Origin of the sequence: Flavobacterium cheniae (genome assembly GCF_004363695.1) — a bacterium.
Taxonomy (GTDB): Bacteria; Bacteroidota; Bacteroidia; order Flavobacteriales; family Flavobacteriaceae; genus Flavobacterium; species Flavobacterium cheniae.
The window spans coordinates 230,687-342,900 of sequence record NZ_SNZC01000003.1 but is presented as its reverse complement, the minus strand read 5'-3'; the positions used below and the strand labels follow the sequence as shown (position 1 = coordinate 342,900).

Below are 112,214 nucleotides of genomic sequence, written 5' to 3'. Positions count from 1 at the left end.
ATCCTAATGATAAATTCTCTTTGCTACCCGCATATGCCGGATTCATTACACTCATATTGTACATGTATTGCGTGTAGTGTGGGTCTTGCTGGGCATGTATTTCAACCGTAAAGGCAATTACACTTAAAGTTACTAAAAATAGTTTCTTCATTATTTTTAATTTATTTTAAAATAAGCTAAGCTTACAATATTAACTTTTAAATTATTTATGTTCTCTATTAATGTATATCCAACCAGTTTTGGTTTCTAAATCTGTAAAATCAATTACATAATAGTAGGTACCATCTGGTAGTTCATTTCCGTTATCCGATTGACCATGCCATTCGTCTTCATAATTTGATTTAGAATATACTTTACTTCCATATCTATTAAAAATTTCTAACTTTTCAATGTTGTAGAAACTTAAATCTAATTCATCATTAAGATTATCACCATTTGGAGAAATACCTTTTGGAATAGAACAAGGTTGAACAGTAACACTTGCTACATCAGAGAGAGCTAACGAACAACCATTACTAATATTTAGCAATTCAATTGAAACAAGAACAGTAGAGCTTACAACTTCAACAGTTGCAACACCTGCAGCACTCAATGTTACTGTTTGGTTACTTCCTCCATTAATAGAATAAGTAATAACATTGTTTGCTGCACCGTTAATTTGGAAAATGGCTCTTTCACCTGAACAAATAGTTGTATTTACAACAGATAATGTAGGCGCAATAGGACTACTTAATTGTGCTGCGTTTACAAATGAAGCAGAGGAAGCAGAAGAACAAGTTCCATCATTAGATATAACAGTGTAACTCATACCTGTTGTCATTCCAGAAATAACTCCACCTGCTCCAACAGATGGACCAGCTGGTGTAAATGTATAGGTATTAGCCGCGTTGTAATTTGAAATCGAATTAGAACCATCTGCTATACAAGTAGGAGCAACAGTATTCAAAGTAGGCGTAGCAGGTGCAACTAACATAGCATTTATACTAAATGAAGCTGAATTTGGTGAAGCACAACTTCCGTTACTAGCGGCAACCACATAACTAGTACCAACAGTCATTCCAGATATAACACCCGAAGTATTAACTGATGGTCCAGAAGGCGTAAATAAGTAAGTTAATCCCACAACATAATTTGTTATAGTAGCAACACCATTTGACGAACAAGTCGGAGCTGAAACTGAAATTATTGGAGTAATGGGAATTGATAATTGAGCTGCATTATTAAAAGGTAATGAAGAAGCAGATGTACAAGTTGCATTACTAGCAACAACAGTATAATTTGTTCCTGTATTCATTCCTGTAATTGCCCCACCTACTCCAACAGCTGGACCAGCTGGAGAAAAAGTATAGGTTAGACTTCCATTATAATTTGAAATAGAACTAGAACCATCTACCAAACAAGTAGGCCCAACAGTAGCAATTGTAGGAACGACTGGCGTAACTAAAATTGCATTAATACTAAATGATGCTGAACTTGCAGAGGTACAACTAGCATTTGAAGCTGTAACTGTATAATTTGTGCCAACCGTCATTCCTGAGATCAAACCACCTGCTCCAACCGTTGGTCCAGTTGGTGAAAATGTATATGACATGCTTGCATCATAGTTAGATATTGTCGCAACACCACTAGATGAACATGTTTCAGGTGTAATTGAAACAACTGGTACATCTGGAGTAACTAACATAAGATTATTAACAAAAGCTGATGAAGATGTAGAAGAACAAGTACCATTATTAGCTAAAAGTGTATAACTTGTTCCTGTAAGCATTCCTGAAATTACACCGCCAGCACCCACAGATGGACCCGCTGGAGTAAAAATATAAGTAACACCAATGTCATAATTTGAAACTGTACTTGTACCATCAGTAGAACAAGTTGGTACATTTGAAACAATAGTTGGAGTTACTGGAACTGCAACAATAGTTATTGTTCCATTTCGACTTGCATTAACCGAACATCCAACAGTAGTTACCGTATAATTAAAAGTACCCGTTTGAGTTGGCGTTCCACTTATTGTAAAGGTATTAGCATTGTACACTGAAGTTAGACCAGTTGGCAATCCAGTTACAGTTGCACCTGTTGCCGAACCAGTAGTTGTGTACACAATATTTTCTATTGGTAATCCTTGACACAAAACTTGATTAGCTGTTCCTACCCCTGAAGTAAGATCGATAGAACAAGTTGGAGGAACACAATTTACAATTACATTAATCTCTTCAGTAACATTACATGGACCCGCATTAATTTCAACAAATATAGATGTTGATGAACCTACGGTATATGCAGATGGATTAGTAATGACATTAGCATTTTCATCATAATAAACAAATACAAAACTTGCAGGATCAAATGGTGCAACCCAACCTGCTTGATAAGAAGTCAAATCAATAACTGGATTACAGGCTCCAGGTGGAGCAACAATAGGTCCTGTATTATTAAAAGGTACTGCTCCAATAATATTTACTATAATATCATCTGTAGCTATATCAGAACAACCAGGTCTTGTTACACTCACAGTCCAAGTTCCGTTTTGATTTACAGTAGTTGTGTTTGTTGGTGTTGTATATTGCAAAACTCCATTTAAAAACCAAGAATATATTGGTGAACCAGGTAATGATGGCGCTTGCAAGAAAGTTGCTGTTAAAGTAACATTTGTAGCCGCTCCACATAAAATTCTGTCTGGACCTAAACGTACACCACAAACAACATCACAACTTAAAGCACCTGTTCCGCCAGTTTGATTTAAAGTATAAGTTCCCGCTTGACCAGAAAAATTGGTAACTAATAACATGTAGTATTGACCAGCAACTGCATTAGGAATGTTAACATTTTCAACAGGATCTGGTAAATAACTACAATCCACAACATTATTGGCACCAGTATAACCTGGTGAATACAATGCTAAATTATTACAAATACCTGATAATGAATTAAATGGACCCCATAAAATAAAATCCACATCAATTCCAGCACCATTACTAGTTCTAATTTGTGATAACTGAAAATCAATATTTCCAGATGTCCCTACTTGCATATAAAACCATGCTGGATTTGGTGTACTACCAAGACAGCCTAAGCTACCAAAACTAGCTACACCTGTAGTATTATTGAATGGACCTTGGTTACCCGAACACATTGCTGCAGCATTAGCACAGGTAGAAGATTGACCAAACGAAAAACTAAAGCTTAATAAAAATATTATTTTGTAAAGTAATTTCATAATCTGATTATTTTAGAAATGAGAAATAAGACCAATCAGAAACTTTAGTTTGATTATTTTCAACCAAAACTAATCTCCATTTGAAACACTTTGCTCCTACTTCAACATGAATTAAATCACGATTTCCTTTTTTAACAAAGTTATCTTTATTTAAAACTTGAATCGTTTCTTTAAAGTCTGAAGCATTTTCGCCATTAAAGCAATCATAAATAGTAATAACTTCAATAGAAATATTCTTGTTACTTAAATCAAGAGTTGAAAAATCCCAAGAAATTTTTGCATTATTGATGAAATCAAATTTAGGGTCTTGAAGATTTTCGATTTTAACCCCTTTAAAAATAGCATCGTTTTTATCTAATGTGGTTTGAGAGAAACCATATTGAAAAAACAAAAAGATACTAAAAAGTAATACTTTTTTCATTTTTTTATAGTTTGATAGTTAGTTTATAGAACCACAAATTTAACAAAAATTTAAAGCTAGGTACTTTTTTTTTAATAATTAACATTTAAAAATAAAATCTAAAGTTTATTATTTATCTTTGCGTCACTTTAAAATTGCTATAAAAATAATTAGTAAAATGACACAAAACGAGGACTTTCAGGACGAGATAGGAAACGATCATATTGCAACGAGTGCTCAAACTCCTATGCGAGATGATGCTTTTGTTATTTCTGACGAAGAAAAAATTGAATTAATCAAAAAAGATGTTGAGCATATTTTAAACACATTAGGTTTAGATTTAACTGACGACAGTTTAAAAGGAACGCCAAATCGTGTTGCAAAAATGTTTGTAAAAGAAATTTTCGGTGGATTAAATCCTAATAAAAAACCGGGGTCTTCTACCTTTGACAATAAATATAAATATGGTGAAATGTTAGTTGAAAAAAACATTGTAGTTTATTCAACTTGTGAACATCACTTACTACCTATTGTTGGTCGCGCTCATGTGGCTTACATCTCTAATGGAACAGTTGTAGGTTTATCAAAAATGAATCGAATTGTAGATTATTATGCGAAACGACCTCAAGTTCAAGAACGTTTAACTATTCAAGTGGTTCAAGAATTACAAAAAGTTCTAGGAACTGATGATGTAGCTTGTGTAATTGATGCTAAACATTTGTGCGTAAACTCTAGAGGAATTCGCGATATTGAAAGTAGTACCGTTACGGCTGAATTTGGCGGAAAATTCAAAGAAGATAAAGTTCGTAGAGAATTTTTAGACTACATCAAATTAGACACACAGTTTTAATTTAGAATTCTGACAACAGAATTTAAAGATATACTATCACAAATATTGAGCAATCATAAAAATGGAATTACATAAAAATCAAACGTTACAAATATACAACACGCTTTCAGGCGAAAAAGAAACCTTTACTCCTATTCATGAAGGAAATATTGGAATGTATGTTTGCGGTCCTACAGTTTACAGCAATGTGCACTTAGGAAACGTTCGTACGTTTATGAGTTTTGATGTGATTTTTAGATATTTATTACACCTAGATTATAAAGTTAGATACGTTAGAAATATTACCGATGCGGGACATTTAACCGATGATGGCGATGTGGATAACGATCGTTTTGTAAAACAATCGCGCCTAGAAAAATTAGAACCTATGGAAATCGTACAGAAATATACGGTAGATTTTCACAAGGTTTTGGATGCGTTTAATTTTCTTCCGCCAACGATTGAACCTACTGCAACGGGACATATTTTAGAGCAAATTGAATTAACTCAAAAATTGATTGATACTGGATTTGCATACGAAAGCAATGGTTCGGTTTATTTTGATGTGTTTGCTTACAACCAAAAAGGAATGAATTATGGTGAATTGAGTAACCGTAACATCGAAGAACTTTTTGCTAATACACGTGACTTAGACGGACAAAGCGAAAAGAAAAACCCACAAGATTTTGCACTTTGGAAAAATGCTTCTCCGGCTCACATTATGCGTTGGAATTCGCCTTGGGGTGAAGGCTTTCCGGGTTGGCATTTGGAGTGTACAGCAATGAGCACTAAATACTTAGGCGAAACTTTTGATATTCACGGTGGCGGAATGGATTTAAAATTCCCACATCATGAATGTGAAGTAGCGCAAGGAAAAGCTTGTAACGGCCATTCGCCAGTGAATTTTTGGATGCATACCAATATGCTAACCATGAACGGTTTACGCATGAGTAAATCGACTGGAAATTATATTCTTCCGATGGAATTAGTCACAGGTGAAAATACGTTTTTCGAGAAACCATTCCAACCTAATATTGTACGTTTTTGTTTCTTGCAAGCACATTATAGAAGTGTTTTAGATATTTCAAATGATGCCATGTTAGCAAGTGAAAAAGGATATTCACGTTTAATGGAATCATACAAATTAATTCCGATGTTGAAAGCAAGTTCTACTTCTACATTAGATATTACGGCTTGGAAACAAAGTTGTTATGATGCAATGAACGACGATTTTAATACACCAATTTTAATCGCACAATTATTTGAAGGAGCGCGTTACATCAATTTGGTAAACGACGGAAAAGAATCTTTAACAGCGGAAGACATTAAACTTTTAGAAACTACGATTTCATGTTTCTTGTTTGATGTATTAGGAATTAGTAATGAAGCTTCAGGAAATTCAAATACTACCGAAAAATTAAGCGGTGTAGTTGAAATGCTAATTGGGATGCGAAATGAAGCGAGAGCGAATAAAAACTTTTCTTTATCGGACCAAATTCGTGACCAGTTATTAGCATTAGGCATTCAATTAAAAGACGGAAAAGAAGGAACTAGTTTTACCTTTTAACAATACAAAGAATCTCAATTGAGGTTCTTTTTTTTAATTTATAATCATGTGTAGCCAACACCAATCGAAATATCCAAAAACACTAAAACAATGGTTCGTTTATCCATTTGTTTTATTGGTACGATTTTATCAGATTGGGATTTCTCCATTTACACCCGCAACTTGCCGATTTGAACCTACTTGTTCCACCTATACCATTCAAGCATTGCAAAAACACGGAGTTTTTAAAGGAGGTTGGCTGGCTTTGAAACGCATTTTTAGTTGTCATCCTTGGGGAAGAAGTGGTTATGATCCGGTTCCTTGATAGGCAATGATATTTTCATCAATTCATTTCTTATCGGAATTTTAACATGTTTCCCAATAATAATAATTATTTTTACGCTTTAATCAGATACAAAAATTATGATTCACGCACTCAATATGGTTTGGAATCCTGCAGAAGGGATTGATTTAGGATTTTTCATGTTACGTTTTTATAGTCTTTCTTGGGTATTAGCCTTTGGATTAGGTTGGTACGTTATGAAACCTATTTTCATGAGAGAAAACGAAACGGTGGAATCTTTAGACAAATTATTTGTATATACTTTAGTTGCTACAATGCTTGGTGCAAGATTAGGACACGTTTTGTTTTATCAATCTGAATTGTTTCACGAAGATCCATTGAGTATTTTATTACCAATTAGTACAAAACCTACGCTACATTTCACTGGTTTTGCTGGTTTAGCGAGTCACGGAGCTGCAATAGGAATCATTATTACTATGTTTTACATTCAAAGAAGAGTCATCAAACGTTCGTTTTTATGGATTTTAGACCGAATTGTAATACCTGTTTCTTTAGGGGCGATTTTTATTCGTTTAGGGAATTTCTTTAACTCTGAAATCGTAGGAACTGAAACCACTTCTTCATTTGGAATTAAATTTTTAAGAGACAAATACAATGGTAGAGAAGCAATGGAACAAACCCAAATTGGAGACGTTAACGAAGCTTACAAAGCCATTGAAACTAATCCACAATTTGCGGAATTATTAGCTGCTGTAACACCAAAACATCCAGCACAATTATATGAAGCTATTTGTTATGTTTTTGTGTTTGCAATTTTGATGTTTTTATATTGGAAAACAGAAGCTAGAAACAAAGCTGGTTACTTATTTGGATTGTTCTTAATATTATTGTGGTCGATTCGTTTTGTGGTAGAATTTGTAAAAGAAAGTCAAGGTGGTTTTGAACAATATCCAATTTTCAATGCACTATCAACAGGACAATGGTTAAGTATTCCGTTTATCCTAATTGGTTTTTACTTTGTTATAAAAGCTAAAGTGGTTAAAGAAGCATAATTACATAACACTCATACAAAAAAGTCGGTTAGAAATTCTAACCGACTTTTTTTATTTTTTTCTTTCAATAAGTATTCCAACTCCTAAAGCATTTGGCAGATAAGGCCCATCAAATTTACTTTTAATACTAATTTTGTATTTTCCTTTTTCAAGTGTATCAAAGGTTTTAATGGTTTGAAATACATCGCAAATATCTCCTGAACAATCTCCGATATCATTTCCTGACTCATCAATAAGTTTCATAACAACTGAGAGTGTTTCAACTTTACCATCAGGAGACGTAATTTCCACTTCTAAAGGCACTTCCTTAAACTGAAATCCACTAATGTGCCCAAAGTGTAGCTTTAACTCACAAACTCCCTCAGATTGCATATTTTCAAACTCAAATGACTTCACATCTTTACTTTCCCATCGATTATCTGTAAAATCACGATTAAATTCGTCATAAACTTCATTCTTATTGCAAGACGTTAATACGAACACAAGAGCAAATAAAATAAATTTAGCTTTCATAATTTACCATTTTTAGAATTATAAATATAAAAAAAGTCCTGATATAAATCAGGACTTTTCAATATAATATAAACTAATTATTTAGTCTTCTTTTTTGAATTCAGCCATTTTACGACCTTCTTTATCACCAATTGTATCTTGCATCACTGGAGTTGCAATGAACAACGAAGAGTAAGTTCCAACTAAGATACCCACTAAGATGGCAAATACGAAACCTCTAATTGTTTCACCTCCAAAGATGAAGATAGCCACTAATACCACTAACGTAGTAGCAGAAGTATTGATAGTTCTACTTAATGTAGTATTTAACGCTTTATTTACTAATCCTTTGAAATCTGGTGACGAATTGTAATCTAAGTATTCACGTACTCTATCAAATACAATTACGGTATCATTCAAGGAATATCCAATTACCGTTAAGATTGCTGCGATAAACGCTTGATCAATCTCCATGTTAAATGGTAAAATAGTATAGAAGAATGAGAAAATACCTAATACAATAATTACGTCATGCGCAACTGCTACAACCGCAGCCAAACCAAATTGCCATTTACGGAAGCTAATCATTAAGTAAACAAACACCACAAATAACGAACCTAAAACTGCCCATAAAGAGTTTGTTTTAATGTCTTTAGAAATTGTTCCTGTTACTTTAGCAGATGATAAAATTCCAATTTGTTTTCCTTCGTATAAGTTAGCAAACTTATCGTAAGTTAAATCCGCAGGTAAATGTTTCTTTAAACCTTCATATAATTTTTGGTTTACTTCTTTATCAACTCCTTCTCCTTCTTCTTCAATTTTATATTTAGTAGTAATTTTTAACTGATTATTACCACCATAAATTTTAGCTTCAGCACTTCCAAAAACAGCTACTAAATCAGCTGCAACATCTGGTGCAGAAACTGCTTTATCAAAACGTACTTGGTATGTTCTACCTCCTACGAAATCTACACCTTGGTTTAATCCTTTAGTAGCTAAAGAGAAAATACTTAATGCAATTAGAATACCTGAAACTACATAAGCAATTTTCTTTTTCCCTAAGAAATCGATATTTAAATTTTTAAACCATGTTTTAGTTAACGAAGTTGAATATGCTAATTTTTCGTTTCTGCTTAAACTCCAATCTAAGAACATTCTTGTTACAAAAACTGCAGTAATTACAGAAGTGAAAATACCAATTAATAATGTAGTAGCAAAACCTTGAATTGGTCCTGTTCCAAAAACTAATAAGATAATAGCTGTAATCGCTGTAGTAACATTGGCATCAATAATAGATGACATTGCCCCTTTCCAAGTAAATGCATAATCAGTAGCTTCTTGAACTGATTTACCATTATCTAATTCCTCTTTTGCTCTTTCAAATATGATTACGTTAGCATCTACTGCCATACCGATTGTTAATACGATACCTGCGATACCTGGCAATGTTAATACAGCACCAAAACTTGCTAAAGTTCCAAAAATGAACAAGATGTTTACCAACAAAGCTAAGTTAGCATAGAATCCAGTTTTACCGTAGTAAACTACCATCCATAATAATACTAAACCAAAACCAATAACGAATGATAACATACCATTATCAATAGCTTCTTGACCTAATGATGGACCAACAACTTCTGATTGAACAATTTCTGCTGCAGCTGGTAATTTACCTGCTCTTAAGATGTTTGCTAAATCTTTAGTTTCATCAATTGTGAAGTTACCTGAAATTTCTGATTGACCTCCAGTAATAGCTCCTTTACTTACACCTGGTGCAGAGTAAACAATATTATCTAAAACAATTGCAATAGCATTTCCTTGTTGCGAAACTGCTCCAGTAATTTGTTCCCATTTTCTTGATCCATTACCATTCATTTGCATTGAAACGGCTGGTTTACCCATCTGATCAAAAGTATCTTTTGCATCAACAATTACACCACCACTTAAAGGAGCAACATTATCTCTTGTTCCTTTTAATGCATATAAATCTGTAATATCTGGATTTTTCTCGTTTGTTTTACCCCAAGCAAATCTAATATTTGTCAAATTAGCTGGTAATAAAGCTTTGATATCGGCTCTTTTTAAATAACCGTTGATTGCTGCAGTATCTTTAGTTGCAAATGTTCCAACGTGTGGAGCACCTTGTTGACCTGGAGCTAACATTTTACCTAAGAATGGACTTGTACCAGCTGCAGCAGTTGTATCTGCTTTGTCAGTTAATAACGAATCGATACCTGTAGTTTTAGTTGGAGCCGCTTTAACAGCTACTTCTGTTTTCTTTAATGCCTCTTCAACAGCCATTAAATATTGTCCAACTTCTTCAATTTTATATGTTTCCCAAAACTCTAATTGAGCAGTACTTTGTAATAATTTTTTAATACGGTCTACATCTTTAGCTCCTGGTAATTCTACCAAGATTCTACCAGAATTTCCTAATAATTGAATGTTAGGCTGAGTTACACCAAATTTATCGATACGCTCTCTCAATACTTTGAAAGCACTTTCTACTGATTCTTGAACTTTTTGTTTGATGATAGGCTCAACTTGTTTGTTGGTCATATCAAATTTGATAACTTCATCTAAGTTTCTGTTTCCAAAAACATCAGCAGCTGATAATCTTACATTACCAGCGTTTGCAGCTTCAAAGAAAGCATCAATAAAATCCTGATTTCCTTTTTGATTTGTTTTTGCATCAGCAAGTGCTTTGTTGAAAGCTGGATTTTTAGAATCGTTAGCCAATCCTTTTAAAACGTCTTTAACCGAAATCTGAAGGATTACGTTCAATCCTCCTTCTAAGTCAAGACCTTTGTTGATTTGGTTATTAGTAACTTCTTTGTAAGTATGTCCTAAGTATACTTCTTCTTTCCCTATAGAATCTAAATAGCGTAATTCTTTAGCCGTATCTCCTTTTGCAAAAGCTTTTGCATCAGAAACAATACTATTCGCTACGAAAGTAAAAGAAAGTTGGTATACACATACCAAAGCAAAGATAATTGCGAAAAATTTAATAAGTCCTCTATTCTGCATTATTCTAAATTTTATTTATTCTATTTTATAAAAACGGACAAATATATAATTTACAATAGGATTAAGCAATTTTATTTTGGATTAAAATACCCTTTTTATCCAAGTTTAATCACAAAACGCTATTACAACCTAATAATGAAAGACTTGCAACTTAAAAAAGTATTTCACATTCCTTTATTTATTGTTGAAAACTTATTAATTTAAAGCAAAAATCCTTTTTCAAACCTTTTTTTAAAAATAGCAATAACAAAAAAAAACTGCCAATTTCTTGACAGTTTTTCAATTCTATTTTGATGTAAAATTACAATACTGATTTTAAATCGGCATTCATATTACGAACTGCGTCTGCACTTTTAGCAAATAATGCTTTTTCTGCATCATTTAATTGCACATCAACGATTTTTTCGATACCATTTTTACCAATAATACATGGAACTCCCATACAAATATCTTCTTGTCCGTACTCACCTTCTAAGAATACTGAACATGGAATCATACGTTTTTGATCGTTTAAAATACTATCTACTAAATACGCTACAGAAGCTCCTGGCGCATACCAAGCAGAAGTTCCTAATAAACCTGTTAAAGTAGCACCACCAACCATAGTATCAGCAGCTACTTTATCTAACTCAGCTTGAGATAAGAAATTAGAAACTGGAACACCATTGTAAGAAGCTAAACGAGTTAACGGAATCATAGTAGTATCACCGTGACCTCCAATAACCATACCTTGAATATCATTAGCTGGTTTATCTAATGCTTTTGACAAGAAATATTTGAAACGTGAGCTATCTAAAGCGCCACCCATTCCAATTACTCTGTGTTTAGGTAATCCTGTTGCTTTTAATGTTAAATACGTCATTGTATCCATTGGATTTGACACTACTACAATAATTGCATTTGGCGAATGAGTTAATACATTATCAGCAACTGATTTAACGATTCCAGCGTTGATTCCGATTAATTCTTCACGAGTCATTCCTGGTTTTCTAGGAATTCCAGATGTAATAACTACTACATCACTTCCTGCTGTTTTAGAATAATCTCCTGTTGTTCCGCTCAATTGTGTGTTGAATACAGTTGTTGTAGCACATTGCATAATATCCATAGCTTTACCTTCTGCAAAACCTTCTTTAATGTCAACTAATACTACTTCGCTTGCGATTCCTCTGTACGAAATAACATCTGCACATGTTGCACCCACGTTACCCGCACCTACTATTGTTACTTTCATTTTGTTGTGTATATTAAATATTTATAAAAATTAAAATTGATATTGAACTCCAATATTTCCGTTGACAAATTTACCAAAAGCAAATATTTGTTCTTGATAAAATATTTGTTCTTGATAAAAAGACATATGATTTATCTGTTTATACTAATGAAATATTACGCATCAATTTTTGCGTAAGAAGCATTTTTCTCGATAAATTCTCTACGAGGTGGCACCTCATCACCCATTAACATAGAGAAAACTCTATCAGCTTCTGCTAAACTATCAATAGTTACTTGTCTGAATGTTCTGTTTTCTGGATTTAAAGTGGTTTCCCATAATTGCTCAGCATTCATTTCCCCAAGACCTTTATAACGTTGAATAGCAGCACTTCCACCCATTCTTTCGTTAGCTACATCACGTTGAACGTCATTCCAAGCATACTCTTTTTTGTTTCCTTTTTTAACTAAATATAAAGGTGGAGCCGCAATATATACGTGTCCTTTTTCAATAAGTTCTTTCATATAACGGAAAAAGAACGTTAAAATTAAGGTAGAAATGTGAGAACCATCGACATCGGCATCACACATAATCACTACTTTGTGGTAACGTAATTTTTCTAAATTTAATGCTTTTGAATCTTCAGCTGTTCCGATTGTAACTCCCAATGCGGTAAAAATATTTCGAATTTCTTCGTTTTCAAATACTTTATGTTGCATTGCTTTTTCTACATTCAAAATCTTACCACGTAAAGGTAAAATCGCTTGGAAAAATCGGTCACGACCTTGTTTAGCTGTTCCACCCGCCGAATCTCCCTCGACAAGGAAAATCTCGCATTTTGCTGGATCTTGTTCTGAACAATCAGATAATTTACCAGGTAATCCACCGCCACCCATAACGGTTTTACGTTGTACCATTTCACGTGCTTTTTTAGCAGCGTGACGGGCTTGAGCAGCCAAAATTACTTTTTGAACAATGATTTTTGCATCATTTGGATTTTCTTCCAAATAATTTTCTAACATTTCTGAAACCGCTTGAGAAACTGGAGAAACTACTTCTCTATTCCCTAATTTGGTTTTGGTTTGACCTTCAAATTGTGGTTCTTGTACTTTTACCGAAATAATAGCTGTTAAACCTTCACGAAAGTCATCTCCAGAAATTTCAAATTTTAATTTATCTAACAATCCAGAAGCATCCGCATATTTTTTCAACGTACGCGTTAATCCCATACGGAAACCTTGCAAATGTGTTCCTCCTTCGTGTGTATTGATATTATTTACATAAGAGAAAATATTCTCAGTGTAACTTGTATTGTAAATTAAAGCAACCTCAACTGGAATTTCGCTTTTTTCATGTTCCATGCTAATTACATGAGAAATAATTGGTTCACGATTTCCATCTAAAAACTTAACGAATTCTTTTAAACCTTCTTTTGAATGGAATGTTTCTACTGGTTGAGAACCATCATCCGCTAAATGTCTTTTATCTGTTAACGTGATGGTAATTCCTTTGTTCAAGAAAGAAAGTTCACGCAAACGAGCTGCTAAAGTATCGTAAGAATATTCTAAAGTTTGGGTAAAAATAGTAGCATCTGGTTTAAAAGTAACCATTGTACCTCTTTTATCAGTAGTTCCAATTTGTTTAACTGGATACATTGCTTTACCTCTTTCGTATTCTTGCTCATAGATTTTACCTTCACGGTAAACTGTTGCACGTAAATGATCAGAAAGTGCGTTAACACACGAAACTCCAACACCATGCAAACCTCCAGAAACTTTATATGAATCTTTATCGAATTTACCTCCAGCACCAATTTTAGTCATTACAACCTCAAGTGCAGAAACACCTTCTTTTTTATGTAAATCAACTGGAATACCACGACCGTTATCTTCAACTGTAATCGAATTATCTTCATTAATTGCAACATAAATAGTATCACAATGTCCTGCTAATGCCTCATCAATTGAGTTATCTACAACTTCATAAACTAAATGGTGTAATCCACGAACTCCAGTATCTCCAATATACATGGAAGGACGCATTCTTACGTGCTCCATTCCTTCTAATGCCTGAATACTGTCAGCCGAATAACTACCTTTTTTATTTTCTTCACTCATAATATTTGTGCTAAATAAAGTATTTTTATATCAACAAATATAAGTAAATAGACAAAAAGAAGAAATAAAAACCATAGCAACTCAACACTAAGTTATCAACAATTGTTAATTTTTGACAAAAGTGCCTTAAATCGAATAAAAATAGCCTTATTTTAAATTTTTGATAATTTTTTAATTTCCTCAAAACAGAAGAAATAAAAAAAACCTCTTTAAAGCGAAATTAAAGAGGCCTTTCAAAACAACAAACCTAATAAAAAATACTAAACCACTTCTTTTTCTACTGCAATAGACACATCCGCTTTCACGTGAGCTGCATTTGCTCTACCACTTGGATCTTGGTTTTCTTGCCATTTTGGAATCCATTTGCGAACTGTTTGTGCCGCACTATCTTGCGGAAAATGCTTATGAAAAATTCTTCTATAATAAAACGCTTCTTTCGTAACTGGCGTATTATAAGGAAAGAACAGTTTTGCTTTTTCAAATTCTTCATCCGTTACTTGACTTGAACAATACTCGATTAAAGTATCAATCCAGTTGTAACCTACTCCATCAGAAAATTGTTCTTTCTGACGCCATAAAATCTCTTCGGGCAAAAAGGGCTTTTCAGGTGTATCAAATGCTTTTCTTAAAATATATTTTTCAATTCCGTCATAGGTTTTTGGCATTTTTTCTTCGGGTTGAATTTTAATCGCCAAATCCAAAAATGCTTTATCTAAAAACGGTACTCTCGCTTCTAATCCGTGCGCCATGGTTGATTTATCGGCACGAAGCAAATCGGCTGTAAATAACTTTTGAACACGTTCGATAGTTTCTTTTTGGAAATCTAATACCGATGGTGCATTTCGGAAATACAAATAACCACCGAAAATTTCGTCTGCTCCTTCTCCTGATAACACCATTTTGATTCCTTTTTCGGTAATCGCTTTCGACAAGAAATACATTGGCGTACTCGCACGAATTGACGTTACATCATACGTTTCCAAATGCCAAATCAATTTATCTAAAATTTCGATTCCTTGTTCGACTGTGAAATGAATTTCATGGTGTGTAGTTCCAATGAAATCCGCTACTTTTTTTGCTGCAACTAAATCTGGAGCAGAAGCATCTAATCCGATAGAAAACGAATGTAATTCTTGTCCAGTTCCTTCTAACAATCTTGAAGTAATTGAAGCAATTAAAGAAGAATCTAATCCTCCAGAAAGCAATACTCCAAATGGCACATCGCACATTAATCGTTTTTCAACTGCTTGAGTTAAACTCGATTGTAATGCTTGTAAATCTAATTTTTCAACTGCCGGTTCATGCCATTCCCATTCTGGTTTGTAATATTTCACAAAACCTGTTTTTTCGGTGTAATAGTGTCCTGGAGGAAATGTTGAGAATGACTTACATTGGTCGGTAATCGCTTTCATTTCGGAAGCAAAATACAAGCGGCCTCTTTCATCCATACCGTAATACAAAGGTTTTACTCCAAGCGGGTCGCGAGCTACGATATAATCATCACCATCGATAACGATTAGAGCGAAAATTCCGTCTAACATATCACAGAAATCGTAACCAAACTCTTCATACAAATGCACGATAACCTCTGAATCAGATGTAGTTCTAAATGTGTGGTGTTTTAAAGTTGTTTCTCTTAACTTTTTGTGATTGTATATTTCGCCATTATGTACCATCCAAGCGGAACCGGTTCCTTGAATGGGTTGTTTTCCAGTATGCAAATCGACAATTGACAAGCGCTCGTGCGCCAAAATGTGACCTTTCTCGGTTACATAAATATCACTTTCATCTGGACCACGATGGCTCATTCTTTTAGACAATTGCTGTACTAATGTTGCTTCTTTTCCTTTTCCTATAATGGCTAATATTCCACACATAATCTTTAAGTTTAATCGTTGAAATGTTTAATTATTTAAGTGATATAAATGATTCACTTAATTTGATGAAGCAAAATTGAATATATAAGTTTAAATAATAAACCTTAAAATCAATTTTAGTTACAATACATAACTAAAAAACGATTTTTTAATTAAATCAGAAACTTTAAAAGTGGTTTTGAGTTTGTTTTGGTTACAAATCATAAAAAAACCACTCGAGTGAGTGGTTTACATTTTATTCAATTGCTTTAATTTGGAATCGATTGTTATTGATTTCAACCTCATCTCCGAGACTTTTCCCCATTAATTGACTTCCTAATGGCGATTGTGGTGAAACAGCAATTATCGTCTTATTTTCGAGTTGGATTTTTGGCAAAGCGGCGCTGATATAAAACAGCATTTCATTGGTTTGAACTAAACTTCCCAGAGCAACTTTGGTATGAATTGCATCCGCATCAATTTTATCAACGCTATTTTTTTGACCGATGATTTCTGCTAATTTTTGATTGAGTTTTTCTTGCTCCAAATGCATCATCGATAAAGCGGTTTCGTGCTTATCGCCAGCCGAACCTTTCGCATCGTTTTGCGCATCTTGAGCTAAATCGGAAATCATAAAACGCAATTCGCTTATTTTTTCAGATAATAGGTTTTGATAATGGGATTTTATTTTTTGTTTGAATGTCATGGTTTATAGCAAAGTTCGTAATGTAAGGTGCTAAGTTTATTATTTTTCTGCTATTCTTACCAATTTCACAAACCTGTTTTCATTATTAATAAAAGTAATTGTATCTTGAATATATTCATTTTTAAAAATAACAACGGTTAATTCTTTATCACCAATTGGAAAACCTTTAATTTGATGGATTTCGAAATATCCTTGTTCATCTGTAAATCCTAGAGTATCACCCTTTTTAAAATCTGTTATCAGAACATCAGAAATTGGCTTATGTGTTTCATTATCAACAATCATTCCATCAATAGACTGAAAGCCATCACAAGAAACCAAAAGAAAAAATAAAGCCGATAGAATAAAAAATTTAAAATACATTTTGATTTTTTACTGATTAAAAACCTAATAAAACCGATTACTCAACTTCAAAATTCGTTGTTCAAAATTAAATATTCAAAATTTTTTAACATTGAACAACGAACTTGGAATTTTGAATGTTGAAGTTTTAGAAATCGAACTTATAGTTTGCCCCTAACAACACCTGAATCCCTTGTACTGGGAAATTTGCCCAACGGTTGTATTGTTGATTGGCCAAGTTGTTTCCTTTTAAGAAAGCGGTTAATCTTGCGTTGTATTTGTAGCCTACGTGAGCATTCAAATCGAAATAGCTATCTAAAGTTATTGCTGTTGTAGTGAAAGTTCCTGGATTAATCGTTAAATCATCTTGAATTGAAACTAAATCTTTTCTTTCGCCAACAAAAAACACATTCGCTCCTGCGTACCATTTTTCGTTGATATCAAAATCTACGGTTGAACCAATTTTCAATTGTGGTAAATTCCAAGCTTCCGCTTGTGTATCGGTTGAGTAATTATTGTATGTTCCGTTGATTCCGAAAGTTACATTTTTAGAGAAATCGGCTTTCAATTCCCCGAAAATACTTAGCGTGTTCAAATCGTCATACACAACTCCGAATGAATTTCCATAAGCATAACCATTTGTATTTGTTCCAGTTCCATCAAAACCATTGCTTACAAATAACGCTCTATCTGCTTGATTTTTATTAGAAGCTCTAACATTGAACGCTACTGAATTGGCTAATTTACCTTTCATCCCAACATACAAATCAAATTTATTATCCGTTGGCGCAATAAATAACGTTGGCGAGACAAACGGATTTTGATCTACGAAATCAGCATACGAATTTTGCTCTAAATCACCTTCTGCTCCAGCGTAAGCGACTAAAATATCACCTACTAATTTATAAGATGCTTTGATGTTTGGATAAATAAAAATCTTCCCATCACTTTCTTCATTGATTTTTGCAGTTGCATAATATACTCCAGCTCCAATTTGAACCGATAAATCATCTTGTTGGTATAAAATACTTGGTTTTGTTCCTGCAATAATAGTGCTGTATTTTAATTCCGAATCTACATCGTACATTCTTTCAAAACTTCCACCTACATAATCTACTACGAAATCTGCTTTAACTTTTTGATTCATCACATCGAAATCGAAATTTGGCTTGATGAAAAAACGATTTTCTCCTGAATCCAATCCGTCCGAAAAACGTTTGAATTGCATGCTAGCATCATTAAAAATTCCGTCTTTAAAACTCATTTTTCCGCCTAAAGCGATTGTATTGTAAGTTTGTTTTGAATCGATTCCTGCAATCGTTGGATCATCAAAGAAAATGGTTTCTGTTGGTAAACCGTACCAATTGTAAATTTGGTTTTTCACGCCTAAATCTACATTCCAACTCATATCGCGTTCACGAACTCCGTACGTTACATCTAAACTTGTGTTGTAGAATTTATCATCTAAAACCAAATCTTTAATTCCGCCTTGAGACGACAAATGACGTAACATTCCGCCTACGTAATTGCTTCTACTTAAATTTTGTGTAATGAACAATTCTGCGTTGATAGTTGGGTAATTTCCGAAACCTAACGTGGCGTAATTGTTGTATAATTTTTCTTTTTCAATTTTGTCCACACCAGCTGCTTTTCCTTTTGCTGGCGTAAACGTTGAAGCAACCGGAAACGAGAAAATATTGTACTGAATTACTTCTTTTTGCTGATTGTCTTCGTCATCTAACAATGGCGTTTCTTTTACCTTAAAGGCATCTGAAATAGTTGGTGTGTATGGTTTCACAATGTTTACCACTTCCGAACCAATGTTTTCATCTTTTACTTGGGCAAAAGAAAATTGGATTCCGAATACGACTAAAACTAAGGCGATTATATTTAATTTCTTCATTTTCTATATTTTTAAATGAGATACTAGATACTGAAACAAGTACAGTATGACAATTATCTGATTTTTATTAATTTGTGATTGATGAATTACGTTTAGCTTCTTCTCCTTTGATGAAATCTAATTCTTTTTGAGCTTCTTCGATTACATCTGTATATTCTTTGAAGTTTTCAATAACACTTTCTAAAATGTAAGTCGCTTGAAAACTATCTTTTAATCCGTAGAAGTTTTTCGCCATAATTACTAAACTCTTCGCTCCGTAATATTTGTATCCTGAATAATCTTGAGCAATTTTTTGCACTACAACATTTGATGGTTCAAACTTGCCTTCTTTATTCTTGAAATAGGCATCGTAATACAAAGCTTCGGCTGCTAATTCACCTTTTGCAATTTTTTGAAGTTTTGCATACGCTTCTTTCGCTTTAGCTTCATCATTTGTTTTAATAGCAGAACGCGCTACGATAATTTGAGCATCACTTTTAATTCTGTCATCGATTTTGTCGTTTTTCAATACTTTATCAGCATATACAACGGCATTAGTGAAATCTTGTTTTTCGTAATATGATTTCATTAAATTAGATTGTGCATACGTAGTATTTTGCGGGAAATCTGCTTCGGTTTCCAAACGTTTTAAAACTGGAATCGCGCTGTCGTAATTTTTAGCTTTCAAATGAACTTGACACAAACGCGCTAAAGCTTGTTCGGTGAATTCGTTTCTTGGTTTTGAAACTACAAACTCGTAATGTTTTACTGAATTTGATTCTAAGTTATCTGCAAAATATAATTGCGCTAAGTAGAAATTCGCTTTCAAAGCATGTAATCCGTTTGGAAATTTACTCACATAACTTGAGAATCCTGAAATAGCTTGCTTGCTGTTGTTTTGTAAATATTGTTTTTCAGCCGATTCGTAGGTATCGTTATCTAAATCCGCATCAGAAACTTCTACAAATGATAAGGTTTTAACCCAAGCCGCATATTCATCCACTTGACCTTTATCTACATAAATCAAACGAGCTGTTGAAACGGCTTCGATAGATTCTGGTGAATTTGGATATTCTGCAACCACTTTTTTAAATTTCCCTAGAGCTAAATCTTCTTTGCTTGAGTTATAGTAAATCAAACCTTGTTTTAAAATGGCTTTTGCCACATACGAACTAGATTTGTATCCGCTGATTAATTTATCATAAGTTGCAATTCCTTTGTCGTTTTGATTTTGATTTACGTAAGTATTACCTAATTCATACAAAGCATCATCTGCATATTGAGAAGAAGGATATGTTTTTACAAATTTCTCTAAATCTTCAATTTTACGATCTGGTTTGCTCACAAATCCGTAGCTAATTCCTTTTTGAAATGCTGCGTAATCAGCATCAACACTTTTCATGTCGATAGCTTTGTTGTAAGCATCCATAGCTGGCCAATATTTTGCTGCCATGAAATTACAATCACCCAAACGTAAATAGGCATCTGTCAATCGAATTTTATCCTCATTTACAGATTTGGTATACGAATCGAAGTATTGAATTGCATTTTCATATTCTTTCAACTTGAAATACGAATACGCTAAGTTGTAATTTGCATTTGCGTATTCAGGAGTATTTGAAGCTTCAGATGAATTCAAAAACTGTTTAAAACTCAATTTTGCTTCTTCAAATTGGTCTAAATTATACTCAGTTTCCGCTTTCCAAAAAGTAGCTCTTGCGGTGAATTTTGCATCTTTATTTTCGGCTAACGATTTTTTAAATAACGCATAAGCACCTTTGTAATCGCCATCGGTATACAATTCTAAACCTCTGTAAAACGTTACTTTTTGATACGCTAATTTATTTTCTGGAGATTTATTTTTTTCTAATAAAACCAACGCTTCTTTATAATTTTTTGAAGTGATATACGAACTAATCAACAACGTATTGATTTCCGATTTATAAGGCGTGTTTGGATATTTAGCCACGTAAGCATTTAATACTTCAGGAACCGATTGATAAGGATTTCCGATTTCGTAACTCAATTTTGCATAATTCAAATACGCATCTTCTTGAATTTTTAAATCAAATTCCATTTCAGAAGCCGTTTTGAAAGCATTTAACGCTTGTTGTTTTTTATCGGTTTTCAAATAACTTTCAGCTAAATGATAGTATGCATTTTGAGCCACAGCATCATTTCCGTCAATGATTTTATTGAATTGTGAAATGGCGTTTTCGTAATCTTTTTGTTGGTAATAGGTGTAACCTAATTGGTAAAAATCGGTATTTGTCCATTTTCCTTTTTTACCATTATAAGCTAATAAATAAGGAAGTGCTTTGTCATATTTTTTCAAATTGAAATAACTTTCACCAATGATTTTAGACAATTCGCTTTTTTCTTCCCCTTTAGATTTTGGCAGTTGTTCTACACCTAAATCAATGGCCTTTTGGAAATTCCCAAGCTTGAAATTCATGTCGGCTTGAAAATATCCCATTTTCTCTTTGTACTTATCTTGGTCTGAAACTTGCTCGAAATATTGATTAGCGCTTTTATAATCATCCGTTTCGTAAGACATATAACCTAAATAATATTTCGCTTGACTTCCAAAAGTCTTCGAATTCACTACCTGGTTGAAGTATTTTGTAGCTTCTTTCGTGTTTTTAGCTGTGAAATACGCATAACCTTTTTGGAAATTATATTTTTCTCTATCGGCTTGCGACATGCTATTCGAATCCGCTTTATCAAACCATTCTAATGATTTTGGATAATTTCCTTGATCAAAATAATAATGCGCTACTTCGATATATGCTTGATTAGTCTTTGTACTCGTTGGATAATCTTCTACAAAACTTTCAACTAAAACGTCTGCTCCCATTTGATCCAAACGAATCGCGCAATTAGCAATATAGTAAGCACAATCCGATTCTACTTCCATATTATCAGTTTTCGATTTTACTTTGTCGAATAAAATTTGGGCTGCTTGGTATTGCTTGTCTTTATACAATTCAACTGCTCTGTTGAACTCCGTTAATTCGTGTGTATAGACAGAAGATTGTTGGGCAAAAAGTGTTCCCGAGAAGAACAACACTAAAAAAGAAAGTTTTAAATACTTTATCATTTGATTCGTTATTTATAAGTTCCAAATATAAGGCTTATTGAAAGTATTAACGAAGGTTCTTAACATATTATTGTACAATTTTTGAACATAGTTTTTAACCAAATACACAATTTTTAATTGAAATCAACTTAAAATTTTGATACAGAACCATAAGTTATTACTTTTACATTTTAAAATCCATCAAAAATATGTCACAAACAGTTCTATCCTTAAAAAACGTAACGATTTATCAAGATAAAAATCCAGTTTTAACCGATGTAAACATCGATGTAAAACATGGTGAGTTTCTTTATTTAATTGGTAGAACAGGTTCGGGAAAAAGTAGTTTTTTAAAAACATTGTATGCTGATTTAGCCTTAACGGATGGCGAAGGCAGCATAGTGGATTACGATTTAAACACTTTAAAAGAAGACGACATTCCGTATTTGAGAAGAAAATTAGGCGTAGTTTTCCAAGACTTTAAATTACTTTCTGACAGAAGTGTAAAAGAAAATCTATTATTCGTTCTTAAAGCAACAGGCTGGACAGAAAAAGAAGAAATGGAAGTTAAAATCGAAGAAGTTTTAGATAAAGTTGGAATGAAAGGTTTTGCTAATAAAATGCCACACCAACTTTCTGGTGGAGAACAACAACGTGTTGGGATTGCAAGAGCTTTATTAAACGATCCAGAAATCATTTTAGCCGATGAACCAACAGGAAATCTTGACCCACAAACTAGTGTAGAAATCATGGAAGTACTTCGCAAAATTAATGCGAATGGAAAAACTATTTTAATGGCAACTCACGATTATGCTTTAGTTTTAAAATACCCTTCAAAAACTTTAAAATTTGAAGGTGGAAAAATGTTCGAAGTAGTTCAAAGATCGGTGTAAATGCTATCGATTTTAATAACGATATACCATTACAATCTTTTGCCTTTAGTAAAAGAAATTCATCAACAATGTCTTGATTTAGGAATCGATTTTGAGATTTTAACACAAGATGACGCCTCAAATTCGATTCATAATGTAGAGAACGAGAAAATCAATTTACTTTCTCATTGTAGTTATGTTTCTTTGGAGAAAAATGTAGGTTATCGTGAAAATAAAAATATTTTAGTTAGTCAATCTCAATATGAAAATTTACTAATTTTAGATGGCGATTGTGTTTTACCTTTTCCAAATTTCATAAAAAATTTCGTTGATCAAATTCCTGATTACGAAGTAGTATATGGTGGAAGAATTCACGCTGAAAAAGCACCATCAAATCAACAATTGCTTCGTTGGAAATATGGCAAATTCATGGAAGATCAAACGGTTGACCAAAGAAATAAAAATACCTATCGAGCTACTTTGTTCAATAACACTTTGATAAAAAAATCGGTTTTTAATCGCATTAAATTTGATAGTTCTTTTAAAAAATATGGTCACGATGACACGCTTTTTTCTTTTGAACTTCAAAAAATGAACGCTAAAATCAAACATATTCATAATCCAGTTCAACATGACGATATTGATACCAATGCCGTTTATTTTGAAAAAACTAAAAACTCGTTAGATAATTTATACTTACTTTATAAAAAACAACTTATTACTAAAGAATACAGCAAAATGGTAAGCTTAGTTTCTAATTTAGATACATTTAAAATCACGTATTTGTTAGCTGTTTTTTATTCTGTTTTTGGAAAATTTTTAGAGCATCAACTTAAAGGAAATAATCCGTCTTTGTTTGTTTTCAATGTGTTTCGATTGACCTATTTTAGTAAAATTTATATTGGATGAAAATACTGATTATCAATAATTTTAATAGTGAAAATCGACTTGGAGGAGTTGAACACTATTTGCATGAATTGATTCAGTATGCCGAAAAAAACAATTCTGATTACATCTTTAAATGGTTTGGGAAGGATAAAATAAAAACCAATTGGGTTGAAAAAATCTACCACAAAACCATCACGCAAGAAATTATTCGAGAAATTGAAAGTTTTCAACCTGACGTAATTCACTGTTTCAGCATTGGCGCACCAGTAACACCACATTTCATGGAATTTGCGAAATCTAAAGGAATTCCGATTGTGTTTTCTTTTCGCGATTATTATTACATCTGCCCGAAAAACTATATGCTGAATGATAAAAATGAAGTACTTCATAAACACGAAAGCGCTTTAGAATGTATTTTACATCATCAACCAAAACGAAATATTTTGTTTGATACTTTGTTGTATTTAAAACAATCGCATCATAAAAGTATTATCAAAAAACATATTGATTATTTTTTAACGCCATCCGAAAATTTAACACAATTTGTTTCAAAACATTTTAAAAAAGAAGGCAAAACATTAGCAAATCCAATACTTATAGAGCAAAACCAAAATTCCAATTCAGAAGGAAACTATATTATGTTTGTTGGGAGATTGGTTCCCGAAAAAGGGATTTTGACTTTATTAAAAGCATTTCAAAACATTTCCAAACAATTTCCAAATGAGAAATTATGGATAGTTGGAGATGGTAATCAAATAGAAGAACTTCAAATTTTTATAGAAAATAACGAACTGAAAAACGTTTCATTTTTAGGAAATAAATCACGTGAAGAATTACATAAAATTTATGCTAATTCGAAATTTTCAGTGGTTCCGAGTGAATATTTAGAAGCGTATGGCAATGTAATTTTAGAAAGTCTTGCTTTTGGTAAAACAGTAATCACAAGTGATTTAGTTGGAATTAAAAATGAAATTGAGCAATATAATGTAGGACTAACTTATTCCTTCAAAAATCAGGAAGCATTGGAAGAAAAAATGGTCGAACTTCTTTCAAATTCAGGTTTAAAAAGCGAATTAGAAAATAATATTCCAAATTATTTAGTTACTAAAACATTTGCAAAACATTTTTCAGATTTAGTAAACGTTTATGAAAATTTACTTAGCCGAAATCGCTAAAAAATCTTCAAATCCTCTGATGTAATCTGCTTCTTCAAACACATCAGAAGCCACTACTAAACAAACTGCTCCCGAAGAAAAGTTTTTCAATTCACGCCAAATACCATTGGTAATTAATAAACCTTCAAAAGGTTTGTTTAAAGTAACTATTTTTTCCTCTTTTCCGTCGTTTAGAATTACATCAAAACTTCCTGAAAGCGCTACTAAAAACTGCTGTAATTTTTTATGTGCATGTCCGCCACGTTCTGCTCCAGCAGGAACATCGTACAAATAGTAAACGCGTTTGATTTCAAACGGCACCACTTCCTTTTCGATAACGGATAAATTACCTCTTGGATCTTCAATCTTAGGGATATTTACAATTTTAATTTCCATAATTTAACATCTGTAACCATTGGTTTACTACAACTTCCGACTGAAATTTTGCAACACTCGAAACCGAGTTATTTTTGCAATTTTGATATAAAATTTCGTCTTCAACAAAGATATTCATTTTGTGAGTTAATTCAGTGAAATTCTGATTTTCTACTAAAATCCCATTGTGATTATTGATTATCATTTCGTTTGGACCGCTTTCGCAATCGAATGAAATTACAGGAATTCCAATACTTAATGATTCTAAAATAGTCATTGGAAAACCTTCGTACTGACTTGATAGAACCAAGAACTTCGCATTTGAAATATAATTCAAAACATTTTCTTTAAAACCTAACAAATGAACTTTAGTTTCTAATTTCAAATCAAAAATTTTCTTTTCTAATTTATCTTGCTCTTCTCCTGTTCCTAAGATTACCAAATGAGTGTTTTTCTGAGGCAAATTAGAATTCGCATAACTTTCAATTAGCTTATCAAATTGTTTTAATTGAACTAATCTTCCAACAGCAATTACATATTCAAAAGGTAATTTTTCAGTAGTTGAATACGAACGAATTGAAACCGAATTCGGAATAACTTCAACCAATTTACAATCAAATTTAGTTTCAATTTTTTGTTTGATAAAATTGGAAACCGCTACAATTTTATGAGCTTCTTGAAGCATTTGTTTCGCAATAAAATCATTATCCGTTAAATATGTTTCCAATCTACTACTATGAATGGTATAAATGGAATTTAAATTCCGATAAATAAAATTCAAAAACACCCACTCCATTTTTGGATTGATACGATGACGAAAATCGATTACGTAATCAAATTGCTGGTTTTTTAGGTAATTTCGTAATTTAAAATACTTAACAAACTTCGAATATTGTCCAAAAGCTACTAATTTCCCACCAAACTCATAATCAATTTTGTCTTCTAAAACCAAAGTATGTACTTCTATTCCAGCATCATGAAGCATTTTTGTTGTAGTTCCAAAAACCCTTTCCAAACCACCTTCAGCCAATTTATAGCCAACAATGGCTACTTTTAATGGTTTTTTTGAGTGGTTTTTCATTTCGGTTGAATTAGTTTAGTAATTTAGCATAAAAATAGATTTAAAAACCCAATATGCAAAATTTTCCGCTTGTTAGTGTCATTTGTTTGTCTTACAATCACGAAGCTTACGTAGTGGAAGCCTTGAATTCTGTCATTAATCAAACCTACCCAAATATTGAATTGCTAATTGCAGATGATTGTAGTAGTGATAATTCTATCGGAGTAATTAAAGATTGGGTAAAAAATCATCCTGAAGTACATTTTTCTTCTAATGAAAAGAATTTGGGCAACACCAAAACCTTCAATCAATTGGCTAAAATAGCAAAAGGCGAATTTATCATTGATTTAGCAGCAGATGATTTATTAGTACCGAATTGCATTGAAAAACAAGTTACAACTTTTCAAAATTCAAAGTATAAAAACCTGGGTATTGTTTACGGAAATTTAATCGAAATCGATAAAAACGGAAACTTCCTAAATAATTATTACAAAGAAGAAGATCGTCCAGAAAGTGGTGATATTTACAAAATGGTGATTGGTAGAACAACCAAAATTTGTTCGGTTTCTTCAATGATTAAAAAATCGGTTTTGGAAAAATTGGGATATTATGACGAAGATTTGGCCTACGAAGATTTAGATTTATGGATTAGAACTTCTAGAGATTTTGAATTTGAATACATTCCTGAAATTTTGGCAAAAAAAAGAATTGTTTCTGATTCTTTAAGTTCTCATTTTTTGATTGAAAACAATTTGAGAGCAAAAAAGTTAAACGAATCTACTTTAAAAATTTTAGTCAAAGCATATCATTTAAACAAAACAAAAGACGAACACAAAGCATTGTTGGGAAGAATTCGATTTGAAATGTATAAATTCATAAAAGCAAAACACTTCAAGTTACTTTTTAAACTTTTTTTATTGGAAATTAAGGTACGTTTGAAAAGCATTTAAGCCTTAAAAATAACTTTTCTAAAATAGACTACCAAAGCTAAAAAGTAAACTACATAAGTAGCTGCATAACTGATTACAGCTCCAATCGCACCATAGATTGGAATCCAAAACCAAGAAGCAACAAAAAAGACTAAAAAAGATATACTTTCAGTAAGAAGATAGCCTTTTAAGTCTTTAATTACATAAAATCGAATTCCTAAAATTAGTGACATTGCTTTGAAAAAATCTCCTACAAGTTGCCAAGCAAATAATTCTCTCACTTGATAAAAATCAGATGTTAGCAATAATTTAATTATAAAATCTTTGCAGAAATAAACACCTATTAAAGTTATTAAAAAAACAGGAATAACTTGTTTAAAAAACTTAGTTGTAATAGCTATTTTTTCATGTTCAGAAGAGGTTTTGATTAATTCTGGTAAGAAATAAAAACTTACTAAAGTTGAAATAAACATAAAATAAAATCCCGAAATTCTCTGCATCGCCTCAAACCAACCTGAAGCTTCAATAGAAACTTCTTTAGCTATAAGATTTCGAATAAAAATGTATAAAATAGGAGTTAAAACAGCCGTAAAAAGTGACATAATTCCAAATGGAATCAATCCTTTTAAAACACTGAAATCGATTTGAATTCTTTTGAAAATAATTCCAAAAGAAAACTCTTTAAAAAAATAAAAACTTGAAAATAAAAACAATAAAAAAGAAGTTATGGAAATGGAAACCAAAGCACCAAATACTCCATAAAACCAAATAAAAATAAATGAAGTAAGCAAACTAGCTATATAACCATAAATTGAAATAAAAGTCACTTTTTTGTAATAACTAAAACCATTTAAAACCGTAATAAAAAAGAGATGAAAAACTTGAAATGGAAGAAAAAAAGCAACAAAATTTAAAATAAAATTATACTCCGATTGGCGATTGAAAATCATTTTTCCAAAATACGAATTTCCAAAAATTAAAACGGTAGAAATTAAAAGCGAGAAAAACAAAAGTGTCCAAAAAATAAGGCGTACAAAATGATTTAGTTTTACTCTATCTCGATGATTTTTAGCAACATTTTGTAAAACGCCATTCTGAATTCCAAGTGTTCCAACAGATTCTAATAATGATGTAAAACTTCTCAAATTTCCCATCAAAGCCATTCCTGAAGGACCAACAAAATAGGCAATTACTTTAGATGACAAAAAACCAGTAATTAATCGTATCAGGATGCTAAAACTACTTAGCGAAGTAACTTTAAACAATTGGTTTTGACTTATTTTTTTAAAAATATCCAAAATCAATATTGATTTAAAATTGTAATAATATGTTGGATTTCGGAAGCTTTTAAACCCGAATTCAAAGGAATACTCAAAACCTCATCATGGATTTTCTCAGTGATAGGAAACGATAAATTGTTCCAATTTGATAAAGCTTTTTGTTTGTGAGGTGGAATTGGATAATGAATCATGGTCTCAATTCCGTTCTCTTTTAAAAAATTCTGTAACTCTAATCGGTTTGAAGTTCGAATAACAAATAAATGAAACACGTGATTTTGAGATAAATCCCAACTTGGCATTATAATCTTTTCGTTTTTAATTTCCGAAAGATAGCGTTTTGCCATGCTTCTACGGAATTCATTTTCCGAATCTAATTGCTTCAATTTAATATTCAAAAAAGCCGCTTGCAATTCGTCTAAACGAGAATTTACGCCGATAATTTCGTTTTCATACTTTACTTTCGAACCGTAATTTCGCATAGAAAAAAGCACTTCAGCTAATTCATCATCGTTAGTTGTAATGGCACCTGCATCGCCTAAAGCACCTAAATTTTTTCCAGGATAAAAACTAAAAGCCGCAGCGTTTGATAAATTTCCTGCTTTTTCTTTTTCTGAAAACTGACTTCCGTGCGCTTGAGCTGCATCTTCAATAACCAATAAATTATGCTTTTGAGCTATTTCATTAATAACTTTCATTTCACACAATTGACCGTAAAGATGAACAGGTAAAATGGCTTTTGTTTTTGAAGTTATTTTAGCTTCAATTTCATCTGGATTGATGTTGAAAGTTTTTAATCTAGGTTCGACTAAAACAGGAACTAAATCAGCTTGTAAAACCGCTAGAATACTAGCAACATAAGTATTTGCTGGAACAATAACTTCATCTCCTTTTTCAAGTTTTCCTAAATGAATATAAGCCTTAAAAATCAAAACTAAAGCATCTAAACCATTTCCAACACCAATACAATGTTTCGTACCACAATAGGTGGCAAAATCGGTTTCAAATTGCTTGACTTCATTACCTAAAATATACCAACCACCATCTAGAAATTGCTTCATCTTTTTCTGAAAAGCAACTTCAAAAGGTTGATTTAGTTTTCTTAAATTTAGGAAATGTATCATAGTAAAACGTTATCTAAAAGTGTGTGGTTTTTTATTTCAACTTCGTAAAAATCTTGTGTAATAGCTCTTGCGCCAAAACTTTCTTTCCAATACAACAAACCTTCATTTATATTTTTACCCTGATTTTCATTGGAAATTCCGAAATCGAAATATTTTTTGTCTTTAAAAACGCTAGAAATTAAATAATCGTGTAAAAAATCTAAACTTCCTAATTCGTTTTTATCTGAATTACCAGAAATATATTGAGAATGCGCTACTAAATCCGTTTCAAAAATGGTTGTTCCAGCCACAATTTTATCGTTTTGATATACATTAAATTGTCGGATATTTTTTGGAAATTTACTAAACAACAACTGAATTTCTTCTAATGAATGAACTGGTTTTGCTTGATGTTTAACTTCTAAATTTGGAATTAAAATTTCATTCCAAAATAATTCAAAATTAGGTTCTTCTTTTACAACTAAATCATTTTTGATTCCTCGTTTAATCCCATTTTTTCTATCACGTGAAAAAGAAAATTTAGTTTTCAAATCTACAACCGACAAAACATCTCTTCTAACCAAATTTCCTTGCATTAAAAACATCAAATATTGCAATTCATCTGAAGGAATTTGATTGTAAATAGTTGGGATTTCTTTGAAAATTATTTTCTGAAATTGTTGTGTGTTCAAATATTCAAAAACAGATTTTGCAATCGAGATAAAATCGGAAAGTTTTGTTTTTTCATGAATTACAATTCCACCATAAGTTAGTCCTTGATGTGAAAAAAGGATTTCTCCTACTCTATTTGCAGGTAAAACAGCAATTAATTCATGACTATCATCAAAAGCAAGCAATGAATAATCTTCAAATCGGTCTTGATGATATTCCATAAAATCACGATGAAATAAAAAAGTAGCATTTTTGGCATTGGCTACAAATTCGTTCCACAAATCATAACGTATTGAACTATATTTTTCTACGTGATACTTTCCCAAACTATTATTTTAAAGCGGAAAATTACTAAATTTTTACGGCATCTGATTTCTTTATTCTGTTTTTTAAAAAAAATATAGTAAATTGGAACCAAATTTTCACTAAATCAGTATGTTGAAAAAATTACTTTGCCTCATTTTTCTATTAGGAATTCTATTACCTACTTTTACAAAAGGTCAAGATATTTCGTTGTTTACCCAAGTAAATGGAAGATACGATTTCACATTTGTAGGAAATACAATGAATATAGCTGAAAATAATCCCACCAATTTCTATGTAACCAATACATCGTCATCTGCAACACTAAATCTAGGTCCGAGTGACACAATTATTAGAGCTTATTTATATTGGGCAGGCAGTGGAGATGGTGATTTTGAAGTTGATTTGAACGGAACAACAATTACTCCTGATAGAACTTTTTCACATTCAAGATTTTTCAACCCTAATACGTTTACTTACTTTAGTGCTTTTAAAGATATTACAACTTTGGTTCAAACAACTGGAAATGGAACTTATACCCTTTCTAATTTAGATATTTCTCCTTTTGAAGCTCTTCATTATAGTAGAAAGACAAATTTTGCAGGTTGGGCAATTTTAATAGTATATGAAAATCCAAGTTTAACATTAAATCAATTAAACATTTATGATGGTTTACAAGGTGTTCCAGATGCCTTACAAATAAATTTAACTAATTTATATGTTCTAAACAATGCTAATGCTAAAGCGGGATTTATCGCTTGGGAAGGAGACTCACAACTAGCTACAGAGAATTTCACTGTTAATAGTACAGTTATTAGTAATCCTTTTAATCCTCCAAATAACGTTTTTAATAGTACTAATTCGGTTACAGGTTCCAACCAATTATACAATATGGATTTGGATATTTACGAAATTGATAGTTATATTTCTATCGGAGACACGAGTGCTTCAATAGCATTAACTTCTTTTCAAGATTTCATCATGATTAACACTGTAGTTACCAAACTAAACAGTCAATTACCTGATGCAACCATTGTACTAGAAAATCCCATTTCCACTTGTAATTCAAGAGAAGTGACAATTGATTTTACAGTTTCAAATTTAAATAGTACTGAAGTTTTACAAGCCAATACTCCAATAACCTTTTATGCTGGAACACAAGCAATAGCAACTGCATACACTCAAAACATAATTCCAATTGGAGGTAGCGAAAATGGAAACATAACTTTAACCATTCCAAGCTCTGTTCCTCTAAATTTTACATTGCTAGCTGTAGTTGACGATACAGGAAATGGCTCTGGAATTGTTACAGAACTAGTAGAAAACAACAACACCTTCCAAATTGATATTGAACTTACAGTTTCTCCAACTTTCAACAATTTAAATTCGATAACTAATTGTAATCTTGGTTTAACTCGAGGCATCTTTGATTTTTCAAGTTACTCTGAATTAGTTAAAACAGATCCAAGTCATATTGTTTCATTTCATGAAAGTTATAATGATGCCGTTCAAAATATAAATCCAATAACAAACACCTCAAACTACGAAGCCCTTTCCACTCCAAAAGAAATTTTTGTACGTATTGATAATGGTTGCTTTTCTGTAACTTCATTCTTTTTATTAACTGAAAATTGTCCTCCTACAGTTTATAATGCAGTTTCTCCAAATGGAGATAATTCAAACGACACATTTTTTATCGATGGACTTCGTGATATTTTCATGAATTTTGAATTATTAATTTACAACCGCTGGGGTAAACATTTATGGACAGGAAACAATAACAAACCCGATTGGAATGGTTATGTAGAAGATGGTGTTGGAAGTACTTTAGCGCCTGCTGGAACTTATTATTATATCCTTTATTTAAATGATCCTAATTATTCCGAACCATTAACAGGTTATCTTTATATAAACCGATAATTTACTATTAACAAAAGTTAAAATTTCTTAAATCCGTTTCTTACATAATTAAAATCGAAGATAATTTTTATCTTTAGCCATTACTAAACCAAAAACCATGAGATACTTATCGTTATTGTTAGTATTCTTGATTTCATTTTCCGGAAATGCTCAAGAATATTTTCCAAAAAATGATGGCGTAAAACAAAGCTTCAAAAACTATGTTGCTATTACAAACGCCACTATTTATGTATCAGCAACGCAAAAAATTGAAAAAGCAACGCTGTTAATCAAAGAAAACAAAATTGTTGAAGTTGGAACAAACATTTCTATTCCAAAAGGAGCTACAATTGTAGATGCAACTGGAAAAACAATTTATCCATCATTCGTAGAATTATATAGCGAATTTGGAATCAACAAACCAACACCAAGACCAAGTGGTAACTTCACTCCACAATACGATACCAATCGTGAAGGTTATTATTGGAACGACCACATCAAACCTGAATACAATGCTTATGAAAACTTAAGCTACGATCAAAAAGCAGCAGGAGGTTTAAGAGAAGTTGGTTTTGGTACCGTTTTAAGTCACCACAACGATGGTGTAATTGCAGGAACCGGTTTACTTTGGACATTAAACGATTTTGGCACCAATGCTGATAGAATGTTGAAAGATAAAGTATCACAACATTTCACATTTAGTAGAAGTAAATTTACTAAGCAAAGTTATCCTTCTTCTATGATGGGTAGTATGGCTTTAATTCGCCAAGTATTTCACGATGCAAAATGGTATGCACAAGGAAATGCAACGAACAAAGATTTATCTTTAGAAGCTTTCAATGCGAACAAATCTTTACTTCAAATTTTCAATGCTGGCGATAAATTAAATGCATTAAGAGCAGATAAATTAGGCGATGAATTCGGAGTAAAATATCTAATTAAAGGAAGCGGAAACGAATTTGAACGCATTGACGAAATCAAAAAATCGGGAGCTACTTTTATTATACCTTTGAATTTTCCAGATGCTTATGATGTAACAGATCCATACTTAGCGCAACAAGTAAGCTTGAGCGATATGAAATTTTGGAATCAAGCACCTTTCAACTTGAAAATTTTAGCTGAGAACAATGTTTCATTTGTACTTTCAACAGCTGATTTAAAAGAAACAAAATCGTTCTTATCAAATTTAAGAAAGGCCGTTTTATATGGTTTACCAAAAGACAAAGCCTTATTAGCTTTAACAGAAACTCCTGCAAAATTGGTAAATCAATTTGACAAAGTAGGTTCTATTTCTAAAGGAAAATTAGCGAACTTTATTATCGTTTCTGGAGATATCTTTGAAGACAAAAGCAATATCTTAGAAAACTGGGTACAAGGAAATCGAAACATCATCGATAAAATCAATCCAACTGATATCAGAGGTACTTACGATTTAGTTTTTGACAACCATAAATTCGAATTAAAAATCGAAGGTGAAACTTCAAAATTCGAAGCAAAAGCAGTTAAAGATAGTATCAACTTTGGAACAAAAATTCAGTTCAATGATCCGTGGGTGAATTTGGTAATCAAAAATCAAGATACTACAAAAGCGAATTTCGTTAGACTTTCAGGAACTTTCGTAAAAGACATGATGCAAGGTAAAGCCGTTTTAGAAAATGGAAACGAAACTTCTTGGACGGCAACTAAAAGAACAACTGAAGTTAAAGAAGATAAAAAGAAAGACGATAAAAAAGACGAACCAAAAGTGCCGTCTATGTATGCTGTAACGTATCCAAATATTTCTTTTGGAAACGACGAAAAACCAAAACAAGAAACGATTCTATTCAAAAATGTAACCGTTTGGACGGGTGAAAAAGAAGGGAATCTTAAAGAAACTGATGTTTTAATTCAAAACGGAAAAATTGCAAAAATTGGTAAAAACTTACCTTCTTCTGGAGCAAAAGTAGTTGACGGAACAGGTAAACACTTAACAGCTGGAATCATTGATGAACATTCGCACATTGCTATTTCAAATGGAGTTAACGAAGGTGGTCAAAATTCATCAGCAGAAGTTACAATTGAAGATGTTGTAAATTCAGAAGACATCAATATTTACAGAAATTTAGCTGGTGGAGTTACTTCAGCTAACTTATTACATGGTTCGGCAAATCCTATTGGTGGTCGTGCAGCTTTCATCAAATTAAAATGGGGTTATTCTCCAGATGAAATGTTAGTAAAAGATGCTCCAAAATACATCAAATTTGCTTTGGGTGAAAACGTAAAACAATCCAATTGGGGTGATTTCGAAAGAAACCGTTTCCCTCAATCGCGTATGGGTGTGGAACAAGTTTATGAAGATTATTTCACAAGAGCAATTGAATACAAAAATGAGTGGGATACTTACAAATCAGGTAAAAATAAAAAAATGCCAAGATTTGATGTAGAAATGGAAGTTTTAGGCGAAATTTTAGCAAAAAAACGTTTCATCACTTGTCACTCTTATGTACAATCGGAAATAAACATGTTGATGAAATTAGCAGAGCGTTACGGATTCAAAATTCAAACGTTTACTCACATTTTAGAAGGCTACAAATTAGCTGATAAAATGTCGGCTCACGGAGTTGCTGGTTCAACATTTGCGGATTGGTGGGCTTATAAATATGAAGTTAATGATGCAATTCCATACAACGCAGCTATTATGATGAACGAAGGCGTAAAAGTTTCTATCAATTCAGATGATGCTGAAATGTCGAGACGTTTGAACCAAGAAGCAGCAAAAACGGTTAAATATGGAAATGTAACAGAAGAAGAAGCTTGGAATTTCGTAACCTTAAATCCAGCGAAAATTCTTCAAGTAGATAATAAAGTAGGAAGTATCAAAGTAGGAAAAGATGCTGATGTTGTGCTTTGGTCTGATAGTCCATTATCAATCTACACAAGAGCTGAAAAAACGTTAGTAGACGGAATTATTTTCTATGATTTAGAAAAAGAGAAAGAAGTGATGAGCGAAATTCAAAAAGAAAGAGCTGAATTAATCAACTTCATGTTAGACGCTAAAAACAAAGGAATGAAAACGCAATTACCTAAGAAAAAAGAAAACGGTCATTACCACTGTGATACCTTAGGAGAAAATTGCAAAGAGTCTCACTATAAATACAACTAGTCATGAAAAAATATATAGTTCTTTTATTTATTTCTTTGTTTGGGTTTGCCCAACAAACGCCAGCACCAAAACAAAGTAAATCGATTTTAATCTTAGGTGCCAAAGCGCATTTAGGAAACGGAAAAGTAATTGAAAACAGTTTAATTTCGATTATCGATGGAAAAATTGCAAACATTGGAGATGCAACAGTAATGAAACCAGCCAAACACGATATTGTGATTGAAGCATCTGGAAAACATGTATATCCAGGATTTATCGCGCCGAATTCAACATTAGGTTTAGTTGAAATTGATGCCGTAAGAGCTTCGGATGACGAAAGTGAAATTGGACAATTCAATCCACACGTAAGAAGTATTATCGCTTACAATGCCGAGTCAAAATTAGTTGAAACTACGCGTCCAAATGGCGTTTTATTAGCACAAATTACACCAAGAGGTGGCAGAATTCCTGGAACTTCATCAATCGTTCAATTAGACGCATGGAATTGGGAAGATGCTTCAATTAAAACTGATGACGGAATTCACTTAAACTGGCCAAGAAGCTACTCAAGAGCGGGTTGGTGGGCTGAACCAGGAGGAATTGAAATGAACAAAAACTACGATCCGCAAGTAAAAGCTATTCAAGAGTATTTTGACAATGCGTTTGCTTATTTGGGAAGTAAAAATACTAAAAAAGACATTCCATACGAGGCTATGAAAGGTTTACAATCGGGTGAAAAAACCTTGTTTGTAAACGCAAATGGTGAAAAAGAAATTATTGATGCCGTTTTATTCAAAAAGAAAAACAACATCAAAAACATGACAATTGTTGGTGGTTATTATGCTTTTAAAGTAGGTGCATTATTAAAAGAAAATAATGTTTCTGTTTTATTAAATCGCGTTCACAGTTTGCCACTTTTAGAAGATGAAGATGTTAATTTACCATATAAAAATGCTAAATTATTAGTAGATGCAGGCGTTTTAGTTGGCTTACAAAATGCAGGTGACATGGAACGTATGCAAACTAGAAATCTTCCTTTCTATGCTGGAACTTGTGCCGCTTGGGGACTTTCAAAAGAACAAGCATTACAATTAATCACCGGAAATTCAGCTAAAATTTTAGGAATTGACAAGCAATATGGAACGTTAGAATCAGGAAAAAGTGCCACATTATTTATTTCCGAAGGCGATGCTTTGGACATGAAAACTAATATCATTTCTTTTGCTTTTATCGATGGAAGACAAATCAGTTTGGAAAGTCACCACACCGAATTGTATCAACGTTACAAAGGAAAATTCGAACAACAAAAAAAATAAGACCAAAAGCCTTTCAGTAAATGAGAGGCTTTTTTTTGTACTTTTGCTCTATAATTTCTTATTCATGAAACAAATCACCTCGGTTCAAAATCCGTTTATTAAATCGTTAGTTCAATTACAAGAAAAAGCAAAAGTTCGCAAACAAACGGGCACTTTTTTAATTGAAGGAAAACGCGAAATTGAATTAGCACTAAAAGGAGGTTATGAATTAGAAACCATTTTATTTTTACCTGAAATTATTTCGGAAAAACAACTAAACGATTTAACAATTAAACCGTTAAACGTAATAGAAATTTCAAAAGAAGTCTACCAAAAATTAGCCTATCGCGATACTACCGAAGGAATTTTAGCTATTGCCAAAACCAAATCGTTAGCTTTGTCCGATTTAAAACTTTCTAAAAATCCATTAATTTTAGTTGGGGAATCTTTAGAAAAACCAGGAAATGTCGGTGCAATTCTAAGAACAGCTGATGCCGCAAATATTGATGCAGTTATTATTGCCAATCCAAAAAGCGATTTATATAATCCAAATATCGTTCGTTCAAGCGTAGGTTGTTTGTTTACCCGACAAATTGCTGTTGGAACTACGGAAGAAGTAATTGCCTATCTAAAAGCGAATAACATTAATATTTATTCCGCTACTTTACAAGATTCTACTGAATATCACACCCAAAACTACACTACTCCTACTGCTTTAATCGTTGGTACAGAGGCAACAGGTTTATCTGAAAAATGGAGAACCGAAAGCACTAAAAATATCATTATTCCAATGCAAGGGGAAATTGATTCAATGAATGTTTCGGTGGCAGCCGCTATTTTGTTATTCGAAGCCAAAAGACAAAGACAATTTCAATAGCAATTTCAAAATTCAACTTCAAATCTTTGTTCTTTATTCTTTTCTCTATTTTCTCTCTTGCACAATTAGAAAAAATACTTTACTTTTAGTTGGTTAAAGAAAATGTATGACAGAGTTAGAATTAGAAGCCGAAAACAAAGCCATTGCGCAAGAATATAAAGAATTACTTCGCATCAGTTATCAAACTCTTACTGATGAAGACAAAAAAATCATCCGTAAAGCATTTGATGTAGCTGTTGATGCCCATAAAGACCAACGCAGAAAATCGGGTGAAGCCTATATTTTCCATCCTATTGCTGTAGCTAAAATTGTAGCTCGCGATATTGGTTTGGGAGCTACTTCCATTGCTGCTGCTTTAATGCACGATGTAGTTGAAGATACTGATATTACGGTTGAGGACATTGAAAAAATGTTCAACCCAAAAATTGCTCAATTGGTTGAAGGTCTAACCAAAATTGCCAAAGTTAAAACCGATCAGGAAATTTCAATTCAAGCAGAAAATTTCCGTAAAATGCTATTGACGTTAAACGATGACGTTCGGGTAATTTTAATCAAAATCGCTGATAGATTGCACAATATGCAAACTATGGGAAGTATGGTGGATTACAAACAAGCCAAAATCGCTTCCGAAACACTTTATATTTATGCACCGCTTGCCCATCGTTTAGGGTTATATAACATCAAAACCAAATTAGAAGATTTAGGTTTAAAATATACCGAACCCGAAGTTTACAACGATATTGTAAGTAAAATTAAAGAGACCAAAGAAGAGCAAGATGAATACATCAAAACTATTTCAGATGTATTGAGTAAATCAATGATTGACGAAGGAATAGAATTCACAATCAAAGGCCGCCCAAAATCGATTTATTCGATCCGTAGAAAAATGAAAGTTCAAGGCGTTACTTTTGATGAAGTTTACGACAAATTTGCGCTTCGAATTATTTACAAAGCTAACCAACACGACGAAAAATTCATTGCTTGGAAAATATATTCTGTAGTTACTGATCATTATCGCCCTTCGCCAAGCCGTTTACGTGATTGGATTTCTTCCCCAAAATCGTCTGGATATGAAGCACTTCATATTACCGTAATGGGACCAAAAGGGCGTTGGGTTGAAATTCAAGTGCGAAGCGAACGCATGGACGAAATTGCGGAAAAAGGCTACGCTGCTCATTACAAATATAAAAATGGCGCTACGGAAGAACACGGTTTGGAAATTTGGTTGAACCAATTGAAAGAAGCTTTAGAAAATTCAACATCCAATGCCGTTGACTTTGTAGAAGATTTTAAACTGAATTTGTATGCCAAAGAAATCTATGTGTTCACTCCAAAAGGTGAAATTAAATCGTTACCAAAAGGAGCAACTTCCTTAGATTTTGCTTTCAGTATTCACTCAGAAATTGGTGTAAAAACTAGAGGAACTAGAGTAAACGGAAAATTAGTTCCACTAAATCATGTTTTAAATAGTGGTGATCAAGTTGAAATTATTACATCGGTGAATCAAAAACCAACTTCGCAATGGTTGGATTATGTAACTACTTCGAGAGCAAAAAATAAAATTAAAAACGTTTTAAACGAAAATACTAAAAAGATTGCCGAAGACGGAAAAGAGATTCTTACTCGAAAATTACGCCATTTAAAAATTGTTCTAAACGAAAATACCACTAATGAATTGGTCAACTTCTTTAAGTTGCAAACCAGTTTAGATTTATATTACCGAGCTGGAATTGGCGCTATCGAAAACCAACAACTAAAAGATTATGCTGCTCAAAAAAGCAACACATTGGTTAATTTCTTCAAAAAAACCATTAAGCGTTCTCCTTCTAGTCAACCAGAACAAATTCACAAAAATGAAATTAGTAAAAAATACGATTTATTAGTATTTGGAACTGAACAAGACAAATTAGACTATAAACTTTCCTCTTGTTGTAATCCGATTCCAGGTGATGAAGTTTTTGGATTTGTTAGTATTAATGAAGGAATAAAAGTACATAGAAAAGACTGCCCAAATGCCATTAGCATGCAATCTAATTATGCCTACCGCATCATTCCAGCCAAATGGATTGACTCCTCTCAAGAAGAATTTAAAGCCATTTTAAAAATCACAGGAATGGATATTTTAGGATTAACTAACGATTTAACCAAAGTAATTTCAAGCCAAATGAACGTAAATATTCAGAGTATTTCGTTGAGTAGTGAAGCTGGTATTTTTAACGGACAAGTAGCAGTTGTTGTTCAAAACAACACTATTCTGAAAAAATTGATTGAAAACATCAAAAAAGTAGATGGAATTGATAAAGTGACAAGGGTTTATAATAATTAATTTATGATAAGATTAGCATTTATAGTTTTATTTTTTTCAACTTTTTCAACCGCACAAAAAAAAGAATATGTCTTAGATATAGATGGTAGCGAATCAAATTTTCAAGCATTATTTAAAAAACACCCTAATAACTCTATGGAATTTAGAGTTAAAAAGGATAGTGGAAAAGTTTTTCAAATATCAGCGCCTAAATATGAAATCTACAAGGTTAATCATGATGTTGTTTTAAAAAATATTTCAAAAATTCACAAAGAAATTCACAAAGATTCATTGACTTATTTGATTCAATATTTTTATAAAGATGATAGAACATTTTTTGACGAGGAAAATAAGTTTTTGGATAAAAACGGAAGCTATCTCAAATTTATTATCAACATGAAACGAAATGTTGAGAAAATAAATCCCCACATCAAAGTATTATTTGTATTTGAAAAAGGAATTAACATTTCAATTGTAGGTAACAGAAAGTCATTTGTAATAGATGAAGATTTGTTTTTCAAAAATCAATTTTTAAAAAAATCAATCTTATGTGGATCATTTTTATTAATAAAACCAAACGGAGAATTGTTAGTAAGAAATGGCGAATATAGATTAGATAAAATGGCCGAGCATTTTAATTCTGAAATTTGGGATGCAATTTTTAAACAATAATAAATTCATCTTAATAACTCTGTTCAAAAAAACTTCTAACTCCTAACTTCTAACTTCTAACTTTCACTATCTTTGCCGATATTTCATTAAACAAAGCAATGGAAAACAATAATCAGGAAATTGTAAAGAATGTTTTTACTAAATATTTAGAAGAGAAAGCGCACCGTAAAACGCCAGAACGTTATGCTATTCTTCAAGAAATTTACAATGCAACCGAGCATTTTGATATTGAGTCTTTGTACATCAAAATGAAAAATAAAAATTATCGCGTAAGTAGAGCTACGCTTTACAATACTATCGAACTTTTATTAGAGTGTGGTTTGGTGCGTCGTCATCAGTTTGGACAAAACCAGGCACATTACGAAAAATCGTATTTCGATAAACAACACGATCACATTATTTTAACAGATACTGGCGAGGTAATCGAATTTTGCGATCCAAGAATTCAGCAAATTAAACAAACCATGGAAGAAATGTTTGGTATTAATATTTCAACCCACTCACTTTACTTCTACGGAACAAAAAAACAATAATAAACAACTAACTACAAATAATAAACAACAACACAATGACTGTAGATTTACTACTTGGATTACAATGGGGAGACGAAGGAAAAGGAAAAATCGTTGACGTTCTTACCTCAAAATATGATATTATTGCTCGTTTTCAAGGTGGACCAAATGCGGGACACACATTAGAATTCGACGGAATCAAACACGTTTTAAGAACTATTCCTTCTGGAATTTTTCACAAAAACGCTATTAATATTATTGGAAATGGAGTTGTAATCGACCCTGTAGTTTTTCAAAAAGAAATTGAAGGTTTAGCTAAATTCAATATGGATGTAACCGCTAAATTATTCATTTCTAGAAAAGCACACTTAATTTTACCTACACACCGTTTATTAGATGCCGCTTCTGAAGCATCAAAAGGAAAAGCGAAAATTGGCTCTACTTTAAAAGGAATTGGACCAACTTACATGGACAAAACGGGTAGAAACGGACTTCGTATAGGTGATTTAGAATTAGTAGATTTCAAAGAAAGATATAGAACTTTAGCTGACAAACACGAAGCAATGATTGCGTTCTACGATGTAGAATTACAATACAACTTAAAAGAAATGGAAGATGAGTTTTTTGCAGCCGTAGAAGACTTAAAGAAATTAACTTTCATTGATAGTGAAGAATATTTAAACAAAGCGTTAAAAGAAGGAAAATCAATTTTAGCTGAAGGAGCGCAAGGATCTTTACTAGATGTTGATTTTGGAACATATCCATTTGTTACTTCATCAAATACAACTGCTGCTGGTGCTTGTACTGGTTTAGGAATTGCTCCTAACAAAGTAAAAGACGTTTTCGGAATTTTCAAAGCGTACACTACTCGTGTAGGTAGCGGACCTTTCCCAACAGAAGATTTCGATCAAGCTGGACAAACTATGGCTAAAGTAGGAAACGAATTTGGATCAGTTACAGGACGTGCACGTCGTTGTGGTTGGTTAGATTTAGTTGCTTTAAAATATGCGGTTCAAGTTAATGGCGTAACACAATTATACATGATGAAAGGCGATGTTCTTTCTGGATTTGATACGTTACAAGTTTGTACAGGATATAACTACAAAGGACAAGCAATTCAACATTTACCATACAACATTGAACCTGAAAATGTAACTCCAATTTTCACAGAAATGAAAGGTTGGAAAGCTGATTTAACAGGAATGACAACGTATGATGAATTACCACAAGAATTAAAAACATATATCGAATTCATTGAAAAAGAAGTGGAAGTGCCAATCAAAGTAATTTCGGTTGGACCAGACAGAAAACAAACGATAATGAAATAATCACTAAAAACGCTTTCAATTGAAAGCGTTTTTTTATGCTTAAAACTGATAAAAAAATCTTAATTAAGAACCGACTTTCTACTTTTTACTTAAATTTGGCTCAAAATAAATCCGACTTGAAAAACACATTTTTTTATATCGCCTTCTTATTGCTGTCAGTAACCTTTTCGGTAGCGCAAGAAAAGAAAAAAATTATCATTGAAAACTCCGATTTCGTAGATATGAATCAAACCGAAATTCCAGGCGCTATTGTGTTTACTGGAAATGTTCGCATCATACACAATGGAGTAAAAATGTTTTGCAATAAAGCGTATCATTTTAAAGATGAAAATTACGTAAAAGCATTTGGAAATGTTCAAATGAATCAAGGCGACACCATTACAATGAACAGCCGTTATGCTGAATACAATGGTGATAAAGAACTGGCTTTTGCAACTGGAGACGTAGTTTTGCGTTCACCTGAATCAACCTTAACTACCGATACCGTTTATTTCGATAAGAAAAACCAATTAGCATCTTATAATTCATACGGAACCATTCGCAACAAAGAAAACACGTTGAGAAGTAAATCGGGACGCTATTATGTAGATCAAAAGAAATATAAATTTACAACTGCAGTGACCGTTACGAATCCGGAAAGCACTATAAAAACTAACAATTTAGATTATTACGAAAATTCAGGTCATGCTTATGTTTTTGGACCTTCTACCATTACTAGTAAAGAAAACGTAATTTATACCGAAAACGGATTTTACGACACTACGAATGATGTTGGAAAACTATCAAAAAATTCTAAAATCATGCTAGATAACAAAATAATTGAAGGCGATGATTTGTATTATGACCGAAAGAAAAATTATTCAAGAGGTATCAACAATGTAAAAATTACCGACACCATCAATAAGGTTATCGCTACAGGTCATTACGCGGAATTATACCGAAATGCTGCCACCAAAAAAGACTCAATGATTTTAACCAAAAGAGCTTTAGTAAAAACATTGGTAGAAAAAGATACTTTGTATATGCATGGTAAAAAAATCATTGTTTCAGGACCGCAAGAAGATCGCGTGATTCGTGCTTTCAACAATGTTCGTTTTTACAAAAGTGATATGAGTGGAAAATGTGATTCGCTTCATTCTAACAATAAAACACAGTTGACGAAAATGATTGGAAAACCTATTCTTTGGAACAACGAAAACCAAATGACAGGCGACATCATGCATTTAATTGGTAACAACAAAACACAAAAATTAGATTCTCTAAAAGTACTCAACAATGCTTTTATTATACAAAAAGACAGTCTCAGCAAAAATGGTTACAATCAGATAAAAGGACAGAATTTATATGGAAAATTTGTTGATAGTAAACTAAAAGAAGTCGATGTTGTTAAGAATGCCGAAGTCATTTATTACATGTACAACGATGCTAATGAGTTTATTGGAATCAACAAAACAGTTTGTAGTAAAATTAATTTGGAATTAGAAGCTAATAAAATTAATTCGATTACTTTCTTTACTAAAACTGATAGTTTTATATATCCCGAAAAAGATTTTCCTGAAAATGCTCGGAAATTAAGAGGTTTCCTATGGCGTGGTGATGAACGAATTTTAAGTAAAGATGACATTTTCCCAGCTGAAGAAATTGCATTAGACGATAAAATTCAAATCGAAGCGAAAAAGAAAGCTGTAGCTGCTGAAAAACCTATGGAGATTCTTCCAGAAACTTTAGAATTCGACGACAATAAAAAAGTTGAAGAAAAGAAAACTGAGAAAAAAGCAACATCAAAAAAGAAAACTGTGAAGAAGCAATAAGCAATAAGCTTTAAGCTTTATGCAAAATATTGTTTAGTAATTCACAACAAAGCTTAGAGCCTATGGCTTAAAGCCTAAAGCAGATTAAAATGATTGAAGATTTTTTTAAATACCAAGCACAAACCTCACCTCACCCATTAGCCATGGAAATTTCTCATGCTAAGGGTTCTTATATTTACGATACTGATGGCAATGCCTATTTGGATATGGTTGCTGGAGTTTCGGCAAACACATTAGGACATCAACCACAACGTGTGAATGATGCCATCAAAAAACAATTAGACACCTATTCTCATGTAATGGTGTATGGCGAATATGCCCAACATCCAGCAACAGAATTATGTAAATTATTAGCACAACATCTTCCCTATCCACTTACGAAAACGTATTTGGTTAACTCAGGAACGGAAGCTATTGAAGGTGCATTAAAATTAGCTAGAAGAGTTACAGGAAGAAGTCAATTAATTTCGTGTCACAATGCGTATCATGGAAACACTATGGGAAGCATGAGTGTGATGGGATTCGAAGAACGCAAACAAATTTTTCGTCCGTTAATTCCAGATGTGGATTTTATTACGTTCAATAATGAAGCAGATTTAGAAAAAATTACCACTAGAACAGCAGGAGTTTTATTAGAAACGATTCAAGGTGGCGCCGGATTTATTGAACCTCAAAACGATTTTCTTAAAAAAATACGCCAACGTTGTGATGAAGTTGGTGCTATCATGATATTAGACGAAATCCAACCCGGATTTGGTCGCACTGGAAAACTTTTCGGATTCCAAAACTACGATGTTATTCCAGATGTTGTGGTTATGGGAAAAGGAATGGGTGGCGGAATGCCTGTTGGGGCTTTTACCGCGTCAGCAGAAATGATGGATTTACTAAGTCACGATCCAAAACTAGGTCATATTACTACTTTTGGCGGACATCCTGTCATAGCGGCAGCTTGTTTGGCTACCTTGCAAGAAGTTACTGAAACCCATTTAATGGCTGAAACTTTAGAAAAAGAACAATTGTTCCGAAGCCTTTTAGTCCATCCATTAATTAAAGAAATTCGCGGTCGAGGGCTTATGATTGCTGCAATGACCGACTCTCCAGAGATTACAAATGAAGTAATTTTACGTTGCCACAAAAGAGGAGTAATTTTATTCTGGTTGCTTTTTGAAGGATGCGCTGTTCGAATTACACCGCCATTAACCATTAGTAATGAAGAAATTACCAAAGGATGTGGCATTATTATTGAGGTATTAAATGAGATAGAAAGAGAAATGAAATGATGGATGATGGAAGATGGGAGTTTGATGTTTTTTTTAAACTCAAACTAAATTTTGAAATTGATTTTTGACATTGCTCTTGTAATTGAAAATTGTTAATTAAATTGTTTACAACAATTCAAACCCCAAACCACTACCCCAATATTATTCCTTAATTTTAATAAGGATAAAATCATAAAACGAAGCGCTATGAACTTGAGTCACGAAGAAGAAGAAAACAGCTTGTCCTTATCTAAATTTGAATCGATGTTAAAAACCAACAAAGTTTTTTTCTTTGATTCAGAAGAGTTTGAAGATATTATTCTTCATTATATGGATACCGGCCGATTGAACTTGGCCAAAAAAGCGCTAAAATTAGGTTTAGAACAACATCCAAAATCTACAGGATTAAAATTAGTTCAGGTAGAAATGTTGGTTTACGAAGACAAACTCGATATTGCTGAAAAGTTACTAAACGAGTTATACGCTATTGAGCCAACTAACGAAGAAATTTACATCCAAAAAGCCAACATACATTCTAAAAGAGACGAACACGAAAAGGCTATTTCTTTTCTAAAAATCGCTTTGAAATATACTGATGATTATGCTGATGTATATTCGATGATTGGAATGGAATATCTTTTCATGGACAATTTAGAACTGGCTAAAGAAAATTTCATCAAATGTTTAGACGAAGATACCGAAGATTATTCGGCACTATATAACGTTGTGTATTGTTTTGATTTCTTAGATCAGAATGAAGATGCTATTGTTTATCTAAACAAATTCATTGATAAAAATCCGTATAGTGAAGTCGCTTGGCATCAGTTAGGTAGACAATATTATGCATTAAAAAACTACGAAAAAGCAGTTTGGGCATTCGATTATGCTACTTTAATTGACGAAACCTTCTTAGGTGCGTACATGGAAAAAGCAAAATCATACGAAAAACTAAAAAAATATCAAGAAGCAATTGATTGCTACAACATTACATTAGAATTAGATGATCCTTCTTCTTTTGTTTTGCTTCGTGTGGCGAAATGTTACGAGCGTTTAGGAAATACCGAATTTGCACTAAACTACTACCTAAAAACTGTTCACGAAGATCCATTGTTAGACAAAGGTTGGATTGCAATTACCGATTTTTATATTCGTCAAAAAAACTTCCAAAAAGCGTTGTATTACGTTAACAAAGCTATCGGAATTGATGGCGACAATTCGTTATATTGGAAACGATTTGCAGCGGTAAATACAGCACTTCATTTCTTTGAAGAAGCAGAATACGGTTACCGAAAAGCATTTGAAAGTGGCGATATTAATTTAGACACTTTTACGCTTTGGACAGATGTTTTACAATATTTAGGAGAGTTTGATACTGCTATTGAAATCCTTTTAGAAGCCAGCAATGTGTTACCAGACGAGTACGAAATGGAATATCGTTTAGCAGGATTATACTTCTTAACAGATGATGTTACCAAAGGAAATCTTCACCTAATGAACGGAATGAAATTAAATTTGAAACAGTTAACTTTGTTTCAAGAGTTGTTCCCAGTAGTTTGGGAAAGAACTGAAGTTCAGAAAACGATTATGAAATTTAAAAAATAAAGAACAAACAACCCTTAACCCATTCCAAAGTAGCAATACTTTGGAATTTTTATTGTCATGAGAAAACTTTTTCCCGATTATCTAATTATTACACTTAAAGGTTTAGCGATGGGCGCTGCCGATGTAGTTCCTGGTGTTTCTGGTGGAACTATTGCTTTTATTTCTGGAATTTATCAAGAATTAATTGATAGCATTAATAATGTGAATATTTCCGTTTTAAAAACATTAAAAAATGAAGGCTTAAAAGCTGCTTGGAAGCAAGTAAATGGTAGTTTTTTATTGGCTTTACTTTCTGGAATTGGAATCAGTATTTTGACTTTTTCAAAAGTAATTACGCATTTATTAGAAACCCAGCCTATTTTAGTTTGGTCGTTTTTCTTTGGATTAATTATTGCGAGTATTACTTTAATTTGGAAAGAAATTACGAGTTGGAAATTAGTTGATATTTTATTTTTACTAATCGGAATTACCGTTTCCTATTACATTACTATTGCGCGTCCAGTGAGTTCTCCTGATAGTTATTGGTATTTATTTTTATCGGGTTTTATTGCCATTATTGCGATGATTTTACCCGGAATTTCAGGTGCTTTCATTTTGCTTTTAATGGGTTCTTATGAAACTGTAATTGGAACTATCAATACTTTTAGAGAAGGCTTAACTACAGCCAATTCCGAAATCTTAACACAAGCTTTATTAAAATTAGGTGTTTTTGCTCTTGGTTGTATTATCGGATTAAAATCGTTTTCTAAAGTATTACATTGGATGTTTGCCCATCATAAAAACACAACATTAACCTTATTAGTTGGATTCATGGTTGGTTCATTAAATAAAGTTTGGCCTTGGAAACAAGTTTTAGAAACCAGAATCAACAGCCACGGCGAAGTGGTGCCTTATATTGACAAAAGTATTTTACCACAAAATTTTGAGGGCGAACCGCAAATTGCAATGGCAATCGTATTGGCTATTTTAGGATTTTTTGTGATTTTTGGAATGGAAAAAATGGCAAGTAAATTAGGGAGAAACTAAATATAAAAAATAGCGTTCTACAATCAATACCTCAATTTCTAAAAATTCATTAAAACTATTTTTTTTTAAGTAATAAATTAAAACAACCTACAATCCAAATGGAAATTATCGATTTTTTATCTGCCTTTCTAAATGATCCTTTAACCATAATACAAGACTTAATTATTCAATACGATTACCTAATTTACTTAATCTTATTCTTAGTTATTTTTGCAGAAACTGGCTTCGTTTTTATGCCACTTTTACCAGGAGATTCTTTGCTTTTTGCTATTGGTGTAATTGCTGCTTCTACAGGACAATTGAGCATGTCAATCATCATTCCGTTATTAATTATTGCAGCTTTGCTTGGTGATAATTTAAACTACTTCGTAGGAAATAAATTTGGCAATCTCATAAAGCAAAAAAAGAAAATCCTTTTTCTTAAAAAAGAATACATCACTCATACCGAAACTTTCTTCGAAAAAAATGGTGGAAAAGCAATCATCATGGCTCGTTTTGTTCCCGTATTAAGAACCATTGCACCTTTTGTTGCTGGAGCAGGAAGCATGCCGTACATTAAATATATTGTTTTTTGTGTGTTAGGCGCTTTTATTTGGGTAACCAGCTTAACCTTTTTAGGTTACTTCTTAGGTCAAGTCGTTTGGGTGAAAGAAAATTTTGATTTGGTTATTTTATTAATAACACTTGTTTCTGTTTCTCCTGTTATCATTAAGATAATTAAAAAGAAACTAGCAAAAGAATAATTTTATTTCACTTAATTTAAAAAATAAACATTGTCTTAACAATTTATAATAAAATACTATTTAAATTTGATTCTTTATAAACTCTGAAAATCTTTTACCAATGAAAAAGAAAACAAAAAAACAGTTAAAATTTGGCTTAATTGGTCGAAACATAAGCTATTCTTTTTCAAAAAAATATTTCAATGAGAAGTTTGAAATTGGTCATTTTGACAATTGCGAATACAAGAATTACGACATTGAAAGCATCAAAGAGTTTCCAAAAGTAATTACCGAAATTAAAGGGTTACGTGGTTTAAACGTGACGATTCCGTACAAAGAAGAGATTATTCCGTATTTGGATAAATTATCTAAAACAGCTAAGAAAATTGGTGCCGTAAATTGCGTTACGATTTCCAAAAAGAAAAAGCTAAAAGGTTATAATACCGATTACCACGGATTCAAAAAATCAATAAAACCTTTATTGAAAGACCATCATAAAAAAGCTTTGATTTTAGGAACTGGTGGTGCTAGTAAAGCAATCGCTTACGCCTTACGAAGCTTAAAAATTGAATATGATTTCGTTTCGAGAACAGCAGATGAATTTCAGTTTAAATACGAAGAATTAGACGCTTCAATTTTTGAAGAATATACGATTGTCATCAATACGACTCCAGTAGGAACACATCCTAATGTGGAGGATTGTCCGAATTTAGACTACAGTTTGTTTACCAAAAAACACATTGCCTACGACTTAATTTACAATCCAGAAGAAACTGCATTTTTAAGAAAAGCCAAAGCAAAAGGCGCCGTGACTAAAAACGGTTATGAAATGTTAGTTTTACAGGCGGAGAAGGCTTGGAAGATTTGGAATGAGTAGATTATGATATTTGTAGTTTCAATTTTATTACTGATTCTCTATGCTTTCAAAATCAAAGACTGGAAGAAAAATGATCATAGACTAAATCCAGAACTTTCAATTTATCTCAAATATTTACACTACTTTACGATTACAATCACAATTGTTTTATTAATTCTCGAACTTCAAATTAGAGGAATTTGGACAGGAAGAATCGTAACATTCATTGTTTTACTTTCGGGGATTTTCTATAATCTTTTTGCTCAAAAATCAGTTTTAAACAAATTAGAAAAAACGTACTTTAGTTTTCTCAGTATTTTACCTCTTATTTTTCCTTTATTACTTCTAATTCCATTTCTTGGAGTTGTTATAGTATTTTCAATCATAGGTCGAACGATTTCTCCTTTTGAAAAAATATGTTATGAAGATAAAAATCTAAGAATTCAAACTAGCTTTGTGGGTGTAATGGCACCTCCAAAAATATTGGTTTACAAAAAAGGTTTGTTTTTCGAAAAAGAAGTAGAAGATCTCTATTTTCCCGAAGAAATCGACTCATTAAAAGTCGATTATAAAAAAGATTCTATTTACATCCATTACTGGGAAACAAACTATGATAATCAAGTTGTTAAATCAGAAATAAAAATTCCACAATAATTCAATGGTTAGCAAGAAATTGTCTGTAAACAATTCTTAAGAAAGCCCAAAACACTCGTTTCAAAGAAAATAAGCGATAATTGGACGATTTTTTTTGAATTTTCGGAGTGCTTTAGTATCTTCACACAATATTAGTAACCTTAAGCATTTACACAATGTCAGAAGCAACACATGATAACCTGCATAACGCAGATGGACAAGACCAAATGGAACAATTAGATGGCGTTACCATTATTAGTCAATCGGTATTAGAGGAAATAGACAATTCTAATGCAGAAGAAAGCGAAGATGATTCGATAAAAGAAAAGCATGAAATTCCGGTATTGGATTACGATGCGATGTCGATGGAAGCCTTAACCGATGAGCTAGAAAAATTAGTCAACAACGAAAAAGTAATGGCGATTAAAGACCATGTAGAAGGCATTAGAAAAGCTTTTTCGGACAAATACCACCATTTTATAGACGAGAAAAAAGAGGAATTCTTGGCTCAAAACAACGAAGAAGGTTTAGATTTTGAGTATCACTTTCCTTTAAAAAATAAGTTTGATGGCATTTACAACGCTTACAAAGCAAGCAAAGCCAAACATTTCAAACAATTACAAAACAATTTAGAGCAAAATTTTGCCGTTCGTGAAGGCTTAATCGACGAGTTGAAAAACTTAATCGATTCTGGTGATTCGAATATTGGCGATATGTTCAAAAAAGTAAACGACATTCGTGAGCGTTGGAAAAATGCAGGTGCGATTCCAAGAGACAAATACAACATCTTGTGGAACAATTACCATTTTCATATTGAGCGTTTTTACGACATTATGCATTTGGACAAAGAAGCGCGTGATTTAGATTTGAAACACAATTTAGAGCAAAAGCAACAAATTATTGCTAAAGCGAAAGAATTGCTAAACGAAGAAGATGTAATGAAAGCGTTCCGTGAATTGCAATTGTTACACCGCGTTTGGAAAGAAGAAATTGGACCAGTTGATCGTGAACACAGAGAAGCGATTTGGGACGAATTCAGCGAAATCACCAAACAAATGCACGATAAGCGCGAAGCTTTATACGCAGTAGCAAGAGGAAAAGAAACGGATAACTTAGCGGTTAAAAACGAAATTATAGTGCTGATTGAAGCTTTAGGAACCGAGAAAATCGATTCGCACAGTGGATGGCAAGCACAAATTAAGAAAATGGAAGCGTTGCGCGAAGCGTTCTTCAAAGCAGGTAAAGTTCCAGCGGAAGAAACTGAGGAAACTTGGGCTAAATTTAAAAATGCGGTTCGAGCTTTTAATGCACACAAAAACGTTTTCTATAAAGATATCAAACACGAGCAACACGAGAATTTAACTAAGAAATTGGAATTAGTTGAAAAAGCAAAATCGTTAAAAGAAAGTACCGATTTCGCTGCGACTACTCCAGTTATGAAGAAAATTCAGGACGATTGGAAAAAAATTGGACATGTGCCTCGTAAATATTCGGATAGTATTTGGAAAGACTTTAAAGATGCATGTAATGCGTATTTTGACAGAATGCACGAAGCTAAAAATGCTGAAACGGGTGAAGAAGTAGAAGCATTTGAAAAGAAAAAAGCATTTTTAGAAGAGTTGAAATCGTTTACATTAACTGGCGAACACAAAGCGGATTTAGATGCGATAAAAGAACACATTGCTACTTGGAAAACTTTTGGAAAAGTGCCTTTTAACAGAAGACACATTGAAGGAAAATTCAATAAGATTTTAGATGCCTTGTTTGAGAAACTAAGTATGTCTAAAAAAGACACCGAAATGATGCGTTTTAGCAACCGTTTAGAGCAAATGAGCGACAACGATGACAAACGTGCTTTAGAACAAGAGCAATTCTTTATTAGAAAGAAAATCGACGAAGTACAAAGCGAAATTTTCCAATTAGAGAACAACATTCAGTTTATTAGTAGTAGTTCTAAAGGTGAAAATCCTTTTATTAAAGAAGTTCAGAAAAACATTGAACGCCACAAAGACGACTTGAAATTGTGGAAAGAAAAGCTACAGCAAATTAAAAATATGTAAGATTGAATCCCGAGTTAAGGCTCGGGATTTTTTTTTTTGCTTGTTTATAACTTATATTAAATATGAAGAAGAACTTCAGCAAGCATTGTAAGAAATTTGTTATTTTTGTATAATTACTTGAAGTAATTTACTAGTTAGGCGTCATTTTACCAAAAAAAATCCGAAACAGAATGAATTTTGAATTATCAAATAAAGAAAGAGAATATTTTGGACTTGAAAAAGTAAAACCAAATTGGGAAAAAGTAATATTAAAAGGTGATACTTATCGTGAACCGAGCATTTTGTATTTTGAAAATAATACAATAAAAAAACATATAATTTCAAGCTCAACTCAATATGTAGAATACCAATATGACGAACTGACAAAAAACAGAGAAATCATATTGCCAAAAACAACTAAAGGAAAAGAACAAAAACTGACTGCATCTGTTCTATCAACAAAAACTCCAATTGGTGTGTATTTCTCATTAAATAACTTCGGATATTTATTAATTGGAAATCACACGACTAAAACAACTTTTTATTCAAGTTATTGGGAAGACAAAAAACAAAAACCAGAAAACAAATTGGATTTTTGGGTTGATGATTTTATAAAAAACTCGGATGAACTTCATATTGAACAAATTAATGCTTTCAAAAATTTCAAAAAGAAAAATGTAAAATATAAATCGGGGGATTTTTTTACATACAAAATTGACAGAAAAAATTATGGATTTGGGAGAATTTTACTTGATATAAATAAATTAAGAAAAAATAATTTATTGGTAAAAAACCACGGTTTAAATTTATTAATGGGAACACCAGTTTTGGTTCAATTATATCCATTTATCTCCACAGAAAAAAAGATTGATATCAAAATATTAGAAAATCTAACGGCGTTGCCGTCAGATTTTATGATGGATAATCATTTACATTATGGAGAATATGAAATAATTGGTTATAAAAAGCTTGAGGAAAAAGAATTTGAATATCCAATGTCTTATGGTAGAAGCATTAGTTATGGAAGTACAAATGTTTTTCTTCAATGGGGATTTATTCATAAAGAACTTCCTATCACTAAATTCAATAAATACATAAGTGGAGAAAACATATTTTTGCCTGAAAATAGTACATCTAGATTTATGCAAAATCCTTATGGTTATTATTCTTGTGGTTTTAGTACAAGTTATTGGAAAGTTGACATAGTTGAAACAATAAAAAATAATAATATTTTTGACTTTAATCGTGAACCGCATTACAAAACAGAGTATGATTTAAGAAATCCAAAAAATCAAGAATTGCGAAAAGAAATTATGTCTGAATTTGGCTTGGATGCAAGTTTAGATTATGAAGAAAATTGTAAAAGAACAGGAACAGAAGCCACAATGAAAATATTAGAAAAAGTTAAATAAATAAAAAAACGAACTCCTAACAGCAGTTTGCAAAACGTTAAAATTACTTAAAACTCATATTCCCTCTCCACTTTAGCAATTCTTACTTTGTAATTTTTGTACCAAGTAGTTCTACCTTTTTCTTGCGCTTCAAAATGTTCCATATTGGCTTTCCAGTTTTTTATGGCTTCCAAGCTTTCCCAATACGAAACGGTAATTCCAATTTCGCTTCGTGCGCTTTCCATGCCTATATATCCAGGTTGTGCTTTGGCTAGTTCCACCATTTTTATTGCCATTTCGGCATAACCTGCTTCTACTTCGGTTCTGGTAGAGGTAAAAATTACTGCGTAGTACATGTGAATTATGAATTGTTAATTATTAATTGTCAATTAAAGCTTCTTCGCTTCTTCCCAAAAAACATCCATTTCGGCTAGCGTCATATCCATTAAAGGTTTGCCTAATTCGGTGGCTTTGCTTTCTAAATATTGAAAACGTTTAATGAATTTTTTATTGGTGCGTTCTAAGGCGTCTTCTGGATTTACTTTTAAGAATCTGGCATAATTTATCATGGAGAACAAAACATCGCCAAATTCGGCTTCTATTTTATCTTGATTGCCAGCTTGTACTTCAACTTGGAGTTCGTTTAGTTCTTCTTGCACTTTGTCCCAAACTTGATGCGGTTCTTCCCAATCAAATCCAACACCTTTTACCTTATCTTGAATGCGACTTGCTTTTACTAACGCCGGTAAACTTTTTGGCACACCTTCTAATACTGATTTTTTGCCTTCTTTCAGTTTTAGTTTTTCCCAATTTTGCTTTACTTCTTCTTCGTCAGCCACTACCACATCGCCGTAAATATGCGGATGACGATCGATTAATTTATCACAAATGGAATTCGCTACATCAGCGATATCAAAATCATTGGTTTCGCTGCCAATTTTTGCATAAAAAACAATGTGTAACAATACATCGCCCAACTCTTTTTTGATTTCTTGCAAATCGTTGTCTAAGATTGCATCGCCTAATTCGTAAGTTTCTTCAATCGTCAAATGACGTAAACTTTCAAGCGTTTGCTTTTTATCCCACGGACATTTTTCGCGTAAATCGTCCATAATATCTAAAAGGCGATTGAAAGCTTGTAGTTGTTGTTGGCGTGTGTTCATTATTCGTAAAATTTTATATTGAGACAAGTCAATGACTTGTCTGTACTTATTTGCCTTTTAATCTTGGCTGTTGAGACAAGCCATTGGCTTGTCTGTACAATATTGATAGAAATAATATCGTAAAAATAAAAAATCCCACGTGGAAAACGCAGGATTTTAAAATATAGTTTTCAACTACTTATTCAGCAGCTGGAGTTTCTTCTTCTTTAACTTCTTTAGATAATGCTTCTAATGAAACGAAACCTTTAGGTTGTAACAAATTGTACCAGTTTAAGATTTTCTTGATGTCAGACGTATACACTCTGTCTTCGTCAAATTCTGGTAAAATTTCTCTGAAGTATGATTTTAATTTTGCATCATCTTCTTTATGAGACATTGCTAAACCGTCGTTTTCTTTCATAGCAATTGCTTTGAAAACTTCTGCTAAACGCACTTCTTCTGAATATGTGTACACTGCAATTTCTGATAACAAACTTACGTTAGCTCTCATTCCAACAGTTATCTTTTTTCCGTCTAATAAAGACTCGGCTACAAATCCTGTACGTGTTTGAATTTTTAATTCATATAAACCTGGTTTCCCAGAAATAGCTAATATTTTTTGAATGCTCATGTTTCTTACTTATTAAGGTTGGCAAATATCTAATCTTTATTTAAAAATGCAAAAATTTTAACGTCCTTTTTTGTTTACGTACTTCATTTTATAATCGGGTCTTGCTTTACCATCCATGATGTTTTGCAATTTCTTCCCAATTAGCTTCTTTTTCAGCATCGACAAGTGATCGGTAAATAAAATTCCTTCGATGTGATCGTACTCATGTTGAATAACACGCGCAATTAAACCATCATATACTTCTGTCTTCTTATTGAAATCTTCATCAAAATATTCAATTGTAATCGTATCATGACGAAAAACATCTTCACGCACATCTGGAATACTCAAACAACCCTCGTTGAAACCCCAAATATCACCTTCTTCTTTAATGATTTTAGCATTAATGAACGTCTTTTTAAACTCTTTCATTAAAGCCGCTTCTTCTTTAGAAACATCATCACTATCACTAAAAGGTTCGGTATCTACAATAAACAGACGAATAGGTAACCCAACTTGTGGAGCAGCCAAACCAACGCCGTGTGCATGACACATAGTGTCATACATATTAGCAATTGTTTCTTTAAGATTCGGATATTCTGGTGTAATGTCCTCACAAACTTTGCGTAAAACTGGTTCTCCGTATCCGTATATTGGTAAAATCATAATCTGTATTTTCTAATTTCTAACTTCTGAATTCTAAATTTCGAGTGCAAAAGTACTATTTTTTATAACGCAAATAATCTTGAAGTATAATTGTTGCGGCAATTTCGTCAACCAAGGCTTTATTTTGGCGTTGTTTTTTATTTAAGCCACTATCAATCATCGTTTGAAATGCCATTTTGGAAGTAAATCGTTCATCGACACGTTCAACAGACATTTCAGGAAAAGCTTCTTGAAATTTAGTCACAAACGCATTGATAATTTCAGCACTTTGTGATGGTGTTCCGTCCATTTGTTTGGGTTCGCCAACAATGACACGTTCTACTTTTTCTTTAGAAAAATAGTCTTTTAAAAAAGCAATTGCCGTTTCTGAAGCTACTGTGGTTAGCCCAAAAGCTATCATCTGCATTTCATCAGTAACGGCAATGCCTGTTCTTTTTATTCCGTAATCTATTGCTAAAATTCGCATTTATTGACTAATTTTTAGCAAATATAAGTTCAATTTACTTAATAATTTCAAATTCGGCTAAAGTTGCCATTCTAGCTTTGTTTAATTTTAGCGTTTTGCCATCAAAATTATAATTATCAGCCATTTCTAAAACTTTAGCTAATTCTTGTTCGGTAATCATATCTTCACAAGCCATCATGGTTGAGGCCACTTTTGAGAATTCAATACGACTTACATCTTCTTTTAATTTATAGCTTCCCATCATATTATTACAACCTGCAAAAGCTGAGAATCTTCCGTCTGGATTAAACGTAATTCCATATTCTTTTTCAATATTTGAATCTTTCTTCACTACATTTCCATTCATTTTTACTAAACGCCATTTTGACTTTTTAAGTTCAACTTTTGCATCTACTATTTTTCTTGCTTCATTACCCGTAGCCATAGCTTCCGAAACTTTACTATCTTTTGACAAAGTAGTGGTATCTAACTTTTGTAATCTGTATTTAGAAGCCATTTTTCCTTCAATTCTGTCTCCATCTACATCTAAATGAAACAAATCGTTTTCACCTACAAAATATTGATTTGGAGCTTGAGAACCAGAAAGTGTGATGGTATTACCAGCTTCATTCCAAGTGAAAGTTCCTTTTTCGGTTATTATTTCTTTTGATTTTCCTTGATATACCACTTCTTTAGTGTAGCTATCAGCAGTTAACGTGATTGTTGTTTCGATACCTTCGCAATCAGCACAAGGCAAAACACCATAATAAACACCATGATAATCTAGAGCATTCATGGCATTATGACCATCTGTTACCACTTCGGTAGAATCCAATAATGGAAACTCTGAGTCATCTTTTATTTCTTCTTTACAAGAGATAGAACTTAGAGCAATTAGGGCTGATAGAAATAGACTTTTTTTCATAACGTTTCTATTTTTTGTGATTAATGTAAATTTACGACTTATTTCTTACATCAAAAAGAATTCCAAAATTCATAAAATGTTATCTTTGCATCACAAATTTTTACAATCATGACCAATTTACAAGCTACAATAGAACAAGCATGGGAAAATCGTGCTTTATTACAAGAAGAAACTACGCAAAAAGCCATTAGAGAAGTTATCGAATTATTAGATAGCGGAAAACTTCGTGTTGCTGAACCAGTTGAAAATGGCTGGCAAGTAAACGAATGGGTTAAAAAAGCAGTAGTGATGTACTTCCCTATTCAAAAAATGGAAACTTGGGAATCGGGTATTTTTGAATATCACGATAAAATGTTGTTGAAACGTAATTATGCAGAAAAAGGAATTCGTGTAGTTCCAAATGCAGTAGCAAGATATGGTGCTTATATTTCTAGTGGTGTAATTTTAATGCCAAGTTATGTAAACATCGGTGCTTATGTAGATGAAGGCACGATGGTAGATACATGGGCAACCGTAGGAAGTTGTGCGCAAATTGGAAAACATGTTCACCTTTCTGGTGGTGTTGGAATTGGTGGTGTTTTAGAACCATTACAAGCCGCTCCAGTAATTATTGAAGATGGTGCTTTCATCGGCTCAAGATGTATTGTGGTAGAAGGTGTTCACGTAGGAAAAGAAGCGGTTTTAGGTGCGAATGTGTGTTTGACTGGTTCTACTAAAATTATTGACGTAACAGGAGATGAACCTATTGAATACAAAGGAGTTGTTCCGGCTCGTTCAGTAGTAATTCCAGGAAGTTATACGAAGAAATTCCCAGCTGGCGATTATCAAGTACCTTGTGCAATTATCATTGGGCAAAGAAAACCTTCAACCGATTTGAAGACTTCTTTGAATGATGCATTGAGAGAATACAACGTAGCGGTATAATCAAAATTAAAATACAAAGTGAATTCCAATTCATGACAAAATTGTTGTGAATTGGAATTTTTATTTTCCTCTAAAAGTAAATTACAAGTAAATAAATTGTAAATTTTATATGAATGGTTAAATTTGCTGAAAATTACCTTTCTATGTCAAACTATTTTAGCAGTGTAAAACTATTTTTCAAGCGCTTTTTTATTGTTCTTTTTATATATCAAATTTGTCGTTTGTTGTTTTACTTTTTCAATCGAAATGCCTTTGAAAACATTTCTGCTAAAGGTTTTTTGGGTGGAATTCATTTCGATTTATCGGCAATAGCGTACATCAACTTAGTTTTTGCACTTTTGCACTTTATTCCAGGTAATTTTAAATACAAACCCAACTATCAAAAGTATTTGAAAATTGGTTTCTTCATTGTGAATTTCATCTTCATTTTAACCAATTTTGTTGATTTCGAATATTACAAATTCACCGGCAGAAGAAGTACTTTTGGCATGATTACAGCAAGCGGAATGGAAAATGAAATTGGCGGATTAATTTTTTCTTTTTTAGTTGAGTTTTGGCATTTGCCGTTATTAGCAATTCTTTTGGGTTTTGGCTTTTGGAAAATAATTGCTAATCTAAAATCAGCAAGTGAACAAAGTGCAAACTGGTCTCAAATTGCAAAACAATCCGGAATATTTATTCTTTTAATGGGATTTGTTTTCTTATTAGGTCGTGGTGGTTTCCAGAAAAAACCGTTACGTATTGTTGATGCTGTAAATTATGGTTCGATAAATCAGTCGGCAATTGTGCTGAATACTCCGTTTTGCATCATCAAAACTATTGGTAAAAAAGAAACGTTAGAATCACCAAAATACTTTTCAGAAACAGAATTAAATCAAATTTTCAATCCAATAACTGAAATCTCTTCAACTGAAAATCCGAACAAAAAAAATGTGGTAATTATTATTTTAGAAAGTTTCGGACGAGAAAATATTCAGCGTGGACAAACGCCTTTTTTAGATGATTTGATTGAAAAATCGTTATTCTTTGAAAACGGTTTTGCTAATGGAAAACTTTCTATTGATGCTGTTCCTTCAACACTTTCGAGTATTCCGAGTTTGATGAATAATTCACTAATTACGTCAAGTTATTCGATTAATGAAGTGTATGGTTTACCAAAAATTTTAAAAGATAATGGTTATCAAACTGCGTTTTTTCATGGTGCTTTCAACGGAAGTCAGAATTTTGACCAATATTGTAAAGTAGCTGGTTTTGATAATTATTTTGGGAAGAATGAATACGTTGGTCCAGAAGCTTTTGATGGAAGATGGGGCATTTTTGATGAAGAATTTATGCAATATTTTTCAGAGAAGATGACCGAATTCAAACAACCATTTTTTAGTACGATTTTCACAATTTCGTCTCATAATCCATACATTATTCCAGAAAAACACAAAGGTAAATTTCCAAAAGGAACTACTAAAATTCATGAAAGTATTGCTTATTCTGATTATGCTTTGAAACGCTTTTTTGAAACGGCTTCTAAAGAAGATTGGTATAAAAACACGCTATTCGTAATAACTTCAGACCACACTTCATCAGAACCAACAGAGAAAAAATTTAAAACTAATGTTGGAAAATTTAGAGTGCCAATATTATTTTTTGATCCTTCAAATCCTTCTATCGTTGGGAAAAATCAGAAGAATTTACAACAAATTGACATCATGCCTTCGATAATTGATTATTTGAATATTGATAGTAAAATGATTACCTACGGAAAATCGTACAAATCTGAAAAAGATTTTGTGGTGTATTATTTAGATAATATTTACCATTATGTTTCGGGCGATTATTACTTGGCTTTCGATGGAAAAAAAACGTTAGGATTGTATAATTTCAAGAAAGATGAATTGCTAAAAACCAATGTAATCAAAACCGAAAAAGCAAAAGCAACCGAAATGGAAACGTTTATAAAAGCCTATATTCAATCGTTTAACGAGCGAATGATTGGAAATAAATTAACGCTTCAATAATTTTTCTTGGCGTTGTAATTTCAGCAGTTTGGCGTATTTCATGTGCGAGAAAAACCCTTGAATTAAGGCTATTGTGATGCCGTCAATTCCATTGAAAATTCCTTTTTTGAAGAAATAACATCTTACAAAAGCGGTTAAACCATTAATTACAGGCTTCATTGCTCCTACTCTTTTTCCCTGGTCAAAAAGTTGTTGCGCATGCCAAGTAGAATATTGGTTTTTCTTTGCGATAATTTGCTCAAAAGATTCCCAGCCGTAGTGTAAAATGTGAACGGCTACCTTTTTCTCGTTAGTTGTTTCTATTTTTTGATGCACTTTAGCTTCTGAAGGTTTCGCTGTTTTCTTATTAAAAAAACGCACTTTATGATCGGGATACCAACCTGAAAAATCAATCAATTCATCAGCTAAAAAGTTTTTAACTCGAAACGAAAAAGCATCGTAATTTCCTTCTAAATACTTTCCTTTTAAGATAAATTCTTTGGAATCTTTATCTAAAAATTCGTCTGCATCTAAATTTAAAATCCAATCGTTTTTGCAAAATGGCAATCCGTGCGTGCGTTGTGGTCCATCGCCAAGAAACTTTTGAGAAACAACTTTTGCTCCTTTTTCTTCGGCAATTTTCACTGTATTATCAACACTTAACGAATCAACAATGATTACTTCATCGCACACTTCAAACAAAGCATCGATGCATTTTCCAATATTTTTTTCTTCATTATAAGTAATGACTAAACCGCTAATTGCCATAAAAATTGAATTTTCACAAAAGTAATCAAATTATTTTGTTGGCAAAGTTTCAAAATCAGTGTATTTTAGCCAAATAATTTATCAAAAATGAAAATTTTAGTCATACAACAAAAGCGAATTGGAGACGTACTTACCTCAACTATTTTATCCAATAATTTGAAGCAAAAATATCCGAATGCGCAAGTGGACTACATGTGCTACGCCAATTGTGTTGATGTACTAAAAAACAATCCAAATATTGACAATATTATTGTTTTGGAAGAAAAAGTGCGAAAAAACTATCTTTCACTTTTTCAATTTATTTTCAAAATTAGAAGTACCAAATATGATGCGGTAATTGATGCTTACAGTAAGTTGGAAACCAATTTAATCACACTATTTTCTGGCGCAAAATATAAAATTTCATATAAGAAAGGCTACTCCAATATTTTTTACAACTATAATATTGAACGCTTAAAAAACGGAACTAAATCGGATATTGGATTGGCAATTATAAATCGTTTACGTTTACTAAAACCACTTATTGAGGAAGAAATTACCGATTATAAACCGAAAGTTTTTTTAACGGATTCGGAAATTAATCAAGCAAAGGAAATACTATCAAAATTCCCATTAAAAACAGACAAGCCCACTTTTATGATTGGGATTTTAGGTAGCGAATGGTACAAAACCTATCCGTTTGAAAAAATGGCGGAATTGTTAGATTTTACAGTTCAAACAACTGATGCGAATTTACTTTTCAACTATATTCCGAAACAAAAAGAAGACGCTCAAAAAATCTTCGATTTGTGTCAACCCGAAACACAACAACGCATTTATTTTGATTTGTATGCCAATGATTTACGTTCGTTTTTAGGTTTAATGTCGCAATGTGATGCTTTAATTGGCAACGAAGGCGGAAGTGTAAATATGGCAAAAGCACTATTTATTCCTACGTTTTCGCTGTTTTCACCAAGTGTAGATAAAGAAACATGGCAAATTTTTGAAGATGAGAAAAACATCTCAATCCATTTAAAAGATTTGAAACCAGAAATTTATACCGAAGTTGACGAGAAATACATCAAAGAAAATACATTCAAATATTTTGAAGAATATCCGATTGCCTTAATTAAAGAGAAATTGAAAGATTTTTTTGAGATTATTCGCTGATATATTTTGACAAACCATTTTCAATAAAAGTCACATTGTGTTTTTTATTGAAATTACGAATGGTATTGTTTTTCTCCCAAGTTTCTGGCGTTGCGTAACCTCTTTTGTGGTCTAAATGCAAACAAACAGCACTGTAACGAATTTGCTTGGATAAAATTCCGAAGTTGAACAAACGTTCGCCAACTTCTCTATCCAAACCACCGTATTGCATTTCTTCGTTAAAACCATTCACCGCAATTAAATCTTTCTTAAAGCAAGATGTATTGTGACCGTTAAAAGTTCGTTTTGTAGGTGTTAACCAATTCATGAAAGCCGCAAAAAGTGAAATCTTGGTCAGTTTTGATAATTTAAAAGTCTTAGAAACTCCATTTTTTATCAACCAAGAAATAGAAAAACAATCTTGCTTTTGGATATTTTCTAATGAAATTTTCAGAGACGTTTCCCTTGGTAATTTAAAATAGCCTCCTGAAAGAAAATAGCCTTCTTCTTGGTGCTTTAAATGTTGGGCAACAAAATCTTTTCGTGGAATACAATCGCCATCGGTAAAAAGTAAATAATCGGAATTGGTTTTTAAGATAGCTTTATTTAAGATTTTACATTTCTGAAAACCATTATCTTCTTGCCAAACATGAACAATTGGAAACTTAAATTGGCTTTGAAAATATTCAATTATTGTTTTTGTTTTTTCGGTAGAACCATCATCGGCAATAACAACCTCAAAGTCTGGCTCAGTTTGGACGCTGTATCCAACAAGCACTTTTTGAAGCCATTCTTCCGAATTGTAAGTGGTGATAATTACCGATAATTTCATGCAAAGAATTAAAAGTGAAAAATACTACTTTTTCCAGAACTTTAATTTCTTTTTGATTCTTTTTTTTCGGTGAAAGCGATATTGAAAATCGGCCGTTAATCCCCACATGGTTTCAAAAATAGTAGTTTCGTCACCGTTTGAAAGTTTTGCGTATTCATTACTCATCACTGCAATCATGTCTTTCTTGTGTGTGATTTTCGATAAATTCTTCATTCGGGTTTGAAAATCGATAGTTTCATGAAATTTCATTCGGTTCAAATCCACTAGAAAAAAGGAATAACTTCCGTCAGTATTTTTACGAATTAAGGTATTTCCTGGTGAATGATCTAAAAACTCAATGCCTTTTTGATGCATTTCAAAGGTAAATTGGGTAAACTTTCGAATGATAAAATCTCTATTTTCAAAAGCTTCATTTTGAACAATTTCTCTAAATTCAAATACATCCTCTAAATGTTCGCATGCGTAGTAACTTTCTTTTAATCCGATAAAATCATAATTTTCAAAAAAAGCTACTGGTTGTGGCGTACCAATTTGCATTTCCATCAATTTAGAAGCAAACTCGAAAGAACGACGCGCTTTTGATTTTCTAAAATAGCGATAAGCAATTTTATTAATGATGTTAGGTTTCTTGAACGATTTGATGCTAATCACTTCATTTCCCAATTCAAAAAGTTTAATTGCATTTCGTTTTCCAATAACAAAATCTTTTCCAGATGATGCAAAATGGGTAATGCAATTTTCGATTTGAGTTTTATATTTTGAGAAGTTAGGATGATACTGCGCTAGCATGTTTTTTTTATTCAAAAGTAGCTATTGTTGGTTATAATTCCAATTTATTGAATATTTTTACATGATTTTAGCAAACGAATATGAAAGAATTACCAAAATGTTCCTTAGTTACACCAACTTATAACTGGCCCGAAGCGCTTGAACTATTGCTTTTAAGCATTACTAAACAAACAGTTTTACCCAATGAAGTAATTGTTGCTGATGATGGTTCAAAAGAGGAAACTCGTTTGTTGATTGAACGTTTTCAAAAATCATTTCCTATTCCGTTAATTCACGTTTGGCATGAAGATAATGGCAATCAAAAGCCAAAAATCATGAATAAAGCCATTGCACAAGCTAAATACGAATACATCGTAGAAATTGATGGCGATATCATTATGCATCCTGATTTTGTAAAAGATCATTTAACTTATGCTGAAAAAGGAGTTTATTTATTTGGTTCACGAGTTAATATTCAAAAATCGATTTTAGAAAGTATTTTCAAGAACAAAACTACTTCGTTTCATTTCTTTTCCAAAGGAATTAAAAAACGTGGAAGAACATTACGAATTCCATTTTTTATGAATTCTGCTAAACTTCACGACAAACGTTCTTCTAAACTTAGAGGTTGTAACATGTCGTTTTGGAAAGAAGATTTCATTAAAGTAAATGGTTTTAATGAAGGTTTAGTAGGTTGGGGAGTTGATGATTCTGAGTTAATTCAACGCATTCACAATATCGGAATTCAAGGGAAACGATTAAAAAATGTTGGAATTGCTTATCATATCTACCATAAAGAACAAGACAAAAGTCACATTCATTTAAACAATGCTATTGAAGATGAAGTAAGAGAGAAAAAGATAACTTTTGTTGAAAAAGGTGTAAATCAGTATTTATAATTTCATCACTCTAAGGTATTCCTCTTTGGTTTGCTTAGCAATATTTTCAGCATTGAAATCATTTTGAATGATTGCTTTACTTTTTACAACAAACTCAGATTTTAAGCTTTCATTATCTAAAAGAGTTAAAACTTTAGCAGCCAATTGCTTGAAATCTTTCACTGGAGCAATAAAACCATTTTTTCCGTCTTGAATAACATCTGGAACCACTCCAACTTGAGTTGAAACTACGGGTGTTCCTAGTAGCATGGCTTCTAAAACAGATGTTGGGCCACCTTCCCTTTGTGAAGTCATCAAAAAAGCGTCAAATTGTGGTACTAATGAAGAAGCATTTTCGATTTTATCTGTGAAGATTATTGCATCTTCCAATCCTTTATCTTTGACTAGTTGTTTCAATTCAGGCGTATTTTTTGTGAATTCACCTATTTGGATAAACTTAATATCTTTTCGGTTAAGATTATTAACCACTTCGTCAACAACATTTATGAACGTTGGTAAATCTTTTGCATTGGAATGATTGGCGATATTGCCAACAACCTTAAGCTCTGAATCAATTTTATATGTTTCTTTTAAATCTAAAACTGATTTCAGATTCAATATTTCTAAAGAAACACAATCGTGAACTACTACAGTTTTGCTTTTTGCTTTTTCGTTTAAGATTTTACCTAAATCCCTTTTTACCGAATTAGAAACACAAATAATTGAAGATAGTCCTTTAAAATTATATTTTAAATTACTCAAGAAGCTACTACTTGTTCCCATCCCTTTTTTAGAAAAAACCGTTTTGGGTTTAATACCAAATAAAATTTTTGCAATTACGTAAAATGTTAAGGAATCACTTGTATGTAAATGGATTATATCAGGACGAAAATCATGAATTACATTCTTTAATAAAGAAAAGTTTCTTGGTTTATTTAATTTTCTATCTTTGACTCCAATAAACGAGATTGATTTTTTAGCACATTGACTTTCTAATACCGAATCTTCAATACCAAAAACTAAATTTTCAACTTCATTTTTTGCTAATTCGGGTAAAATATACATCATCTGTTGCTCATTGCCGCCCCATCCTTTTGCTCCAGATATATGTAATATTTTCATTGAATTTGATTTTTTATTTTGATTGATTGATTTTGTAAAATTATATAAATTAAAAATTAAAATAAAAAAATTGCATTTTATTTAACTTACGATAGTAAACAACGAATGGATTTATCAATAATAATAATTAACTACAATACGAGTAAATATACTATAAATTGTATAGAGAGTATTGTAAATACTATTTCTGATTCCATTAATTATGAAATAATTCTTGTTGATAATTGTTCTGAAATTACAGATCTCCAAAACTTAGAAGAGCAAATAAAAAAATACAATCGCTTAAAGTTAATTAAAAACCCAATAAATAGTGGTTTTGGAGGTGGAAATACAGTGGGATCATCTGAAGCTAAAGGAAAATTTTTAGCCTTTGTTAATAATGATACTATTCTTCAAAACGATTGTTTTTCTATTTTAATTGATGCAATGGAATCAAATCCTAGTTATGGGGTTTGTAGTCCACAATCATTTAAAGAAAATGGCGATTTTTTACCTACAATTGATCATTTTACATCTCCGAATAAGGAACTATTTGGAAGAGATTTTCTAGAATTCATAAACCCAAAAAGATATCCTAAAAGAAAACAAATCTATTCTAAACCAAAAAGAGGGCAATTTGTTAGCGGAAGTTTCATGGTATTTAGAAAAGAAGATTTTGATAAAATTGGAGGATTTGATACTAAAATTTTCTTATACCAAGAAGAAACAGATATTTGCAAAAGAATGTTAAAAATCAACAAATATGCTTATTTAATTCCGGAAGCTAAATTTATACATTTCCACGGCGCTAGTACAAAAAAATCGATTGCTATAAAGACCGAATTAAAACTTTCAACACTTTATGTAATCAGAAAACATTATGGTTGGTGGGCTCATAAATTAATTTTATTGTTTTTCATAGTAAAATATTTTATACGAAGTTTTTTCAAACCTGAATATTGGGAGATTTTCAAGGTTTTAGTAAAAGGTGGTCAACTGAATCATTCTCTTCTAAAAAAATAAAGAAAAGTAAAATGAAAAAAAGTATTGTTTTTGTTAGTAACAGTCTTCCTACATACGATAAAGATTCAGGAGCAAATCGATTAAAAGAGATTATTGAAGAGTTTCTTAATGCTAATTTTGAATGCTATTTTCTTACTAATGAAAACAATTCAAGTAGTAAATATTGGAAATATTTCTCCGAGATTGGTGTTACAATTTTAAATGTTTCAGAAATTGAGAAAATTCAAACTTTAAAAGATGTTGGCTTTGTTTGGTTTAATGGTCCGAATTCATTTAAAAAAAACCTGAATTTTGTTTCTCAGCATTCACCTAAATCAAAAATCATCTATGATATGGTAGATGTTCATTTTTTAAGATATAAAAGATCACTATTATTAAATCCATTTAAAATTTCGGATTATAAAAGGTATTTCAAATACAAAAAAATTGAAACTAAATTAATCAAGAAAGCCTCAATTGTTGTTGCAATTTCTGAGAAAGAAAAAGAGTTAATTAGTAAATATGTATCACCAGAAAAAGTAATTACTATTTCAAATATTCATTATCCAAAAGTTAGCAAAGCTGAAATTCCAACTTTTAACCAAAGACAAAATATTTTATTTATTGGTTCAAAACATACCCCAAATATTGATGCTATTTACTTTCTTTACAATGAAGTTATGCCTAAAGTTTGGAAAACTAATAAGGACATAAAAGTGCAAATTATTGGAGATGTTGCTGAAGAAATCAAAGGAATTTCGCATCCTATGTTTGAATTTTTAGGATATGTTCCAAATGTAGCATCTTATTTTTTAAATAGTAAATTAATGGTGGCTCCTTTGCGATATGGTGCCGGAGTTAAAGGCAAAATTGGTCAAGCATTTGAATATTATTTACCCGTTATCACAACAGACATTGGCGCAGAAGGAATGAATTTAACAAATAATCATCATGCGATCATAACAAATGATTCTAGTGAATTTGCTGCTAAAATTATTGAACTTTATCAAAATGAAGAACTTTGGCAAAAATTAAGCAATGCCAGTGAGGATAGTTTAAAACCATTTTCAAAAGAACATTTGCGAAATGTAATTCAATCTATTTAAAAACCTTATCTAACTCTAAATAAACCGATTCTACTGATAAATAATTGACAAAGAAATTTTCAGACAACGTTTGTTGTTGCTGGTAAAAGCTTTTATCCGTTAGTAGTTGTTCAATATATTTTGAAAAAGTTGTAGCGTCTTCGGTTACTAAACAACCATTGTTAGTTTTATTTATTAATCCATCAATTCCTCTTGGATTACAAACAACAGGCAAACCAAAAGAAAGTGCTTCAACAACCTTTATTTTAAGTCCAGAACCAGATAACATTGGACAAATTGCTACTCTTGATTCACTATAAACTCGATTTAAATCTTCAACAAAATGCATTTTAGTCACATTTGGAAGTTCTGGAATATGATCATTTATCTTTCCAACAACGCAAATGGACAGATTATGATTTAATTTAGGATAAACTTCTTCAAAAAACCATTTTACTGATTTCACATTATGCTCATTACTACTAGCAACATAAACCAAATCATATTTTTTAGCGCTATTCAATTGAAATTTAGCTTGCAAAGCATGAGGAATTGTGATTACTTCACTTGAAACAAATTGCGAAAACACATAATTTTCATCTGAAGAAATGACCCAAACTTTTTGAAATAAATTCAACAATTCAATTTCTTTATTAAAATACTTACCCAAATTAAATCGCTTTTGATTTTGAAACTGTGAAGTCAAAAAATCATGAGTATCAATTATTAACTTAGCATTCTTTAAATATTTATTTTCTTTAATTAATTCAGCCCAATAAGCATACGAAATAATAATGTAATCATATTGGTAGTCTTTCAAAATTTTTAAAAACTGTTCTTTATGACCAAATCTAGTTCTATCAAAATCTCTAATTCTTCCTTTTAATTTATTTGGAATTGCATAGGTAAATAAGTAAGATAAAGTTTTAGAAATAGGTTTGTCTTCTCTCAAAAGAAAGCCATTTTCTATCAAATCAGCATTTTTAATTGATTCTAAATCAACTTCAGAAAATGATTTTGAAGCAATTCCTACATAATCAATTTTATGATTCTTACTTTTGAAATATTGAAGTAAAGCAAATGCTCTGGCATTATTTCCTTGAATAGAAGCGGCTGGATTTTCGGGATAGAAATAAAGTATTTTCATTAGATTATTACTTATTTTAAACTAAAATTCATTAAATAAGTTTTGCATTATTTTAAAAATAAAAGTAATATATTAATTGTTAATTACAGTTCTTAATATAACTATTTAATATCTAAAAATAATAATATATTTGTTTAAATAAATAGAGCATTTTATGAGGCCTTCTATTTCGATTATTGTCCCTTGTTTTAATGGAGAATTATTCATAAAAAACACGATAAACTCAATAAAAAATCAAACCTTTACCGAATGGGAATGTATAATTATTGATGATGGCAGCAAAGATAACAGTAAACAAATTATTAATGATGAAATAATTGATGATGATAGGTTTCATTTTGTTTCTCAGGAAAATAAGGGATTATCAAGTACTAGAAATTACGGAATTAATCTCGCAAAGGGAGAATATCTCTTTTTTTTAGATTCTGATGATAGTTTACCCGATAATGCTTTATCTGATTTATTTCATGTTATTGAATCAAATAAAAATATCGATATTGTTATTGGTCAAACTTTATGCACATATGGTCAAGAATTTAAACCAGTTGACTTCCTTTCAAATGAATGGCCAAAAAATGAATTACTCCATAATGTTGAAGCTAGTTTTATTGAATACATGATTGAAAAAAGCACAACTTGTATTGCGCAAAATCGCTTGTATCGTTTTGATTTTTTAAAAAATCATAATTTACTTTTTTACAATGGAATATTACACGAAGATGTGTTATGGTATTTTGAAACTATGTCATTAGCTAGTACTTTTTTTTGTTCAGAAAAAACAACTTACTATTATAACGTGAATAATGACAACGCAATTACAAAAAATATTAAACAAAAGAACATTTTTGATTACTTAACCATAATTGAACAAATTTATGAAAAGTACTATCTAAAATGTAATAACAATAAAACAAAAGATTTGATTGGAGTATATATCATTTTTTTAAAAATTCAAATGTTGGAATTAATTAATCGAGGCGCTAATCTTCACAAAAAAGAAACATTTGAAAAAATAAAAACTTGCCTTAACAAAACAATAGTAGAGAGAAAGGTTATTAAACTAAATAAGAAAATCGAAAAAAAAATTTTTATCTTTAATTACATTATAAATCATAAAAATGAAAAATCAATTTTACTATTAGACTTTTACAGTAGTAGAAATTTTATTTTAAAATTACTTTTTAAAGTATATAAATTCATTTTTCAAAACTCATTTAATAAAATAAACAACAAGTATTATAAAATAGTATAACTTAAAATATTTTACTATTTTCAATAAGAAAAAACAAATCACTTTAGCATGAAAGAAGCTTTATTAAAATATGACTTTACAGATAACGGATTAAACATTGGTGACTACATTCAAAGTTTAGCTGCTAAACAATTTTTAAGCAATCAAGACCCTATTTTAATAAGTAGAGAAGCTTTAAATGAATACGAAGGAGAACAAGTGAAACTAATTATGAATGGTTGGTTTTTAATGAACGGAGAAAATTTTCCGCCTTCAGAAAAAATAATGCCTTTATTGGTTTCGCATCATATCAATACTTCTGTTCATTCACATTTTAGAAAAGAAGAAGTTGTCAATTTTTATAAAAAAAACGAACCTGTTGGTTGCAGAGATTACTTTACACTTGAATTTTTAGAAAGTTTAGGAGTAAAATGTTACTACACAGGTTGCCTTACTTTGACATTATCTGAAAAATATAGTTCTAACGAAAAAAACGATAACATTTACTTTGTTGACCCAAGATATAAAAGATCTAGAGGTTTGTCAGGTCAATTAACTCGACTTTTTTTGTTAGTAACAAAATTTAATACAATAAGTACAATTCGATCTAGATATATTAGATCAAACAATAAAAAAAGTTGGAAAAAAACCATTGATTTTTACCGTTCATTTTCACAAATATTTGATGATGAAGTTTTAAAAAATGCTATTTATATTAAACATTACATGCCAGCCAATAAATTCAATAATGATTACGAAATATTTGCTTATGGTGAAGAATTATTAAGAAAATATGCTTCGGCAAAATATGTAGTTACATCTAGAATTCATTGTGCTTTACCAAGTTTATCTTTAGGAACTCCTACATTGTACATTGATATTCCTAACGACCACAACATAAGTTCTTGTAGATTAAACGGAATTAAAGAATTTTTCCACATTATTCATACAAACGGAACTAAATTATCTTGTGATTTATTAAAAAATGACGAGAAATTTAATTTAAAATCATCTTTCACAAACAAAGAAGATTTCATCACAGTAAAAGAAAAAATCAAAAAAACAGTAATCGATTTTATAAAAAATTAAAGATTTACTAATGAATATATCAGAAGAAGTACACAACGCTTTCGAAGTAATAAAAAACGGAGGCATCATCTTGTACCCAACAGATACTGTTTGGGGAATTGGTTGCGATGCTACAAATGAAGACGCCGTAAAAAAAATCTATGCTTTAAAACAACGCGAAGAAACTAAAAGCATGATTGTTCTACTAAATGGAGAACGCATGATGTACAACGTTTTCAAAGAAATTCCAGAAGTAGCTTGGCAAATTTTAGATTTATCCGAAAAACCAACCACTTTAATCTTAGACAATCCTCGAAATGTCGCCAAAAACATTATAGCTGAAGACAATACATTAGGTGTTCGAATGGTAACCGAACCTTTCTGCTTCAAACTAATGGAACGAATGAAAAAACCATTGGTTTCTACCTCTGCAAATATATCGGGTATGTTTACTCCAAAAACTTTTAAAGAAATTAGTCCCGAAATTATAAAAGGTGTGGACTATGTAGTAAATTTGCACCACGATAAAGTTTGCAAAAATCCTTCTACGATTATTAAATTAGGTTTAGATAGTCAGGTAAAAGTGATTAGAAAATAATGATTTGAAGATTTGAAGATTTGAAAAATATCCCAATTTTCAAATTAACTAATTTTCAAATTTTCAAATTAAAGCATGAATTACAAACAACATTTAGAACATAACATCTTCAAAATCATTTCACAGGCCGCACAAGAACTTAACTTGGAATGCTATGTGATTGGTGGTTTTGTTCGTGATATATTACTCAACAGAGACCATAAAAAAGACATCGATATCGTTGCCGTTGGTAGCGGAATTGAATTAGCATTAAAGGTTTCTCAGCTAATTTCATTTCATCCAAAAGTGCAAGTTTTTAAAAACTACGGAACAGCTATGTTACGTTATGATGATATTGACGTGGAATTTGTTGGAGCTCGAAAAGAATCATATACTCATGACAGCCGAAATCCTTTAGTGGAAAATGGAACTTTAAAAGACGACCAAGAACGAAGAGATTTTACGATAAATGCATTAGCTTTTTCATTGAATTCTGAAAACTTTGGCGATTTAGTTGATCCTTTTAATGGTGTGGAAGATTTGAAAAACAAAATCATCAAAACGCCTTTAAATCCAGATATTACCTATTCCGACGATCCGTTGCGAATGATGCGTGCGATTCGTTTTGCAACACAATTGAATTTTGAAATTGAATCTGAATCTTTGGAAGCAATTTCTAAAAACAAAGATAGAATCAATATTATTTCAGGCGAACGAATTGTTGATGAATTGCATAAAATTTTAGCTTCTGAAAAACCTTCGATTGGATTTTTACACTTGTATCAAACCGGTTTGTTAGATATTTTTTTACCTGAACTAACGGCTTTGAATAATGTAGAAGAAGTAGAAGGTCACACACACAAAAACAATTTTTACCACACGCTAGAGGTTGTCGATAATATTTGCCCGAATACTGATGATGTTTGGTTACGCTGGTCGGCTTTATTACACGATATTGGAAAAGCTCCAACCAAAAGATTCAACAAAAAACAAGGTTGGACGTTTCACGGACATGAATTTTTAGGCGGAAAAATGGTCAAAAAAATATTTGAACGTTTGCACATGCCTTTGAATCACAAGATGAAATTCGTGCAAAAAATGGTGATGATGAGTTCGCGCCCAATCGTAATTGCGGAAGATATTGTTACTGATAGTGCTGTTCGACGTTTGGTTTTTGATGCAGGTGAAGATATTGATAGTTTAATGACTTTATGTAAGGCGGATATCACCACAAAAAATCCAAAGAAATTTCAGAAATACCATAAGAACTTCGACATTGTTAAAGAAAAAATTGTAGAAGTAGAGGAAAAAGACCGAGTTCGTGTGTTTCAACCACCTATTTCGGGCGAAGAAATCATGGAACTATTTGGTTTAAAACCTTGTAGAGAAATTGGAATTCTAAAAGAAGCGGTTAAAGAAGCTATTTTAGAAGGAGAAATCCCAAATGAATATGAACCTGCAAAGGAATTTGTTTTAAACAAAGCTTCAAAATTGGGATTAAAAAAAGTATAAAATTTATAATTTGTTAAAGCGCTTTTCAGATGATCATTGAGTAAATTTGAAGTGCTTTTTGAATATCAAAAAAATGAAAACAAATAAATCGGTTATTTACTGGCTACTTTCGGGATGTGTTTTGTTATTTATCATGGTAACTGTTGGTGGAATTACGCGTCTAACCAACTCAGGTTTATCCATGACCGATTGGCATTTAATCAACGACACCTTCCCTCCTATGTCGGAAGAAAAATGGGTGGAAGCCTTTGAAGAATACAAGAAATTTCCTGAATATCAAAAAGTAAATCAATACAAAGATTTTCAATTAGACGACTACAAATTCATCTTCTTTTGGGAATGGTTCCACCGTTTTATTGGTCGTATTATTGGAGTGGTTTTCATTATTCCGTTCGTTTATTTCCTAATCAAAAAACAATTAGATAAGGAAACCATCAAAAAATGTTTTATTCTTTTGGGAATGGGTGCTTTTCAAGGATTCTTGGGTTGGTTCATGGTAGCTAGCGGTTTAAAAGACATGCCCGATGTGAGTCATTTTAGATTAGCGATTCACTTGACATTTGCTTTTATTACGTTTGCTTACACGCTTTGGGTGGCTTTAGATTTAATTTATCCAGAGAGAAAATTACCAGTTTTAGAATTACGAAAAATTGCTCGTATTGCTTTGGTAATTCTAATCATTCAAATTATTTACGGAGGTTTTGTTGCAGGATTAAATGCAGGATTAATTCACAATCATTGGCCTTTAATGAGCGATGGACAATTTTTCCATGAAAGTATTCAATTAGAACAATCGAATTTACTTTTAGCCTTTACTGAAGGAAAAAGTGGCGTGCAATTCATTCACCGAACATTTGCTTATTTAGTTGTTGGAATGATTATTTTCTTATTCATAAAAAGTAGAAAATTTGTATTAGATAAAACCCAAGATAACGGAGTTAAAACGTTGTTAGTTTTTGTGTTTATCCAATTCATTTTAGGAATTTTCACATTGTTATTCCATGTGCCACTTTGGTTAGGATTAGCACATCAAATTATGGCTTTCTTTTTATTAACCGCCATGACTTTTACATTGCATAGATTCACAAAATAAGGTTACCGACTATATTGTCACAGTTCTTTGTTATTAACTTTAAATGTCAAAATTAAATACTTCGGATAAATTTTTAGATTTATCTGACTACGGAAGATCTTTCGGAAGATTTTTCGCTCTTCAATTAAAAGAAACACGATTTACACCTATTCATGTAACACTTTTATTTGGAATTTCTGGCTTACTTGCAATTTATTGTATTTTAAACCAACACTATTTAGCTGCTGCTTTTTTCATCATCTTAAAATCGGGAATTGATGCCGCTGATGGAGAACTAGCCCGATTAAAAAAAACACCTTCTTACGTGGGAAGATATTTAGATAGTGTATTTGATATTATCTTAAATTTTCTTTTTTTGATGTCAATTTGTTATGTTTCTAAAACTTCTATTTGGGTCGCATTATTGGCTTTTATTGGTATTCAATTGCAAGGAACACTTTACAATTATTACTATGTAATTTTGAGAAATAAATCAGTTGGAGGCGATGCAACGAGTAAAATTTTCGAATACAAAACCCCAAAAGCTTTACCTGGTGAAACACAACAAGCAGTTAATATTTTATTTGGAATCTACACCTTAGTTTACAGCATATTCGATAAAATTATTCACTTCTTAGATGCTGATGCTTATAAAGTAAAAACATTTCCTAATTGGTTCATGACTTCTCTTTCGCTTTACGGATTGGGTTTTCAATTATTAATAATTGCGTTCATGTTACCTTTAGGATGGATTGAATTCATCGCTCCATTCTTTATCATTTACTCTTTGTTGATTTTTGTTCTAATTGGAATTCGAAAAACTTGGATACGTTAATTCTAAAAAAAAAGAGTGAAACATTACATTTCACTCTTTCTAATAATATAACTAAAATTTATTTTTTCACTTTAATAGAACAACCAATTGCTTTTGTAGTATTTGGTGTTGGCTCCTCGCCTTTTTCTAAAGCAGCAATTGCATTTTCTAAATATTTTTCTTTCACTTGAGAAGCATCTTCTACATTATCATCGATAGCACCAATATATTTAACTACTAAATTCTTATCTAATAAAAATACGTGAGGTGTTTTCGTAGCCCCATATTGTGGATAAATTTTCTGACCTTCATCAAACAAATATGGGAATGTAAATTTCTTTTCTTTCGCTCTCTTTTGCATTAATTCAAAACTATCGTCAGGCTGCGCCGCTGGATCATTTGGATTAATCGCTAACAAAATATAACCTTTCGATTTGTATTTCTTAGCTAAATCAATAATTCTGTCTTCATACTTAACAGCAAACGGACAATGATTACAAGTAAACACCACGATAAATCCTTTCGCATCTTTATAATCCGCCATGCTGTACATTTTATTATCAACCGATTTTAATTTGAAATCGGTAGCCTTATCTCCTACTTTATAACCTGTAGGATTAGTAAAACTCATCAAAACACCCATTAGTAGGGCAAAAAATCCAATTCTTTTCATAGTAATTAATTTATTTTAGTTAGTGATTCATTTACAAACTGATTTAATTCTTCAAACGAGGCAAATTCTTGTTCTACAAAAACACCTTTATTTCCATTTATAATCCAAGTAGCCGGAATAGAACCTGACCAATTTTCATCGACTTTTGAAATCCAATTGTTGAATTTTTTATCCGCCATGTATGTCGTCACGAACGAATAATTCTTCTTTTTCAAAAATGGTTTCAATTTACTTTCTACTTGTTTATCGAAATCTAAACTTACGGTTACAACTTTTATATTTGGATTTTCTTGATGTAATTTTTGAAAATATGGTAATTCTTTCACACATGGCGCACACCAAGTGGCCCAAAAGTTAACTACCAAAGGTTTATCCGAATTATTTTGAATATAAGCATTCAATTCGTCAAAGTTTTGAAACGTAATCAAGTCTTGAGCTTTCACAGAAAAACTCAAAAAGAAAACCGAAAACGCTATTAAACGAAAATATCTCATCTGCTTTTTTATCAAAAATAGTGAGATATTCATTTTGTTTGTTGTTAATTAACAATTCTTTATCAACCTAATTAAAGACAAATTCAATTAATTCAAATTTATTAAGAATGTAACATTTTAGCAATTCAGTCGTTTTATTATTGAACCAAATGGAATTGTATGAAAAGTATTAAAATCGTTTTTGCCCTTTTATTTCTTTTATCGATAAATATTGCAAATCCATGTAGTATGTACAAAGTGACCAAAAATGGTAAAACCATGGTGGGTTGTAATGAGGATGCATGGAGAACAACGCCACATATTTGGTTTGAAATTGGGAACAAAAAAGCTCCTTTTGGTACTGCTTTTACGGGTTCTAGATTTGATGGAAAAAATGGTTATGCACCACAATCTGGAATGAATGAGCACGGATTGATATTTTCAAGATTAGCATCGTATCATCCAGAAAATAAGAATTCCAATTTTAAAAACCGCCTAAAAATAAACAATCCAACTCAATATCTAAAAGACATTCTTCACACTTGCAAAACAGTTGAAGATGTAAAAAACTTTATTGAAAAATACGATTACAGTTATTTTATAGAAGATGTTTTCATTTACGTTGATAAATCCGGAAAATACATCGTGGTGGAACCTTACAAAATTATTTCGGGCAATGATGCAAGTTATGTTTTATCTAATTTTTGTCCATCTATAACATCAAAAGAAGATGCTTCTAAATTAGAACGCTATCAAAATGGTGTTTTGTTTTTGAATAACAAATTAGAAACCGATTTAGAATTTTGCCGAAAATTATCCGACACCATGCATGTTTGCAGAGAAAAAATTGGCGACGGAACACTATTAACTTCTATTTGGGATAACACTAGCGGAACCGTGAATTTATACTTCTATCATAAATATGACAAAACTATTCAATTCAATATTAAAGATGAATTAGCTAAGGGAAATCACATTCTAAAAGTCGATTCTTTATTTCCAAAAAATGATGAATTTGAAAAACTAGCTTCATATCAAATACCTCAAAACAATGATACTTTACGCCTTTTTCTGGTGTTTTGCGGATTATTCATTTTTATGAGTTCTTTTTACTTTTTTGTGAATTATATAAAAAACAGAAAAACCAATAAATTCAACAGTATCAAATTACTTTTAATTCCGCTTGGACTCATTTTATTTTACTACATGTATGTTTTAAGTACAAATATGAATATTTTCTATTTTGCGTCTCCTTATAAAAGTTCTTTTAGTCCAATAATAAGTATTACTTCTTATTTGCCTTATGTGATTTTAGTACTCATAATTCCGTTAATTATATTCAATTTAAAACTAATTAAAGAAAAGCTTTGGAATTCTTTTGCTTTGATTATCTTAAGTTTAAACAGTTTGTTTTATCTGATTCTAATTGGATTTTTTGTGTATTGGCGCTTTTATTTTAATTTTTAGTTGTACATTAAATTATTAAGATAAATCTCAAAAAAATATTCAACTTATTGAAATATTTATATATTTGTTTTAAGTCAATACCTAAATTAAAACACTCATGAAAAATTCTATTTATCTTCTATTGTTACTTCCATTTTTATCATTTTCTCAATTTTATCCAGGAGAAATGATCATGAAAGACCAATCTGTTAAAAAAGGACTAATAGAACTTCCAGATGATTCAGCAAATAAACATATCAAATTTAAAGAAACTGAAAAAGGTAAATCAGAAAAAATTGAAATAGAAAAAATCAGTCATTTCAATATTGTCGACAAGAAAAAACAAACTCAAAAATACCTTATCACTTACTTAGCTTATTTTAAACCATTTAGTAAATCAAATGAAATAAAAATAGACAGCAAGTTATCATGTGTTCATGTTGTTAAAGAAGGTAAAATAAACTTATATTATGCATGGTTTCTATCAGCAGGATATGGAGCATTAGGAACTCCAACTAGCCAAGATAGCGGAACGTTTTATGTAAATAAACCAAATGAAAACTATGCTATATTATTACATGATTCAGCAGCTACCAATTGGTTTAGCTTCTTAAAAAACAATGTTGAAATAATCTTTGCTAAAGATTGTCCAAAACTTCACGAAACTTTAGATAAAAAAGTCATAAAAGACAAAGGTATTATTTACTTTGTGGATTTACACGAACAGAATTGTAATTAACAATTTATCCAATCCACTCTTTAAAATCACCAACTCGTTCTCTGGCAACAATAACCTCATCGTCTTTGTAAGTTGGTAAAATGATTTTTAATCTTGAATTAGAATACACTTGAATTTCTTTAACGGCCTTCAACGGAACAATGAATTTTCGGCTTACGCGATAAAAATCTTTTGGATTGATTTCGGCTTCAACAACCTCTAAAGTGGAATCGATTAAATAATCGCGATTGTCTATAGTGTGAATATAAGTTCCTTTGTTTTCGCTGTAAAAACATTCTACTTCATCAATTGAAATCACTTTTAATTGTTGTCCAATTTTTACTGAAAATCGCTTTTTATATTCTTTTTCCAATGGATTGACTAACATGCGCTTAATCGCTTCAAAATCTAATGAAATATTTTGCGTTTGGTTTCTCGCTCTGAATTTATTCACAGCTACTTCCAAATCTTCTTCATCAATAGGCTTCAATAAATAATCTATACTATTTAACTTAAAAGCGCGCAATGCATATTCATCATAAGCGGTTGTGAAAATCACGGCACTTTTAATATCGATTTGCTCAAATATCTCAAACGACAAACCATCAGACAATTGAATGTCCAAAAAAATCAAATCAGGATGCGGATTGTTTTGAAACCAAATAATGGATTCTTCAACCGAATGCAACATGGTATTCACTTGCAATCCTAATTTTTCTACTTTGCGTTGCAACAATCGTGCTGCTGGTTTTTCGTCTTCGATTATTAATATATTCATTGTTTTAAAACTTCAAAATTCAACATTGGTTGTTCATTATTCAGCGTTTGATTATTCCCACTTATTCGCCTTCTCTTTCTCCATGAATTCCTTAATCTTACGCTCTTCCCAGTTTTGTCCCATAATCCAATTAGGTACAAAAACCGAAAGACCATGTGCTACTAAACCAATTCCCCAGAAAAATGCCGTCATAAAATTCTTAAACTGAAAATAACTTTCGCCTGGATCTAAGTTCTTAACATTAAGAAAAACGATCATTATGTTAACAAAAACATATACAATTGCGTGTGTGTAAAAGCCTTTAATTTTTTTAACTCGTTTTAAGGCTTCTTGATATTTGATTTCGTCTTGTGTGTTCATGATTTCTATTTTTTAATTGGAAATAAAATTATTCCCATTTTGTGTTTTTTTCTTTTTCCATTATTTCTTTAATCTTTTTATCATCCCAATCTTTTCCAAAAAACGGAATGATATTAAAAACGCCAACAGCATGAAAAAACAAACCGGTTCCCCAACCTAACATAGGCCAATAAAACCAAATATGTTTAGGCGAAAAATACAAGTTAATGAAAATCAAAACTGGAATTACAACAACATAACTTGCTAAATGACCGTAAAATCCTTTTAATTCTTTTACTCTTTCTTTTGCTTTGTTGTATTTTTCTATATCAAATTGATTTGCTTCCATGATTACTTCCAGTTTTTAGAATTATCGTCTTTATTCATCAATTCGTTTATTTTACGCTCTTCCCATGATTTTCCGTAACCAAAAGTTTCTAAAGCGTGAAAGGTTAATCCCATTCCCCAACCTAACATTGGGAACCAAAACCATTGAAAATTATTTGAAGATTGTAAATTAATAATTATCAAAACCGGAATTACGATGCAATACGAAATTAAATTGCCGTAAAATCCTTTTAATTGTTCTACTTTGTCTTTTGCTCTTTGATAAGCTAAGTTTTCGTTATATATATTTTGTGTTTCCATGATGGTAATTTGTTTGGTTAAAATAGGTAGAAAAATCTTGAATTCTTGCTCATTTTCTTCTACCAAAACTGTTCTTTTTGTTAATATAGCGTATCGATTAACGATATTTTGTAGTCCAACGCCTTTTCGGTTTGATAAAACTTCTTTCTTTTGAAGATTATTTGTTACGACCAACTGATTATTTTCGATAGTAATTTTTACGTGAAGCGGTTTTGCTTCGCTGACTACATTGTGTTTGATGCAGTTTTCTAATAATAATTGCAATGATAATGGAACTACTTTTGCTTCTTCGTTATCAAAACCTTCTGGAATTTCAAATGTAATGCTGTTTTCAAATCGCATTTTTAGTAAATTCATATACGTTTTGGCAAACTTTAATTCTTCAGCTACCGAAACCAATTCTTTGTCTTTTTGCTCCAAAACATAGCGATATACTTTTGAAAGCGAAGTCGTGAACTTTTGAGCACTTTCTGGATTTTCTTCAATTAACGAACTCAATACATTCAAACTATTAAACAAAAAATGCGGATCGATTTGGTTTTTTAAACTTTCAAACTGTGCCGAAGCGGTTCCTGCAATAATTTTTTGTTCTTTGACTTTGTTTTCTTGATAGGCTTTGTAAAAATAAATCGCATGAATGGCTAAGGTTACAACAAACGTAATTACGACTGAAACAATGTAATTAGAAGGTCTTTCATTTGCTAAAAATTCTTGAATTGTTTTCCCTTCAATTAATACATCTTCTACAATTCGAAGTAAAAAAATTACAATTACTGATACAATAAACGAAAGAGCAAATCCTTGAACAATTCTATTTCTAGAAAATCTGTCGGTTTGATAAACATCATCTAGTTTTACAAAAATGATGGCATTGGCATAATAAAGTGAGTATCCGTAAAGCGTTGTATAGAAAAATTGCCAAGCTAATCCTTCATTAAACCCAACTGAACCTCCAGATAGTAATCTTATGATAATTAAAACCACAAATACAATTAGTATTATAAAGGTAGCTCTTGGAAACTGTTTTATTAATTTATCAATCATAATTGATTTTATTTACATTTTTTTAATTCTGCCTGTGCTCTATCTAATCCCCAACTTGGATGAAAAGCTGTTTCAGGTTTAAAAGTAGCAAAAAGTTCGATAGATTTTTCAATTTGAGCACACATTGGTTTTGTATCTTGACCAAAATATTGTGCCATTCCAATTTCAAACGAAGCTTTTTGAAACACAACTCTCGGATTTTCAGGAGCAATTTTGTAAGCTTTATTTAAAATGTACATTACATCTCCCGATAATTTTTGTCCGTTTGTCATTGGATCATAAACAATCCAAGCGGTGTGAATCATAGCTTGCATTACTAAAACTTCAGGATTATCTTGTGCTAGCTCATTACAAACATCTTGTGCTTTTTGAGCTACTCTTAATAAAGATTCCATTTTAGTTTTATCTTTCTCACCAAAAGCTTGTGTTGTATTGATAAAAGCAATGTAATAATTTGGTAACCAATTTGTTTTTTCAACCGATGCAATTCGTTCTAATTGCGCAACCGCTTCTGCTGGTTTTCCTTCTTTCCAAGTTTGTAATGCTTTACCCATTCCTTGTTCAAATTGTCCTTGAGCACTTACTACTGAAGCTACAAATAATGCGATGATAGTGATAATTTTTGTCATGATTTCTAATGTTTAATTATTGAAATTGTTTTTGTTATTGAAATTGTTTTGATGATTCAAATTTCCGTTAGATTTTATTCTTTTAAAACTTATACTTACCGAACTGTTGATTTTTGAGGATGAATTGTATAAAATAAAAAAAACATATATTTGTTTTCCCAAATTACCATTCTATGAAACTGAAATTCATAATATTATGTTTTTTTACATCTATAATATTAATTCCTGCACAAGAAAAAACTTTATTCATTGGAAACAGTATGACTTATTTTAATAATATGCCAAACTTGTTTCAAGAAATCGCAAATTCTAAAGGCAAAAATGTACAAGCAGAATATTATGCCCCTGGAGGAACTGGCTTTATAAATCATCATGTAGATAATAATGTTTATAATCTTTTGAGAAATAATGTTTGGACAAACGTAATTCTACAACCTGGAACCTCTGAATCGGCAGGAGTTTCTTGGCCAGTAAATACAACTATTCAAAGAGGTCAAAGAATGATTGATTCTATTAGAAAATATAGTCCTTGTGCCAAAATATTTCTATATCAAATTCCTTATGGAATAAAAGCTACTAATAATGTTCCAGATTATAATGATTATTTTAATATTCAAACTAAAATAAAAGACTCTATAACTAAAATGGCTCATGGTCTAAGAATTCCTTTAATTCCAGCAGGAGAATCGGCAAGAAATCATTTTAGCAGTAGTCAAGATTTACTTTTACATAGTAGCTATAATGATGTACATCCAAATTTGAATGGTTCCTATTTAGTTGCTTGTACAGCATTTACAACAATTTATCAAGAAAATGTAAATGTTTCTAATTATTTAGGTGGAGTTACCCAAGGAAATGCCACATATTTTCAAGGAATTGCAGACAATGTAACATTAACAAATAGGAGTAATTGGCTTATAAACACGTATAACCTTAATGCCGATTTTGTATTCCAGATAAATGGTCCTCAAGTAACTTTTAACAATCAATCTTCCAATTACACTACCGTAGAATGGAACATTAACAATGAAGTTATATCGGGTGATATTAATCTGACACATACTTTTACAGAAACTGGAACAAAAACTGTTACATTAAAAGTAATAAAAGATGGTTGCCAAAGCATAATAACAAAAACAATAGATATACAAACATTAAGCAACCCTTTATTTGAACAAGTTTCTTTAGTTGCGTATCCAAATCCAGCAAAATCACATTTGAGTATAAACAATAATAAAAATTTTACCTTTAATATAATTAATGTTTTAGGACAAGTTGTATACACTAACAATGAAAATAAATCAAATTATATCATACAAACAGATAATTTAATTAATGGTGTCTATTTTATTTTGACCAATTTTGATGAAAAAATAAAATTCATTAAAAACTAAATGGTTATAAATTATCCAAATTATTCGTCTTCTTATTGTCGCTAATAGTCCAAAATAAACCTACAAAAATGAATCGATCAGCTGCTTGTGTAATAGCTTGACGCTGAAATTGTCCTGAAATAGAAGGCGTGTTGGCATATTGATAACCAAATACATTTTCGGTTCCTAAAACATTGGTTACTGAGAAAAACAATATTTTTTGTTGGGATAACAAATAAGCCCAACTAAAGCTTAAATTGTTGAATGATTTTGTTTTTTCGGACATAAATTCAGTAACATTTGGGTTATCATACGGTCTACCTGAATTGTATGAATACGTCGCACTAATTTGAGATTTCCATTTACTTACAAAGTACTTAGTAACCAGTGAAAAATTATGATTCGCAACAAACGAAGGCGTAACTTGAGTTTCATAATTTCTAAAATCGCGTTCCGAATCAATAAACGAATACGAAATCCAATACTCTAAATTCTTGATGGTTTTGCTGTCTCTCCAAAACAAATCCAAGCCTTTTGCATAACCAAAACCTTCATTATTGTAATTACTGTCAAAGTTGGCTTGCGTTCCATCGTATTTTACTAAATTTTTATAATCCTTAAAAAACGCTTCCGCACGAAACATTCTTCCTTGTTTGTTGTACATATAATTCAAAATGTAATGCGAAGTGGTTTCGTAATCTAAATTAGAGTTGAATTTCAAATAATCTTGTTTTGCAGTTTGGTTGAAATTTCCGTAAGCCATTGAAAACTGACTATTTTCAGCCACTTTGTAGGCGAATGAAACTCTTGGTTCTACTGTAAACTCATCAACAACCGAAGCATTTGAAGAACGTAATCCAACATTAAAAGCTACTTTTCTCGACAATAAAACTTCCGCTTCTGTGAAAAATGCAATGGAATTATTTTGATAGCCATAACCGAAAACATTGAAATTCTCATCAAAATTCGTGTGAAACAAATCGGCACCAACACTCAATTTAAAATGGTTTGAGATTGAGTTTCTTAATTTGAATTTAGTATGTAATGTTCGTTCGTTATTCGCAACTTTATCTTCAGAAATTCCGATTTTATTTTGTGCATAACCATAACTAAATCCGGTTTGAAGTTGTAAATTATCATTCAAATAACCTTTATACGAAGTATTGAAATAGAAGTTATTATTCTGCAAATCAAAACGAATTTTCTCATCAAAATTTACATCTTTCTGATTCAAATCGAATGTAGAATAATCGAAAGCCCCGTAAACTTTTAAAATTCCATTTTTAAATTTATATCGAAAAACACTTTCTCCTGAAAGAGACTGAACAGGTTTATTCCAATCTAAATTCTGCGGAACCACTAATTGATATGGCGCCAAATTGATGTAACTTGTATTGAATGTAAACGAACTTTTCTCCCATTTTTTAGTTTTCCCTAATCCAAATCCAACCGTCATAATTGAAATATCCGTTTGGTTTTGAGTCGGTTCATCAATTGTATTTAATAATAAAACACTTGATAAAGCATCACCAAATTCCGCACTATAACCACCAGTAGAAAATGTAATTCCACTAAACAAAAAAGGTGAAAATCTACCTCTTGTTGGCACATTGTTAGCACTTGGTCCATAAGGTTGCCCAACACGAATTCCGTCAACATACGTTTGGGTTTCGTCTGCTTCACCACCGCGAACAAATAATCTTCCGTTTTCACCAACCGTTTGTGTTCCTGGCAAAGTTTCTAAAGCCGAAATAATGTTTCCAGCAGAACCAGCTGTTGTTACAATATCCATCGCTTTAAGAGCAGTTGCTTTACTATTATCGCCTGCTTTGAAAGTTCCTGCAGTAACTTCTACAGCATTTAAAGTATTGAGGCTTTCTTTAATTGTAAAAACTTTTGATTGAAACGTTTCAACCACAAAATCATAAATTATCGTTTCATACGACAAAAAACTAATTTGTAATTTCTGATTTCCTGAAGCAGTTGTTTTGAAACTAAAATTTCCCTTTTCGTCTGAAGTAGTTCCATCATAAGTTCCAATTACAAAAACATTGGCACCAGCAAATGGCATTCCTTGTTCATCGACAATTTGTCCTTTGATTTCGGTTTGCCCAAAAGAGATTAGTGAAGTAAATGCGATTAAAAAAGTTAAAAAAGATTTCATTTTTGTTGATTTTGATGAAGCAAAGTTGCAACTGAAAAACCTTGAATAAAATTGAAACTAACCCAACTGTCATTTTTTGAGGATGAATTGTATCTTTCCCGATTTTAATTACTTTTACCAAAATTAGATTTATGGCATTTCAATATATTTTAGACGGAATCTATAACGAAGTCATCCAAATTGAAAACACCGGAAAAGTAGCCGATTACATTCCAGAATTAGCAAAAATTGATGCTAATAAGTACGGGATTGCATTGGTAGATAAATATCAAAATGTGTTTACAAAAGGTGAAGCTTTGGAGAAATTTTCTATTCAAAGTATTTCAAAAGTCATTACGACTTCGCTAATATTCTCTAAAATTGGAAACGATTTATGGGAACGCGTGGGTTATGAACCTTCTGGAAATTCGTTTAATTCGTTAGTGCAATTGGAAAACGAAAATGGTATTCCAAGAAATCCGTTTATTAATGCTGGCGCTTTGGTTATTGCTGATTTAATGTTGGAGCATTTTGAAAATCCAAAAGCCTTTCTTCTTGATTTCGTAAGAGAACTGACCGAAAATCCAAATATTAATTACAACGAAAATGTAGCGCAATCTGAAAAAGCATTTGGTTACCGAAATGCTGCTTTGGTTAACTTTATCAAATCATTCAGCAACATCAAAAACGAACCAGAAGCGGTATTAGACTTTTATTATCATCAATGTTCTATTGAAATGAGTTGTGTGGATTTGGGTAAATGTTTTCAAGTTTTCGCTAATAATGGTGTGATTCCAAAAAGTGATAAAAAATTCCTTTCCACAAGCAAATGTAAACGCATGAACGCCTTAATGCAAATGTGTGGTTTTTATGATCAAGCGGGTGAATTTACGTTTAAAGTTGGGCTTCCTGGAAAAAGTGGTGTTGGAGGTGGCGTCGTTGCGGTTTTCCCAAATCATTATACGGTAGCGGTTTGGAGTCCGAAATTAAACAAAAAAGGAAATTCATTTTATGGTTTAGAAACCTTAGAACGATTAACAACAGAAACTTCATTATCCATTTTTTAAACGTATTAAAATGAAAAAAATAGTAACATTACTTTTTATTTGCCCTTTAATTCTTTTTGGACAAGATTTCAAGAAAGAATTTACATCAAAATTCCGTGAAAACGAATACAACTCTACTGAAATAAAAAATATTCTTAAAAACTGGAAAAAAACATCAAAAAATGATGTTGAATATTATATTTCTGCTTTTAATTTTTATTTTAAAGAGTCTCAACAGGAAGTATTACAATTAACTCAAGATGAATCTCAAGAAGGCAAAGAAGCTCTAGTACTAAGTGATTCATTAGGCAACAAGTCTGGATATATGTATTCACAAATTAACACAAATGATTCCTTGTTTAAAATTTCTCAAAACACAATTGACGAAGCAATAAAACTTTTTCCAAATAGATTAGATTTACGATTTGGAAAAATACATACATTAGGAGAAGTTAAAAAATTTGATGAATTTACTACCGAAATATTAAAAACTATAGACTATTCCAAAAAGATAAATCATAAATGGTTTTGGTCAAATGATAAGATTCTAGAAGATTCAGAGATTTTTTTTATTGATTCAATGCAAAGTTATCAAAACACCTTATTTCAAATCGAATCTGATGAAAACTTAAAAAAAGTTGCAAAAAAAATGTACAACATTTTTCCAAATGACATATTTGTAATATCGAGTTATGGTGTGACTTTTTTAATTGAAGGAAAAAACAAAGAAGCATTAGAACTCTATCTCAAAGCAGAAAAAATAAATCCAAATGATACTATAGTATTAAATAATATTGGATTAATCTATGAGCGCCTATCTGATAAAAAGAATGCATTAAAATATTATCAAAAGATAACAGAAGTTGGTGATAAAAAAGCAAAAGCATTAGCTGAAAAAAAAATTAACCAACTAAAATAAAATCTTATCAACAATTCGCAAAAGCAAAAAAGTTTCTCGTAAATAATAATTACTTTTGCAGTTCTTAAAATTTCAACGATTATGATTTATAAATTCAGAGCTATTCTCGATGCTGAAGAAGATATTTTTAGAGATATTGCCATCGAAAGCGACAACTCATTAGAAGATTTACACAATGCTTTAATCAATGCATTTGGTTTTGACGGTACCGAAGTAGGCGCTTTTTATACCTGTGGTGCTGATTGGTCTTGGCATGAAGAAGATGGTATTCCGTTGTTTGACACAGGTGATATTCCTGGCGAAATCAAAACTATGGCTGAATATAGATTAGACGATTTAGTTCACGAACAAAACACTAAATTAGTTTATGTGTATGATTTGTTTTCTATGTGGACTTTTTTCTTAGAATTAGCTGCCATTGAGAATGACAAACAAATTGGTGAAACCTATCCTGCTCTTTTATTTTCACATGGTGAACTTCCAGCCGAAGCCCTACAAAGTGGATTCAGAGGAGATTTATCTGAAGAAGATATGTTCGGGGAATTTGAAGACGATTTAGACGACGAAGATTACGACATGTTTGATGGAGACGATAGTTTTGAAGACATGGGATTTGAAGAAAATTGGAACTAAAAGCCAAAGAATTAAAAAGAATAAACCAAAATACAATCTGTAAAAGCCAAGAAAAAACAAACCTGTTCTATCTTGGCTCTTTTATCTAAACTATAAAAAATGATCAATCTATTTAATGCTCATATTGAGAATTTATCAATTCACCGCGTAGGAAACAAAAGCAGAAACGAAGCTATCTTCTTATCTGAAAATCCATACGGGTTGAATGATGAAATCATGCCTTTATTAAAAGAATTTTTCTTTAAACCATTTCGTGAAAAAGAAGAAAATTACTTTCAGTTTGCTCACGAAGTAGATTTAGAATATAACGAAATGTACAATTTTGCTACCGAAGTTTTCAATAACCCAAGCGAAATTCACAACGTTTCAAAAAAAATCACGAAACACCTTTTCGAACAATCGAATCATCCGCATATTAAAAATGGAGAAGTGTATGTAGCTTATTTTACACACGTTTCTATCGATAACAATGTTGTTGATGCTATTGGTGTTTTCAAAAGTGAAGTACAAACCGATTTCTTACAATTTGAAGAAAAAGAAAGTAACTTAGAAATGATTTTACAACAAGGAATCAACTTGAATAAGTTAGATAAAGGTTGTATCATTTTCAACTACAAAAAAGAAGAAGGCTACAAAATTTTAACCGTTGATAGCAACCGTTACGATGCGCGTTATTGGTTAGAGCATTTCTTATCAGTTGATGCGTTTCAAGATGAAAACTTCATGACCAAAAAATACTTAAAATTCTGTCAAGAATTTGCTAAAGAAGTAGTTTTACCAGCAGAAGACAAACAACAAGAAGTATTGTTCATGAACCGTGCTATCAATCACTTTGCAAAAAATGATGAGTTTGAAGAAACAGCTTTCTTAAACGAAGTAATGCAGAATCCTGAATTCATACCAGAATTCAAAAATTATAAAGTAGATAAAGGTGCCAAATACAGCATCGAAGACGTATCCAGTTTTCCAATTGCGAATGCTGCCGTTACTGATGTGCGTCGTACCTTAAAAAACACGATTCAATTAGATACTAATATCCAAATCAAATTGGATTTCATTAACCCAGAAAGTGCGGAGAAATTCGTTGAAAAAGGTTGGGACGAAGAAAAACAAATGTATTATTACTTGGTTTACTTCAATAAAGAACAGAAATCATAAGGCATTTACATCCAAAATATTAAACCTCAATTACAACTTTGTACTTGAGGTTTTTTTTGAAAGAACTTTAACAAAATATTTGTTTAACTTTTTTGATTATAAATTAAACATTCTTTACCTTTGATGAAATTTTAAAAGTCATGGCAAAGAAGAAAGAGATTACTAATCAAGATATTTTAGGTTTCTACATTGATTATTTTTTAGAAAATAACAAAGCGCCACATTCGGTATATAAATTTGCGAAGCAATACAACTTTGAAGAAACTGTTTTTTATGCTAATTTTTCATCTTTTGAACAAATAGAGAAAACCTTTTTCACTTCATTATTTCAGCAAACAATGGGCTTGTTAGAAAAAAGCGAAGATTTCGAATCGTATGATGCACGAACTAAATTATTAAGTTTTTATTTCACGTATTTTGAAATGTTAACTGCTAACAGAAGTTTTACAGTTGCACTTTTAAAAGAAGATAAAAACAAATTGAAAAGCCTTTCTAAATTAACAGAATTAAGAAAACACTTCAAGCAATTCTTTGATACTTTAGAAATTGAAAAAATCGATTTAAAACAAGAAAAGTTAATCGAATTTCAAGAAAAAACCATGAGCGAAATGGCTTGGTTACAGTTTTTATTCACTTTAAAATTTTGGATAGAAGACACTTCGCTATCTTTTGAAAAAACCGATATTTTCATTGAAAAATCAGTCAATACCAGTTTTGATTTAATGGATATTGCTCCTTTGAAAAGTTTAATTGACTTCGGAAAATTCATGTGGCAAGAAAAAGCCTCATTTAAAATGTAAACACAGATGAAAACTATAGATAGTATTCCTACATCAAAAATTCAGAGAGCATCCAAACTGATTCAAACTGGAGCAAAAGTTGGTGTAAATTACATAAAATATTATGGTGATAAAATCACCAAAACTGAAGCCGAAGCCAAAGAAAATCTAAACATTAACAATGCTTCTGACATTTACGACGGTTTAAAGCAAATGAAAGGAAGCGCTTTGAAAGTAGCGCAAATGCTAAGCATGGATAAAAGTATTTTACCTCGTGCTTATGTAGAGAAATTTTCATTAGCTCAATTTTCGGTTCCACCGTTATCGCCACCATTGGTAAACAAAACCTTTAAAAACTATTTTGGCAAACAGCCAAACGAAATATTTGACACTTTTAATGCCACTTCAATAAACGCTGCGAGCATTGGTCAAGTGCACCAAGCGAGCAAGGATGGGAAAAATCTTGCTGTGAAAATTCAATATCCAGGAGTGGCAGAAAGTATTAGTTCTGATTTGGCGATGGTAAAGCCAATTGCGATTAAAATGTTCAATATTAAAGGAAAAGATTCGGATAAATATTTCAAAGAAGTTGAAGATAAATTGATTGAAGAAACCAATTACATCAACGAAGTTAAGCAAAGTATTGAAATGGCTGAAGCTTGTGCCACTATTCCTAATTTGATTTTTCCAAAGTATTATCCTGAATGGTCTTCTGAAAAAATTATCACAATGGATTGGATGACAGGCGAACATTTGTCAGAATTCACCGCTCATAATACTGATGCAGAAAAGTCGAATATTTTAGGACAAACGCTTTGGGATTTTTATATGTTTCAAATGCACAATTTAAGAAAAGTCCATGCCGATCCGCATCCAGGAAACTTCTTGATTACGAAAGACACGAAACTTATTGCTTTAGATTTTGGTTGTATTAAAGAAGTTCCGAACGATTTTTATGTACCTTATTTTGAATTGGCGAAGAAAGAAAATTTAGCAAATCCAGAATTTTTTAAATCAAAATTATACGAATTAGAAATATTAAGAACAGACGATTCTAAAGAAGAAACTGAGTTTTTTACAGACATGTTTCATGAATTGTTAAGCTTATTCGCAAGACCATTTCATGTGGAAGAATTTGATTTTTCAGACGATGAATTTTTTGGACAAATTGCCGATTTGGGCGAACGCTATTCAAAAAGCACCGAATTAAGAAATATGAATGGAAATCGAGGTTCAAAACATTTCATTTACATCAACAGAACATTCTTTGGCTTATACAATTTAATGCACGATTTAAAAGCTAAAAACGTTAAAATCAACAACTTTATAAAATATTAATAATTGCCCCAAGTTTACTTAAAATCCCTAACCGAGCCATAACGTTAGGGATTTTTTTATGTTTTATATTTTAAAGTTGGTAACAAATACAACAACTGTTCGTCTTATTTGTAAATCAAAAAACGAATCAACTTGGAAACCATTTTAAAAATCACCAATCTTAATAAGATTTTCAATAAACATCTACACGCAGTTAAAAACGTGTCTTTTGAAATCAAAAAAGGAAATGTTTACGGAATTCTTGGACCCAACGGATCTGGAAAATCAACCACTTTAGGAATAGTATTAAATGTTGTCAATAAAACTTCAGGCGATTTTGAATGGTTTGGAGGAAAATCTAATACGCACGAAGCACTAAAAAAAGTAGGTGCTATTATTGAACGACCAAATTTTTATCCGTACATGACTGCCAAAGAAAATTTGGAATTAGTATGTAAAATTAAAGGAACTTCGCTTTCAAAAGTAGATGAGAAATTAGAATTGGTTGGACTTTTAGAACGTAAAAACGATAAATTCAGAACGTATTCACTAGGAATGAAACAACGTTTAGCGATTGCTTCTGCCCTACTGAATGATCCAGAAATTTTAATTTTAGACGAACCAACAAACGGTTTAGATCCGCAAGGAATTAGACAAATTAGAGATATTATCCGAATTATCGCTTCGCAAGGCACGACCATTTTATTGGCTTCCCATTTATTAGACGAAGTTGAAAAAGTGTGTAGTCATGTGGTAGTTTTGCGTAAAGGTGAAATGCTATATCAAGGTTCGGTTCATGATATGATTGAAAACAATAGCTTTTTCGAGTTAAAATCAGACGATAAAGAGCAACTTAAATTGGCACTTCAAAATCACCCTTCAGTTGAAAAAATAGAGGAAGAAGAAGGAAAAGTATTGGTTTATTTAAATCAAGATATTGCTGCCAAAGACTTAAACTCGTATCTGTTTGAACAAAAAATTGTTTTAGAACATCTTGTAAAAAGAAAAAACAGTTTAGAAGAACAATTTTTAGAATTAACCAAAAACTAACACCATCATGAAAAGATTACTATCTATAGAATTTCAAAAAATTTGGAAAAACAAAGCCAGTCGAGTATTATTACTTGCTTATTTTGTTTTATTAAGTTTCATCGCATTAATCGCATCCATAAAATTTAGTATTGGAACCTTCGAAATTAGAATTGCTGATCAAGGAATTTTTAATTTCCCATATATCTGGCATTTTAACACATACATAGCCTCTTTATTCAAAATTTTCTTAGCTATTGTAATTGTTTCCATGATGGCAAACGAATATACTTATGGCACTTTAAAGCAAAATTTAATTGACGGATTGAGTAAAAAAGAATTTATTCTTTCCAAATTTTTAGTAGTGGGAACTTTTGCTGTTGCTTCTACTCTATTCGTTTTTGTAATGTCGTTAATATTAGGATATTCATTCTCATCTTACAATGAAATGGGAATTGTATTTTCTGATTTAGAATATTTATTGGCATTTTTTGTTAAGCTAACAGCATTTTTCTCTTTCTGTTTATTTTTAGGAATATTAGTAAAAAGAAGTGCATTTGCATTAGGCTTTTTATTCATTTGGTTCATTGCAGAAAACATTTTTTATTGGATTATTAAATTTGTCATCTTAGGTGGCGATGATAAACACAAAAATTTTGGAGACACCATAATTCAATTTTTTCCAATGGAATCGATGGGTAATTTAATTAAAGAACCCTTTACCCGATTGAGCGCCATTAAAACGATTGAAACCACAATTGGTGGAGCAAAAGTAGCAAAAGATTACAGTGTACACTTTTCAGAAATAAGCATCGCTTTACTTTGGGCTTTTATATTTATTTTAACATCTTATTATATCTTAAAAAAGCGCGATTTATAGTATCTTTGCCGATGCTATGAATACTTTAAAAAACACCATTTCTATCTTACTTTTCGTGTTGGGAATCCAATTCGGAAATTCCCAAAATATTTTAGTTAACGAAGGATATACACCTCAAGATTTAGTTGAAGATGTTTTAATCAACAGTACTTGCGCTAACGTATTTAACGTGAGTGTTTCAGGAGGAAATTTTGCTACTGGAGAAAAAAGCTTTGGCTATTTTGACGGAACCGGAACTACCTTTCCATTTCAAAACGGAATTATTCTTTCAACAGGAAAAATCAATAATGCGCCAGGCCCAAATTCCTTTCTATCAGATGATGGTGGGAATATGGGTTGGGATGGCGATTCAGACTTAAACGATGCTTTAGGCTTGAGTAATTCATTCAATGCCACAATTTTAGAATTTGATTTTATTCCATTAGGAAACAAAATTAGTTTCGATTACATTTTTTCATCTGAGCAATATTTATCTAATCCTTCTTCTGGACAATGTAATTTTACTGATGGTTTTGCCTTTTTACTAAAGAGAAATGGCGATCTTAGATACGAAAACTTGGCCGTTATTCCCGGAACTACAACTCCTGTAAAAGTGAATACCGTTCGAGGTCCAGGTACAATTTGTCCACCAGCAAATGCAGCCTATTTTGATGCATTCAACGATGTAAACCATCCCACAAACTATAACGGACAAACCACTGTTTTAACCGCGCAATCCGATGTTATTCCTGGCCAAACGTATCATATTAAATTAGTAATTGCAGATGAAGGAAATTTTAGATACGATTCAGCCATATTTTTAGGAGGAGGCAGTTTTAATTTCACAATTGATATAGGAGATGATCGTTTAGTAGCAAATGGGAATCCGTTATGTCAGGGTGAAAATTTAGTGGTTAATTCTACACAAACTGGAGCAACAGGTTACCAATGGTTTCAAAATAATATTGCAATTCCTGGTGCTACGAATGCAACATATAATATTACTTCGGCAGGAGATTATTTAGTAGAAATTAATTATGGTGCTACTTGTCAAACTACTGGAACTATCAAAATTGAATATGCTGATGTTTTAATTATTGACGAAGATACTTTTACATTATGTGATGTCGATAATAATCAGGATGGGAAAACTGTTTTCAATTTAGATACTATTAAAAACGAACTTTTCACAAACTTACCAACTAATTATGTCGTTTCATTTTTTGAAATAGCCACAAGCACAACAGCTTTACCTTCAAGTTACACAAACACAATAGCATACAACCAAACCATATACGCAAGAGTAATGAATGTTCAAGGTTGCTATACCGATTTTCCAGTAAATTTAGTAATCAATACTTTTGATGATGTCATTACCGATGAAGAATTAGGTTTGTGCGAAAATGAACCCATTACATTAAATGCTGGAACTGGTTTTTCGAGCTATACTTGGAATACAACTCCACCTCAAACCACCCAAACTATAACTGTTGATGCAGCGGGAACTTATGTTGTTACACTAACAAATGCAAATAATTGCTCAAAAACAAAAACTTTTACAGTTACTGCATCAGGAATTGCTACAATTGAAAACATAGATATTAACGATTTTCAAGAAAACAATACAGCAACTATTGAAATTTCAAGTACAAGTTTAGGTGATTATGAATATTCATTAGATGGTGTTAATTATCAAGATTCCAATGTTTTTACTAATCTAAACGCAGGCGAATACACGGTTTATGTGCAAGACAAAAAAGGTTGTGGTATCGTTTTTGAAACTTTCTATATCTTAGATTTTCCAAAATATTTCACACCAAACGGAGATGGTTATAACGATACTTGGTTCATCAAAAATTTAGATAAACGAAACTTAGAAAATAGTATTATCACTGTTTTTGATCGTTACGGTAAATTATTAAAACAAATTTCAGGAGTAAGCGAAGGTTGGAACGGAACTTTTAATGGTAATCTTCTACCTGGAAGTGATTATTGGTTTGAAATCAAATTAACTAACGGCAAATCGGTAAAAGGACACTTTACATTAAAACGTTAGGCATAATAATTGCAGAATAGCTTACAAAATAATATATTCGCAGTATGATGCAAATACACGAAATTGAAGCTATAAAATCGATTTTAGCTACACCAAAAAAAATTACAATTGTACCACATAGAAATCCAGACGGAGACGCTATGGGTTCTACTTTAGGTTTATATCACATCCTTAAACAACTAGAACATGACGTTCTTGTAATAGCTCCAAATGAATTTCCAGATTTTTTAGCTTGGTTACCCGAAAGTGAAAAGGTTTTAATTTTCGAAAGAAGTTTTGATACTTGCAAAGCTATTTTAGAAAAATCGGATTTGATTTTTACTTTAGATTTTAATGCACTTCACAGAACGGGAGACCAAATGGAAAATGTGTTAAAAACACTAACAGCTAAAAGTGTAATGATTGACCATCATCAAGCACCCGATGGTTATGCAACCTACACTTTTTCGGATACCGCTTATGGTTCTACTTGCCAAATGGTATACGATTTTATTCACCAATTAGGCTTAGAAAATCTAATCAACAAAACCGTAGCTACTTGTTTATATACTGGAATTGTTACCGATTCTGGAAGTTTTCGTTTTCCAAAAACAACAAGTGCTACTCACAAATGTGTTGCTGATTTAATTGAAAAAGGCATCAACAATAGCGAAATTCATAATTTACTTTTTGATAATTCTTCATACAATCGCTTGTTGTTATTAGGAAAAGCACTTCAGAATTTAAAAATGCTTCCCGAATACAAAACAACTTATATTACGCTAACCCAAGATGAGTTAAACGAATTTGGACATCAAAAAGGCGATACAGAAGGCATTGTGAATTATGGATTAAGCATCAAAGGAATCGATTTTACAGCTATTTTTATCGAACACAAAGAAGAAGGAATTATCAAAATTTCTTTCCGTTCACAAGGTGATTTTGATGTAAATCAATTTGCTCGAAAACATTTCAACGGAGGCGGACATATCAATGCTGCCGGAGGTAAATCTTTTTCGAGTTTAGACGAAACGATACAACAATTTATTGCTATTTTAGCAGAAGAAAAAAAATAATTATGAGAATTCAAAACCTATTCCTTTTTGGAGCAATGATTTTCTTAGCCAGTTGTTCACAACAGCAGCAAGCGAGAAAACCTATTTCTCACACTTCAGGAACTTTCATAAAAGAATCTATTGAGCGTAATAAAGTTTTAATTGCAGATGAAGAAGATTTAATTGCTGAAATTATAAAAAACGACTCACTTAAGTCTTACATAGCTTCAAACAAAGGATATTGGTACAAATACGAAACCAAAGTAGAGGAAGTAACAGCAACTCCTAAAAGAGGCGATATTGCCTTTTTCGATTATGAAATTAAAGATTTAAAAAGTAGAATTATCTACACAATAGCTGATACAAAACCACAAGTATACTATGTTGATAAAGAAAACATAATGATGGGATTGCGTGACGGAATTAAATTAATGAAAAAAGGCGAAACCGTTACTTTCTTATTTCCATCTCACATGGCGTATGGCTATCATGGTGATGATAAAAAAATTGGCACAAACGAACCTCTAATTTGTACCGTAAGTTTAAACGATATTAAAGTAGATACTCAAGCTAAAAACTAATACCTAATGAAAATTACTTCCATTTTATTATTAAGCATTGCTACATTTTTTGCTTCTTGTTCAAAATCCTATGACAACCTAAAAGAGGGTTTATATGCCGATATTGAAACCGCAAAAGGAAACATGATTGTGAAATTAGAATTTGAAAAAGTTCCGAATACGGTTGCTAATTTTGTGACTTTAGCAGAAGGTAAAAACCCATTCGTAAGTGAAGAATTCAAAGGAAAACCATTTTATGACGGATTGAAATTTCACCGCGTTATTGCTGATTTTATGATTCAAGGCGGTGATCCAATGGGCGATGGTTCTGGTGGACCAGGCTATAAATTTAAAGATGAATTTCATCCTGATTTAAAACACTCAAAAGCCGGAATTTTATCAATGGCAAATGCAGGGCCAAGTACTAATGGAAGCCAATTCTTTATCACACATAAAGAAACGCCTTGGTTAGATAATATGCATACTATTTTTGGAGAAGTTGTAGAAGGATTAGAAGTAATCAATACAATTGAAGCAGATGATGTTATTGAAAAAATTACTATTATCAGAATTGGTAATGCTGCCAAGAAATTTGATGCCGTAAAGATTTTCAAAAACTACTATTCTTCGGTAGCCAAAGAAATTAAAGAAGCAGAAGAAAAAGCCAAAGAAATTATTGAAAATAAAGCCAAAGAAATTACTACTTTAAAAGCTACCGGAACAAAAAGTGCTTCAGGCTTAATCTATCAAATGATCAAAAAAGGCACTGGTAAAAAACCTGAAAACGGTACTCAAGTTGTAATTCATTATGCAGGCTATTTAGAAAATGGACAACTTTTTGATACGAGTTATGAAGATGTAGCCAAATTATACGGAAAATTTGATCAAAACAGAGCTAATCAAAATGGATATGCAGGTTATCCTGTGACTATGGGTAATTTACCTTTTATCCCTGGATTTAATGAAGGTGTAGGCATGATGAACTATGGAGACAAAATAATGCTTTACATTCCTTCAAACCTAGCCTATGGTGAGCAAGGTGCTGGAGATGTAATTCCACCGAATGCCAATATCATTTTTGAAGTAGAACTTTTAGAAAATAAACCAAAAAACTAATAATTACAAAATGAAGAATATTTTAAAAATAGCAGTTCTAGCGTTAAGTTGTATAACTTTCGCTGTAGCACAAAACAAAAAGCAAGATGGTATTTTTGCTGAATTCAACACATCAAAAGGTAAAATTGTGGTTGAATTAGAATACAAAAAAACACCTATTACGGTTGCTAATTTTATTTCTTTAGCAGAAGGAAAAAATCCAAAAGCAAATGCTAAATTCAAAGGAAAACCATTTTATGACGGATTAAAATTTCACCGAGTAATTGCTGATTTCATGATTCAAGGTGGTTGCCCTGATGGAACTGGAGCTAGTGGACCAGGTTATAAATTTGATGATGAAATTGTTGCTGATTTAAAACATTCAGGAAAAGGAATTTTATCTATGGCTAATGCTGGACCTGCAACTAATGGAAGTCAGTTTTTCATTACGCACAAAGCAACTCCACACTTAGACGGAAAACATACCGTTTTTGGACATGTGGTAAGCGGACAAGAAGTTGTTGACAAAATAGTTAAAGATGATGTTATTACATCTGTAAAAATTATTAGATCTGGAAAAGAAGCAAAAAAATTCAATGCTGAAAAAGTATTTGCAAATTATTTTATAAATAAAGAAGCTGCTGATAAATTAGCTGCTGAAAAACAAAAAGAAGCTAAAGAAAAAGCTTTAAAAGAATTTGCAACTGCAGCATCAACTCCAAGTGGTTTAAAATATATTGTATTACAAGAAGGAACTGGAAACAAACCAGTAGCAACCAGTAATGTTAAAGTACATTACACTGGAATGTTCTTAGACGGAAAAGTATTTGACAGCAGTGTACAAAGAGGTGAAACTATCGATTTTGGTTTAAACCAAGTAATTAAAGGTTGGACAGAAGGTCTTCAATTAATGAATGAAGGATCTAAATACAAATTTTACATCCCATCTAATTTAGCTTATGGCGAAAGAGGTGCTGGCGGTGTCATTCCACCAAATGCCGATTTAATTTTCGAAGTTGAATTAATCAAGATAAATCAATAATAAAAAAAGCCGCTAATTTAATTAGCGGCTTTTTTTTATACTTATTTAAATTAGAATCTCCAGTCAAATTCATCTTTATCACTAAAAACGGCACCGACTTCAATTTTTACAATTTCGTTATAATCAACATGAATAAATAACCAATTTTCTTCGTTAAAGTAACTCATCATACCTTCTACTGTATCGGTTTCAAATGATTTTACTTTGTTCTTCTCTAAAACAGGAAAAACATCGCTCCAATTCTTTCCAATTAAAGTCGTATTGAATAACTTCACTATTGGATTAGATGTTGTCATATACCCTAATCTAAAAGCTTCTTCTTTGTAAAAAATCAAACGAAGTTTTCTGGCGTTATACATAAAAACAACGTTTTCTTCTTCATCTTTATATTGTGTATCGGGTTTACCCAAAATTTTAGTAACATCTTGCTCTTTCATTCCAAAAAGCAAATTGTCAATTCCGTATTTCAATTTAATTTCCATTCTTGTTTATGCTAAAAAATCCCGATTTTCATCGGGATTCATATTAATTATACTTTAAAACGTTTTCTGTCGTTTTCTGTTAAATAAATTTTTCTTAAACGAATAGATTTTGGAGTAACCTCAACATATTCATCTTTTTGAATGTATTCTAACGCTTCTTCTAATGAGAAAATAATCGGTGGAATAATTCTTGCTTTTTCATCATTTCCAGATGAACGTACGTTTGACTGTTTTTTAGCCTTAGTTACGTTGATACACATATCATCACCACGAGAGTTTTCACCAATTACCTGACCTTCATAAATCTCAGCATTTGGCTCCACGAAGAATTTACCACGATCTTGTAATTTATCAATAGAATAAGGAATAGCTTTTCCGTTTTCCATAGAAATTAACGAACCATTGTTACGCCCTGGAATTGCACCTTTGAAAGGTTCGTATCCAATGTAACGGTGCGACATAATTGCTTCACCTGCAGTAGCTGTTAATAATTGATTTCTTAAACCAATGATTCCACGAGATGGAATGTTAAATTTAATAATCATACGATCACCTTTAGCTTCCATTGATAACATTTCTCCTTTACGGATAGTTACGAATTCAACTGCTCTACCTGAAAGGTTTTCTGGTAAATCAATTGTTAATTCTTCAATTGGCTCACATTTTTGACCATCAATTTCTTTAATGATTACTTGTGGTTGACCAATTTGTAATTCATATCCTTCTCTTCTCATAGTTTCAATAAGAACCGATAAGTGAAGAACTCCACGACCAAAAACCATGAATTTATCAGCTGAATCAGTTTCACCTAACTTCATGGCTAAGTTTTTCTCTAATTCTTTAGTTAAACGATCTCTAATGTGACGCGATGTTACAAATTTACCCTCTTTACCAAAGAAAGGCGAATCGTTAATTGTAAACAACATACTCATTGTAGGCTCATCAATTGCAATAGTCTGTAAAGCTTCTGGATTTTCAAAATCAGCGATAGTATCACCAATTTCAAATCCTTCAATTCCGATAATTGCACAAATATCTCCAGCAACTACTTCGTCTACTTTTTTACGTCCAAGACCTTCAAAAGTATGTAATTCTTTAATTCTTGATTTGATTACTTTACCATCTCTTTTTACTAAAGATATTGGCATTCCTTCTTTTAAAACTCCTCTTTCTAAACGACCAATCGCAATACGACCAGTGAATGAAGAGAAATCTAAAGAGGTAATTAACATTTGAGGAGTTCCTTCAGATACTTTAGGAGCTGGAACGTGTTCCAAAACCATATCTAATAAAGGCTCGATGTTTTCTGTTTGATTTCTAAAATCATCAGACATCCAGTTATTTTTAGCCGAACCATAAACTGTTGGGAAATCTAACTGAGCTTCAGTAGCACCTAATTCAAACATTAAGTCGAAAACTTTTTCATGAACTTCTTCTGGAGTACAGTTTTCTTTATCTACTTTATTAATAACCACGCATGGTTTTAATCCTAAGTCAATTGCTTTTTGTAATACGAAACGCGTTTGAGGCATTGGACCTTCAAATGCATCTACTAAAAGACAAACACCATCAGCCATATTAAGTACACGCTCAACCTCACCACCAAAATCGGCGTGACCAGGAGTATCGATAATGTTGATTTTTGTTCCTTTATAAGTTACAGAAACGTTTTTAGAAGTAATAGTAATACCTCTTTCACGCTCTAAATCATTATTATCTAGGATTAAGTCTCCCGTGTTTTCGTTTTCACGAAACAATTGACAGTGGTACATAATTTTATCAACCAAAGTAGTTTTACCGTGGTCAACGTGTGCAATAATTGCGATGTTTCTAATAGAAGTCATTTATTTTATTTTTGAAAGTGCAAAGGTAATCTTTATTTTTGTAAAAACACTATAGTAATCAACACTTTAGTTGAAAATAATAATTGCTTAACATAAAAAAAAGCCCTCATAATGAGAGCTTTAGTATTATTTGTAACAGTAGACTATAAAGAAGCTACATGTTTAGTTAACTTAGATTTTAAGTTAGATGCTTTATTATCATGAATGATATTTTTCTTAGCTAATTTATCAATCATAGAAATTACAGTTGATAATTTTGCAGAAGCTTCAGCTTTATCAGTAGCTAAACGAATAGCTTTGATTGCATTACGAGTAGTTTTGTGTTGGTATCTGTTCAACACTCTTTTTTTCTCGTTACTTCTAATTCTTTTTAAAGCAGATTTATGATTTGCCATTTTGTTCTTTTTTTAATTGTAATAATTGTTATAAACTACTAGTTAAAAAAGAAAAACCTCCCACATTCGCCTAGGTGAACACTTTGGTTTTAACTAATAAAATAATAACCGAGACACCAATTATTATTTTATAAAACTTATTTACAACTAATTTTGTAGCCCGTAGGGGAATCGAACCCCTCTTACCAGGATGAAAACCTGGCGTCCTAACCGATAGACGAACGGGCCATTAACCTATTCTTTTGTAACCTCAATACTTGTAGCCCGTAGGGGAATCGAACCCCTCTTACCAGGATGAAAACCTGGCGTCCTAACCGATAGACGAACGGGCCATTACATTAATTTTGTAATGCGAGTGCAAAAATACAACTAATTTTGATTTCTGCAAGACCTTGTATAAAAATTTTTATTTTTTTTTAGTATGCCTTAGCAAAAAGAACTCTTCCTTTAGACGGAGCACCAGTAAACATACAGCTTCCCGCTTCTTCTACTCTATCTAAAGCGATACATCTAATAGTGGCTTTTGTAAGTTCTTTTATCTTTTCTTCTGTTTCAGCAGTACCATCCCAATGTGCAGCTAAAAAGCCTCCTTTAGTTTCTAACAGTTCTTTAAATTCTTCGAAAGAATTCACTTCTGTTATATGAGTATCTCTGTATTCCAATGCTTTAGCAAACATATCATTTTGAATAGTTTCTAATAAATTTTGAATATACGATGCTACTCCTTCTTTAGAAACCACTTCTTTTGATAAATTATCTCTTCTCGCAATTTCGTAAGTACAGTTTTCTAAATCGTTTGGTCCAACCGCAATTCGTACCGGAACACCTTTTAATTCCCATTCCGCAAATTTGAATCCTGGTTTCTGAGTATCTCTATTATCATACTTAACAGAAATTCCTAATTTTCGAAGTTCAGCAGTTAAACCATTTACTTGCTCTGAAATCGAATCAAATTGCTCATCTGTCTTATAAATAGGAACAATAACCACTTGAATTGGAGCTAAATTCGGAGGTAGAACCAAACCTTTGTCATCTGAATGCGTCATTACCAATGCTCCCATTAAACGCGTTGAAACTCCCCAAGAAGTTCCCCAAACGTGTTCTTGCTTTCCTTCTTTGTTAGCAAATTTTACATCAAAAGCTTTGGCAAAATTTTGACCTAAAAAGTGCGAAGTTCCCGCTTGCAAAGCTTTTCCATCTTGCATTAACGCTTCAATACAATAAGTTTCATCAGCTCCAGCAAAACGTTCGGTTTCAGTTTTTAATCCTTTAATTACCGGAATTGCCATGAAATTTTGAGCAAAATCAGCATATACATGCATCATTTTTTCTGATTCTTCAATCGCCTCCTGACGAGTGGCGTGAGCGGTATGACCTTCTTGCCATAAAAATTCAGCAGTTCTTAAAAATAAACGTGTTCTCATTTCCCAACGCACTACATTTGCCCATTGGTTAATTAGTAAAGGTAAATCTCTGTACGATTGTACCCAACCTTTATATGTTGACCAAATAATTGCCTCACTCGTAGGACGAACAATTAATTCTTCTTCCAACTTAGCATTCGGATCTACCATCAATTTTCCTGGTCTTTCTTCATCATTTTTCAAACGATAATGTGTCACAATAGCACATTCCTTAGCAAATCCTTCCGCATTTTTTTCTTCTGCTTCAAACATACTTTTTGGCACAAACAAGGGGAAATAAGCATTACTATGTCCGGTTTCTTTAAACATCCTGTCTAATTCGGCTTGCATTTTTTCCCAAATTGCATAGCCATATGGCTTGATTACCATACATCCTCTTACTCCAGAATTCTCTGCTAAATCAGCCTTTACGACTAGTTCGTTATACCATTTGGAATAATCTTCTGCTCTTGTTGTTAAGTTCTTGCTCATTATATATATTTTGGCACAAAAATTGTTTGTATAAATTTTAACTAATTTGTTCGGCAAAAATAGTTAAATTTGAGGTGTCCAACAATAAAAAAAAGAGCTATGAAAACTTTTTACCCAATTAATTCGAAAAATATTGCATTTTCCTTAATGGGATTACTAGCAATATTAACTACTTCATGTGGTTCCTATCAAAACTCATCTTATTACGATAATGATGGAGTTTACGGTTCTGAAAGACCTACTACTCAGACAGAAAACAAATATTCTGAACAAAATTTAGAAAAATCAAATGAATATGCTCAACAATTTAGAGCTATGCAGGAAGATTATTCTTATTTTACTGATGTTGACAATTATAATTCTCAAGAAAAAGACACTGTTGTAACCGTTTACAGAAACGAATCAAACAACAATTACGCTGGATGGGGAAATAACTCATCTGACATAACCATCAATTATTATGATAACGGCTGGGGCTGGAACAACTGGTACTCTCCTTATTGGGGATATTCTAACATTGGCTGGGGAATGGGCTGGGGTTGGAATTCTTGGTATGGAGCAAACTGGGGCTGGGGCTGGAATTCTTGGTACGGTCCAGGTTGGGGCTGGGGTTGGAATAACTGGTATGGAAATAATTGGGGATGGAACGGATATTATGGTAACAATTGGGGATGGAATGGCTACTACGGAAGAGATGTAGTGTATAATGGTGGAAGAAGAGGCGGAAGCAACTATTACAATCCTAATGGAGGTAGAAATGGTAGATATTCTGACGGTAGAACCTCAACAACTCGACCTAACTTTAACGGCACCAGAAATACCACAAGAACTCAATACGGGGGAACAAGATCAACTACAACGCCTACAAGAAACAATACAAATTACAATACTGGCGGAACAAGAAATAATAATTATTCTACACCAAGAAGCAATAGTTCTACTCCAAGAAGCAATAATTATTCAACTCCAAGAAGCAACAATAACAATTATTCAACTCCAAGAAGTTCTTCAGGAGGTAGTTTTGGAGGCAGCTCATCAGGAGGTGGAGGTCGTTCTGGAGGTGGAGGATCTAGAGGTGGTAGAGGTTAATTAAAATTGTATTTACATATGAAAAAGATATTTTTAGTAATAGCACTTAACATGTCATTCTTTTCAATTGCTCAAGAAATGACTACAAATGATGCACTTAGATATGCTGTTGAAAACATGAATGGAACCGCTCGTTTTAGAGGAATGAGTGGTGCTTTTGGAGCAGTTGGTGGCGATTTATCCGCTATAAATATTAATCCAGCGGGTTCCTTATTTTTCAACAATAATTTTGCTAGTGCTACTATTTCAAGCTTTAACAATAGTAATAATGCTAATTACTTTGGAACCAAAAACAAAGAAAATTTTAGCACATTAGATTTAAATCAAATTGGTGCTGTATTAGTTTTTAATGACACTTCCGGAAAATCTGAATGGAATAAAATTTCAGTTGCCTTAAATTACGACAACACGAATAATTTTGACAACCGTTTATTTACTTCGGGAATAAACCCATTTAATTCTATTTCGAACTATTTTGTTGACCAAGCTAACTTTTTTGCTGATACACCATTTAATGATTATCAGTTTGATATGGCTTTCGAAACATATATTATAGATCCTCATCCAACAACACCAAATCAGTATGTTTCGAATGTATCGCCTGGTGGTAATTATTATCATGACTATTTTGCCACTTCAAATGGATATAACGGAAAACTAACTGCGAATGTAGCTACAAGTTACAAAGACAAATTGTTTTTAGGAATAAATCTTAACGCTCATTTTACAGATTATATATTAACTACGAGCTTATATGAAAATAATGATAATCCAGAAAACCCAAGCACACAACCTACTGTAAGAAATATAGTTTTTGATAATCAGTTAAGCACTTACGGTTCTGGATTCTCGTTTAATTTAGGTGCTATATATAAAGTAAATGAATCGCTTAGATTAGGAGCTTCTTATGAATCGCCAACATGGTATAATTTAAACGATGAATTAGTTCAAGATTTATACACTTATGGAAATGTGAATGTTCCTTCTGGGGATGAAAGTCGCTATTACGGAAGTCCTATTTTTGTTTTCCCTACTTACAGATTAAGAACCCCAAGCAAAATCACAGGTAGTGCTGCTTATATAATTAATAAAAAAGGACTTATTAGTATTGATGTGGCAACCAAAGATTATAGCAATATTGAATACAAAAACACCAATCAAAACAACTTTAGAGATTTAAACTCTCAAATGAGCACCGAACTAAAAAATGCTTACGAAATAAGAATTGGTGGTGAATATAAAATCAAACAATGGAGCTTAAGAGGTGGTTATCGTTTTGAAGAAAGTCCATATGAAACAGGAGATATTATTGGAGATTTAACTGGTTATTCTGGTGGTGTGGGTTATAATTTTGGTGAAAGTAAGTTAGATTTATCTTATGCTAATTCACATAGAAATTACAATCAAAATCTAATTTCTTCTGGAATGACAGATACTGCAAGAATTAAAAATGTTCAAAATAATGTAACATTAACTTATTCTATAAACTTTTAGAAAAGAAAAACAATATATTAAACCACTTCTTCAACTGAAGTGGTTTTTTATACCCAAAACTCAGCCACTAGCCCTAATTGGAGCGAAATACATCCATTTCGGAAATAGCGGACAACGTGACCAAAACATTAAAAAAATCTCAAACGCTGGTGCTTCTACTGATTATTTTATGTAATTTTGCACCTCAAATTTAAAAGCATGAGAACCAAATCGTTAAAGAAAAATAAAATCAATGTAATTACACTTGGATGTTCTAAAAACACTTACGATAGTGAGGTTTTGATGGGACAACTAAAAGCCAATGGGAAAGATGTAGCACATGAACAAGAGGGCAACATCGTAGTAATTAACACATGCGGTTTTATTGATAATGCAAAGGAAGAATCGGTAAATACGATTTTGGAATATGTTGATAAAAAAGAACAAGGTTTAGTAGATAAAGTATTCGTTACCGGATGTTTATCTGAAAGATACAGACCTGATTTAGAGAAAGAAATTCCTGATGTTGACCAATATTTTGGCACTACAGAATTACCACTTTTATTGAAAGCATTAGGTGCGGATTATAAACACGAATTATTAGGAGAACGTTTAACAACGACTCCAAAAAATTACGCCTATTTAAAAATTGCAGAAGGTTGCGATAGACCTTGTAGTTTTTGTGCGATTCCTTTAATGAGAGGAAAACACGTTTCGCAACCTATTGAAAAATTGGTAAAAGAAGCTGAAGGTTTAGCCAAAAACGGTGTAAAAGAATTAATCTTAATTGCTCAAGATTTAACTTATTACGGATTAGATTTATACAAAAAACGTAATCTTGCCGAATTACTAGAAAACTTAGCTAAAGTGGAAGGTATAGAATGGATTCGTTTACATTATGCTTTCCCTAGTGGTTTCCCAATGGACGTTTTAGATTTGATGAAGCGCGAACCAAAAATTTGTAATTATATTGATATTCCTTTGCAACACATTTCAGATGACATTTTAAAATCTATGAAACGTGGAACGACAAAAGAAAAAACAACAAAATTATTACAAGAATTTAGAGAACGCGTCCCAGGAATGACAATTAGAACGACTTTAATTGTGGGTTATCCGGGAGAGACTCAAAAAGATTTTGAAATCCTACGTGATTGGGTTCAAGAAATGAAGTTTGAGCGATTAGGTTGTTTTACCTATTCACATGAAGAAAACACAGGAGCTTTTGCTTTAGTTGACGATGTTCCTCAAGAAGTAAAACAAGCACGTGCCGCTGAAATCATGGATTTACAATCGCAAATTTCTTGGGATTTGAATCAGGAGAAAATTGGACAAACATTCAAATGTGTAATTGATAGAAAAGAAGGACAATATTTCATTGGAAGAACCGAATTTGATAGTCCAGATGTAGATAATGAAGTTTTGGTAGATGCTTCTAAATACTATTTAAAAACAGGTGATTTTGTGAATTTAAAAATAACAGACGCTACCGAATTTGATTTATACGCAGAACCAATATCATAAACTATGAAAAAAATATTTTTTTTAATTCTTATCGGTTTTTCTTTTTTCAGTTCAAATGCTCAAGTAGACAGACGAATTGGCACAGGCCAATATAAAAATGGAAACCAAAATAAAAATGTTGACTTAGTTGAAACTTCAGTAGAATCTCTAAAAGAAAAATTAAATTTAGATGGTTTCCAAGAAGCTATAGTACGAAACCTAGTTAAAGACAATCAAACTAAATCAAAAGAAATAATTGAAGCTGTAAGCTATAGTGATATAGAAAAAAGAAACTTACTCGCAGAACTAGGAGAGAAATTTAACATTGAAATTAAAAAAATATTACTCCCAGAACAGATAGAAAAATACGAAAAACTCATTTCAAAAAAGAAAAAATAAATTATCAAAAATGATAATTATCATATGCCTTTTTAGAATTGATTACTAACTTTGAGTATAGAAATTTAAAAACCAGCAGTATGATAACTAAACATCCTATTTACCAAGATTTTCCTGAATACGCAGACAAGATTAAAGACTTGTATCATAACAATGATGAGTTTCAAGTTTTGTTACATTCGTACACTGAATTAGATGAAAAGATTTACAAAATAGAAAAAGACGAGGAACTTGCTATGGATGACGAATTAAGTCATTTGAGAAAAGATAGAGTTTTTTTAAAAGATGAAATTTATACTTTTTTAAAAAATAGTTAGGAAATATTTTACAAAAAAAACCGCTTTTAAAAGCGGTTTTTTTTGTTATCATTAACATCTAATTTTCTAAAACCCTATTAATTTGAACAAAACGTCTTTTATAATAAGGCTCTTCGGTAGAAGAAATAATTACGCCGGCTTGAACAGAAGAATGAATAAATTTGATTTCATCACCATTTATTTCGGTAATCATTCCTACATGATTTATACTTCCTCGTCCATTTGTTGTAAAGAAGATTAAATCCCCTTTTTGCGCTTGACTTCTTTCTATTCTATAACCTGCTCCTGCCGCCATTGAACTTGATGAACGAGGTAAAGTCATATCGATATTTTTAAAAGTTGAAAACATCAATCCTGAACAATCAAAGCCAGCACTTGTAGTACCTCCTCCTCTGTAACGAGTTCCAATATGTTGGGATGCCTTAGCAATTAAGAATTCAGCCTTAGACATATTTTCTGGAGAAATCTCTTCAATTTCTTTTGGAAATTCAACGACAATATTTTGATTTTTTTCTAATTCAACATTTCCTTTCTTAACAATAACTTCATAACCAATTGGCAAGTTCGCTACGATTTCAGGATTCATTTCTTCTAAATCTCTAACACTTACTTTGTACTTTTTAGAAAGTTTGTATAAAGTTTCTCCTTTACTTACCGTGTGGACCTGATTTCCTAGTTCGTCTAAGCACAAATTAGCATCTTTATTCACAGGAGTTAAATCTATTTTTACTTCTTCAACAGATTGCTGTTTTTTAGACTTTGTAGTTTCTTTTTTAGCAACAATTACAATTTTATCCCCTATTTGAATGGTTTCTGGTTTGATATCTGGGTTTAATTCCTTTAACTTTTCTAAACTAATATCGTATTTTTTTGCAATTTTATAAAGTGATTCACCTGATTCTACGATATGAGTTTCGGAACTTAAATTCTTAGATGAATTAACTTCTTTCTTATCTTTTGATTTTGAATTTTTATTCGGAATTAACAAAACTGTCTTTAATTGTAATAAAGCTCCTTTTGATTTTGGATTTAATTCATAAATATCCGATTCGCTTACTTTATACTTTTTAGCAATGGAATAAATAGATTCTCCTTCTACAACAGTATGTTTGATAGTCTTTTGTGAAAAAACCATACTACTACAGAAGAAAAGAAAAAAAGTTAAAATTTGAATTGATTTCATTAAGAATTAATTTAGATGGATTATAGCTATTTTAGGGTTTGCAAGATAAAAAAAACTCCCTTTAATAAGGGAGTTTTAACATTAATTTAAATTCAAAAATTAGATTACGCCTTGCCAGCTGCAATCAAGTTTAAAGCAGAACCAGCCACAAACCAACCAATTTGACTATCATTGTAGGTATGATTTGCTAAAATTATATCTTTTGTTCCATCAGCGTGAACAAATTCCAATGTTAATGGTTTTCCTGGCGAAAATTCAGTTAAATCTAAGAAGTTAATCGTATCGTCTTCTTGAATTTTATCATAATCCGATTCGTTAGCAAAGGTTAAAGCTAACATTCCTTGTTTTTTCAAATTTGTTTCGTGGATACGAGCGAACGATTTTACTAAAACCGCTTTCACGCCTAAGAAACGAGGCTCCATGGCGGCATGCTCACGAGAAGAACCTTCTCCATAATTATGATCACCCACAACAATGGAAGGAACTCCCGCTGCTTTATAAGCTCTTTGAACAGCCGGAACTGCATCATAAGCCCCTGTCAATTGATTTTTAACGGAATTTGCTTTACCATTGAATGCATTTTCGGCTCCAATTAACATATTATTTGAAATATTATCTAAATGTCCACGGAAACGCAACCAAGGTCCAGCCATCGAAATATGGTCGGTAGTACATTTTCCAAAAGCTTTGATTAGCAATTTAGCTCCTGAATAATTTTTACGATCCCAAGCCTCAAATGGCGCTAATAATTGTAAACGATCTGAAGTTGGAGAAACGGCAACTTGAACTGAAGAACCATCTGCTGCAGGCGCTTGGAAGCCAGCATCTTCTACATCAAAACCTCTTTTTGGTAATTCATCACCAAATGGAGCATTCAATTTAACTGCTTCGCCTTTATCATTCAACAAAGTATCGGTTAATGGATTAAAATCTAAACGACCTGAAATTGCTAAAGCGGCTACCATTTCTGGAGAAGTTACAAAAGCATGCGTATTTGGATTTCCATCGGCACGTTTAGAAAAGTTTCTGTTAAACGAGTGAACGATGGTATTTTTTTCTTGTTTGTCTGCTCCTTCTCTATCCCATTGTCCAATACATGGTCCGCAAGCATTGGTAAATACTTTAGTTCCCATTTTTTCGAAATCAGCAATAATTCCATCTCTTTCAATAGTATAACGAATTTGCTCTGAACCTGGATTGATTCCGAATTCTGCTTTTGGAGTGATTCCGTGTTCTACCGCTTGTCTAACAATAGAGGCAGCACGCGCCATATCTTCGTAAGAAGAGTTGGTACAAGAACCTATTAATCCCCACTCTACTTTTAATGGCCAGCCGTTTTGAGCTGCTTCCTCTTTCATTTTAGAAACTGGCGTTCCTCTATCTGGTGTAAATGGTCCGTTAATGTGTGGTTCTAATTCTGATAAATTGATTTCGATTAATTGATCGAAATAGTTTTCTGGATTGGCATAAACTTCGGCATCAGCTGTTAAGTAAGAAGCTACTTTATCGGCAGCATTTACCACATCTTGACGACCTGTTGCAGCTAAATATCTTCGCATGGAATCATCGTAACCAAAAGTTGAAGTTGTTGCTCCAATTTCGGCACCCATGTTACAAATAGTTCCTTTACCAGTACAAGACATAGCTTCTGCACCTTCACCAAAATATTCTACAATAGCTCCCGTTCCTCCTTTTACGGTTAAGATATCGGCCACTTTTAAAATGACGTCTTTTGGAGCAGTCCATCCAGATAATTTACCTGTTAATTTTACTCCGATTAATTTTGGAAATTTTAATTCCCAAGACATGCCCGACATTACGTCTACCGCATCAGCACCACCAACACCAATGGCTAACATTCCTAAACCACCAGCATTTACGGTATGAGAATCGGTTCCAATCATCAAACCTCCAGGAAAAGCGTAGTTTTCTAAAACGATTTGGTGAATAATTCCAGAACCTGGTTTCCAAAATCCGATTCCGTATTTGTTTGAAACTGACGAAAGGAAATCAAAAACTTCTTTGGATTGCTTATTTGCTAATGCTAAATCTTCTTTAGCACCATTTTTTGCTAAAATTAAATGGTCGCAGTGAACTGTTGTTGGAACCGC

100 protein-coding genes and 2 tRNA genes (1 of these 102 cut by a window edge) are annotated in these 112,214 nt (G+C 31.9%); 58 read left to right on the top strand and 44 right to left on the bottom strand.

Features of this window, described 5'->3' with window-relative positions; translation table 11 throughout:
* The 3 genes from C8D80_RS10375 to C8D80_RS10365 all read right to left on the bottom strand — a co-directional run.
* Positions 1–151: type IX secretion system membrane protein PorP/SprF (locus tag C8D80_RS10375; RefSeq protein WP_133610074.1), on the bottom strand; the 151-nt coding region annotated here is incomplete at its 3' end.
* A 51-nt stretch (positions 152–202) separates the two neighbouring features.
* Positions 203–3,220, bottom strand: a complete 3,018-nt coding sequence (locus C8D80_RS10370; protein WP_133610072.1) for a gliding motility-associated C-terminal domain-containing protein — start codon at positions 3,218–3,220, stop codon at positions 203–205.
* Positions 3,221–3,227: 7 nt separating this feature from the next.
* Entirely contained in the window at positions 3,228–3,641 is a 414-nt protein-coding gene (locus C8D80_RS10365) for a hypothetical protein (RefSeq protein WP_133610070.1), read from the bottom strand.
* Between the two features lie 157 nt (positions 3,642–3,798).
* Here C8D80_RS10365 and folE point away from each other — a divergent pair, with 157 nt between their 5' ends.
* From folE to lgt, 4 genes are all read left to right on the top strand, one after another.
* Positions 3,799–4,470 (top strand): GTP cyclohydrolase I FolE, encoded by a 672-nt coding sequence (gene folE, locus C8D80_RS10360; protein ID WP_133610068.1) that lies wholly within the window; start codon positions 3,799–3,801, stop codon positions 4,468–4,470.
* Positions 4,471–4,531: 61 nt separating this feature from the next.
* Positions 4,532–6,016 (top strand): cysteine--tRNA ligase, encoded by a 1,485-nt coding sequence (cysS, locus tag C8D80_RS10355; RefSeq protein WP_133610066.1) that lies wholly within the window; start codon positions 4,532–4,534, stop codon positions 6,014–6,016.
* A gap of 46 nt (positions 6,017–6,062) precedes the next feature.
* Positions 6,063–6,320, top strand: coding sequence for a membrane protein insertion efficiency factor YidD (gene yidD / locus C8D80_RS10350; RefSeq protein WP_133610064.1), 258 nt, complete (start codon positions 6,063–6,065; stop codon positions 6,318–6,320).
* A gap of 98 nt (positions 6,321–6,418) precedes the next feature.
* Positions 6,419–7,351, top strand: coding sequence for a prolipoprotein diacylglyceryl transferase (lgt, locus tag C8D80_RS10345; RefSeq protein WP_133610062.1), 933 nt, complete (start codon positions 6,419–6,421; stop codon positions 7,349–7,351).
* A gap of 51 nt (positions 7,352–7,402) precedes the next feature.
* Here the strand turns inward: lgt and C8D80_RS10340 are convergent, their stop codons facing one another.
* The 9 genes from C8D80_RS10340 to C8D80_RS10300 all read right to left on the bottom strand — a co-directional run bounded on the left by C8D80_RS10340 (position 7,403) and on the right by C8D80_RS10300 (position 22,086).
* Complete coding sequence (locus C8D80_RS10340; RefSeq protein ID WP_133610060.1) at positions 7,403–7,864, bottom strand: gliding motility lipoprotein GldH family protein; 462 nt, start codon at positions 7,862–7,864, stop codon at positions 7,403–7,405.
* Positions 7,865–7,945: 81 nt separating this feature from the next.
* Positions 7,946–10,870, bottom strand: coding sequence for a protein translocase subunit SecDF (gene secDF / locus C8D80_RS10335; RefSeq protein ID WP_133610058.1), 2,925 nt, complete (start codon positions 10,868–10,870; stop codon positions 7,946–7,948).
* 301 nt (positions 10,871–11,171) lie between these two features.
* A complete protein-coding gene (gene mdh / locus C8D80_RS10330; RefSeq protein WP_133610056.1) occupies positions 11,172–12,104 on the bottom strand; it encodes a malate dehydrogenase in 933 nt (310 codons plus the stop codon).
* Positions 12,105–12,259: 155 nt separating this feature from the next.
* Complete coding sequence (gene gyrB / locus C8D80_RS10325; protein WP_133610054.1) at positions 12,260–14,200, bottom strand: DNA topoisomerase (ATP-hydrolyzing) subunit B; 1,941 nt, start codon at positions 14,198–14,200, stop codon at positions 12,260–12,262.
* A gap of 260 nt (positions 14,201–14,460) precedes the next feature.
* Positions 14,461–16,077: an asparagine synthase B gene (gene asnB / locus C8D80_RS10320; RefSeq protein WP_133610052.1), complete on the bottom strand. Its 1,617-nt coding sequence runs from the start codon at positions 16,075–16,077 to the stop codon at positions 14,461–14,463.
* Positions 16,078–16,312: 235 nt separating this feature from the next.
* Positions 16,313–16,762, bottom strand: coding sequence for a GreA/GreB family elongation factor (locus C8D80_RS10315; RefSeq protein ID WP_133610050.1), 450 nt, complete (start codon positions 16,760–16,762; stop codon positions 16,313–16,315).
* Between the two features lie 39 nt (positions 16,763–16,801).
* A complete protein-coding gene (locus C8D80_RS10310) occupies positions 16,802–17,125 on the bottom strand; it encodes a hypothetical protein (RefSeq protein ID WP_133610047.1) in 324 nt (107 codons plus the stop codon).
* 127 nt (positions 17,126–17,252) lie between these two features.
* Positions 17,253–19,007, bottom strand: coding sequence for a porin family protein (locus C8D80_RS10305; RefSeq protein WP_133610045.1), 1,755 nt, complete (start codon positions 19,005–19,007; stop codon positions 17,253–17,255).
* A 67-nt stretch (positions 19,008–19,074) separates the two neighbouring features.
* Entirely contained in the window at positions 19,075–22,086 is a 3,012-nt protein-coding gene (locus C8D80_RS10300) for a tetratricopeptide repeat protein (protein ID WP_133610043.1), read from the bottom strand.
* Positions 22,087–22,274: 188 nt separating this feature from the next.
* Between C8D80_RS10300 and C8D80_RS10295 the strand changes: the two genes are divergently transcribed.
* Genes C8D80_RS10295 through C8D80_RS10285 form a run of 3 tightly spaced genes read left to right on the top strand, consistent with a single transcriptional unit; the run spans position 22,275 to position 25,000 of the window.
* A complete protein-coding gene (locus tag C8D80_RS10295) occupies positions 22,275–22,958 on the top strand; it encodes a cell division ATP-binding protein FtsE (protein WP_133610041.1) in 684 nt (227 codons plus the stop codon).
* Positions 22,959–23,846 (top strand): glycosyltransferase family 2 protein, encoded by an 888-nt coding sequence (locus C8D80_RS10290; RefSeq protein ID WP_133610038.1) that lies wholly within the window; start codon positions 22,959–22,961, stop codon positions 23,844–23,846. It begins immediately after the preceding gene.
* Positions 23,843–25,000, top strand: coding sequence for a glycosyltransferase family 4 protein (locus tag C8D80_RS10285; RefSeq protein WP_133610036.1), 1,158 nt, complete (start codon positions 23,843–23,845; stop codon positions 24,998–25,000). The genes C8D80_RS10290 and C8D80_RS10285 overlap by 4 nt, the downstream gene beginning before the upstream one ends.
* Here the strand turns inward: C8D80_RS10285 and C8D80_RS10280 are convergent.
* Positions 24,980–25,375, bottom strand: coding sequence for a sugar 3,4-ketoisomerase (locus C8D80_RS10280; RefSeq protein ID WP_133610034.1), 396 nt, complete (start codon positions 25,373–25,375; stop codon positions 24,980–24,982). The two genes, C8D80_RS10285 and C8D80_RS10280, sit on opposite strands and share 21 nt — an antisense overlap.
* Positions 25,365–26,435: a glycosyltransferase gene (locus C8D80_RS10275; protein ID WP_133610032.1), complete on the bottom strand. Its 1,071-nt coding sequence runs from the start codon at positions 26,433–26,435 to the stop codon at positions 25,365–25,367. Before C8D80_RS10275 ends, C8D80_RS10280 begins: the two co-directional genes overlap by 11 nt.
* A 53-nt stretch (positions 26,436–26,488) precedes the next feature.
* Between C8D80_RS10275 and C8D80_RS10270 the strand changes: the two genes are divergently transcribed.
* Positions 26,489–27,364 (top strand): glycosyltransferase, encoded by an 876-nt coding sequence (locus tag C8D80_RS10270; RefSeq protein WP_133610030.1) that lies wholly within the window; start codon positions 26,489–26,491, stop codon positions 27,362–27,364.
* Here the strand turns inward: C8D80_RS10270 and C8D80_RS10265 are convergent.
* The 3 genes from C8D80_RS10265 to C8D80_RS10255 all read right to left on the bottom strand — a co-directional run bounded on the left by C8D80_RS10265 (position 27,361) and on the right by C8D80_RS10255 (position 30,721).
* Positions 27,361–28,548 (bottom strand): O-antigen translocase, encoded by a 1,188-nt coding sequence (locus tag C8D80_RS10265; protein ID WP_242004801.1) that lies wholly within the window; start codon positions 28,546–28,548, stop codon positions 27,361–27,363. The two genes, C8D80_RS10270 and C8D80_RS10265, sit on opposite strands and share 4 nt — an antisense overlap.
* Positions 28,549–28,643: 95 nt before the next feature.
* Positions 28,644–29,744, bottom strand: coding sequence for a DegT/DnrJ/EryC1/StrS family aminotransferase (locus tag C8D80_RS10260; protein ID WP_133610026.1), 1,101 nt, complete (start codon positions 29,742–29,744; stop codon positions 28,644–28,646).
* Positions 29,741–30,721 carry a GNAT family N-acetyltransferase gene (locus tag C8D80_RS10255; protein WP_133610024.1) on the bottom strand — a complete coding sequence of 327 codons (981 nt, stop codon included), beginning with the start codon at positions 30,719–30,721 and terminating at the stop codon, positions 29,741–29,743. Before C8D80_RS10255 ends, C8D80_RS10260 begins: the two co-directional genes overlap by 4 nt.
* 109 nt (positions 30,722–30,830) lie before the next feature.
* On the opposite strand from C8D80_RS10255, the gene C8D80_RS10250 reads away from it, so the two are divergent.
* The 17 genes from C8D80_RS10250 to C8D80_RS10170 all read left to right on the top strand — a co-directional run bounded on the left by C8D80_RS10250 (position 30,831) and on the right by C8D80_RS10170 (position 54,067).
* The gene (locus C8D80_RS10250; RefSeq protein WP_133610022.1) at positions 30,831–32,618 is read left to right on the top strand and encodes a T9SS type B sorting domain-containing protein; all 1,788 of its coding nucleotides are present in this window, start codon (positions 30,831–30,833) and stop codon (positions 32,616–32,618) included.
* 97 nt (positions 32,619–32,715) lie between these two features.
* Complete coding sequence (locus tag C8D80_RS10245; RefSeq protein ID WP_133610020.1) at positions 32,716–35,739, top strand: amidohydrolase family protein; 3,024 nt, start codon at positions 32,716–32,718, stop codon at positions 35,737–35,739.
* A gap of 2 nt (positions 35,740–35,741) precedes the next feature.
* Positions 35,742–37,034, top strand: coding sequence for an amidohydrolase family protein (locus C8D80_RS10240; protein ID WP_133610018.1), 1,293 nt, complete (start codon positions 35,742–35,744; stop codon positions 37,032–37,034).
* A 64-nt stretch (positions 37,035–37,098) separates the two neighbouring features.
* A complete protein-coding gene (locus C8D80_RS10235; RefSeq protein ID WP_133610016.1) occupies positions 37,099–37,890 on the top strand; it encodes a TrmH family RNA methyltransferase in 792 nt (263 codons plus the stop codon).
* Positions 37,891–37,996: 106 nt separating this feature from the next.
* Positions 37,997–40,216: a RelA/SpoT family protein gene (locus C8D80_RS10230; protein WP_133610014.1), complete on the top strand. Its 2,220-nt coding sequence runs from the start codon at positions 37,997–37,999 to the stop codon at positions 40,214–40,216.
* 3 nt (positions 40,217–40,219) lie between these two features.
* Positions 40,220–40,867 carry a hypothetical protein gene (locus C8D80_RS10225; protein ID WP_133610012.1) on the top strand — a complete coding sequence of 216 codons (648 nt, stop codon included), beginning with the start codon at positions 40,220–40,222 and terminating at the stop codon, positions 40,865–40,867.
* 98 nt (positions 40,868–40,965) lie between these two features.
* Positions 40,966–41,400 carry a Fur family transcriptional regulator gene (locus C8D80_RS10220; protein ID WP_133610010.1) on the top strand — a complete coding sequence of 145 codons (435 nt, stop codon included), beginning with the start codon at positions 40,966–40,968 and terminating at the stop codon, positions 41,398–41,400.
* Between the two features lie 35 nt (positions 41,401–41,435).
* A complete protein-coding gene (locus tag C8D80_RS10215; protein ID WP_133610008.1) occupies positions 41,436–42,707 on the top strand; it encodes an adenylosuccinate synthase in 1,272 nt (423 codons plus the stop codon).
* A gap of 116 nt (positions 42,708–42,823) precedes the next feature.
* Positions 42,824–44,518 (top strand): OstA-like protein, encoded by a 1,695-nt coding sequence (locus C8D80_RS10210; protein ID WP_162845065.1) that lies wholly within the window; start codon positions 42,824–42,826, stop codon positions 44,516–44,518.
* Positions 44,519–44,607: 89 nt separating this feature from the next.
* A complete protein-coding gene (locus C8D80_RS10205; RefSeq protein ID WP_133610004.1) occupies positions 44,608–45,798 on the top strand; it encodes an aspartate aminotransferase family protein in 1,191 nt (396 codons plus the stop codon).
* A 186-nt stretch (positions 45,799–45,984) separates the two neighbouring features.
* Positions 45,985–47,379 (top strand): tetratricopeptide repeat protein, encoded by a 1,395-nt coding sequence (locus C8D80_RS10200; RefSeq protein WP_133610002.1) that lies wholly within the window; start codon positions 45,985–45,987, stop codon positions 47,377–47,379.
* Between the two features lie 57 nt (positions 47,380–47,436).
* Positions 47,437–48,405, top strand: a complete 969-nt coding sequence (locus C8D80_RS10195) for a DUF368 domain-containing protein (protein WP_133610000.1) — start codon at positions 47,437–47,439, stop codon at positions 48,403–48,405.
* A 98-nt stretch (positions 48,406–48,503) separates the two neighbouring features.
* A complete protein-coding gene (locus C8D80_RS10190; RefSeq protein WP_199757193.1) occupies positions 48,504–49,148 on the top strand; it encodes a VTT domain-containing protein in 645 nt (214 codons plus the stop codon).
* A gap of 100 nt (positions 49,149–49,248) precedes the next feature.
* On the top strand, positions 49,249–50,004 hold the full coding sequence (locus C8D80_RS10185; protein WP_133609998.1) for a shikimate dehydrogenase family protein: 756 nt from the start codon (positions 49,249–49,251) through the stop codon (positions 50,002–50,004).
* A gap of 3 nt (positions 50,005–50,007) precedes the next feature.
* Positions 50,008–50,637 carry a hypothetical protein gene (locus C8D80_RS10180; protein WP_133609996.1) on the top strand — a complete coding sequence of 210 codons (630 nt, stop codon included), beginning with the start codon at positions 50,008–50,010 and terminating at the stop codon, positions 50,635–50,637.
* A 155-nt stretch (positions 50,638–50,792) separates the two neighbouring features.
* Entirely contained in the window at positions 50,793–52,676 is a 1,884-nt protein-coding gene (locus C8D80_RS10175) for a DUF349 domain-containing protein (protein WP_133609994.1), read from the top strand.
* A 170-nt stretch (positions 52,677–52,846) separates the two neighbouring features.
* Entirely contained in the window at positions 52,847–54,067 is a 1,221-nt protein-coding gene (locus C8D80_RS10170; RefSeq protein ID WP_133609992.1) for an immunity 26/phosphotriesterase HocA family protein, read from the top strand.
* 47 nt (positions 54,068–54,114) lie between these two features.
* Here C8D80_RS10170 and C8D80_RS10165 read toward each other — a convergent pair whose 3' ends face one another.
* The 6 genes from C8D80_RS10165 to C8D80_RS12775 all read right to left on the bottom strand — a co-directional run bounded on the left by C8D80_RS10165 (position 54,115) and on the right by C8D80_RS12775 (position 57,834).
* Entirely contained in the window at positions 54,115–54,402 is a 288-nt protein-coding gene (locus C8D80_RS10165) for an antibiotic biosynthesis monooxygenase family protein (RefSeq protein WP_133609990.1), read from the bottom strand.
* Between the two features lie 33 nt (positions 54,403–54,435).
* Positions 54,436–55,209, bottom strand: a complete 774-nt coding sequence (mazG, locus tag C8D80_RS10160) for a nucleoside triphosphate pyrophosphohydrolase (protein ID WP_133609988.1) — start codon at positions 55,207–55,209, stop codon at positions 54,436–54,438.
* A 178-nt stretch (positions 55,210–55,387) separates the two neighbouring features.
* Positions 55,388–55,819, bottom strand: coding sequence for a DUF5606 family protein (locus C8D80_RS10155; protein ID WP_133609986.1), 432 nt, complete (start codon positions 55,817–55,819; stop codon positions 55,388–55,390).
* Between the two features lie 57 nt (positions 55,820–55,876).
* Positions 55,877–56,464 (bottom strand): peptide deformylase, encoded by a 588-nt coding sequence (gene def, locus C8D80_RS10150; protein ID WP_133609983.1) that lies wholly within the window; start codon positions 56,462–56,464, stop codon positions 55,877–55,879.
* Positions 56,465–56,519: 55 nt separating this feature from the next.
* Positions 56,520–56,930 (bottom strand): Holliday junction resolvase RuvX, encoded by a 411-nt coding sequence (gene ruvX / locus C8D80_RS10145; protein ID WP_133609981.1) that lies wholly within the window; start codon positions 56,928–56,930, stop codon positions 56,520–56,522.
* Positions 56,931–56,964: 34 nt separating this feature from the next.
* Complete coding sequence (locus C8D80_RS12775; protein WP_144728173.1) at positions 56,965–57,834, bottom strand: copper resistance protein NlpE N-terminal domain-containing protein; 870 nt, start codon at positions 57,832–57,834, stop codon at positions 56,965–56,967.
* Positions 57,835–57,942: 108 nt separating this feature from the next.
* Between C8D80_RS12775 and C8D80_RS10135 the strand changes: the two genes are divergently transcribed.
* On the top strand, positions 57,943–58,758 hold the full coding sequence (locus tag C8D80_RS10135) for a 2,3,4,5-tetrahydropyridine-2,6-dicarboxylate N-succinyltransferase (RefSeq protein WP_133609979.1): 816 nt from the start codon (positions 57,943–57,945) through the stop codon (positions 58,756–58,758).
* A 143-nt stretch (positions 58,759–58,901) separates the two neighbouring features.
* Positions 58,902–60,770 carry an LTA synthase family protein gene (locus tag C8D80_RS10130; protein ID WP_133609977.1) on the top strand — a complete coding sequence of 623 codons (1,869 nt, stop codon included), beginning with the start codon at positions 58,902–58,904 and terminating at the stop codon, positions 60,768–60,770.
* Here the strand turns inward: C8D80_RS10130 and C8D80_RS10125 are convergent.
* Entirely contained in the window at positions 60,756–61,517 is a 762-nt protein-coding gene (locus C8D80_RS10125; RefSeq protein WP_133609976.1) for a glycosyltransferase family 2 protein, read from the bottom strand. The genes C8D80_RS10130 and C8D80_RS10125 overlap by 15 nt on opposite strands.
* A gap of 87 nt (positions 61,518–61,604) precedes the next feature.
* Between C8D80_RS10125 and C8D80_RS10120 the strand changes: the two genes are divergently transcribed.
* A complete protein-coding gene (locus tag C8D80_RS10120; protein ID WP_133609975.1) occupies positions 61,605–62,666 on the top strand; it encodes a glycosyltransferase family 9 protein in 1,062 nt (353 codons plus the stop codon).
* Here the strand turns inward: C8D80_RS10120 and C8D80_RS10115 are convergent.
* Positions 62,656–63,477 carry a glycosyltransferase family 2 protein gene (locus C8D80_RS10115; RefSeq protein ID WP_133609974.1) on the bottom strand — a complete coding sequence of 274 codons (822 nt, stop codon included), beginning with the start codon at positions 63,475–63,477 and terminating at the stop codon, positions 62,656–62,658. The two genes, C8D80_RS10120 and C8D80_RS10115, sit on opposite strands and share 11 nt — an antisense overlap.
* Positions 63,478–63,501: 24 nt before the next feature.
* Positions 63,502–64,266, bottom strand: a complete 765-nt coding sequence (locus C8D80_RS10110; RefSeq protein WP_133609973.1) for a lipopolysaccharide kinase InaA family protein — start codon at positions 64,264–64,266, stop codon at positions 63,502–63,504.
* Positions 64,267–64,346: 80 nt separating this feature from the next.
* Here C8D80_RS10110 and C8D80_RS10105 point away from each other — a divergent pair, with 80 nt between their 5' ends.
* A complete protein-coding gene (locus C8D80_RS10105; RefSeq protein WP_133609971.1) occupies positions 64,347–65,144 on the top strand; it encodes a glycosyltransferase family 2 protein in 798 nt (265 codons plus the stop codon).
* Here the strand turns inward: C8D80_RS10105 and C8D80_RS10100 are convergent.
* Positions 65,139–66,245 carry a glycosyltransferase family 4 protein gene (locus C8D80_RS10100; RefSeq protein WP_133609969.1) on the bottom strand — a complete coding sequence of 369 codons (1,107 nt, stop codon included), beginning with the start codon at positions 66,243–66,245 and terminating at the stop codon, positions 65,139–65,141. The two genes, C8D80_RS10105 and C8D80_RS10100, sit on opposite strands and share 6 nt — an antisense overlap.
* Positions 66,246–66,350: 105 nt before the next feature.
* On the opposite strand from C8D80_RS10100, the gene C8D80_RS10095 reads away from it, so the two are divergent.
* Both C8D80_RS10095 and C8D80_RS10090 read left to right on the top strand, forming a co-directional pair.
* Positions 66,351–67,247 (top strand): glycosyltransferase family 2 protein, encoded by an 897-nt coding sequence (locus C8D80_RS10095; protein ID WP_133609967.1) that lies wholly within the window; start codon positions 66,351–66,353, stop codon positions 67,245–67,247.
* A gap of 11 nt (positions 67,248–67,258) precedes the next feature.
* The gene (locus C8D80_RS10090) at positions 67,259–68,332 is read left to right on the top strand and encodes a glycosyltransferase (protein ID WP_133609965.1); all 1,074 of its coding nucleotides are present in this window, start codon (positions 67,259–67,261) and stop codon (positions 68,330–68,332) included.
* On the opposite strand, the gene C8D80_RS10085 is transcribed toward C8D80_RS10090, so the two are convergent.
* A complete protein-coding gene (locus C8D80_RS10085; protein ID WP_133609963.1) occupies positions 68,325–69,458 on the bottom strand; it encodes a glycosyltransferase in 1,134 nt (377 codons plus the stop codon). The genes C8D80_RS10090 and C8D80_RS10085 overlap by 8 nt on opposite strands.
* Positions 69,459–69,612: 154 nt before the next feature.
* Here C8D80_RS10085 and C8D80_RS10080 point away from each other — a divergent pair, with 154 nt between their 5' ends.
* The 6 genes from C8D80_RS10080 (at position 69,613) to C8D80_RS10055 (ending at position 75,753) form a co-directional block, all read left to right on the top strand.
* Positions 69,613–70,710: a glycosyltransferase family 2 protein gene (locus C8D80_RS10080; protein WP_133609961.1), complete on the top strand. Its 1,098-nt coding sequence runs from the start codon at positions 69,613–69,615 to the stop codon at positions 70,708–70,710.
* A gap of 48 nt (positions 70,711–70,758) precedes the next feature.
* The gene (locus C8D80_RS10075) at positions 70,759–71,778 is read left to right on the top strand and encodes a polysaccharide pyruvyl transferase family protein (RefSeq protein ID WP_133609959.1); all 1,020 of its coding nucleotides are present in this window, start codon (positions 70,759–70,761) and stop codon (positions 71,776–71,778) included.
* Positions 71,779–71,788: 10 nt separating this feature from the next.
* On the top strand, positions 71,789–72,355 hold the full coding sequence (locus C8D80_RS10070; RefSeq protein ID WP_133609957.1) for an L-threonylcarbamoyladenylate synthase: 567 nt from the start codon (positions 71,789–71,791) through the stop codon (positions 72,353–72,355).
* 75 nt (positions 72,356–72,430) lie between these two features.
* Positions 72,431–73,846, top strand: a complete 1,416-nt coding sequence (locus C8D80_RS10065) for a CCA tRNA nucleotidyltransferase (RefSeq protein ID WP_133609955.1) — start codon at positions 72,431–72,433, stop codon at positions 73,844–73,846.
* Positions 73,847–73,919: 73 nt separating this feature from the next.
* Positions 73,920–74,939, top strand: coding sequence for a COX15/CtaA family protein (locus tag C8D80_RS10060; protein ID WP_133609953.1), 1,020 nt, complete (start codon positions 73,920–73,922; stop codon positions 74,937–74,939).
* Positions 74,940–74,982: 43 nt separating this feature from the next.
* A complete protein-coding gene (locus C8D80_RS10055; RefSeq protein ID WP_133609951.1) occupies positions 74,983–75,753 on the top strand; it encodes a CDP-alcohol phosphatidyltransferase family protein in 771 nt (256 codons plus the stop codon).
* 58 nt (positions 75,754–75,811) lie between these two features.
* Here C8D80_RS10055 and C8D80_RS10050 read toward each other — a convergent pair whose 3' ends face one another.
* Both C8D80_RS10050 and C8D80_RS10045 read right to left on the bottom strand, forming a co-directional pair.
* Complete coding sequence (locus tag C8D80_RS10050) at positions 75,812–76,405, bottom strand: thioredoxin family protein (protein ID WP_133609949.1); 594 nt, start codon at positions 76,403–76,405, stop codon at positions 75,812–75,814.
* Positions 76,406–76,410: 5 nt separating this feature from the next.
* Entirely contained in the window at positions 76,411–76,899 is a 489-nt protein-coding gene (locus C8D80_RS10045) for a TlpA family protein disulfide reductase (RefSeq protein WP_158633781.1), read from the bottom strand.
* A 159-nt stretch (positions 76,900–77,058) separates the two neighbouring features.
* Between C8D80_RS10045 and C8D80_RS10040 the strand changes: the two genes are divergently transcribed.
* A complete protein-coding gene (locus C8D80_RS10040) occupies positions 77,059–78,345 on the top strand; it encodes an Ntn hydrolase family protein (RefSeq protein ID WP_133609945.1) in 1,287 nt (428 codons plus the stop codon).
* Positions 78,346–78,442: 97 nt separating this feature from the next.
* Positions 78,443–79,063 (top strand): hypothetical protein, encoded by a 621-nt coding sequence (locus C8D80_RS10035; protein WP_133609943.1) that lies wholly within the window; start codon positions 78,443–78,445, stop codon positions 79,061–79,063.
* 4 nt (positions 79,064–79,067) lie between these two features.
* On the opposite strand, the gene C8D80_RS10030 is transcribed toward C8D80_RS10035, so the two are convergent.
* Genes C8D80_RS10030 through C8D80_RS10010 form a run of 5 tightly spaced genes read right to left on the bottom strand, consistent with a single transcriptional unit; the run spans position 79,068 to position 82,480 of the window.
* On the bottom strand, positions 79,068–79,820 hold the full coding sequence (locus tag C8D80_RS10030; RefSeq protein ID WP_133609941.1) for a LytR/AlgR family response regulator transcription factor: 753 nt from the start codon (positions 79,818–79,820) through the stop codon (positions 79,068–79,070).
* Positions 79,821–79,871: 51 nt separating this feature from the next.
* The gene (locus C8D80_RS10025; protein WP_133609939.1) at positions 79,872–80,180 is read right to left on the bottom strand and encodes a 2TM domain-containing protein; all 309 of its coding nucleotides are present in this window, start codon (positions 80,178–80,180) and stop codon (positions 79,872–79,874) included.
* 28 nt (positions 80,181–80,208) lie between these two features.
* Positions 80,209–80,508, bottom strand: a complete 300-nt coding sequence (locus C8D80_RS10020) for a 2TM domain-containing protein (protein ID WP_133609937.1) — start codon at positions 80,506–80,508, stop codon at positions 80,209–80,211.
* Between the two features lie 2 nt (positions 80,509–80,510).
* Complete coding sequence (locus tag C8D80_RS10015; RefSeq protein ID WP_133609935.1) at positions 80,511–81,851, bottom strand: 2TM domain-containing protein; 1,341 nt, start codon at positions 81,849–81,851, stop codon at positions 80,511–80,513.
* An 8-nt stretch (positions 81,852–81,859) separates the two neighbouring features.
* Positions 81,860–82,480 carry a hypothetical protein gene (locus C8D80_RS10010; protein WP_133609933.1) on the bottom strand — a complete coding sequence of 207 codons (621 nt, stop codon included), beginning with the start codon at positions 82,478–82,480 and terminating at the stop codon, positions 81,860–81,862.
* A 173-nt stretch (positions 82,481–82,653) separates the two neighbouring features.
* Here C8D80_RS10010 and C8D80_RS10005 point away from each other — a divergent pair, with 173 nt between their 5' ends.
* Positions 82,654–83,874: a T9SS type A sorting domain-containing protein gene (locus C8D80_RS10005; protein WP_133609930.1), complete on the top strand. Its 1,221-nt coding sequence runs from the start codon at positions 82,654–82,656 to the stop codon at positions 83,872–83,874.
* Positions 83,875–83,878: 4 nt separating this feature from the next.
* On the opposite strand, the gene C8D80_RS10000 is transcribed toward C8D80_RS10005, so the two are convergent.
* Entirely contained in the window at positions 83,879–86,017 is a 2,139-nt protein-coding gene (locus C8D80_RS10000) for a TonB-dependent receptor (protein ID WP_133609928.1), read from the bottom strand.
* Positions 86,018–86,148: 131 nt separating this feature from the next.
* Here C8D80_RS10000 and C8D80_RS09995 point away from each other — a divergent pair, with 131 nt between their 5' ends.
* The 13 genes from C8D80_RS09995 (at position 86,149) to C8D80_RS09935 (ending at position 99,523) form a co-directional block, all read left to right on the top strand.
* Entirely contained in the window at positions 86,149–87,063 is a 915-nt protein-coding gene (locus tag C8D80_RS09995; protein WP_133609926.1) for a glutaminase, read from the top strand.
* A 10-nt stretch (positions 87,064–87,073) separates the two neighbouring features.
* Positions 87,074–87,961 carry a tetratricopeptide repeat protein gene (locus C8D80_RS09990; protein ID WP_133609924.1) on the top strand — a complete coding sequence of 296 codons (888 nt, stop codon included), beginning with the start codon at positions 87,074–87,076 and terminating at the stop codon, positions 87,959–87,961.
* An 81-nt stretch (positions 87,962–88,042) separates the two neighbouring features.
* Positions 88,043–88,594, top strand: coding sequence for an IS1096 element passenger TnpR family protein (locus C8D80_RS09985; protein ID WP_133609922.1), 552 nt, complete (start codon positions 88,043–88,045; stop codon positions 88,592–88,594).
* A gap of 99 nt (positions 88,595–88,693) precedes the next feature.
* Positions 88,694–89,752, top strand: coding sequence for a nucleoid-associated protein (locus C8D80_RS09980; protein WP_133609920.1), 1,059 nt, complete (start codon positions 88,694–88,696; stop codon positions 89,750–89,752).
* A 140-nt stretch (positions 89,753–89,892) separates the two neighbouring features.
* Positions 89,893–90,552 carry a TetR family transcriptional regulator C-terminal domain-containing protein gene (locus C8D80_RS09975; protein WP_133609918.1) on the top strand — a complete coding sequence of 220 codons (660 nt, stop codon included), beginning with the start codon at positions 89,893–89,895 and terminating at the stop codon, positions 90,550–90,552.
* Between the two features lie 6 nt (positions 90,553–90,558).
* Positions 90,559–91,869, top strand: coding sequence for an ABC1 kinase family protein (locus C8D80_RS09970; RefSeq protein WP_133609916.1), 1,311 nt, complete (start codon positions 90,559–90,561; stop codon positions 91,867–91,869).
* 132 nt (positions 91,870–92,001) lie between these two features.
* Complete coding sequence (locus C8D80_RS09965) at positions 92,002–92,898, top strand: ABC transporter ATP-binding protein (RefSeq protein WP_133609914.1); 897 nt, start codon at positions 92,002–92,004, stop codon at positions 92,896–92,898.
* 7 nt (positions 92,899–92,905) lie between these two features.
* Complete coding sequence (locus C8D80_RS09960; RefSeq protein WP_133609912.1) at positions 92,906–93,757, top strand: ABC transporter permease; 852 nt, start codon at positions 92,906–92,908, stop codon at positions 93,755–93,757.
* 16 nt (positions 93,758–93,773) lie between these two features.
* Entirely contained in the window at positions 93,774–95,792 is a 2,019-nt protein-coding gene (locus tag C8D80_RS09955; RefSeq protein WP_133609910.1) for a T9SS type B sorting domain-containing protein, read from the top strand.
* Positions 95,793–95,836: 44 nt separating this feature from the next.
* Positions 95,837–96,847 (top strand): DHH family phosphoesterase, encoded by a 1,011-nt coding sequence (locus tag C8D80_RS09950; RefSeq protein WP_133609907.1) that lies wholly within the window; start codon positions 95,837–95,839, stop codon positions 96,845–96,847.
* 2 nt (positions 96,848–96,849) lie between these two features.
* Positions 96,850–97,407 carry a gliding motility-associated peptidyl-prolyl isomerase GldI gene (gldI, locus tag C8D80_RS09945; RefSeq protein ID WP_133609905.1) on the top strand — a complete coding sequence of 186 codons (558 nt, stop codon included), beginning with the start codon at positions 96,850–96,852 and terminating at the stop codon, positions 97,405–97,407.
* Between the two features lie 6 nt (positions 97,408–97,413).
* Positions 97,414–98,502: a peptidylprolyl isomerase gene (locus C8D80_RS09940; protein ID WP_133609903.1), complete on the top strand. Its 1,089-nt coding sequence runs from the start codon at positions 97,414–97,416 to the stop codon at positions 98,500–98,502.
* A gap of 10 nt (positions 98,503–98,512) precedes the next feature.
* On the top strand, positions 98,513–99,523 hold the full coding sequence (locus C8D80_RS09935) for a peptidylprolyl isomerase (protein WP_133609901.1): 1,011 nt from the start codon (positions 98,513–98,515) through the stop codon (positions 99,521–99,523).
* A gap of 50 nt (positions 99,524–99,573) precedes the next feature.
* Here C8D80_RS09935 and C8D80_RS09930 read toward each other — a convergent pair whose 3' ends face one another.
* The 6 genes from C8D80_RS09930 to proS all read right to left on the bottom strand — a co-directional run bounded on the left by C8D80_RS09930 (position 99,574) and on the right by proS (position 104,139).
* Positions 99,574–100,005 (bottom strand): hypothetical protein, encoded by a 432-nt coding sequence (locus C8D80_RS09930; RefSeq protein ID WP_133609899.1) that lies wholly within the window; start codon positions 100,003–100,005, stop codon positions 99,574–99,576.
* Between the two features lie 47 nt (positions 100,006–100,052).
* The gene (typA, locus tag C8D80_RS09925) at positions 100,053–101,849 is read right to left on the bottom strand and encodes a translational GTPase TypA (protein ID WP_133609897.1); all 1,797 of its coding nucleotides are present in this window, start codon (positions 101,847–101,849) and stop codon (positions 100,053–100,055) included.
* 143 nt (positions 101,850–101,992) lie between these two features.
* Entirely contained in the window at positions 101,993–102,244 is a 252-nt protein-coding gene (rpsT, locus tag C8D80_RS09920; protein ID WP_073583040.1) for a 30S ribosomal protein S20, read from the bottom strand.
* A 156-nt stretch (positions 102,245–102,400) separates the two neighbouring features.
* Positions 102,401–102,472 (bottom strand) — tRNA-Glu (locus C8D80_RS09915).
* A gap of 32 nt (positions 102,473–102,504) precedes the next feature.
* Positions 102,505–102,576, bottom strand: a tRNA-Glu gene (locus tag C8D80_RS09910).
* An 84-nt stretch (positions 102,577–102,660) separates the two neighbouring features.
* Complete coding sequence (gene proS, locus C8D80_RS09905) at positions 102,661–104,139, bottom strand: proline--tRNA ligase (protein WP_133609895.1); 1,479 nt, start codon at positions 104,137–104,139, stop codon at positions 102,661–102,663.
* A 99-nt stretch (positions 104,140–104,238) separates the two neighbouring features.
* On the opposite strand from proS, the gene C8D80_RS09900 reads away from it, so the two are divergent.
* The 5 genes from C8D80_RS09900 (at position 104,239) to C8D80_RS09880 (ending at position 108,920) form a co-directional block, all read left to right on the top strand.
* Positions 104,239–105,228 carry a hypothetical protein gene (locus C8D80_RS09900; RefSeq protein WP_133609893.1) on the top strand — a complete coding sequence of 330 codons (990 nt, stop codon included), beginning with the start codon at positions 104,239–104,241 and terminating at the stop codon, positions 105,226–105,228.
* A gap of 18 nt (positions 105,229–105,246) precedes the next feature.
* Entirely contained in the window at positions 105,247–106,722 is a 1,476-nt protein-coding gene (locus C8D80_RS09895; protein ID WP_133609891.1) for an OmpP1/FadL family transporter, read from the top strand.
* A gap of 198 nt (positions 106,723–106,920) precedes the next feature.
* Positions 106,921–108,225 carry a 30S ribosomal protein S12 methylthiotransferase RimO gene (gene rimO / locus C8D80_RS09890; protein WP_133609889.1) on the top strand — a complete coding sequence of 435 codons (1,305 nt, stop codon included), beginning with the start codon at positions 106,921–106,923 and terminating at the stop codon, positions 108,223–108,225.
* Between the two features lie 3 nt (positions 108,226–108,228).
* A complete protein-coding gene (locus tag C8D80_RS09885) occupies positions 108,229–108,603 on the top strand; it encodes a hypothetical protein (protein WP_133609886.1) in 375 nt (124 codons plus the stop codon).
* An 80-nt stretch (positions 108,604–108,683) separates the two neighbouring features.
* Positions 108,684–108,920 (top strand): YdcH family protein, encoded by a 237-nt coding sequence (locus C8D80_RS09880; protein ID WP_133609884.1) that lies wholly within the window; start codon positions 108,684–108,686, stop codon positions 108,918–108,920.
* A 58-nt stretch (positions 108,921–108,978) separates the two neighbouring features.
* Here C8D80_RS09880 and C8D80_RS09875 read toward each other — a convergent pair whose 3' ends face one another.
* Both C8D80_RS09875 and C8D80_RS09870 read right to left on the bottom strand, forming a co-directional pair.
* On the bottom strand, positions 108,979–110,103 hold the full coding sequence (locus C8D80_RS09875; protein ID WP_162845064.1) for a peptidoglycan endopeptidase: 1,125 nt from the start codon (positions 110,101–110,103) through the stop codon (positions 108,979–108,981).
* A gap of 104 nt (positions 110,104–110,207) precedes the next feature.
* Positions 110,208–112,214: the 3' portion of an aconitate hydratase gene (locus C8D80_RS09870; RefSeq protein WP_133609881.1), read on the bottom strand. 258 nt of this gene lie beyond the right edge of the window; the window shows 2,007 of its 2,265 coding nt (coding positions 259–2,265); its start codon lies beyond the right edge, outside the window — the gene reads right to left on this strand; the stop codon is at positions 110,208–110,210.

What these genes read in the sequence shown, in the direction of transcription:
- C8D80_RS10370 (WP_133610072.1), bottom strand. Translation starts at nt 3,220, where the DNA reads ATGAAATTACTTTACAAAATAATATTTTTATTAAGCTTTAGTTTTTCG.
- C8D80_RS10365 (WP_133610070.1), bottom strand. Translation starts at nt 3,641, where the DNA reads ATGAAAAAAGTATTACTTTTTAGTATCTTTTTGTTTTTTCAATATGGT.
- folE (WP_133610068.1), top strand. Translation starts at nt 3,799, where the DNA reads ATGACACAAAACGAGGACTTTCAGGACGAGATAGGAAACGATCATATT.
- cysS (WP_133610066.1), top strand. Translation starts at nt 4,532, where the DNA reads ATGGAATTACATAAAAATCAAACGTTACAAATATACAACACGCTTTCA.
- yidD (WP_133610064.1), top strand. Translation starts at nt 6,063, where the DNA reads ATGTGTAGCCAACACCAATCGAAATATCCAAAAACACTAAAACAATGG.
- lgt (WP_133610062.1), top strand. Translation starts at nt 6,419, where the DNA reads ATGATTCACGCACTCAATATGGTTTGGAATCCTGCAGAAGGGATTGAT.
- C8D80_RS10340 (WP_133610060.1), bottom strand. Translation starts at nt 7,864, where the DNA reads ATGAAAGCTAAATTTATTTTATTTGCTCTTGTGTTCGTATTAACGTCT.
- secDF (WP_133610058.1), bottom strand. Translation starts at nt 10,870, where the DNA reads ATGCAGAATAGAGGACTTATTAAATTTTTCGCAATTATCTTTGCTTTG.
- mdh (WP_133610056.1), bottom strand. Translation starts at nt 12,104, where the DNA reads ATGAAAGTAACAATAGTAGGTGCGGGTAACGTGGGTGCAACATGTGCA.
- gyrB (WP_133610054.1), bottom strand. Translation starts at nt 14,200, where the DNA reads ATGAGTGAAGAAAATAAAAAAGGTAGTTATTCGGCTGACAGTATTCAG.
- asnB (WP_133610052.1), bottom strand. Translation starts at nt 16,077, where the DNA reads ATGTGTGGAATATTAGCCATTATAGGAAAAGGAAAAGAAGCAACATTA.
- C8D80_RS10315 (WP_133610050.1), bottom strand. Translation starts at nt 16,762, where the DNA reads ATGACATTCAAACAAAAAATAAAATCCCATTATCAAAACCTATTATCT.
- C8D80_RS10310 (WP_133610047.1), bottom strand. Translation starts at nt 17,125, where the DNA reads ATGTATTTTAAATTTTTTATTCTATCGGCTTTATTTTTTCTTTTGGTT.
- C8D80_RS10305 (WP_133610045.1), bottom strand. Translation starts at nt 19,007, where the DNA reads ATGAAGAAATTAAATATAATCGCCTTAGTTTTAGTCGTATTCGGAATC.
- C8D80_RS10300 (WP_133610043.1), bottom strand. Translation starts at nt 22,086, where the DNA reads ATGATAAAGTATTTAAAACTTTCTTTTTTAGTGTTGTTCTTCTCGGGA.
- C8D80_RS10295 (WP_133610041.1), top strand. Translation starts at nt 22,275, where the DNA reads ATGTCACAAACAGTTCTATCCTTAAAAAACGTAACGATTTATCAAGAT.
- C8D80_RS10290 (WP_133610038.1), top strand. Translation starts at nt 22,959, where the DNA reads ATGCTATCGATTTTAATAACGATATACCATTACAATCTTTTGCCTTTA.
- C8D80_RS10285 (WP_133610036.1), top strand. Translation starts at nt 23,843, where the DNA reads ATGAAAATACTGATTATCAATAATTTTAATAGTGAAAATCGACTTGGA.
- C8D80_RS10280 (WP_133610034.1), bottom strand. Translation starts at nt 25,375, where the DNA reads ATGGAAATTAAAATTGTAAATATCCCTAAGATTGAAGATCCAAGAGGT.
- C8D80_RS10275 (WP_133610032.1), bottom strand. Translation starts at nt 26,435, where the DNA reads ATGAAAAACCACTCAAAAAAACCATTAAAAGTAGCCATTGTTGGCTAT.
- C8D80_RS10270 (WP_133610030.1), top strand. Translation starts at nt 26,489, where the DNA reads ATGCAAAATTTTCCGCTTGTTAGTGTCATTTGTTTGTCTTACAATCAC.
- C8D80_RS10260 (WP_133610026.1), bottom strand. Translation starts at nt 29,744, where the DNA reads ATGATACATTTCCTAAATTTAAGAAAACTAAATCAACCTTTTGAAGTT.
- C8D80_RS10250 (WP_133610022.1), top strand. Translation starts at nt 30,831, where the DNA reads ATGTTGAAAAAATTACTTTGCCTCATTTTTCTATTAGGAATTCTATTA.
- C8D80_RS10245 (WP_133610020.1), top strand. Translation starts at nt 32,716, where the DNA reads ATGAGATACTTATCGTTATTGTTAGTATTCTTGATTTCATTTTCCGGA.
- C8D80_RS10240 (WP_133610018.1), top strand. Translation starts at nt 35,742, where the DNA reads ATGAAAAAATATATAGTTCTTTTATTTATTTCTTTGTTTGGGTTTGCC.
- C8D80_RS10235 (WP_133610016.1), top strand. Translation starts at nt 37,099, where the DNA reads ATGAAACAAATCACCTCGGTTCAAAATCCGTTTATTAAATCGTTAGTT.
- C8D80_RS10230 (WP_133610014.1), top strand. Translation starts at nt 37,997, where the DNA reads ATGACAGAGTTAGAATTAGAAGCCGAAAACAAAGCCATTGCGCAAGAA.
- C8D80_RS10225 (WP_133610012.1), top strand. Translation starts at nt 40,220, where the DNA reads ATGATAAGATTAGCATTTATAGTTTTATTTTTTTCAACTTTTTCAACC.
- C8D80_RS10220 (WP_133610010.1), top strand. Translation starts at nt 40,966, where the DNA reads ATGGAAAACAATAATCAGGAAATTGTAAAGAATGTTTTTACTAAATAT.
- C8D80_RS10215 (WP_133610008.1), top strand. Translation starts at nt 41,436, where the DNA reads ATGACTGTAGATTTACTACTTGGATTACAATGGGGAGACGAAGGAAAA.
- C8D80_RS10205 (WP_133610004.1), top strand. Translation starts at nt 44,608, where the DNA reads ATGATTGAAGATTTTTTTAAATACCAAGCACAAACCTCACCTCACCCA.
- C8D80_RS10200 (WP_133610002.1), top strand. Translation starts at nt 45,985, where the DNA reads ATGAACTTGAGTCACGAAGAAGAAGAAAACAGCTTGTCCTTATCTAAA.
- C8D80_RS10195 (WP_133610000.1), top strand. Translation starts at nt 47,437, where the DNA reads ATGAGAAAACTTTTTCCCGATTATCTAATTATTACACTTAAAGGTTTA.
- C8D80_RS10190 (WP_199757193.1), top strand. Translation starts at nt 48,504, where the DNA reads ATGGAAATTATCGATTTTTTATCTGCCTTTCTAAATGATCCTTTAACC.
- C8D80_RS10185 (WP_133609998.1), top strand. Translation starts at nt 49,249, where the DNA reads ATGAAAAAGAAAACAAAAAAACAGTTAAAATTTGGCTTAATTGGTCGA.
- C8D80_RS10180 (WP_133609996.1), top strand. Translation starts at nt 50,008, where the DNA reads ATGATATTTGTAGTTTCAATTTTATTACTGATTCTCTATGCTTTCAAA.
- C8D80_RS10175 (WP_133609994.1), top strand. Translation starts at nt 50,793, where the DNA reads ATGTCAGAAGCAACACATGATAACCTGCATAACGCAGATGGACAAGAC.
- C8D80_RS10170 (WP_133609992.1), top strand. Translation starts at nt 52,847, where the DNA reads ATGAATTTTGAATTATCAAATAAAGAAAGAGAATATTTTGGACTTGAA.
- C8D80_RS10165 (WP_133609990.1), bottom strand. Translation starts at nt 54,402, where the DNA reads ATGTACTACGCAGTAATTTTTACCTCTACCAGAACCGAAGTAGAAGCA.
- mazG (WP_133609988.1), bottom strand. Translation starts at nt 55,209, where the DNA reads ATGAACACACGCCAACAACAACTACAAGCTTTCAATCGCCTTTTAGAT.
- C8D80_RS10155 (WP_133609986.1), bottom strand. Translation starts at nt 55,819, where the DNA reads ATGAGCATTCAAAAAATATTAGCTATTTCTGGGAAACCAGGTTTATAT.
- def (WP_133609983.1), bottom strand. Translation starts at nt 56,464, where the DNA reads ATGATTTTACCAATATACGGATACGGAGAACCAGTTTTACGCAAAGTT.
- ruvX (WP_133609981.1), bottom strand. Translation starts at nt 56,930, where the DNA reads ATGCGAATTTTAGCAATAGATTACGGAATAAAAAGAACAGGCATTGCC.
- C8D80_RS12775 (WP_144728173.1), bottom strand. Translation starts at nt 57,834, where the DNA reads ATGAAAAAAAGTCTATTTCTATCAGCCCTAATTGCTCTAAGTTCTATC.
- C8D80_RS10135 (WP_133609979.1), top strand. Translation starts at nt 57,943, where the DNA reads ATGACCAATTTACAAGCTACAATAGAACAAGCATGGGAAAATCGTGCT.
- C8D80_RS10130 (WP_133609977.1), top strand. Translation starts at nt 58,902, where the DNA reads ATGTCAAACTATTTTAGCAGTGTAAAACTATTTTTCAAGCGCTTTTTT.
- C8D80_RS10125 (WP_133609976.1), bottom strand. Translation starts at nt 61,517, where the DNA reads ATGGCAATTAGCGGTTTAGTCATTACTTATAATGAAGAAAAAAATATT.
- C8D80_RS10120 (WP_133609975.1), top strand. Translation starts at nt 61,605, where the DNA reads ATGAAAATTTTAGTCATACAACAAAAGCGAATTGGAGACGTACTTACC.
- C8D80_RS10115 (WP_133609974.1), bottom strand. Translation starts at nt 63,477, where the DNA reads ATGAAATTATCGGTAATTATCACCACTTACAATTCGGAAGAATGGCTT.
- C8D80_RS10110 (WP_133609973.1), bottom strand. Translation starts at nt 64,266, where the DNA reads ATGCTAGCGCAGTATCATCCTAACTTCTCAAAATATAAAACTCAAATC.
- C8D80_RS10105 (WP_133609971.1), top strand. Translation starts at nt 64,347, where the DNA reads ATGAAAGAATTACCAAAATGTTCCTTAGTTACACCAACTTATAACTGG.
- C8D80_RS10100 (WP_133609969.1), bottom strand. Translation starts at nt 66,245, where the DNA reads ATGAAAATATTACATATATCTGGAGCAAAAGGATGGGGCGGCAATGAG.
- C8D80_RS10095 (WP_133609967.1), top strand. Translation starts at nt 66,351, where the DNA reads ATGGATTTATCAATAATAATAATTAACTACAATACGAGTAAATATACT.
- C8D80_RS10090 (WP_133609965.1), top strand. Translation starts at nt 67,259, where the DNA reads ATGAAAAAAAGTATTGTTTTTGTTAGTAACAGTCTTCCTACATACGAT.
- C8D80_RS10085 (WP_133609963.1), bottom strand. Translation starts at nt 69,458, where the DNA reads ATGAAAATACTTTATTTCTATCCCGAAAATCCAGCCGCTTCTATTCAA.
- C8D80_RS10080 (WP_133609961.1), top strand. Translation starts at nt 69,613, where the DNA reads ATGAGGCCTTCTATTTCGATTATTGTCCCTTGTTTTAATGGAGAATTA.
- C8D80_RS10075 (WP_133609959.1), top strand. Translation starts at nt 70,759, where the DNA reads ATGAAAGAAGCTTTATTAAAATATGACTTTACAGATAACGGATTAAAC.
- C8D80_RS10070 (WP_133609957.1), top strand. Translation starts at nt 71,789, where the DNA reads ATGAATATATCAGAAGAAGTACACAACGCTTTCGAAGTAATAAAAAAC.
- C8D80_RS10065 (WP_133609955.1), top strand. Translation starts at nt 72,431, where the DNA reads ATGAATTACAAACAACATTTAGAACATAACATCTTCAAAATCATTTCA.
- C8D80_RS10060 (WP_133609953.1), top strand. Translation starts at nt 73,920, where the DNA reads ATGAAAACAAATAAATCGGTTATTTACTGGCTACTTTCGGGATGTGTT.
- C8D80_RS10055 (WP_133609951.1), top strand. Translation starts at nt 74,983, where the DNA reads ATGTCAAAATTAAATACTTCGGATAAATTTTTAGATTTATCTGACTAC.
- C8D80_RS10050 (WP_133609949.1), bottom strand. Translation starts at nt 76,405, where the DNA reads ATGAAAAGAATTGGATTTTTTGCCCTACTAATGGGTGTTTTGATGAGT.
- C8D80_RS10045 (WP_158633781.1), bottom strand. Translation starts at nt 76,899, where the DNA reads ATGAGATATTTTCGTTTAATAGCGTTTTCGGTTTTCTTTTTGAGTTTT.
- C8D80_RS10040 (WP_133609945.1), top strand. Translation starts at nt 77,059, where the DNA reads ATGAAAAGTATTAAAATCGTTTTTGCCCTTTTATTTCTTTTATCGATA.
- C8D80_RS10035 (WP_133609943.1), top strand. Translation starts at nt 78,443, where the DNA reads ATGAAAAATTCTATTTATCTTCTATTGTTACTTCCATTTTTATCATTT.
- C8D80_RS10030 (WP_133609941.1), bottom strand. Translation starts at nt 79,820, where the DNA reads ATGAATATATTAATAATCGAAGACGAAAAACCAGCAGCACGATTGTTG.
- C8D80_RS10025 (WP_133609939.1), bottom strand. Translation starts at nt 80,180, where the DNA reads ATGAACACACAAGACGAAATCAAATATCAAGAAGCCTTAAAACGAGTT.
- C8D80_RS10020 (WP_133609937.1), bottom strand. Translation starts at nt 80,508, where the DNA reads ATGGAAGCAAATCAATTTGATATAGAAAAATACAACAAAGCAAAAGAA.
- C8D80_RS10015 (WP_133609935.1), bottom strand. Translation starts at nt 81,851, where the DNA reads ATGATTGATAAATTAATAAAACAGTTTCCAAGAGCTACCTTTATAATA.
- C8D80_RS10010 (WP_133609933.1), bottom strand. Translation starts at nt 82,480, where the DNA reads ATGACAAAAATTATCACTATCATCGCATTATTTGTAGCTTCAGTAGTA.
- C8D80_RS10005 (WP_133609930.1), top strand. Translation starts at nt 82,654, where the DNA reads ATGAAACTGAAATTCATAATATTATGTTTTTTTACATCTATAATATTA.
- C8D80_RS10000 (WP_133609928.1), bottom strand. Translation starts at nt 86,017, where the DNA reads ATGAAATCTTTTTTAACTTTTTTAATCGCATTTACTTCACTAATCTCT.
- C8D80_RS09995 (WP_133609926.1), top strand. Translation starts at nt 86,149, where the DNA reads ATGGCATTTCAATATATTTTAGACGGAATCTATAACGAAGTCATCCAA.
- C8D80_RS09990 (WP_133609924.1), top strand. Translation starts at nt 87,074, where the DNA reads ATGAAAAAAATAGTAACATTACTTTTTATTTGCCCTTTAATTCTTTTT.
- C8D80_RS09985 (WP_133609922.1), top strand. Translation starts at nt 88,043, where the DNA reads ATGATTTATAAATTCAGAGCTATTCTCGATGCTGAAGAAGATATTTTT.
- C8D80_RS09980 (WP_133609920.1), top strand. Translation starts at nt 88,694, where the DNA reads ATGATCAATCTATTTAATGCTCATATTGAGAATTTATCAATTCACCGC.
- C8D80_RS09975 (WP_133609918.1), top strand. Translation starts at nt 89,893, where the DNA reads ATGGCAAAGAAGAAAGAGATTACTAATCAAGATATTTTAGGTTTCTAC.
- C8D80_RS09970 (WP_133609916.1), top strand. Translation starts at nt 90,559, where the DNA reads ATGAAAACTATAGATAGTATTCCTACATCAAAAATTCAGAGAGCATCC.
- C8D80_RS09960 (WP_133609912.1), top strand. Translation starts at nt 92,906, where the DNA reads ATGAAAAGATTACTATCTATAGAATTTCAAAAAATTTGGAAAAACAAA.
- C8D80_RS09955 (WP_133609910.1), top strand. Translation starts at nt 93,774, where the DNA reads ATGAATACTTTAAAAAACACCATTTCTATCTTACTTTTCGTGTTGGGA.
- C8D80_RS09950 (WP_133609907.1), top strand. Translation starts at nt 95,837, where the DNA reads ATGATGCAAATACACGAAATTGAAGCTATAAAATCGATTTTAGCTACA.
- gldI (WP_133609905.1), top strand. Translation starts at nt 96,850, where the DNA reads ATGAGAATTCAAAACCTATTCCTTTTTGGAGCAATGATTTTCTTAGCC.
- C8D80_RS09940 (WP_133609903.1), top strand. Translation starts at nt 97,414, where the DNA reads ATGAAAATTACTTCCATTTTATTATTAAGCATTGCTACATTTTTTGCT.
- C8D80_RS09935 (WP_133609901.1), top strand. Translation starts at nt 98,513, where the DNA reads ATGAAGAATATTTTAAAAATAGCAGTTCTAGCGTTAAGTTGTATAACT.
- C8D80_RS09930 (WP_133609899.1), bottom strand. Translation starts at nt 100,005, where the DNA reads ATGGAAATTAAATTGAAATACGGAATTGACAATTTGCTTTTTGGAATG.
- typA (WP_133609897.1), bottom strand. Translation starts at nt 101,849, where the DNA reads ATGACTTCTATTAGAAACATCGCAATTATTGCACACGTTGACCACGGT.
- rpsT (WP_073583040.1), bottom strand. Translation starts at nt 102,244, where the DNA reads ATGGCAAATCATAAATCTGCTTTAAAAAGAATTAGAAGTAACGAGAAA.
- proS (WP_133609895.1), bottom strand. Translation starts at nt 104,139, where the DNA reads ATGAGCAAGAACTTAACAACAAGAGCAGAAGATTATTCCAAATGGTAT.
- C8D80_RS09900 (WP_133609893.1), top strand. Translation starts at nt 104,239, where the DNA reads ATGAAAACTTTTTACCCAATTAATTCGAAAAATATTGCATTTTCCTTA.
- C8D80_RS09895 (WP_133609891.1), top strand. Translation starts at nt 105,247, where the DNA reads ATGAAAAAGATATTTTTAGTAATAGCACTTAACATGTCATTCTTTTCA.
- rimO (WP_133609889.1), top strand. Translation starts at nt 106,921, where the DNA reads ATGAGAACCAAATCGTTAAAGAAAAATAAAATCAATGTAATTACACTT.
- C8D80_RS09885 (WP_133609886.1), top strand. Translation starts at nt 108,229, where the DNA reads ATGAAAAAAATATTTTTTTTAATTCTTATCGGTTTTTCTTTTTTCAGT.
- C8D80_RS09880 (WP_133609884.1), top strand. Translation starts at nt 108,684, where the DNA reads ATGATAACTAAACATCCTATTTACCAAGATTTTCCTGAATACGCAGAC.
- C8D80_RS09875 (WP_162845064.1), bottom strand. Translation starts at nt 110,103, where the DNA reads ATGAAATCAATTCAAATTTTAACTTTTTTTCTTTTCTTCTGTAGTAGT.